Raw genomic sequence first — 115,343 nt, forward strand, 5'->3', positions numbered from 1 at the left:
CGCGTGCGCGATCCGGTGGTACAGGATCGCGACGATGCCGGGGTAGCAGATCAGGATCTCGTCCGCGCTGCGGGCCGCCGGATCGCCGAGAAACGCGGCGCGGACGTCGTCGTCGACCAGTTCGCGGATCGGTCCCAGTTCCGCGCAGAACAGGCCGATGATCATGCTCGCATGGCTGACGTCGAACGACAGCACCGCCTCTTCCTGCCAATAGGCGAACTCGCGTTCGACCTGCCGTTGCAGCCGTTCCAGCGCCTGCCGCAGCCGCGTCTCGACGAACGCATCCTCGCGCTCGACCGGACCTGTGAACATGCCGAGCCGCCCGGGGAACAGCGCCGCGACGAGACCGTCGAGCGCGCGACCGGTCTCGTCCAGCGACGGGAAGCGCGCGACGCTATGCCGGCCGTCCTGTTCCTGCCGCCAAGCACCACGCGCGCTGCGCAATTCTTCGATCGTCGCGGCGAGGTCGATGGGGTCGGGTGCTGATGACACGGCGTTGTCCTTCATGTCAGCGGAGCGTGCGGTAGCCGGCGCGGACGGCCTCGGCTTCCAGCGTCGATATCGGCGCCAGCGCGTCTGGCTCGGCGGGTATGATCCCGGCGAGCAACAGCGTCTCGCGTACCGCGGCCAGATCGGGATCGGCAGCGACATGATCGAGCGCACTTTGCAATGCCGCTACAGTCTCGGCGTCGGTCCCGGCCGCGGTCACGAAGGGCAGGCTCGGCGATGCGGGGCTCGGTGCGACGATCTTGAGGCCCGTAACCAAAGCCGGCTCGAACCGCGCGATCGCCGCATAGGTCACGCTGTCGATCGCCGCGAGGTCCACCTTGCCCATCCCGACCGCGACGATGCTGGCTCGATGCGCGCCGGTTTCCAGCACCTCGGCAAAGAACGCGCCCTGCCCTGCAAACGGCGCGATCGTAGCGCGGAACAGGTTCATGCCGGTGTTCGACTGGCGGTCGTTGATGGCCGCGCGGCTATCGCGAAACGCCGCGACCGCCCTACGGGGATCGTCCGCTCTCGCCACGATCACGCTGCCGCTTTCTCGCCCGGCGTAGATCGGGAACGCGATCACTTGCAGATCCAGCGTCGGATCGGCGATCAACGGATAGCCACAGGCCTGGCCGAACAGCAACGCCGGATCGCGCCAGATCGCATGGACGTCGCGTGTTCGATCGAGCCGGGCGGGCACGTCCGCGACACCGCGTTCGCGCAGGACAGCGGCGATCGCCGACCACAGCCGATCGTTCGCAGCGTGCTGCTCGAGGTGATCGTACATCCCGAGCGAGGCGATCCGGTCCGTCAAGACAAGGGCTCGCGGTGGAGGGGGTGGACCATGTCGTCATGCGCGCTGAATGCGAACCGCCGGACGATCTCGCCATACCCCTGATAGATCGGTGCCCCTGCCTCCGCGAACCGGGCTCGATTATGGCGATGGTACGCTGGCAAATCGTACCAGGCGAGCGACGGCCGCTCGTGATGCGCCGCATGCAAATTGTTGTTGAGATACAGCAGCCCGAGCAGCCCGCCATGCTCGACGCTGGCGGCGCGGCCGGGGCTCGCAAGATCGGCGCGGTGCTCGGCGTAGGAGCGCACCATGGTCAGCGCCATGCCCGGATAGACGAAGCACAGCACGTAACGGCCGAGGCCAAGACCGACATGACCGAGCCACCAGAGCACCAGTGCGACCGCGACGAGGTGCGGCGCCCAGTCGCGAGCGACGCGCGCCGGTTCGCGCACCAGTCGGCGGGACTCTTGCAGGAAGAAGCGGCCGACCGAGATCGCAGGTCCGAAGACCATCTGACCGAGAAGCGTGGATTGAAGCCGGCCGAGGACTGCGGCGAAACCACGCGCCTGCACGCGGTAGCGGGACTCCGGGTCATGCCGAGGATCGGTGATGACCTCCGCGCGGTGATGCGCGACATGGCTGCGGCGATATAGCCGGTAGGGCAGCCATAGCGACAGCGGTGCAAACCCGATCGCGTCGTTGATCCACCGGATCCGCGTCGGATGCCCGTGAATGACCTCGTGCTGCAGCGATCCCTGCCAGGCGAGCAGCCACCCGCCGATCAACACCAGCAACGGCGTCGGAATGACCGCATGCCACGCCGTCGCGACCATCCATCCGCCGTACACGACACCTGCCAGAAGGACGGTCGGCCATCCTACCGTCGAACTCGAAGCCTCTCGCTGCATTCCCATCTCCGTCAGAGGAGACGAATATCCCCCTAGCGGATGGGAATTGACAGTCGATTGAACTTTGCGGTGGAAAAACTTTGATTGTCAGGCGCTAGCCCGAGCGATCGGCGACCGGTTTCCGATCCTATTCGAACGGAGGATCGTTTTAGGCGATCTCTTCCAGCGGCAGTTCGGGCCGTGCCGCGAGCGCACGAAACCGCTTCACGGTCGCTTGGGTGAACGGCTTGGCAAACACCGTCGAGACGGTCATGAAATCGGCGGTCGCCTGCTCAGGCGTGAGCGTCAGCAGCGTGAAGCCCTTGGCGTCCTGGTCGCAGAACCGGACCTCACCCTTGTTGGCGTCGGCGATCAACGTTCCGATCCCCGGCAACAGCGAACCGTAGGACGGACTGGTGATCGCGGTGCAGCCGAATTCGACCGCGACCAGCTTGCCCGCGTCGTCGTGCAGATCGTTCGCCCAGGCCGCATGACTGTCACCCGACAGCACGATCGGCCGCGACTTCGCCCGCCGGAACGCAGCGTACAGACGCTCGCGCGCGGGCGGATAGCCGTCCCAACTGTCGAGACCGAACGGCATGCCGGCACGGTACGAAGCGATGCCTGCCGCCAGTCGCTCGCGCCACATCGCCGGCAGCTTCGCCATCGTCTCGCCGAACTTCACCGGTCCGAGCTGACGCTCCATGTCGGGGCCCGCGACCTTCGCCATCACGATCTGGTTGCCCAGCACCTGCCACGGCTTTCCCGCCGTCACCGATGCCGCCATCGTCTTCTCGACCCAGGCAAGCTGTGCCGGCCCGAGCAGTTCGCGATCGGGCCGCGCGCGCTCCGCCAGCATCGGTGCGTATTCGGCGGGTGTGATCTCCTCGCCCTTCGACACGACCTGGTGACTGCGCGCCAGCAACCGCGTCTCGACCATCACCAGCGTCGCGAGATCGCCGAAATCGAAGCTGCGGTTGATCGCCGCCCAAGGCTGGCCGGGCTTGGGATCGCGGATCGGCATCCATTCGAAATAGGCCTGCATCGCGGCGGCCTTCCGCGCGTCCCAGTCGCCCTCGGTCCTCGGATCGTGGTTTTCGGCACCGTGCATCCAGTCGTCGTTGGCGACCTCGTGATCGTCCCACACGCAGATGAACGCGGCGCGTGCGTGCGCCGCCTGCATGTCGACGTCGCGCTTCACCTGCGCGTGGCGCATGCGGTAGTCGGCGAGGTTGACGATCTCGTGACGCGGCTCGACCAGGCGGCCGATCTTCTTGGCGATGTCCGCGCCGTACCCATCGACGCCATATTCGTAGATATAGTCGCCGAGGTGCAGGACGGCGTCGAGCCGGTCGAGCTTGGCGATCGCGTCATACGCGTTGAACAGCCCGCCCGCGTAGAGCTGGCACGAAACGACCGCCATGACGGCGTCGGCGACGTTGCCCTTCGGCAGCGTCCGGAGCCGACCGACCGGTGAGCGCGCGCCGTCCGGTGCGTCGAACCAGTAGCGATATTCGCGGCCCGGCTGGAGCCCGATCGCCTCGACCTTGGCGGTGAAGTCGCGCGCGGCGCGGGCCTTGACCGTGCCCGAACGGATCGGCTTGCCGCCTTCGGTCTCCGCGACGTGCCAGGTCAGCGCGATGTCGCCGGCCTGCGTCGCATCGACCGGTGTCGCCCGTGTCCAGAGAATGGCGCCGTCGACCGAAGGATCACCACTCGCCACCCCGTGATCGAACCGAGCTTTCACCGTGCCTGCTGCTTGTGACGCTATTGCGGGAAGCGCGAGCGTCGCACCCGAGCCCGCAAGTTTCAGGGCATTCTTAAGCGCATCGCGGCGGTTGATCGTCATCGTCTCGGGCTTTCGTAACGGGTGTTGCCCGCCTGCTAGCCGCGATCGAAGACACCCCGGCGGCAACGATGTGACAGCGCCGTTACGGAATAGTCATTTTGCTTTCATGAAGACGCCATCGAAACGTCACCTCGTCCCCGTAGTGCGGCGGCAACGACACGGGGGACTTAATGACACGTATCTTCACGCGGCTCGCGGTTGCGACGCTCGCCACGACCTGCTCGACCATGGCGCTTGCACAAGCCGGCACCCCAGCGACCGCCCAAGCCGAAACCGAGGCCGCAACGTCGGACGACGAGATCGTCGTCACCGCGCAGAAGCGCGAGCAGAGGATCGAAGACGTCCCCATTACCGTCACCGCGCTGACCGGCGCCCGCATGGCGTCGATCGGCGTCAACTCGCTGAGCGAAGTCGCCGCCTATATTCCCGGTCTCCAGATCCAGGAGCAGAGCGCCAACAACCCCGGCTTCGTGATCCGCGGCATCACGTCGGACAACGGCTCGTCACAGCAGGGCGCGCGCGTCACGCTCTACTACAACGGTATCGACATCAGCCGTTCGCGCGGCGCGTACCAGGACCTGTTCGACCTCTCGCGGATCGAAGTCGTGAAGGGCCCGCAGGCGACCTTGTTCGGCACCGCCGCCGCGGTCGGCGCGATCAGCCTCGTCTCGGCCAAGCCGGAGGCCGGCGTATCGGGCGCGATCAACGGCACGTACGGCAATTTCGATAGGACACAGGTGTCGGGCTTCCTGAACGCGGGCAACGACGTCCTCGCCGGCCGCATCGCCTTCGCGTATAAATATCGCAAGGGTTACGTCCGCAACATCGCCGGCGACGCGAACGTGCCGAACCAGAACCAGGGTGGCGTCGACCAGGACGATCTGAACGGCCAGGACCAGCGCGGCATCCGCGGCTCGCTCCGTTACCGCCCCAGCGACAGCATCACCGCCGACCTCGTCCTGACCTATGACGGACAGCGCAATCCCGGCACCGCGTTCAAGAGCCGCGCGCACGCCCCGACCGGCGGCCAGACCGGCGACTATGGCTACGCGGAACTCTCGGGCTCGCCGTACAGCGCGACCGCACTCGGCGCGCGCAAGCTCGGTCTCGACCGCAATGTCTATGACGCGAACCTGACGATCACCGCGGACCTGTCGCCGGGGATCACTTTCACCACCGTCAACGGGTATCGCAAGTTCGACGCGCTCGAAGTGTTCGACGCCGATGGTGGGCCCGCCGCGTATCTCGAGTTCGCCGAAGACGCGAAGGGCGACCAGTGGAGCCATGAAAGCCGCTTCGCCTTCGAAGGGCCCAAGTATCGCGCCTCGGTAGGCTGGAACGCGTTCTTCGAGAACGGCTTCCAGCGCGTTCCGTTCGCGACCGAAGAGGGCACGTATCTCGCTTGCTCGGTCGCCGCTGCCTATGCGCCGATCCGCGCGGCACTGAACGGCGCGGGCATCCCGACGGGCACCGGATGCGTCGCACCGAACGGCACGGTTCCGGCGACGCGCGCGACCGCAGCGCTCACAGGTGGTCGTGCAACGGCAATACCTTACGCCGCGGAATTCACGAACTACGGCAACAACGACACCTACTCGGTGTTCGCCGATGCGACGTACATCCCGGTGCCGGCACTCGAACTGACCGCGGGTGCGCGGATCCTGATCGAGGATCGCCAGTCGGGCTATTCGTCGGTCCAGCCGAACTCGGTGATCCTGGCGGCACTCGGCATCCAGTCGAGTCTGCTCGGCACGGCCAACACCAACGGCAACAAGTTCGTCGCGGAGAAGAGCTTCACGGCGATCCTGCCGCGCTTCAACGCGCTGTTGAAGCTCAACGACGCGGTCAATCTCTACGCGACGATCAGCAAGGGGCGCCGTTCGCCGGTGGTCCAGCTAGCCGCTCAGCGCACCGCGTTCGGCGTCGGTCCCAACCTGCAGGTCGTACCGCAGGAGAACGTCTGGAACTACGAAGGCGGCATCAAGGGTCGCGTCGGCCCGTTCAGCGGCGCGGCATCGGTCTTCTACCAGACCTATGACGGCTTCCAGGTGTCGGTGACGAACAACGGCGTGACGACGACACAGAGCGCCGGATCGGCCAAGAACCTTGGCGTAGAGCTCGAAGGTAATCTGAAGCTCGCCTCGTATCTCTCGGTGTTCGGGACGTTTGCGTACATCGACGGCGGTATCGGCGACGAAGCGGCGAACGGCGTATTCGCTGGCAACCGCTTCCGCCTTCAGCCGGACACGACCGCGTCGGGCGGGGTGATCCTGCGCCTGCCGGTCGGCGGCGCGACGGTCTACGCCACGCCGAGCGTCACCTACCGCACCAAGGCGTTCTTCGAGCTGCCGAACAACCCGGCGATCAGCACGCCGGGCTACACCCTGGTCAACGCCCGCGCCGGGGTCGAGTTCGCGCAGGGTCGCTATAGCGTCGGCGGGTTCGTCCGGAACGCGACCAACAAGCGCTACCTGATCGACGCGGGCAACACCGGCGGCGGCTTCGGTATCCCGACCTACATAGCCGGCGAACCACGCTTCTACGGCGTCGAACTGGGCGCAAAATTCTAACTTTCACGCATCGTTATACACCGCGCAACCATCCCCGGGGGGACCAAGCATGACGTTCGAGACCATCTATACCGACGGCGATATCGACACCAATCCGACCGCCAATCCGCATATCAACGACCTGATCGAGTCGCGCTATTCACGTCGCCAGACCTTGATGGGCGGCATGTCCGCGACCGCCGCGGCGGTGTTCGGCGGCATGTTGCTGACCGGCTGCGACGACGACAATGACGGCAACGCTTCGAGCCCCGTCACGGTGACGGCGACCGCTGGGGGAAGCTCGACTGCGGGCCGCGTCGCGACGCTGACTGGTGCAGCGATCGGCCAGGTCGACAGCGTGACCTGGACGCAGACCGCCGGCCCCGCCGTCACGCTAGCCGGTGCGTCGACTGCCACCGCAACCTTCGTCGTACCGGGTGCTGCTGCCGGGACCATCCTCAGTTTCCAGTTCACCGCAGTTTCGGCCAGCGGTTCGGTCAGCGCGACGACAAGCGTGACCGTCGGCGCGGCCTCGTTGGGCTTCACGGCCGTTGCGAAGAGCCTTGCGGATGTCGTTGCAGTGCCTGCGGGTTACGCGGTGACGGTCTTGTACCGGCTCGGTGATCCGATCGGCAGCGGCGTTGGCGCGTATGCCAATGATGGTACCGACGCGACCTTCTCGAAGCGCGCGGGCGATCATCATGACGGCATGAGCTATTTCGGCATGTCCGCCACCGGAACGCCCGACGCGAACGGCAACACGCGCGGCCTGTTGGTGCTCAACCATGAGAACATCACGCAGGCCTATCTGCACCCGAATGGCCCGACCAATACCGGCGGCGTCCGTCCCGAAGCCGAGGCGCTGAAGGAGATGGAGTGCCACGGTGTGTCGGTGATCGAGGTCAACCGCGCCGCTGCCTGGAGCTACACGACCGCATCGTCGTTCAATCGCCGGGTCACACCGCTGACGCCGATGAGCTTCTCGGGGCCGGTGCGCGGCGCCGACAGCCTCAAGACGCGCTACTCGCCGGACGCCACCACGGGCCGCGGCACCATCAACAATTGTGCCAACGGTACAATGCCTTGGCACACGTACCTGACGAACGAAGAGAACTGGGTCGGCTATTTCAAGCGTGAAGTCGGCGACGCGGCGCGGCGCGCGGCAACTGGCCCAGTAGGCGTAAAGGCCAACACCTCACTCACCCGCTACGGCAAGGGCGAGAGCAACACCGGCGGCAACTATGGGTGGTCGACGGTCACGTCAGCCGACACGACCAGCACGATCTATTCGCGCTGGAACATCACTGCACAGGCCAGCGCGCCGGCCGACGGCACGGGCGATTTCCGCAACGAAATCTTCCAATATGGCTGGGTGGTCGAGATCGACCCGTTCGACGCAGCCTCGACTCCGCGCAAGCGGACCGCGCTCGGTCGCATGAACCATGAAGGCTGCGAGATCGGCCGGACGATCGCGGGCGTGAAGCCGGCCTTCTACATGGGTGACGACGCGCAGAACGAGTATATCTACAAGTTCGTATCGGCCACGCCGTGGTCCGCAGCGGATGCGACGGCGGCGAACCGTCTCGCGATCGGCGACAAGTATCTCGATGCTGGAACACTTTACGTCGCGAAGCTGGCGGCGGATGGCAGCGGCCAGTGGCTCCCACTGGTGTTCGGCCAAGGGCCCCTCACCTCGGCCAACGCAGCCTATCCGTTCGCCAGCCAGGTCGATGTGTTGATCAACACGCGGCTGGCGGCGGATGCACTGGGTGCGACCCGGATGGATCGTCCGGAGTGGACCGCAGTCAATCCGGCGACCGGCGAGATGTATTGCACGCTTACCAACAACTCGTCGCGCACGGTGGCTACCGCGGACGCGCCCAACCCGCGCGCCTATGTCGATCCCAAGACCACGGGCGGCCAGACCACGGGTAACGCCAACGGCCACATCATCCGCCTGCGCGAGACCGGTGACACGTCCGAGGCAACGACGTTCGCTTGGGACATCTACGCGTTCGGTGCCGGTTCCGATCTGGACGCAACCAACATCAACCTGTCGGGTCTCGATGCGACCAACGACTTCTCGTCGCCGGACGGCCTGTGGTTCGGTCTGCCGAGCAATGCGTCGGGGACGATCGCACCGGTGATGTGGATCGAGACGGATGACGGCGCATTCACGGACGTCACCAACTGCATGCTGCTCGCCTCGGTACCGGGGATCGTCAACGACGGTGGCACGCGGACGGTGACCAACACGATCGGTGCGGCAACCGGTTCGGTAACGACGCGGGTCGGCAAAGCACCGGGGACGGCACTGCGTCGTTTCCTGGTCGGGCCGAAGGAGTGTGAGATTACCGGTATACATACCACCCCGGATGGCCGGTCGCTGTTCGTCAACATCCAGCATCCGGGCGAGAATGGCGGGCCGACGAACATTACGAGCAGCTGGCCGGCTAACCAGGCCGGCGCGGTGACGACGCCGTCACGGCCGCGGTCCTCGACGATCGTGATCACGAAGACTGACGGGGGGGTGGTCGGGCTTTAAGCTCGAGAACCTCCGCGATCCCCCCCGCAAGGGGGAGGTGGCACCGAAGGTGCCGGAGGGGGCGGACACGGAATATCAGTTTCCGTGTCCGCCCCCTCCGTCTGGCAAGTGCCAGCCACCTCCCCCTAGCGGGTGAGGATTTTAGTGTCCCTCAATCACACCGACAAACCCCGCCCCGGCGGAGGCCGGGGTCCAGTTGAGGGACGTTGCTGATTGGCGATGCGCTTCGTTATTGCCACCTCTCCAACTGGGCCCCGGCCTCCGCCGGGGTGGGGCAGTTTCAAAGGGTGGTGCAATTTCAGGGGGCGACCTCCCTTATTCTCTAGACCGTCCCCGCCGGAATCCGCGCCAGCGCCTCCTGCTCGATCTTTTCCAACTCATCCCGTGTCTGAACGATCGCCTCGCGTTGCGCGTCGAGCAGGTCGATCCGCTGGCGACACCGTTCGGCCAGTGCACGCATCTGCTCCACATGCTGCGGATCGGCGTCGTAAAGATCGAGGAACTCCTCGATGTCGCGCAACGTGAAACCCAGCCGCTTGCCGCGCAGGATCAACTGCATCCGGGCGACTTCGCGCCGCGTGTAAACCCGCGTCGTACCGATCCGGCAGGGCTCGATCAGCCCCTTGTCCTCGTAGAACCGCAACGTTCGCGCGCTCACGCCGAGCATGCGCGAGACTTCCTGTATGCCGGTCAGATCGTCCTGTCGGTCGTTCACGCGTCCACTCCCCTCGCCTCCGACGCCGCCGCCTTTGCGGTCTCTTCAGCGACAAGTTCCTTTTTGGATAGCTTGCCGATCAGCGTCTTGGGGAGACTGTCGCGGATTTCGACCTCGCGGGGAAGCTCGATCTTGCTGATCTTGTCGCGCAGAAAATCGCGCAGTTCGAGCGGGGTAGCGACCGCACCTTCGGCCAGCACGACGAACGCCTTGGGCGCCTGGCCGCGGTATTTGTCGGGTACGCCGATCACCACCGCTTCGAGAACCGCGGGGTGTTCGTACAGCGCTTCCTCGATCACGCGCGGATAGACGTTGTAGCCGCCGGCGAGGATCAGGTCCTTGATCCGGTCGACGATAAACAGGTAGCCGTCCGCATCGAGGTGGCCGACATCGCCGGTGCGTAGCGCGCCATCCGCGAACAGGTCCGCGGTGGCGGCGGGTTTGTGCCAATAGCCTTGTGTGATCTGCGGCCCACGCGCGCAGATCTCGCCATTCTCGCCGATTGGCAACAGGCGCGTCGGGTCTTCGCGATCGCGGATCTCGATCGTCGTGCCGGGGAACGGCAGCCCCGCGGAGCCTGGCTTGTTGAGGCCATCGATCGGGTTGCACGTGATGATCGGCGAGGCTTCAGACAGGCCATACCCCTCGCAGAGCTTGGCGCCGGTCGTTGCCTCGAACGCGATCCGCACCTCCGCCGGAAGAGGTGCGCCGCCCGAGATGCAGGCGTGGATCGAGGACAGGTCGATCTTCTGCGTCTCGGCGGCGGTGGTGATCGCGGCGTAGATCGTCGGCACTGCGGGGAAATAGCTTGGCTTGGTCCGCTCGATCGTCTTGAGCAGTTGCTGTAGCTCGAAGCGCGGCAACAGGATCATCTCCGCGCCGGTGCGGATCGAATAGGTCAGCACTGTGGTCAGCGCGAAGACGTGGAACAGCGGCAGCGCGCCGAGCACGCGGTCCTGGTGGGGCTGCTCGCCACCGACGAACACGACCATCGCGTCGGCGTTCGCGACGAGGTTGGCGTGGCTGAGCATCGCTGCCTTGGGCTCGCCGGTGGTGCCGCCGGTATATTGCAGCACCGCGACATCGTCCGGGGAGACCGCGACCGGGGACGGCGCACCCTTCGCCTTGAGCAGCGCGTCGAACGTGGAATGGCGCGCGTCAGTCGGTGCCCGACCGATCTCGGCGCGCTTGAAGATGCGGTAGGCGATCGACTTCAGCGTCGGCAGCGCGCCGGCGATCGGACAGGTGATGACGTGCTTCACGCCCATCTGCCCCGCGACCTTGAGCACGCGTGCGTGGATCTCAGCGATGTCGCACGTGGCGATGATCGTCGCGCCCGAATCCTCGAGCAGATGCGCCAGCTCGCGCTCGACATAGAGCGGGTTGACGTTGACGACGACGCCGCCGGCCTTGAGGATCGCGAAGAACAGGATCGGATAATAGGGCGTGTTCGGCAGGCACAGCGCGACGCGCGTGCCCTTCACGACGCCCATGTCCTGGAGCCCCCGCGCCGCCCGATCGACCGACTCGCCGAGCGCGGCATAGGTCAGCGTCCGCCCCATGAAGTCGAGCACGTTGCGCGACCCGAACCGGCGCACCGACAGGTCGAGCATGTCGCCCAGCAGCCGCGGCTCGCCCAGCAACGGAACGCCGATCGCCTTGCCCCCGGAAGTGTCCTGCATCTCGCTCTCCATTACTCGATGTGCGTAAGCCATATTGTCGGCCGCTTCACCTTGACGTAAAGGTGAGGTATCGCACCTTAAGGGTAACCCGCAAGCGTTAACCGGGTCGACCGCAATATGAGAGGATCATCGTGACCAACGTCGTCATCGCCGGGTACGCCCGTTCGCCGTTCCACCTCGCCGGCAAGGGTGAACTCGCCCGCGTCCGTCCGGACGATCTCGCCGCGCAGACGATTCGCGGGTTGCTCGACAAGACCGGCGTCGATCCGGCCGAGATCGAGGACATCATCCTCGGCTGCGCGTTCCCAGAGGGCGAGCAGGGCCTCAACGTCGCCAAGCTGATCGCGCAGATCGCCGACCTGCCGATCTCGGTCGGCGGGATGACCGTCAACCGGTTCTGCGGCTCGTCGATGAGCGCGATCCACATCGCCTATGGCCAAATCGCGGTCGGCGCGGGCGAGGCGTTCATCTGTGCCGGCCTCGAATCGATGAGCCGCGTGCCGATGGGCGGCTACAACCCCCTCCCCAACCCCGCGCTCGCGAAGAAGAGCGCTGGCGCGTACATGGGCATGGGCGAGACCGCCGAGAACGTCGCCCGGCAATACCAGATCACGCGCGCCGAGCAGGATGCGTTCGCGGTGAAGAGCCAGGACAAGGCCGCCGCGGCGCGTGCCGATGGCCGGCTGAGCGACGAGATCGTGACGATCCAGACCAAGGCGGGCCCGGTCAGCCAGGACGGCACGATCCGCGCCGGTACGACGACCGAAGCGCTCGCCGGCCTGAAGCCTGCGTTCAGTGCGGATGGCTCGGTGACCGCCGGTACGTCCTCGCCGCTGACCGATGGTGCGTCGGCAGTGCTGGTGACCTCGGAAGAGTTCGCGAAGAAGCACGGCCTGACGATCCTCGCGCGGATCAAGTCGATCGGCGTGTCGGGCTGCGCGCCCGAGACGATGGGGCTTGGTCCGATCGGGGCGTCGAAGAAGGCGCTGGAGCGGGCCGGGATCACCGTCGCCGACCTCGACGTGGTCGAGATCAACGAGGCGTTCGCGAGCCAGGCGATCGCCTGCATCCGCGACCTCGGCCTGAAGGACGAGACGATCAACCTCGACGGCGGCGCGATCGCGATCGGGCATCCGCTCGGTGCGACCGGCGCGCGGATCGTCGGCAAGGCGGCTGCGCTCTTGTCGCGCGAAGGTGGCCGCTATGCGCTGGCGACCCAGTGCATCGGCGGCGGTCAGGGCATCGCTACGGTGCTGGAGCGCGCATGATGGTCGACGCTGTGAAAAAAGTCTGCGTCATTGGCGCAGGCGTGATGGGTGCGGGCATCGCGGCGCAGGTCGCGAACGCCGGCATCCCGGTACTGCTGCTCGACATCGTGCCGCGCGACCTGCCCGAGGGCGGCGATCGCGATGCGGTGGCCAAGGGCGCGGTCGCCAAGATGCTCAAGACCGATCCCGCACCGTTCATGTCGAAGCGCGCGGCCAAGCTGGTCGAGACGGGCAACATCGACGATCATCTCGACCGGGTCGCCGAATGCGACTGGATCGTCGAGGCGATCGTCGAGCGGCTCGACATCAAGCAGTCGCTCTACGCCAAGCTCGAAGCGCTCAAGCGTCCGGGCACGGCAGTGTCGTCGAACACGTCGACGATCCCGCTCGGCAACCTCGTCGAGGGGCGGTCGGACCAGTTCAAGGCCGACTTCCTCATCACGCATTTCTTCAACCCGCCGCGCTACATGCGGCTGGTCGAGATCGTCCGCGGCGCGCATACCGACGTCGCGGTCGCGGAGAAGGTCGAGGATTTCGTCGACCGCTTCATGGGCAAGCGGATCGTGCGGGCGAAAGACACGCCGGGCTTCATCGCCAACCGCATCGGCACCTACTGGCTGGCGATCGCGATCAACGCGGCGATGGACCAGGGGCTGACCGTCGAGGAAGCCGACCAGATCGGCGGCCGTCCGATGGGCGTGCCGAAGACCGGGATCTTCGGGCTGGTCGACCTCGTCGGTGTCGACCTGATGCCATTGTTGTCGAAGAGCCTTTCCTCCACACTGCCGGCCGGCGATCCGTATTTCGATACGGTCCGCCCGCTGCCGCTGGTCGACAAGATGATCGCGGAGGGCTTTACCGGCCGTAAGGGCAAGGGCGGGTTCTACCGCTTCGACAAGGCGACGCGGACCAAGCTGTCGCTCGATCTCGCGACCGGCGAGTACCGTGCGGAAGCGAAGCCCGCGGAGTTGCCAGGCAAGACCGGCAAGGACCTCGCCGCGCTGATCGCCGAGCCGGGCAAGATCGGCACCTATGCCTGGACGATCCTCGGCAGCGTGTTGTCCTACGCGGCGATGCTCGTCGGCGAAGCGGCGGACGATGTCGTCGCGATCGATGACGCGATGAAGCTGGGATACAACTGGAAATACGGGCCGTTCGAGCTGATCGACCGGATGGGCCCCGGCGTGCTCGCCGCGCGCCTTGCTGAAGAAGGTCGCGACGTTCCGGCGATCCTGACGACCGCGGGCGATCGTCCGTTCTACCGCGTCGAGAACGGCCAGCGTCAGTACCTTACTGCCGCCGGTGAGTATGCAGACGTGTCGCGCGCGGACGGCGTCGAACTGCTGGAGGACATCAAGCTCCGTTCGCAGCCGATCCTCACGAACCTGTCGGCGTCGCTCTGGGATGTCGGCGACGGCGTCGCAGCGCTTGAGTTTCACACCAAGATGAACGCGCTCGACGACCAGGTCGTGGTGCTCATCAACGAAGCGATCCCGGTCGTTCGCGAGCGCTTCAAGGCGCTGGTGGTGTATAACGAGGCATCAAACTTCTCGGCGGGTGCGAACCTGGGCGCGGCGATGTTCGCGGTCGGGGCAGGCCTTTGGGACATGGTCGAGGCCAGCGTCTCGGGCGGTCAGCAGGCATATAAGGCGCTCAAATACGCGCCCTTCCCGGTCGTCAGCGCGCCTGCCGGGCTCGCACTTGGCGGCGGGTGCGAGATCCTGCTCCACTCGGACGCGGTGCAGGCGCATGCCGAGACCTACGCAGGCCTCGTCGAGTGCGGCGTCGGGCTCGTCCCCGGCTGGGGCGGCAATGGCGAGATGCTCGACCGCTGGACCAAGTCGCGTACGCTGCCGAACGGGCCGATGCCGGTGCTGACGAAGGTGTTCCAGGCGGTCTCCACCGCTCAGGTCGCTAAGTCGGCGGCGGAGGCGAAGGAGATGATGATCCTGCGCAAGGCCGACGGCATCACGATGAACCGCGACCGATTGCTCGCGGATGCGAAGGCCAAGGCGCTGTCGCTGGTCGACGGCTATGGCGCGCCGGAGAAGCCGACCTTCCGATTGGCGGGCGCGAGCGGCCGGACGGGGCTGAACATGGCGGTGGCGGACTTCCACAAGAAGGGTGTGGCGACCGACTACGACCTCGTCGTCGCGGATCGGCTTGCCGAGGTGCTGACCGGCGGAGAGGCGGATCTGGTCGACACCGTGACCGAGGACCAGTTGCTCGACCTCGAGCGCGCGGCGTTCATGGCGAGCGTGAAGGATCCGCGGACGCAGGCGCGAGTCGTGCACATGCTGCAGACTGGCAAACCACTCCGCAACTAAGACTGTTCCCCCGTGAAAGCGGGGGCCCAGGGTCAAGCAGCGCTCCGTTCGTGAACCTGTGCCCCCGCCTGCGCGGGGGCACACCGTGCGCATGAACACTTTTTCACCGCCCGAAATCAGTAAGAAGACTTGACTTGTCTTCGTACAATTCTAGTCGGGACCGATAACTGCCGTATACGGCAACGAAGTCGCGGTAACGTCGCCGACTTTACGAGATTTCAGCGACCGTACGCATACGGCGCGCCCAACGACACTAGGAGAGGATAGAAGATGTCCCTGTTGATCGCCACCGCCCTGCTTGCCGGCGCGTCCGCCACGCCCGAAACCGTCATCGGCCGCTGGAAGACCGAGACGCACAATGCCATCGTCGAGATCGCTCGTTGCGGCCCTTCGATCTGCGGCAAGATCCTCACCTCCGACGCGCTGCGCGCCAATCCTTCGATGAAGGACGCGAACAATTCCAACACCGCGCTGCGCAACCGCCCGATCCAGGGGATGCAGATGCTTAGCGGGTTCAAGTCGGACTCGGACGGTGTCTGGAGCAGCGGTCAGGTCTACAACGCCGAGGACGGCAAGACCTATAGCGGCAAGATCACGCCGCTCGGTGCGAACCAGTTGAAGTTGCGCGGCTGCGTCTTCTTCCCGCTTTGCAAGACCCAGACTTGGACGCGCGTGCGCTGAGGCGCGGCTTCCACCTCCTTATTATCAGTATAGCTTTCAGGATCTTATCCATGACGTTTCGCACCAAAGCTCCGCTTCTCGCGGTATCCGCGCTCGTGTCCGCCTTCGGCTTCGCCAGCACAGCCTACGCCGACGCCTTCTATCTCCAGGCGCAGTCCGCGCGTGGCGCCGGTCGCGCATTCTCGGGCGAAGGTGCCGATACCGGCCCTGACTCGCTGTGGTGGAACCCGGCCGCGATCGCCGGTATCCGCGACGGCAGCGCGACGCTGAGCGCAAGCGCGATCCTGCCCAAGGGCGACGTCGTCGATACCGGCACGCTCATCGGTCGCCCGACCTTCTCGCCGACGACCGGCCGGCCAACCGGGTTCAACTATGTGCCGGTCGGCGGCAACGGCACCTCGAGCGATCCGATCAACAAGGGCGTCGTTCCGTCGGGCGCGATCGCCTATCCGCTGACCGACCGGATCGCGATCGGCGTCGCGGTGACGTCGCCCTTCAGCTTCACCACCAATTACGAAGCGAACAGCTGGGCACGCTACAGCGCGGACAAGACCCGGCTGCGGACGATCGACATCCAGCCGTCGATCGGCGTTGCAGTGACCGACTGGCTCCGCGTCGGCGGTGCGCTGAACGTCGAATATACCGATGCGACACTGAACAACGCGCTCCCCAACCTGTCGGCGGCGCTGCCCGACGGCTTCCAGGAGCTGAAGGGTGACGGCTGGGACTTCGGCTGGACCGCAGGCGTTCAGCTTCACAACGACTTCGCGACCGTCGGCATCAGCTACAAGTCGAGCATCCGCCACAATCTGAAGGGCAGCCTGAACGTCACCGGGCTGGTCGGTCCGCTGGCAAGCTCGAACGTTTCGATCGATGGTGCCAAGGCGAGCTTCAACACGCCGGGCCAGGTGATCGTCGCCGGCCGCATCCGCGCCACCAACGCGCTGACGCTCAATGCGCAGGTCGTCGCGTACAACTGGAGCAAGTTCGACACGATCGATCTCGGCGCCCCGCTGAACACCGCGATCCCGGAAAACTACCAGGACAGCTGGAGCCTCGCGGGCGGCTTCGACTACGCCGTCACCCCCAAGGCGACGATCCGCGCGGGTGTCCAGCGCACCAAGACACCGACGCAGGACGGCTTGCGCGATGCCCGCGTACCCGACGCCGACCGCTGGACCTATGCGGCGGGTGGGTCGTACCAGTTGACCTCGCGCATCGCGCTCGACGCCGCCGCGCAGTATGTCGATTTCGAAAACACCACGATCGACCGCAGGACGGCTGCCTATGTCAATACCGCCGCACAGACGAACATCCTGACCTCGGGCGCACTTCGCAATGCGTCGGCCGTCGTGCTGTCGCTCGGTGGCCGGCTGAGCTTCTAACTAATAATCCTCCCCCGCCAGGGGGAGGTGGCTGGCACTTGCCAGACGGAGGGGGAGGCAGGCGACAACGTCTGTTCCGTATCCTCCCCCTCCGTCGCCTTCAGCGCCACCTCCCCCTGGCGGGGGAGGATTCTAAACTGCGACCAACCTCAGTCCTTCGGCATAAGTGCGCTGTTTTGCCGCATAAGCCGCGGCGGACAGTTTTAGTCCGGCAATCGCCTCCGGGGAGAGTTCGCGCACTGCCTTTGCCGGCGCCCCGACGATCATGCTCCCGGCAGGAAACACCTTCCCCTCGGTCACCAGCGCGTTCGCTCCGATCAGGCAATCGTCGCCGATCACCGCGTTGTTGAGTATCGTCGCGCCCATCCCGACCAGCACGTTGCTACCGATCGTGCAGCCATGCAGGATCGCGTGATGGCCGATCGTGCAGCCTTCGCCGACGGTCAGCGGCGCGCCGGGATCGGAGTGCAGCATCGCGCCCTCCTGGATATTGGTCTGCGCACCGACGAGGATCGGCGTATTGTCCGCACGGATCACGGCCCCGAACCAGACGTTAGCCCCCTCCCCCAGCCGCGCGTCGCCGATCACGTCGGCGGACGGCGCGACCCAGACGTCGTCAGCCAGCGTCGGTCGTTTACCCTCGATCGCGTAGAGTGGCATCAGGCGGCGTCCCTTTCCTTTGCCCGCGCGCGAAAGGCGTGGAGCAGCGGTTCGGTATAACCGCTCGGCTGCGTCAGGCCATCGAACACGAGCGCGCGGGCGGCCTGGAACGCGAGGCTCTCGTCCTCGTGCCCCGCCATTGGCCGGTACACCGGATCGCCCACATTCTGCGCATCGACCTTCGCCGCCATCCGCCGCAACGCCGCGTCCGCTTCGTCGGGCGTGGCGATGCCATGGAGCAGCCAGTTCGCCATGTGCTGCGAACTGATCCGCAGCGTCGCGCGGTCCTCCATCAGGCCAATGTCGTGGATGTCGGGCACCTTAGAACAGCCGACGCCTTGATCGACCCAGCGCACGACATAGCCGAGTATGCCTTGCGCGTTGTTCTCCAGCTCCTCGCGCACCTCGTCCGGCTGCCAGTTGTGGCCGGTCGCCACCGGAATCGTCAGCAGCGCATCGAGCGAGGCAATCGGCTCGGCCTTCCGCTCCGCCTGCCGCGCGAAAACGTCGACGCGGTGGTAATGCGTCGCGTGCAGCGTCGCGGCGGTCGGTGACGGCACCCAGGCGGTGTTCGCGCCGGTCATCGGATGCGCGATCTTCTGCTCGAGCATGTCCGCCATACGGTCCGGCGCCGCCCACATGCCCTTGCCGATCTGCGCCTTGCCGCTGAGCCCGCAGGCGAGCCCGATCTGGACGTTGCGATCCTCATACGCCTTGATCCACGACGAAGCCTTCATGTCGCCCTTGCGGATCATCGGGCCGGCGCGCATCGAGGTGTGCATCTCGTCGCCGGTGCGATCGAGGAAGCCGGTATTGATGAATACCACGCGGTACTTCACCGCGGCAATGCACGCGGCGAGATTGGCGGACGTGCGCCGTTCCTCGTCCATCACGCCGACCTTGATTGTGTGGCGGGCCAGCCCGAGCAGGTCTTCGATCGCATCGAACAGCCGATTGGTGAACGCGGCCTCGTCGGGGCCGTGCATCTTTGGCTTGACGATATAGATCGAGCCCGCGCGGCTGTTGCGGATCGGGCGCGTGCCGTTCAGGTCGTGCAGCGCGATCAACGACGTGACGATGCCGTCGAGGATGCCTTCGGGTGCCTCATTGCCGTCAGCGAGCAGGATCGCAGGCGTGGTCATCAGGTGGCCGACGTTGCGCACGAACGTCAGGCTGCGGCCGGGGAGCGTGAAAGCGCTGCCGTCGGGTGCGGTGTAGTGGCGGTCCGGTTCGAGCGCCCGCGTAACTGTGCGGCCGCCCTTTTCGAAGCTCGCGGTAAGGTCGCCCTTCATCAGCCCTAGCCAATTGGCGTAGGCGGCGACCTTGTCTTCGGCATCGACCGCCGCGATCGAATCCTCCAAATCGGCGATCGTGCTCAGCGCGGATTCGAGCACGACGTCGGCGAGGTTCGCAGGGTCGTCGCGACCGATCGGATGCTCAGAGTCGATCACGAGTTCGATGTGCAAGCCGTTGTGACGCAACAGGATATTGTCGCCAGCATGCCCGACAAGCTGACTCGGATCAACAAGTTGAAGCGTGCCACCGGTCCAGCCGGTCCACGACCCGCTCGCCAAGGGCACGGCATCGTCGAGAAACGCCTTTGCCCAGGCAATCACCCTTGCGCCTCGCGCGACGTCATAGCCCTTACCAGACGCTGCACCTAGGATCGCATCGGTGCCGTAGAGCGCGTCGTACAGGCTCCCCCACCGAGCGTTCGCGGCGTTCAGCAGGAAGCGGGCGTTGAGGATCGGCACCACCAATTGCGAGCCGGCGAGCGAGGCGACTTCCGCGTCGACGTTGGTCGGGGCGACCGCGAACGGCGCAGGCTCGTCGACGAGATAGCCGATCTTGCGCAGGAACGCCTGGTACTCGGGCTGGTCGATCGGCTTGCCGGCACGAGCCTTGTGCCAAGCGTCGATCTTCGCCTGAAGGTCGTCGCGGACACTTAGCAGCGCTGCATTCTCAGGCGCGAACCGGCCGTAGATGTCGGACACGCCGTGCCAAAACGCCGCGGCGTCAAGCTCAGTCCCCGGCAACGCCTGCGTTTCGATGAAGTCCACCAACGATGCGGCGACCTTCAGGCCTGCCTTTTCGATCATCTTGGCCATGCTGCTCTCCTATGCTCTGTCAGGACGATAGACGCCCGCCACCTTCGCCACTAGACATCATAAACCGAAAGCTGTTGATCGCCTGGAGAACGAATGGATCCCGATATCGTCCTCTTCGCCGAAGTCGTCCGCACCGCCAGCCTCAGCGCGGCGGGGCGTTCGATGGGTATCTCGCCGGCGATGGTCTCGAAACGCATCGCGCGGCTGGAGGCCCGGCTGGGCGTGCGGTTGCTCAACCGGACGACGCGGCGGCTCGACCTCACCGCACGCGGCGCAGCGTATCACCGCGACATGGTGGAGATCCTCGCGGCGATCCGCGACGCAGAGGCGCGCGTGTCGGACCGTACGGATACGCCGGCCGGACCATTACGGGTCAGCGCACCTACGTCGTTCGGCCGCCTCCACATCGCGCCGCACCTCAAGCCGTTCCTCGACGCATATCCGGCAATCGAACTCGATCTCGACCTGTCGGACGGCTTCTCGGATGTGATCGGCGACCGGCTCGACCTCGCGATCCGGATCGCGCCTGCCGTGCCGCCAAGCCTGACCGGCCATCGCCTCGCCGACAGCCGTCGCGTCCTCTGCGCTGCTCCGAGCTACAGCGCGCCGTGCGACGCGGCCGATATTACGGAACACCGCCTGCTTGCAGCGAAAGGCCAGATGCCGTGGCGCTTGGCCGGACCCGATGGCGACGTCACGATCGACCGCCCGAGTTACGTCGCGACCAACTCCAGCGAAGTCGTCCGCGAACTCACGCAGGCTGGCGTCGGCATCGCGCTGCGCTCGCTGTGGGACGTGAGCGCGGACCTTTCGAGTGGCCGCCTCGTCCGCATCCTGCCGGAACTGGCCGGGTCTGCGGACGTCGGAATCTATGCAGTGCATGCGCGCGGCCCGGTGTCGTCGGGTACCGCTGCACTACTCGATTATCTGCGCGGTCTCTGGTCGCCGACGCCGCCGTGGGAGTCCTGAACGAGGTCGATCGTCACCGCATCGATCCGTCTCAGCATCGCCACGAACTGCTCGACCTCCGCCCCTGAGAACCCCGCAAAGATTCGCTGCTCCAAATCGAGCGCCTTCGGTGCGACAGACGCATAGAGCGTGTGACCGTCGTCGGTCAGCCTCAAAAGATGCGAGCGGCGATCCTCGGGGTTCGCATGCCGCTGCATCAGCCCGCGTTCGACCAGCGCGATCGCCGCGCGGCTGACGGTCACCTTGTCCATGCGGGTCTGCTGGCCGACCTGCTGCTGCGTGATGCCGTCCGCCTCGGCGACCACAGCGACCAGCCGCCACTCCGGAATCGTCAGCCCGAACAGCGCCTCGTACGTATCCGCCACCGCCTCACTGACTAGGTTCGAGGTGATCGACAGGCGATACGGGACGAAATCGTCCAGGACGAGTGCGCGGTCAGCCATGTTGAAATCGTAACGATTGACACCAGTTGTTCAACCCGCCAGATTGGTAACAACGGATACCAATTGTCAGGATGTGATCATGGACCATATGGACGTAAACCCGATGGGTCTCGACGGGTTCGAGTTCGCCGAATTCACCTCGCCCGATCCCGACCGGATGGCCGCGCAGTTCGAGCAGTTCGGCTTCGTCGCCGCCTCGACTCACCCGACCAAGGCCGTCACGCGCTACAAGCAGGGCCGCATCAACCTGTTGCTCAACCGCGAGGACGGTGGTCATGCGGCGGCGTTCCGTGCCGATCATGGCCCGTCGGCGAGTGGCATGGCGTTCCGGGTCCATGACGCCAAGGAAGCATTCGACGCAGCCCTCGCACGCGGCGCCAAGGCGGCCGATGCCAGCATGGGCGCGCTCGGCGAGGGTAGTTATGTGCTCGAAGGGATCGGCGGTTCGCTGCTGTATCTGGTCGACAAGCATGGCGCGGCCGGCAGCCTGTACGACGACTGGAATCAGGTTCCGGGCGCGGCTGAAGCCGAGGCGGAGAACAACGTTGGTCTCGACCTGCTCGACCACCTCACGCACAACGTGAAGCGTGGCCAGATGCGGACCTGGGCGGAGTTCTACGGCCAGATCTTCGGCTTCGAAGAGCAGAAGTATTTCGACATCAAGGGCAAGGCGACCGGTCTGTTCAGCCAGGCGATGATCGCCCCCGACCGCGCGATCCGCATCCCGCTGAACGAGAGCCAGGACGACAAAAGTCAGATCGAGGAATTCATCAAGGATTATAACGGCGAGGGCATCCAGCATCTGGCGCTGACCACCGATGATATCTTCGAGACGGTCGAGAAGCTGCGCGCGCGCGGCGTCAAGCTGCAGGACACGATCGAGACCTATTACGAGCTGGTCGACAAGCGTGTCCCGAACCACGGCCATGACCTCGAACGCCTGCGCCGCAACCGCATCCTGATCGACGGCAATGTCGGCGAGGAAGGGCTGTTGCTGCAGATCTTCACCGAGAACATGTTCGGGCCGATCTTCTTCGAGATCATCCAGCGCAAGGGGAATGAAGGCTTCGGCAACGGCAATTTCCAGGCGTTGTACGAGAGCATCGAGCTCGACCAGATTCGCAGAGGCGTGATCACAGTCGACGCCTGAAGACTTAAAACCCTCTCCTTAGGGGAGGGGGAAAGGCGCGCGAGCGCCGAGGGTGAGGGCACGCGCGACACCAGCACGTGCCCTCACCCTTCCGCCGTGCAGCGCGCGTCTCCCTCCCTCTCCCCGAGGGAGAGGGAAAGGAAAGAGTTTGAACGGCCGGCGGTTCGGGCGTTGATCGGAACAGGTGACGGAGAGGAAGCCATGACAATTCACCAGCCGACCAATGCCGCAGGCGAGACCGCCGGCCAGACCGAAGACCACGCGGCGTACCAGCCCGGCTTCGGCAACCACGTATCGACTGAGGCGATCCCCGGCGCGCTGCCGATCGGCCGCAATTCGCCGCAGCGGCCCGCGTTCGGTCTTTATACCGAGCAGCTCTCCGGCACCGCGTTCACCGCACCGCGCCACGAGAACCGTCGCAGCTGGCTCTACCGGATGCGCCCGACTGCCGAGCATTCGCCGTTCGAGCGCTATGCGGGGGCGAAGCGGTTCGCGCCTGGCACCACCGGCGCGCCGCTCGCGCCCAATCGCCTGCGCTGGGATCCGATCGAGGCGCCCGCTCCTGGCACCGACCTGATCGACGGCATGACGACGATGCTCGCCAACCGCGACCCCGCCGATCTGGAAGGCGTCGCGCTCCACGTCTACGCTGCCAACACCGACATGACCGCGCGGGTGTTCATGGACGCAGACGGCGAACTGCTGTTCGTGCCGCAGGCTGGACGGCTACGACTGCTGACCGAACTCGGCCGGATCGACATCGCGCCCGGCCAGATTGCGCTGATCCCCCGCGGCGTTCGCTTCCGCGCCGAACTCCCCGATGGCGAAGCGCGCGGCTATGTCGCGGAGAACCACGGCGCGCTGTTCCGCTTGCCCGATCTCGGCCCGATCGGCGCCAACGGGCTGGCAAACCCGCGCGATTTCGAGACGCCGGTCGCTTGGTTCGAGGATCGCGACGAGCCGGTCGAGGTCGTCCAGAAGTTCATGGGATCGTTGTGGACCACGACGCTCGATCACTCGCCGCTCGACGTCGTCGCGTGGCACGGCAATCTTGCACCGTGGCGGTACGACCTGTCGCGGTTCAATACGATCAACACGGTCAGCTTCGATCATCCCGATCCGTCGATCTTCACGCTGCTGACCTCGCCAAGCGACGTGCCCGGCCGCGCGAACGCCGATTTCGTGATATTCCCGCCACGCTGGATGGTCGCCGAGGGTACGTTCCGGCCGCCCTGGTTCCACCGTAATGTCATGTCCGAAGCTATGGGGCTGATTACCGGCGCCTACGATGCGAAGGCCGAGGGGTTCGCGCCGGGCGGTATCTCGCTGCACAACCTGATGTCGGGCCATGGCCCCGATCTGGCGAGCTGGCAGGGCGCGAGTGCGGCGGACCTGAAGCCGCACAAGATCGACGGGACGATGGCGTTCATGCTGGAGAGCTGCTGGCCGTACAAGCCTACCGCCTATGCGCTCGAGCATTCGCAACTCGATTATGATGCGGTGTGGTCGGATTTCCCCAAGGCGATTCTGCCGAAGTGAGCCTTACTCTGCACGGCTATTGGCGCTCGACCACCGCCTACCGCGTTCGTATCGCGCTTGCCCTGAAGGGCGTGGCGTATGCGCAGGTCACGCACGACCTTCGCAAAGGCGCGCAACGCGAGGCGGGCTATCGTGCGCTCAATCCACAGGGCCTGGTGCCGGCGCTGGAGATCGACAACGCGGTCTTCACGCAGAGCCCCGCGATTCTTGAATGGATCGACGAGACCTATCCCGATCCACCGCTGCTCCCCGTTGGCGCGAATGATCGGGCGATCGTCCGTGCGATGGCCGCGACGATCGCCTGCGACATTCACCCGGTGAACAATCTTCGTATCCTGAACGCCTTGCGCGTCGGGTTCGGGGCAGACGAGGCGGCGGTGAACTACTGGATCGCGCGCTGGATCGGCGACGGTTTCGCAGCGCTCGAGACGCAGATCGCGCACCATGGCGACGGCTTCGCGTTCGGCGCGACACCGACGATCGCCGATTGTCATCTCGTGCCGCAAGTCTATTCGGCCGAGCGGTTTGCGGTCAATCTCTCGCCTTACCCGAAGCTCAAGGCGGCGGCAGAGAACGCCCGCGCCCTCCCCGCCTTCGCCGCCGCCCACCCTGACTGCCAGCCGGACGCCGACCTCGCATGAGCGAAGGCGAACGGCTGACCGCGACGCCGGGCGGGATCAAGCTCGCGCCGCTCGACGCGATTGCGAACGGCAAGGCGCGGAACTTCGTACTCCAGATGCGTGCGGGCCGCTTCCACGGCTTCGTCGTGCGCAAGGACGACGCGGTGTTCGGTTATGTCGATCGCTGCCCTCATATGGGCCTGCCGCTCGCACAAATGCTCGACGACTATCTCACGCCGCGCGGCGACTTGATCGCGTGCAGCTGGCATTCCGCGCTGTTCGAGATCGACAGCGGCGGGTGCGTTGGCGGACCGTGCGGGGGAGCGCGACTGACGCCTTGGCCGGTCGCGGTAGTCGACGGGATGATCGTCACCGCAGGCTGACGCGGCGGGCGACTTGCGCTAAGGGAGCGCACCTCCTCCCCTGCACGATGAACCGATGACCGAAACCCTGCCCATCCGCGTCGTGGCGCTGTACCGCTTCACGCCGTTCGCCGACATCGCCGCGATCCAGCCACCGCTTGCGCTCGCGTGCTGTTCGAACGGGGTGAAGGGGACGCTGCTGCTCGCCGCCGAGGGGATCAACGGGACGATCGCCGGGTCCGAGGCCGGCATCGACGCGGTGCTCGCGCATATTCGCGCGCTGCCAGGCTGCGCCGATCTCGACGTGAAGGAATCGCGCGCGGAGACGATGCCGTTTCACCGGATGAAGGTTCGGCTGAAGCGCGAGATCGTAACGATGGGCGAGCCCGCGATCGATCCGTTGGAGGGCGTCGGCCACTACGTCGAGCCCGAGGACTGGAACGCGCTGATCGCCGACCCGGGAACGATCGTGATCGACACGCGCAACGACTACGAGGTTGCGGTCGGCACGTTCGCCGGCGCGGTAGATCCGCAGACGCGGACCTTCCGGGATTTTCCGGCTTGGTTTCGCGCGCACCGCGACGAACTGGTTGGGAACGGGCCGCCGCCGAAGATCGCGATGTTCTGTACCGGGGGGATACGGTGCGAGAAGTCGACTGCGTTCCTGAAGGCCGAGGGGCTGGACGAGGTGTATCACCTCAAGGGCGGCATCCTGAAGTACCTGGAGACCGTGCCCGAGTCGGAGAGCCTTTGGGAGGGAGAATGTTTCGTGTTCGATCAGCGGGTTGCGGTTGGACATGGGCTTGCGCTCGGAAGTCATGTGCTGTGCCATGCGTGCCGGATGCCGGTGAGTGTGGAGGACCGTGCCTCGCCGCTGTATGTCGAGGGGGTGAGTTGCCCGGCGTGTCATGACGCGCGGGACGAGGTGCAACGGGCGGGCTATGCGGAGCGCGAGCGGCAGGTACGGCTGGCTGAGGCTCGGGGTGAGGCGCATGTCGGGGCGGTGTTGCCTAAGACTCGTGCCGGTGCCGAGCGAGAGGCTGACGACTGACAGAAGTTTGTTCATCCGCGAAGGCGGGTGCCCAGTCTGGCACCCACCTTCGCGGGTGAACAACTTGAGGGGGCTAGCCGGTCGTTGCGAAGCGCTTGGCCAACATCGCGTTCCCCTGCGACACCGCCAGCGAGTGTACGGTGTTCCCTGCCGCATCGACGATCGCCGGGTCCGCGCCGTGCTCCATCAACAGGTCGATGATCGCCGTCTTGTTCACCAACGCCGCCATCATCAGCGCGGTCTGGCCGACGCCATTCCGCCGGTTCACGTCCGCACCAGCATCGAGCAAAATCTGCGCGATCTCGGTATAGCCCTTGAAGCAGACGCCCATCAGGGCGGTGTTGCCGCGCGCGTCCCCCGCGCCATCGACCTGCGCACCGGCCGCGAGGAGCGCCGCGGTGGCCTCGGCTTGGCCGTTGTAGCTGGCGATCACCAGCGGCGTGTAGCCCTTCGCGTCAGTCACCTCGATATCGACCCCCGCCTGCAACAGCGCCGGGATCATCTCGTCGCGCCCCGTCCGCGCGGCGTCTAACATCAGTTCGACCAGCCGTTCCATCGGTGGCAACGGGGGTAGCTCAAGCGCGTCAGTCATCATTCGCCTCGATGATATGCGGCACGAACCGCGCGAGATTGCGCGTCACGACCGTTTCATCTTCCCGAACGCCGATCCCCGCGGCTTCGTTGCCGACCATCCACGCGCCGATCACCGGATGGCGGCCGTCGAACACGGGTGGAGGCGCATACGCCTGCCGGATCGCACCCTCGACGCCATAGCCCTGATCGAGAACCGCATGGCCGTCCTCGCCGATCACCTCGACGTTCGCGCCCTCGCGCGAGAACAACGGCTTGCGCACGTATTTCGGCCCTAGGATCTTGGCGGCGGGATCGTTGTCGAAGAACGCGGGGAGCAGGTTCGGATGCTCGGGATGGCGTTCCCACAGCAACGGGAGGATGCCCTTGTTCGACAGGATCGACTTCCATGCCGGTTCGATCCAGCGCACGTCGGCGCGCGACAGGTTCGGCGCATAAGGCTCGCGGAGCATGAACTCCCACGGATACAGCTTGAACGCGGCCTGCACCTCGAAGCCGTCGGTGTCGACGAAGCGCCCATCGGCGGCGAGGCCAATATCCTTCATCTCGACGAACTTCGGTTCGATGCCGACCTGCGACGCCAGATCCTCGAAGAACCGCACCGTCTGGCGATCCTCGATCGCCGACGCATCCGCCGCGAAATGGACGAAGCCGCCGCTCGGAAACAATGCACGGAACCGCTCGCGTAGCTTGTCGAACAGGCTGTTGAACTGATCGGTCCCCGCCGGCAACGCATCGCTCGCGAGCAGATCCTCAAGCCACATCCACTGGAACGTCGCGCATTCGAACACCGACGTCGGCGTATCGGCATTATACTCGTAGAGCTTGGCCGGCCCCGTCCCGTCATAGGCGAAGTCGAACCGCCCGTAGAGCGACGGCTGGCGCGTCCGCCACGTTTCCGCGACGTAGTTCCACTGCTCGCGCGGGATCGCGAGGCGTTCCATCAACTGCTGGTCGCGGACCACCTCGTCAACCAGATCGAGACACATCGCGTGCAACTGTTCCGCGGCGGGTTCGAGGTCGTTCTCGATCTCCGCCAGCGTGAAGGCGTATGCCGCGCCCTCGTCCCAGTACGGTTCGCCATCCGTGTCGTGATAGACGAACCCGATCGCGTCGGCCCGTTCGCGCCAGTCGCCGCGCGGGTCGACCGCGATCCGGCGCATCAGGAGTCCGACGTCTTGGAGTCGTCGCGCTGCCCGATCTGCAGCGTCTGGCCGAGTTCCGGCGTCTTCGGCGCGGTCAGGCGCGCGAGCACGTCGTCCGCGGACGACTGCCCCGGTCCGATGCCTGCCAGCCGCAGCTTCTCGTCGAGGTCGGCGCCGGTGCGTCGGTCTTCCAGTTCGCCCGCCGCCTTGATCCGCTCGCCACGGATCGCCTGGCGTTCACGAATACGCGCGAGGCTGTCCGCAGCCGAGCCGAGCTTGTTGCCTGCACCCATGCTGCCCGACGCGACCGAGGCCTGCGCCTTCTGCACCGACTCGTTGACCTTGACGACCTCGACCTCGCGGCGGAGCTGTTCGATCTTGCGGTCGGTCTGCGCGACGGCGGTGTGGATCTGCTCCTCGGCGGCGCGCATGTCCTCGACTTGCGGAGACTTCAGCGCGATGTCCTGTTCGAGATCGGCGATCCGCTGCGCGACCTGGCGCGCGAGATCCATGTTGCCCTTCTCGACAGCGATCCGCGCCGAAGCCTCGTACTTGGTTGCCTGAGCACGGAAGCTCTCGACCTCGGTTTCGAGGATACGGCGACGCGCTACCAGCCCCGCGAGATCGTCGCGTGCCTTGCCTTGCGCCTTGTCGGCATCGCGAATTTCCTGGTCGAGGATACGCAGCGCGTTCGCGTCGACGACCGCCGCGCCCGCCTCGTGCGCACCGGCGCGACCGAGGGTGAAAAGCTTGCTCCAGATGGCCATGCCAGTCTCTCCGTTTGTATCTAAATCAGGCGATGACGTCAGGCTGCCGGGATCTGCGCGTGGCGCAGGTCGGTGGCCGCATCGATCGCATTCTCGGCAAGCGTGCGCAGTTCGATGATCACGGTATCGAGCCGGCTCGACGTCGCGAGTTCGCCGAACAACTCGTAATAATCGCGGCCATCGACCGTGCCGATCCCGAAGTTCGACAGCGGCACCAGCTTCTGCGACTTCAGCAGGAAGGTGTTGAACGCCAGCTGGTCCTCCTGCTCGTCGCACGGCCACAGCAAGGTCGAGCACGCGATCTGCGCCTCGCTGACGTTGACGAACAGTTCGAGGTCGCCGTGGTGGTGCATCGTCACCAGCAAGACCGGGTCCGCGCCCTCCAGGATCCGAGCGGAAAACTCGCCGGCTTTCGCAGGCTCGGACGTGTCGAGCGCGGCCTTCAGGCTGCGGACGGTCCAGATGTCGGTCAATGCAAGAACTCCCGTGCTTGTCGCTCGCGCAGACACATAGGCGCAGGCGAAGGGCGCGCCAATGGCGCTTTGCGACGGCTCGCGCTTTGGCCTAAGAGGCACGCCAACCACAGAGACGCGAGGATTGCATGTTCGATCGCCTGTTCGGCCGCAAGCCCGCGCTTGATGGCAACGCCCTGCCCGTAGTCCGCAACGTCACGCTGGGGCGCACGGTGACGGTCGATCCGCTGGCGTGGCGTAGGTTCGGCTCGGAGCTGCTGTTCCCGTTCGACCGCGATACGCTGGTGATCGTCGCGCAGGGGCTGATCGACCTCAACGAAGGCGGCTTCGTCCACCGGTTCTACACCGACGACGACATCATGTTCCAGGCGGTGTCGAACGACCGCGACGGACAGGACGTCACCGATGTCACGCTGTTCGCGCCATGGGACAGCAGCTATCCGTCGTCCGCCGCCGAGCGCCCGGCGTGGAAGAGCCGGCTCAAGGCACGCACCTTCACCGCCGAGGGGCTACCCGAATACAGCCGCGCATGGTTCGGCCCCGAAGCCAGCGAGCAGGAGCCCGTGACGTTCTGGGAAGAACTGCACGACGACCGCGACGGGATCGTCGACCGCCGCATCTTCCAGACCTGCATGCTGTTTAGCCGCGACCTGCCGGGCGACGACGGCCGCGAATTGCTGCTCGCGATCGACATGGAGACCAAGTCCGGCGACGTTTCGTTCGAGATCATGCTGGGCGTGGCACTGGAACTCGGCGAGTTCAGGGCCTAGCGTCGCGCGCAGACGGCTCCGGGGGAAATGCCATGATCGACCAATACAGCTTCGGCGCCAGCGCGCTCGCCTTCCTGATCGCGTTCGTCGCGGCGGGTGCGTTCACGATACTGTTCAAGGTCGTCTACCAGGTCGCGACGCCGTATCACGAGAAGTCGCTGATCCGCGAAGGCAACACCGCCGCGGCGATCACACTCGGCGCGGCGCTGCTCGGCTATGTCCTGCCGCTCGCCTCTGCGCTGACGCATACCGTCTCGCTGGTCGAGTTCGCGGTGTGGGCGTTGCTGGCGGGCGTGATCCAGATCGTCACGTTCCTGGTGGTCCAGCATTTCGTGATGCGAGACTTCAACGACCGGATTGTCCGCGGTGAAATCGCGGCGGCGACCTATATGGGCAGCATCTCGCTGTGCGTCGGCATCCTCAACGCCGCCTGCATGACGAACTGAAGGGCATAGCGATGAAGCGTTCCAGATCGATCGTCCTCACCAGCCTGATCGCAGGCTCGGGAATCTCGCTGACCGCGTGCGACGGCGATGTCGGCGGCAAGCCCGTCGAGGCGCAGAGCTATGCGTCGGTGCAGGAGTGCCGCGCGGCGGGTGCTTTGTCCGCGGTCCAGTGCGATACCGCGTTCGAGCAGGCCAAGGCCGATGCCGCGAAGACCGCGCCACGGTTCCAGGACCGACAGACCTGCGAAGAACAATATGGCGCCGCGCAGTGCGAGCCGCGCAACAACGGCAGTGGCGGAAGCTTCTTCACGCCGCTGCTGACGGGCTTCCTGGTCGGGCAGGCGCTCAACGGCGGCTTCGGCAACCGCGGCGCACCGATGTACCGCGACCGCGACGGCAATTATTACGGTGGCGCTGGTGGGCGGATCAACCGGGACTATGTGACGGGCCGTACCCGCGTCGGCTCCGACGCCTTCACGCCGACCACCGCCAGAGCCCCTGCCCGCGTCCAGTCGCGCAGTTCGGTGATCTCGCGCGGTGGCTTCGGCGGCGGCTTTGGTGGTCGCAGCTTCGGGGGGTAACGCGGCCGCTACCCCCTTCCATCGTCTTTAGCGGCGGGCTGGCATCAGCGGGCCACCGATTTCCGTCGCGGCGATGAACGCCGGCCGAGCGCGCAGGCGATCCAGATACACCGCGACGTCGGGATGATCCTTGAGCAATCCGGCGCTCTCGGCGATCGCCAGGATGTAGCACATCTGGATATCGGCCAGCATCAGCTGCTCGCCCATCAGATACGGGCCATCGCCAACGCCCGCGCCGATATAGTCGAGCGTCTTGGTCACTTCGGGGCCGGTGAACTTGGCAAGGCCGTCGGGCAGACCGCCCATCCGCTTGCCGAGCGACGTCATCATGATCGGCAACGACGCCGAGCTTTCGACATATTGCAGCCATTCGTCGTGCACGGCGGCCGCATCGCTGTCGACCGGCGGCGAGAAGCGACGGTCGCCGTAACGCTCGTCGATGTACGACAGGATCGGCGCGCTCTCGGCGAGCGTCAGCGCATCGTCGACCAGTACCGGCGCCTTGCCGAGCGGATGGATCGCCTTGAGCTCTGCCGGCGCGCGGAAATTCTCGTCACGCTCGTATTTGACGAGGTCGTATTCGATGCCGAGCTCTTCGAGCAGCCAGATCACGCGGATCGAGCGCGAGTAGTTCAGGTGGTGGAGCGTTAACATAAGCGTCCTTCGACTAGGAATGTGCTGCACCGCGGAACGGCTGGGCGGCATCGAAGGTTTCGTTGACCGCGGCCCCGGAATTCTCCGGCAACGGAGAGACTTATGACCAAGCTGACCTGCGACGTGGCAATCATCGGTGCCGGAACCGCTGGCCTCGCCGCCGAGCGCAGCGCCCGACGCAACGGCGCCAAGACGCTGCTGATCGACGAAGGCTTCGGCGGCACGACCTGCGCGAGCGTGGGATGCATGCCCTCGAAGTTGTTGATCGCGGCCGGTAACGCGATGCATGCGGTCGAGCATGCGTCAGTGTTCGGGGTCGAGGCGTCGGGCAAGGTCGACGGCATCGCGGTGATGGCGCGTGTACGGAAAGAACGCGATGCATTCGTCGCGGGCGTCGAAAAGTCGATCGATAAGCTTCCCGAGGAGGTGAAGATCGAAGCGCGTGCAAAGTTTGCGGGTGCGACGATCCTGTCGTTGAGTGACGGCCGCGAGGTACACGCGAAGTCGGTGGTGATCGCGACCGGATCGAGCCCTGCGATCCCCGAGATGTTCGACGCGGTGCACGACCGCGTGCTGACCAACGAGAGCATCTTCGACCTGAAGGACCTTCCGAAGTCGCTCGGCGTCATCGGCGCGGGCGCGCTGGGGCTGGAATTGGCGCAGGCAATGGCGCGGCTTGGCGTCGACACGATGGTGTTCGACACGGGCGAGACGATCGGCGGACTGAAGGACCGCCACGTCGCCGAGGCGTATCACGCGATCCTGTCGCGCGAGATGCCGATCCTGCTGGGTGTCGAACTCAAGGTCGAGCCTGACGGCGATGGCGTCAAGCTGGCCTGGAGTGGTTCCGCATCGGGTGAGCAGCGCTTCGACTACCTGCTCGTCGCGACCGGGCGGCCGCCAAGAATCAAGGGCATCGGACTGGAAACGACCGGACTTGCGCTCAATGACCACGGCATGCCGGACTATGACTGCGAGACGATGCAGTGTGGCACCGCGCCTATCTTCATCGCCGGCGATGCGGACCATGACCGCGCTGTCCTGCACGAGGCATCGGCAGAGGGCATGATCGCGGGGCGGAACGCGGCGAGCTACCCCGAGGTTACGCCGGGCAAGCGTACCGTGCCGTTCGCGATCACCTTCACGCATCCCAACGTCGCGGTCATCGGCAAGATCGCCAAGGATGACGATGCCGACAGCGTGATTGGCACCGCGTCTTATGACGATCAGGGCCGGGCGAAGGTCGAGGCATGCAATGCCGGGTTGGTCCGGTTCTATGCCGATCGCCGCGATGGGCGCCTGACTGGTGCGACGATGGCGGGGCCTGCAGTCGAGCACAGCGCGCACCTGATCGCGTGGGCGATCCAGAGCGGCTGGACCGCGACCGAGGTGCTCGATCTGCCGATTTACCATCCGACGTTCGAGGAAGGGATGAAGGGTGCGCTTCGTTCGATATGTAGCGAGGTGCATTCGCCGACCCCGCCGGATCGGGATGACGGGTTCACGCCGGGGACTTGAAGGTCACTGCTGATCCTTCCCCGCAAGGGGGAGGTGGCTGGCCTTTGCCAGACGGAGGGGGAGGAAAGGGAAACCACTGCTTCGTGTCCTCCCCCTCCGTCACCTTCGGTGCCACCTCCCCCTTGCGGGGGAGGATCGAGGGGGGCGCTACTCCTCTAGATCCAGATACGCGACGACGTCGTTCTCCGTGGCCAAATACAGTCCAGCTTGCACATCCTCTTCCTGCTGCGCTGCGATCGTCAGGGCCTCCCCGAGCGGACCATAGAACAGCGTGGTTGCCGCCCCGCCCTCGCCGCTGTCGTCGAGATGATACAGCCGCACCGACACGCTGGAAGAAATTGTCCGCATTTCAATACCCTATCGCAGATTTTTATGACGTAAAATTCACGGAACCAATTGTGAAGCAGCGCAACTTTGCCCGCTCTCGCCCGTTACGCTAGCAGATACAGGGATTTGATATGCATCAGGATGAAGGTTTTCCGGTGTCGCGCCGTGGCGTGATCGCCGGCGGTGTTGCGTCGGCTACGTTGGTGGCGGCGCCCGCCGTACAGGCTCAGGCGCAGGGTACGGCGCAAGCGGCCCCGCCGACTATGCCCGTGACGCTCAAGGTCAATGGTCGCACGACCAAGATCAACGTGGATACGCGGACCACTCTGCTGGACGCGCTGCGTGAGAATTTGAAGCTTACCGGCACCAAGAAGGGCTGCGATCACGGTCAGTGCGGTGCGTGCACGGTCATCGTCGAGGGTCGGCGCATCAACAGCTGCCTGACGCTCGCGGTCATGCACGAAGGCGAAGAGATCACGACGATCGAAGGCCTCGGCACCCCCGAGAAGCTGCACGCGATGCAGGCCGCGTTCGTCAAGCATGATGGCTATCAGTGCGGCTATTGCACCCCCGGCCAGATTTGCTCGGCCGTCGCGACGCTCGGCGAGATCAAGGCGGGCATCCCCAGCCACGTGACTGGCGATATTTCGGCTCAGCCAACGGTGACCACCGACGAACTGCGCGAGCGGATGAGCGGCAACATCTGCCGCTGCGGTGCCTATGCGAACATCATCGACGCGATCCACGACGTCGCCGGTACGGAGCGCACCGCATGAAGGCCTTCACCTACGAGCGCGCGACCTCGGCAAAGGAAGCTGCCAGCGCTGCAGTCCGCACGCCAGGCGCGAAGTTCATCGCGGGCGGCACTAACCTGCTCGACCTGATGAAGCTGCAGATCGAGACGCCGCAGCATCTGATCGACGTCAACGGCCTCGGCCTCGACAAGATCACGCCGACGTCGGAGGGCGGCCTCCGCGTTGGTGCGCTCGTCCGCAATACGGACCTCGCGGCCGACGCACGCGTGCGGAAGGATTATGGCGTGCTCAGCCGCGCGCTTGTGTCCGGCGCGTCGGGCCAGCTGCGCAATAAGGCGACGACTGCGGGCAACCTGCTCCAGCGGACACGGTGCCCGTATTTCTACGACACCACCAAGCCCTGCAACAAGCGTCAGCCCGGCAGCGGTTGCGCGGCGATCGGCGGGTTCAACCGCAACCTTGCCGTGATGGGCACGAGCGACGCGTGCATTGCAACGCACCCGAGCGACATGGCCGTGGCAATGCGCGTGCTCGATGCGACGGTCGAGACGGTGAATGCTGCCGGCCAGACGCGCGCGATCCCGATCGCGGACTTCCACCGTCTCCCCGGCGCGACGCCGAACATCGAGACCTCGCTCGCGGCAGGTGAACTGATCACAGCCGTCACTTTGCCGAAGCCGATCGGCGGCACGCACATCTACCAGAAGGTGCGTGATCGTGCGTCCTACGCGTTCGCGCTGATCTCCGTTGCCGCGGTGATCCAGCCCGGCGGTCGCGGCCGTCTCGCCTTCGGTGGCCTCGCGCACAAGCCATGGCGCGTCGAAGCTGCCGAGGCACAGATGCCGAATGGCGCCAAGGCGACCGCATCGGCAGTCTTGGCCGGCGCCCGCACCACATCACAGAACGCGTTCAAGCTGCCGTTGGTCGAACGCACCATCGGTGCCGTGTTCGAAGAAGCGAAGGCCTGACGCCCATGAAGTTCGATACCCCCGCCACGGCGAATCCGACCGACCGGATGAAGGTGCTCGGCAAGCCGCTCGATCGCGTCGACGGCAAGCTGAAGACCACCGGCACCGCGCACTACGCGTATGAGCGCAACGATGCTGCGCCGAACGCCGCCTATGGCTATATTGTTGGCTCGGCGATCGCCAAGGGCCGGATCGAGAGCATCGACGACGCCGACGCGAAGGCCGCTCCCGGTGTGCTCGCGGTCGTCACCTACCAGAATGCCGGCAAGCTCGGCAAAGCCAAGAACCACACCGCGCGGATGCTCGCCGGCCCGGACGTCCAGCATTACGACCAGGCTGTCGCGGTCGTCGTCGCCGAGACGTTCGAGCAGGCCCGTGCCGGTGCCAAGCTGCTCCGCGTTAACTACGCGCGGACGGCCGGACGCTTCGATCTCGCCGCATCGCAATCCTCGGCGACCAAGCCCAAGAGCGGCACGCCCGACACCGCCGTCGGCGACTTCGCCGATGCGTTTGCCAAGGCGCCGGTCAAGCTCGACGAGCGCTACACCACGCCCGACCAGAGCCACATGATGATGGAGCCGCACTCCACCACCGCGGCATGGAAGGACGGCAAGCTCACGCTCTGGACGTCTAACCAGATGATCGCCTGGGCGGTCGGCGACATGAGCGAGACGCTGCTCCTGCCGAAGGAAAGCATCCATGTGATGTCGCCCTATGTCGGCGGCGGGTTCGGCTCGAAGCTGTGGGTCCGCAGCGATGCGGTGATGGCGGCGCTCGGCTCGCGTGCGATCGGCGGGCGTCCGGTGAAGCTCGCGCTCGCGCGGCCGCAGGTGATGAACAACACGACGCACCGCCCGGCGACGATTCAGCGCCTTCGCATCGGTGCGCAGAAGGACGGCAAGATCACCGCGATCGCGCATGAGAGCTGGTCGGGCGATCTGCCCGGTGGTGGTCCCGAGACCGCGCCGAATGCTACCCGCCTGCTCTACGCCGGCGCGAACCGCATGACCGCAACGCGTCTCGCCGTGCTCGATCTTCCCGAGGGCAACGCGATGCGTGCACCCGGCGAGGCCGTCGGCCTGCTTGCGCTCGAAGCCGCGATGGATGAACTGGCCGAGAAGTTGAAGATGGACCCGGTCGAGCTGCGGATCATCAACGATACGCAGGTCGATCCGGAAAAGCCGTCGCGCCAGTTCTCGCAGCGTGACCTCGTCGGTTGCTTGAAGACCGGCGCAGAACGCTTCGGCTGGAACAAGCGCAACCCCGTCCCGGGGCAAGTCCGCGACGGCCGCTGGCTGGTCGGCATGGGGATGGCGTCGGCGTTCCGCGACAACGTCACGATGAAGTCGGGCGCGCGTGTCGGGATCGACAAGAAGGGCGTCGTGACGGTCGCCACCGACATGACCGACATCGGCACGGGCAGCTACACGATCATCGCGCAGACCGCGGCCGAGATGATGGGCGTACCGATGGACAAGGTCATCGTCTTGCTCGGCGACAGCAGCTTCCCGGCCTCGTCGGGTTCGGGCGGCCAGTGGGGTGGCAACAGCTCGACCGCGGGCGTCTACGCGGCGTGCATGGCGCTGCGCGAGCGGGTCGCGCAGAAACTGGGGTTCAACTCGACCGAAATCGTGTTCGAGGACGGCAAGGTGAAGTCAGGCAACCGCAGCGTCTCGCTGTCGGAAGCCGCGGGCGATGCCGGCATTTCGGCGGAGGATTCGATCGAGTTCGGCGACCTGACCAAGACGTATGCGCAGGCCACGTTCGGCGCGCATTTCGTCGAGGTCGGGGTCGACTCGGCGACCGGCGAGATCCGCGTTCGTCGTATGAGCGGCGCGTTCGCGGCTGGTCGTATTCTCAACCCGAAATCGGCCCGCAGCCAGGTGATCGGTGCGATGACGATGGGCGTCGGTGCCGCGCTTATGGAAGACGCGGTCGTCGACACGCGGTTCGGCTATTTCGTCAACCACGACCTCGCCGAATATCACGTGCCCGCGCACGCCGACATTCCGATGCAGGACGTGTTCTTCATGGACGAACTCGACGAGAAGTCCTCGCCGATGAAGGCCAAGGGCATCGGCGAACTCGGCCTTTGCGGCGTCGGCGCGGCGATCGCCAATGCAGTCTACAACGCGTGCGGCGTCCGTGTCCGCGAATATCCGCTGACGCTCGACAAGGTCATCGGCAAGATGGCCTGACCGGGTACCCTGCCCTCCATATCGTCCACACGGTGACGATATGGAGGGCAAAACCGGCTCTGGCGTGTGCGAATGGGTTGCGCTAGAAAACCCATATGACCGTACCCGCTATTCTAAAAAACCTGCGCCTGCCCGTCATCGGCTCGCCATTGTTCATCATTTCCGGCCCGGAGCTGGTGATCGCGCAGTGCAAGGCCGGCATCGTCGGTTCGTTCCCCGCGCTCAATGCCCGGCCTCAGGCTATGCTCGACGAGTGGCTGCACCGGATCACCGAGGAACTCAGCGCGCATAACCGCGCGAACCCGGATCGACCCGCAGCCCCGTTCGCGGTCAACCAGATCGTCCACAAGTCGAACGATCGCCTGGAAAGCGATCTCGCGACATGTGCGAAGTGGCAGGTGCCGATCGTCATCACGTCGCTCGGCGCACGCGAGGACCTCAACACCGCGGTGCATGGCTGGGGCGGCATCACGCTCCATGACGTAATCGACGACCGGTTTGCGCGGAAAGCGATCGAGAAGGGCGCCGACGGACTGATTGCAGTCGCAGCCGGTGCGGGCGGTCATGCCGGTCGACTGTCACCGTTCGCGATCATTCAGGAAATTCGCCAGTGGTTCGACGGCCCGCTCGCGCTGTCGGGCTCGATCGCAACCGGCGACGCCGTTCTCGCCGCGCAGGCGATGGGCGCGGACTTCGGCTATATCGGTTCGCCGTTCATCGCGACGACCGAGGCGAACGCGGACCAGGCGTACAAGGACGGCATCGTCGCCGGCAAAGCCTCCGATATCATCTATTCCAACCTCTTCACCGGCGTGCACGGCAACTATTTGCGTGCGTCGATCCAGGCTGCGGGGATGGACCCGGACAACCTCCCCGAGGGCGATTTGAAGACGATGGACTTCGGCGGCGGCAACGGTTCCAAGCCCAAAGCGTGGAAGGACATCTGGGGCTCTGGCCAGGGTATCGGCGCGGTCACCGAGGTCGAGAGCGTTGCCGACCGCGTCGATCGTCTCGAACGCGAATACCGCGCGGCGCGGGCCCGTCTTTCGCTCTGACGGACCCGGCACCGACCGATCTCGGCTCGCTCAGAACAGACGTTTGAGCAAGCCGACATTGGTCTTGCCCAGCTCGACCACCTCGTCGCCGCGGCCGCTGATGATCGCTTTCGCCATATAGAGCGTGAAGCCCTTCATCTGCTCCAGCGTGATCTTCGGCGGCATCGACAATTCGGTCCGCGCGGTGACGGCGTCGAGCAACGCCGGCCCCGGATGCACGAGCACCTCGCGGATGCCGGCCTCGACGTCACCCGGATCGGTCACGCGCACGCCGTGGATGCCGATCGCCCGCGCCATCGCCGCAAAGTCGGGGTTGTCGAGCGCGACGCCGGTCTCGACCAGGCCCGCCGCCTTCATCTCCATCTCGACGAACCCGAGCGTGCCGTTGTTGAAGACGATGATCTTCACCGGCAGGCCAAGTTGGCGCACCGTCAGCAACTCGCCCATCAGCATCGCCAGACCGCCGTCGCCCGACAGCGTCACGACCTGCCGCTCCGGGTACGCCGCCTGCACGCCGATCGCCTGCGGCAGCGCGTTCGCCATCGATCCGTGGTTGAACGATCCGATCAACCGCCGCCGACCGTTCATCTTCAGGTAGCGCGCAGCCCATACGGTCGGCGTGCCGACGTCGCAGGCGAAGACCGCATCGTCCGCCGCCTGCTCGCTGAGGACGCGGGCGACATGCTGCGGATGGATCACACCGCTGCCGGGCTTCCCGTTGGCAAGATCGTCCAGCCCCTTGCGGGACTCGGCGTAATTCTCGATCGCGGACTTGAGGAAGCTGCCATCGCGCCCGGTCTTCACTCGCGGAATCAGCGCCGCAAGCGTCGCACCGACATCGCCGACCAGCCCGATATCGATCGCCGTCCGCCGACCGAGGTTCTCTGGGATCAGGTCGATCTGTGCGACCTTCGCCTTCTCCGGATAGAATTGCCGATACGGAAAATCCGTGCCGAGCATCAGCAGCACGTCGCACGCCATCATCGCGTCGTAGCCGCTAGCAAAGCCGATCAGCCCGGTCATGCCGACATCATAGGGGTTGTCGTATTCGACGAACTCCTTGCCGCCCAGCGCGTGGACGATTGGCGCCTGCAAGATCCCCGCGAGCGTGACGAGCTCGGCATGCGCGGTGCGGCACCCCCGCCCCGCCAGGATCGTCACCTTCTCGGCGCCGTTCAACAGCGCGGCGAGTTCGGCGATATCTGACTCCGCGGGTATCGTCACCGAGGGCGGCGGCAAGAGTGCGCCCTTTGACCGTGCCAGCGTACCCGTCGTCGACCGCAGCGCTACATCACCCGGCATCGCGACGACCGAAACGCCGCGGTGGCCGACCGCCGCCCGGATCGCCGTCTCCAGCGTCCGCGGCATTTGGTCGGCATCGGAAATCGTCTCGCAATAGACGCTGCATTCACGGAACAGCGCTTCCGGGCGCGTCTCCTGGAAATAGTTCGAGCCGACCTCGCCGCTCGGTACCTGCGCGGCGATCGCCAGCACCGGCACGCGCGTCCGGTTGCAGTCGTAGAGCCCGTTGATCAGGTGCATGTTGCCGGGGCCGCAAGACCCGGCACACACCGCCAGCTTGCCCGTCAACTGCGCCTCCGCCCCTGCGGCAAAGGCTGCAGCCTCCTCGTTGCGAACGTGGATCCACTCGATCTTACCCTGCCGCCGCAAACTGTCGGTCAGGCCGTTGAGGCTGTCGCCAACGACACCATAGATTCGCTCGACACCCGCCAGGTGCAGCGTCTCGGCAAACAGGTCGGCGATGATGGTCTTGGACATGAGCAACTCCGGCAGTGATGGCGACCCAACTCGGCTAGCGAGACGGCAGAGGACAAACGCGTTCTGGTACGATTGGGATGCACGGAATGCAGGTGCATCATTCCCCCAGCCGCGAACATCCGACGTGTTCGACTTCAAGTATGATAAATCCCGGTAGCGCGCCCCGTCATGCAAACCTAAAGACGATGGCTCTGGCGCTAAACAACCCGACCGGTCGATCAATCGCCCGGCGGAGACGCTCGACGCGGTGGCGGTATAAGGGGGGATGGCTTGGACAACGCGATGATCGGTCGACGTGCGGCGTTGCTGGGGGGCGTTGCCCTGGCCGCTGGCTGCACGAATAACGGTCGGCTGGCTGGATTGCCCGCAGCATCGCCGTTCGTCACGGTCGACGGAACCCATTTCCGGCGCGGCGGCAAGCCCTACCGCTATGCCGGCGCCAACATCTGGTACGGCGCATGGCTCGGTGCCGAGACCGCATACGGCAACCGCGCGCGTCTCGGCCGCGAACTCGACCGCCTGAAGGCGCTCGGCGTGCGCAACCTCCGCATCCTCGGGTCGGCGGAACTGTCGCCGCTGAAGAACTCGATCACGCCTGGCTTCCGCGACAGGACCGCGACCTATAACGAAGACCTGCTCAAGGGCCTCGACTGGATGCTCGCCGAGATGGCGAAGCGAGACGTGACCGCGGTGATTTACCTGACCAACTTCTGGGAATGGTCGGGCGGAATGATGACGTATTTGTCGTGGGTCAACGGCGGCAAGTACATCAATATGAACGACCCCGCACATCCGTGGCCCGCGTTCGCCGACTGGAACGCTGCGTTCTATGCCAACGGCCGGGCGCAGGCGATGTACCGCGACTATATCCGCGCGGTCGTTTCGCGGACGAACACCGTGACGGGCGTCGCCTACGCCGCGGACCCGACGATCATGGCGTGGCAGTTGGCGAACGAGCCGCGTCCGGCCGGCGGACCCGCGGTGGCCATACCCAACCTGCCCGCTTTCTACAGCTGGATCGACGAGACCGCGCGGTACATCAAGACGCTCGATCCGAACCACCTCGTCTCGAGCGGCTCGGAAGGGCTGAAGGGTTCGATCGAGCGCGAGGACGTCGTACTCGCCGCGCACCGTTCGCCGTCGATCGATTACCTCACGACGCATATCTGGCCCAACAACTGGACCTGGATGGACGCAGGTGATCTCGCCGGCACCTACGACGCGGGCGCGGCCAAGGTCGCCGGATATATCGGCGCGCATATCCGGCTGGCGACGACGCTCGGCAAGCCGCTGGTGATCGAGGAGTTCGGTTACCCGCGCGACGGGAGGACCGCCTATGATCCGACCATCACGACGGTGTATAAGGATCGGTTTTACCGTCAGATCTATGCGGCGATCGAAACCGATGCCAAGTCCGGCGGACCGCTCGCGGGCTCGAACTTCTGGGCGTGGAACGGCGAGGCTCGCACGCCGCATGCCGACCACCGCTTCCAGCGCGGCGACCTCGGCTATATGGGTGACCCGCCACACGAACCGCAGGGCTGGTACGGCGTGTTCGACAGCGACGCCTCGACGCAAGACGTGATCCGGGCGCATGCCGCAGCAATGGCGGCGTTCTAATGCCGGCCTTGTCGGATCGAACTGGAGCACATGGTATGCGTACGGTTTTGGGCCTGCTCGGTGCAGCGCTGCTGTCGACGTCGGCGGTCGCGACGCCGATCACCGTCACTGCGGTATCGAGCAAGCCCGGTGCTGCGCTTCCGATGCATATCGGCGGCCGGGTCGAGCGGACGTCGGACGGCTATCGACGCCAATGGCCGGGCACCTATTTCGAAGCGAATTTTCGGGGCGCAGGCATCCTGCTGAAGATCGGCGACGGGGATGTCACCCTGCGTGTCACGGTGGACTCATCTTCCCCGACGACGCTGTTCAAGCCCAAGCCAGGGCTCTACCGCGTCACCGGCCTCGCCGACGGGCGCCACGCAATACGCGTCGACGTCGCCAGCGAGAGCCAGGCCGCACCGACCGTCTTCGGCGGATTTTACGCGGCGCCCGGAACGCGCCCGTTGCCCACCCCCGCCCGGGCGCGGCAGATCGAGTTCATCGGCGACTCCCATACCGTCGGCTATGGCAACGTCTCAGCCCAGCGCGACTGCACCGAAGCGGAGGTGTGGGCGACGACCGACACCTCGCAAGCCATGCCGGCGCTGGCCGCGAGGCGATACGGCGCGGACTATCAGGTCAATGCGATCTCGGGTCGGGGGATCGTCCGCAATTACAACGGCATGGCTGCCGACACGCTTCCCGTTGCCTATCCCTTCACGCTGTTCGACAAGGCGACGCGCTACGTCGAGCCGGCGTGGCACCCGCGCCTGTTCGTGATCGCGCTCGGCACCAACGACTTCACGACGCCGCTCCACCTCGGTGAGCCGTGGAAGACGCGCGAGGCGCTCCATGCCGATTACGAGCAGCGTTATGTCGACTTCGTCAGACGCCTCCGGGCCCGCGATCCGGACGCACATGTCGTCCTGTGGGCAACCGACATGGCCGGGGGCGAGATTGCGGCGGAGGTCGGCAAGGTCGCCGCGCGGTTGAAGGCGGAAGGGCAGCGCAATATCGCGTTCGTGCCCGTCACCGGGCTTGCGTTCACGGGATGCCATTCGCATCCGTCGACCGCCGACGATGCGCGGATCACGGCCGCCCTGTCCGGCTATATCGACGCGCATCCCGAGATGTGGGCGCAGCGATAGCCAAATGATTTGCACCCCGCTGCCCTCACCCGGTAGCGAGGATACGAGAACAGGGTCGCGTCAGCGCACCGTCCGGGGAGAATGAGATGTCGGCCAGTTTTTCCAGCCTCACGATCGCGCTTCTGCTGCAATCAGCGGCGACGCCCGTAGCGGCACCGACCGCGCCGCTTTCGCCCGTCGCGCATCCCGAGATCTGGCCGACCGCCAACGCCCGCCCCTCGCGCGATCCCAAGGTCGAGGCGCGGATCGACGCGATCATAAAGCGCATGTCCGTGGAGGACAAGATCGGCCAGCTGATCCAGGTCGATATCGCCAGCATCGAGCCTTCCGACCTGCGCACGTACAAGCTCGGCTCGATCCTCAACGGCGGCAACGCCGGCCCGCACGGCAACGACCTCGCGCCGCCGGTCGAATGGCTGAAGCTCGCGGACGAGTTCTATGATGCGTCGATGGCGCGCAGCGACGGCCGCCCCGCGATCCCGGTGATCTGGGGCACCGACGCGGTCCACGGCAACAACAACATTCCCGGCGCGACGCTCTTCCCGCACAATATCGGGCTCGGCGCGGCGCGTGATCGCGACCTGATGCGCGAGATCGGCCACGTCACCGCGATCGAGACCGCCGCCGCCGGGATCGACTGGACCTTCGCCCCCACGCTCGCGGTCGTCCGCGACGATCGCTGGGGGCGGACGTACGAGAGCTATTCCGAAGAGCCACAGATCCAGGCGGATTACGCCGGCGCGGTGATCGAAGGCGTCCAGGGCAAGGTCGGTACCAAGGAGTTCCTCGCCCCCGATCACGTCATCGCGACAACCAAGCACTTCCTCGGCGATGGCGGCACCGGCGGGCGCGACCAGGGTGATGCGCTGATCCCCGAGACCGTGCTGCGCGACATCCATCTCGGTGGCTATCCGGCTGCGATCGAGGCCGGCACCCAGTCGGTGATGGCCAGCTTCTCGAGCTGGAACGGCGCCAAGATGCACGGCAACAAGAGCCTGCTGACCGGCGTGCTCAAGGATCGCCTTCGCTTCGACGGCTTCGTGGTCGGCGACTGGAACGGCCACGGCCAAGTCGACGGCTGCTCGAACGAGAGCTGCGCCGCCGCGATCAACGCCGGGCTCGACATGTTCATGTATTCGGGCAGCGGCTGGAAGACGCTCTACGCCAACACGCTGAAACAGGCGCAGTCGGGCGAGATCCCCGCCGCGCGGCTCGACGACGCAGTCCGCCGCATCCTCCGCGTGAAGATCCGCGCCGGCACGTTCGATCGCGGTCGTCCATCGTCGCGGGCGCTCGCCGGCAAGATGAACCTGATCGGTGCGGCCGACCACCGGGCGATCGCCCGCCGCGCAGCACGGGAATCGATGGTGCTGCTCAAGAACGAAGGCGGTCTGCTCCCGCTGAAGCCTTCCGCCAACATCCTCGTCGCAGGCGGGGGTGCGGACAACATTCCGCAACAGGCCGGTGGCTGGTCGCTGACGTGGCAGGGCGGCGGCACCACCAACGCGAACTTCCCCAACGCCGAGACGATCTGGTCGGGGATCAGCACCGCGGTCAAGGACGCCGGCGGCACCGCGACGCTGTCGACCGACGGCAGCTTCGCCAAGAAGCCCGATGCGGCGATCGTCGTGTTCGGCGAACAGCCTTATGCCGAGTTCAAGGGCGATCGCCCGAACCTGGAATACAGCCCAGAGGACAAGTCCGACCTCGACCTCCTGCGGAAACTGAAGGCCGCGGGCGTCCCCGTCGTCGCGGTGTTCCTGTCGGGGCGTCCGCTCTGGGTGAACGCCGAACTCAACGCGTCCGATGCGTTCGTCGCGGCGTTCCTGCCGGGCAGCGAAGGCGGCGGCGTCGCCGACGTGTTGTTCCGCAAGAAAGATGGCAGCGTCGCCAACGACTTCCGCGGCAAATTGAGTTTCTCCTGGCCGAAGCGTCCCGACCAGTATGTCCTCAATCGCTCCGACCCTGGCTACGACCCGCTGTTCGCATTCGGCTACGGGCTGAGCTACGCCAAGCCGGGCAGCGTACCGAAGCTTGACGAAGCGCGGCCGGCCGGCATGGCCGCATCGTCCAACGGCACGATCTTCGGCAAGGGCCGCGTCCCCGAAGGCTGGTCGCTCGCGCTGGTCGAGCAGGGCCAGTCGAAGGTCCGCCTGCTCGGTGTCAACGCGACGACCGCGACCAAGCGCCTTACCGCCTCCGCGGTCGACCGCCGCCGCCAGGAAGACGCGCGCGCGTTCGTCTGGACCGGTGGCCCCGCCGAAACGCGGGTCGAGGCGTCGGGTCCGCTCGATCTCACACGCGAGAGCAATGGCGAACTCAGCTTGGTCGTGGACGTCCGCGTCGATCGCGCAGGCAGCGCACCGGTCGGTATCGGCATGGTCAGCAACGACGGCAACGCGGTCACCGTCCCGATCACGAAGGCGCTCGCGGCGGGCAAGTCGGGCGACTGGCAGCAGGTCATCGTCCCGCTGCAATGCTTCGCCAAGCGCGGCATCGACATGGCGCACGTCACCGCACCGTTCGTGATCGCCACCGACGGCAAGCTCGGCCTGTCGATCTCCGACGTGAAGATCGACTCCGCTCCGGTACCGATGACCAAATGCGGCGATTGAGTCCCTCCCTGCTCGGTGCGGCGGCCGTCCTGCTGACGACGGCTGCTACGCAACCCCCGCCCGCGTCGATCCGGATCGACCAGGCGGGGTTCGAGACGCGCGGTTCCAAGATCGCCGTCCTGCCGTCCACGCAAGGCACCCCGTTGGCGTGGACGTTGTCCGATGCGCGCGGCAAGATCGTCGCTGCGGGGAAGACGATACCCGTAGGGCCAGACGCCGCCTCGGGCGAAAGCGTCCACCGGATCGACTTCGGCAGCTTCAGGACGCCCGGCACCGGCTATCGCCTGCACGTCGGCGCGACCGCCAGCCACCCCTTCGTGATCGCGGACCGCCCATTCGCGCCCGTCGCTACCGCCGCGATGGCGTTCTTCTATCAGCAACGCAGCGGCGTGCCGATCCTGCCCGCGTTCGTCGAGCGCAGCGACCTTGCCCGCCCTGCCGGTCATGCCCCCGACGTCGCCACCTGCTTCGCCGGTCGCGATCAGAAGGGCGTCAAATGGCCCGGTTGCGACTATAAGATCGACGCGACCGGCGGCTGGTACGATGCCGGTGACCACGGCAAGTACGTCGTCAACGGCGGGGTCTCGACCTGGACGCTGCTAGATCTCCACGAGCGCCTGGCCGCGTTCGGTGACGCCAACGCCTTCGCCGACGGTCGCCTCGCGCTGCCAGAACGCACCAACGGCAAGGACGACCTGCTCGACGAAGCGCGCGTCGAAGTCGCCTTCCTGCTCGCCATGCAGATTCCCGATGGCACCAAGCTCGCCATTGCCCCGGACGCGGGCGTCGCGGGCAAGGCCATCACCCGGTTCGAGACGATCGACGCAAGCGGGCTGGTGCACACCAAGATCGCCGACGAGAATTGGACGGGCATCCCGACCGCACCGGCCGACGATCACCAGACGCGGTTCCTCTATCCGCCCTCGACCGCTGCAACGCTCAACATGGTCGGCGTCGCGGCGCAGTGCGCGCGGATCTGGCGGACGATCGATCCGGTCTTCGCCACGAAATGCCTCAACGCGGCACGACGTGGCTGGGCTGCGGCACTTCGTCACCCGAACCTGCTCACCAGTTCGGACTTCACTGGCAGTGGCGGCTATGGCGACCCGGATGTCCGTGACGAGTTCACCTTCGCTGCCGCGCAACTCTACGCAACCACCAAAGAACCGGTTTTCCTCGATCGCCTGCGCAAGGACGGGATCTTCACCGACCCCGGCACGGATATCGGCTGGGGATCGCTCAAGCTGGCAGGCGCGATGACGCTGGCGACCGTGCCCGACGCGCTGCCCGCAGACGATCGCGCGAGACTTCGAAGCCGGATCACCGCGCTTGCAGACGGCTTCGTCGCCGAAGGCAAGCGCAGCGGCTACGGCATACCCTTTGGCGGCACCAACTACCCCTGGGGCTCGAGCAGTTCGATCCTCAACCGCGCGATCGTGCTCGGCGTCGCGTGGCAGATCGACCGCAAGCCCGCGTACCGCGATGCGGTCGTGGCAAGCCTCGACTACATCCTCGGCCGCAATCCGTTAGACCGGTCCTACGTCACCGGCATCGGCACGCGCCCGGTGCAGCACCCGCACCACCGCTTCTGGGCCGCCGCGGCGGACAAGCGCTATCCGGCACCCCCTACCGGCGTGCTGTCGGGTGGTCCCAACTCCGCGGCGGCAGACGAACCCGGTCCGATGAAGGGTTGCGCACCGCCAACCTGCTGGATCGACGACTACCGCGCGTTCACCGTCAACGAGGTCGCGATCAACTGGAACGCGCCGCTCGTCTGGACCGCCGCGTTCCTGGACGCGACGCGGGGGCGCTAGGTCGACCGATCGCCAAGATCGTTACGCGATCGTCGATTGCCCGTGTCCTTACGTCACGCTACACTCTTCCCGTTGGCCCGTTCTCGGATGGGTCGGCATGATCGCACCGGTGCTCCGCGAGGAGCTTAATAGGGAACGCGGTGAGGGTGGCTTGACCACCTGATGCCGAGGCTGTCCCTGCAACTGTAAGCGGCGAGCGTGATGCATGTGCGTGGTCGGGCAAAGTCCCCGGTCACCAGCCACTGGACCGATCGGTCTGGGAAGGTTGTGCATCGGGCGTTGACCCGTGAGCCAGGAGACCTGCCGGCGTGTGGTCGCTCTTGCCTGGTCCAGGGGATGGCCGAGGCACGGTACTCCGTCTGAGCGACGATGTGTGCGGTGGGGACCGCATGGGCAGGCGTGCCGGTCGCGATGGCGTCCGTCGGGTACGACTGCTTCCGTTCGCTTGGACGTGCTCGGGCAATCCGCTCGTGGCGCGCTCGCCGGCGCACGTTCGAGCCTCGTGCTCGGTGAGAGGCCCCTGCCGGTTCGTCCGACGCCTCGGGGGCTTTTATATGTCGTTTCCATCACCGTATGCCGCGTTTGCCGCGTCCTTGCTCGTCACCTTCCTACCATCCCTGGCCAGCGCGCAGACCGGGGAGGACCGTTCGGCGGGTAGCGCCGACGATATCCTCGTCACCGGCCGGCACCAGGCCGACCTTACGGTTCCGAACTCGACAGGCAGCCGCCTGAACCTCTCCCCGCTCGAAACGCCGGCGACGCTGTCGACGATCGACGGCAATACGATCCGGACGCGCGGCGACGTGTCCGTGAACGACGCAACCAGCCGCGCGCCCGGCATCACCAGCGTCGCCAACCTCGGCAATGGTGGCACGGCGCTCGCCGCGCGCGGGTTCAGCGGTCAGGGTTCGGTGTTGCAACTGATCGACGGTATTCGCCTCTTTCCTGCGGCCGGCACGATCACCTTTCCGAGCGACCCCTGGATGGTCGAGCGGATCGACGTGCTCAGCGGTCCGGCTTCCGTCCTGTACGGTCAAGGTGCGCTAGGCGGCGCGGTCAACGTGCTGATGCGCAAGCCGAATACACGGCACACCGATGTGGACGGCGAGATCGGCTATGGATCGCAGGACAGTTTCCACGTCGCAGCCGGTGCCGGTGGACCGCTCGACGAGCATCTCTCCTACCGCGTTGACGGCAGCTACAGGCGGTCCGACGGATATGTCGATCGCGGGCAATCACGAAGCTACGCGCTGTCGGGGACGTTGCGCTGGGCACCGACCGATCGGTTCGTCGTCACGGTGCGCGACGATTACGGCAACCAGAATCCGATGCGCTATTTCGGCACGCCGCTGATCGACGGACGGCTCGACCACGACAATCGCGACCGCAACTACAACACGCGCGACGGCCATGTTCGCTACCGCGACAACCGGACCAGCCTGCAGGTCGATTGGCAGCCGAGCGAGACGCTCACGATCAGCAATCAAGCGTACCGGCTCACCTCCAAGCGCGAGTGGCTCAACCTCGAAAGCTATTGCTGGCTGGCGGCGGACGGCTTCTGCCCCAACGGCGCGAATGACGTGCGCGCCACGCCCGAGGGCATCTATCGCACCGACATGACCGGGATCGTCCACGATCAGACGCAATGGGGCGACCAGGGTAGCGTGACGCTCAAGACGCGGATCGCGGACGGCGTGACCAACGACGTCGTCGCGGGCTTCGACGTGAACCTCGTCAAGCTCACCTATTCGCACAATTTCGGCGCCGACCCGCAAGTCTCGGTGGTCGATCCGTTCGTGTTCGATCCTGGCGTGATCGTCGACACGCAGGGGATCGCACCGCGGTATCGCACGCGGACGAACGAATATGCGATCTTCGCTGAGGACCGATTGAAGCTTGGCGAGCATGTCTCGATCGTCGGCGGCATCCGCTACGAGCGCGATCGGATACGGCGCTGGACGATCGACTCGACTGCCGCGGTCCCGACCGAAAGCTTCGCGCTGGACAAGCGGCTCGGCAACACGACTTGGCGGGTCGGGACCGTCTATCAGCCAGTCCCGACGGTTTCGTTCTACGCGCAATATGCCACCGGCGTCGATCCGCTGGGGACGCTGACGACCTATACGACCGGGCAGGTCCAGTTCAGCAACGCGACGGGCGACCAGGTCGAGGCGGGCGCCAAGGCCGTGTTCCTGGGTGGCCGCGGCACCGCGACGATCGCCGCCTATCGCATCGTCAAGAAGGGACTGTTGTCGCAACTAACCCCGACGAGCCCGATCGAGCAGGTCGGGCAGCGATCCGCGAAGGGTATCGAGGCCGCGGTGTCGCTCGACTTGCCGGCAGGGTTCGGGATCGATGCCAACGGCAGCGTATTGGAGGCACGGTTCGACGACTTCGTCTCGGGCGAAAGGAGTTTTGCCGGCAACACGCCACCCGACGTCCCCGAGGCGACGGCGAACCTGTGGCTGAGTTGGACCGCGACACCGGCGGTCCAGGCGCGTGCCGGACTGCGCTATGTCGGGCGAAGATTCTCCGACAACGCCAATGCTTTCCGCATTCCAGGCTATGCGACGGTCGACGCGACGCTGTCCTACGCGGTGACGCCGCGGGTCGCGGTCGACGTGCATGTCTATAATCTGTTCGACAAGGATTATGCGATCAACAGCTACGGCGCGCAGCAATGGGTGCTGGGACGGCCGCGGGCCTTGGACGTGTCGCTTCGTGCCGGTTTCTGACGCCGGCCGGCTCGCGCGCCGATGGCTGTACCTCGTGCACCGATGGGTCGGCATCGCCAGTTGCCTGTTCTTCGCGATGTGGTTCGGGTCGGGCCTGGTGATGCTGTACGTGCCCTATCCTTCGCTCTCGCCGACCGAAGCGCTGGCGAGAGCCGAGGCTATCGACTGGTCCGCCGTGACCGTGCCGCCACCGCTCGATGGGGAGCGATTGCCGCAAGACCTGCTGCTCGAGATGCGCGACGGCGTGCCGGTTTGGCGGAGCCAGAGCTGGGACGACGAGTGGCATACCGTTCCCGCAAGCGAGGGCCGGCATCTCGCCTCGGTGGACGCGGCTTATGCCGTCCGCGTCACAAGCCGTTCTGGGCGAGCACGCGTCTTGAAAGTGGAGCGGATCATGCGAGACCAGTGGACGGTATCGGGTGGTTTCGACCGACATCGTCCGTTGTGGAAAGCGACATTGGAGGACGAGGGCGGCACCGACCTCTACGTGTCGTCTTCCACCGGCGGGATCGTCCAGTCGACCAACCGGACCGAGCGGTTCTGGAACTGGCTGGGATCGGTGCCGCACTGGCTGTATCCGACCGTCCTGCGCCAGGACAACGCCGCCTGGCGACAGGTCGTCATGTGGGTTTCGGGACCGTGTATCGCCGCGGCACTCGCCGGCATCTGGATCGGTATCCTCCGCGCACGCATCGGCACGCGCCGGTTCAAGGGTCGGCGGATGACGCCGTATCGCGGATGGATGCTCTGGCACCATGTCGCGGGGCTGGTCGGCGGCGGTTTCCTGATCGCGTGGATCTTCAGCGGATGGCTGTCGGTCGATCCCTGGCATTTGTTCCGAAGTGCGGAACCGGATGCGCGGGCGGTGCGCGCCTATGCCGCTGCTGGCGTGATGCCGGCCGTCCCCCTCGACCGGTTGCGCCATGTCGGCGCGGGAGCCGTCCGCGCGAGGATTACCGACTATGCGGCGACACCCCTCGCGGTGCTCGAGTATCGGGATGGTCGACGCCGAATCCTCGACGCCGCGACGCTCGTGCCGTCCCAACCGAAGCCGAATGCGATCGCTGCTGCGGCACGGATGCTTGTCGCTGGCACGCCGCCGGTCGCGATCGACCGGCTGACCGAGCCCGACGCATATTGGTACGACCCCGGTGGTCTCCCTCGCCTGCCGATGCTCCGATTGCGATTCGACGACTCTGCCGCGACGTGGCTGTATATCGACCCCGCGACCGGCGACGTGCTGGCCAGGATCGATCGGCGCAGGCGGGCGTACCGTTGGGTGTTCGACCTGCTGCACAAATGGGATCTGAACATACTGACGCGGCACCGGCCGGCGTGGGACCTGCTGATCTGGCTGTTCTCGCTGGTTGGCATGGTAACGTCCGTCAGCGGCATCTGGCTCGGCTGGAAGCGTTTGCGACGCGGCTGATCTGGGCTGTGACGGGACGTTTCGTCCACGTGACAGCGCCACCTCGAGCGCGTAGTCGTGCGCCGTGGCAGCACTCCGTCGTCTTCTCCTGAACCATCGCCGGCTGGCGGCGTGGGTGCTTGCCTGCGCACTGGTGATGAAGATCCTGGTGCCGGCCGGGTTCATGCCGGTCGTCTCCGGGGGGCGCGTCACGATCGAGATATGCGGCGGCATCGCGCCCGCGCAGACGGTGATGGCGCCGATGATGGCGATGCCTGGCATGGCGCATCATTCTGGCAAGTCCGATCATCAGGAGCGGGAGATGCCCTGCGCCTTTTCGGGCCTGACCGCGCCGTCTCTGGCAGCGGTCGATCCGGTGCTGCTGGCGATCGCCATCGCGTTCATCGTCGGCCTCGTCTTCCGCGTGAGAACCGCGGTACCGATTGCTGCGCAAGCCTATCTTCGACCACCCTTGCGAGGCCCCCCGCCCTTCCCCGCCGCGTGATCCGTCGGTCTTCGGACCGAGCGCGATCACGATGCTTCGGCAGGTCCACCACGTCGGCGGACCGGTTCGACACGCGCGGCAAGTCCGCGGGGATGACGGCATCCGATCCGCACCACGATGTGCGGACGGGTCCAGCAGGGATTCACATGTTCAAAACCATAGTCTTCGCGTCGGCATCGATCGTCGCGTTCTCGGGGCCCGCCCATGCGTCTGACAGGGAGGACGCGATCGACAAGAAGGCCGAGATCGTCGTCACCGGCCAGCGCGACCAGCTCAAGCTCGATCGTAAATCCGATACCGGCAGCCGGCTAGGCCTGTCGGTCCGCGAGACACCCGCGACCGTCGAGACGCTGACACAGGCAGACATGCAGGTGCAGGGGCTGCGCACCGCACGCGAGGCCTTCAACAGCGTCGTCGGCGCGATCGCGGGCAACGTCCCCGGCAACCCCGCGGTCGTGACGTTGCGCGGCTTTTCGGGCGGCGCCGTCTCGATCCTGCAGGACGGCGTTCGTATCTCCACCTCGACCGTGGTCCAGCGCGATACCAACGTTTGGCATTTCGACCGGATTGAAGTGATCAAGGGGCCAGCCTCGGTGCTCTACGGCGAAGGCGCGCTGGCCGGCGTCATCAACAAGGTCACGCGCAAGCCGACGTTCGACGGCGACCGTCTCGACGGCTTGCTGAGCGTCGGTAGCTTCCACACGGTAACCGCGGCCAGCGGCGTGAACCTGAAACTGTCGGACACCGTCGCGGTCCGCGCGGACGCGAGCTCCATGCATTCCGACAGCCTGTACGACGTCGACGACAATGCGACGCGCTCGGTCGGCCTGACGGGCAGCATCCTGTTCAAGCCGTCGGCCGACCTGAGCCTGCTCTTCGCCGTCGACCATTACGAGGACCGGTACGACAGCAGCTATCAAGGGCTGCCGTTCGTCTCCGCCATCGTCGCGCGCGATCCGAGCAACGCGCTGCGGACCGGTAACGGCATGGTGCTCGACAAGGCGCTGCGCCGTCGCAACTACAATCCGTACGGTGCCTATTCCGGTGCACGCGACACGACGCTGCGGTCGCGGATCGATTATGCGATCGGCGGCGGCTGGTCGGTCGCGAACGACTTCACCTGGTATCACGCCAAGCGCGACTTCGTGCTGAGTGGCGATCAGAACTTCACCGCCCCGACCGCCGCTTTCCCCAATGGCAGCTTCGCGCGGTCGGTCCAGCGGATCTACCACGACCACAAGTTCTGGAACGAGCGGCTGGAGATCGCCAACGACACCGTGATCCCAGGACTGCGCAACCGGTTCAGCCTGGGCGGCGAATATAACGAGACGAACTTCGTCAACCCGCGTCAACAAAGCCCGGTCGGCGGCAATGCCGCCGTGCGGATCGCGAACGTCGATCCGTTCGCGCCGATCGTCGGCGTCTTCCCGACCAGCGATGCCGCCTATTCGACGACCAATGTCATCTATGACTCGAAGCTCAAGACGGCGTCGGTGTTCGCCGAGGATGCGCTCAACCTGACTTCGGGCTGGCTGCTGGTCGGCGGCGCGCGGTACGATCACATCGACCTGACGCGTGTCATCACCAACCTCAACGCGAACGGCGCGGTCACGCGGGGCACGCCGACCTATGATCCGTTCTCGTGGCGGATCGGCACGACCTACGACCTCACGCCGGGCATCACCTTGTACGGCCAGTACACGACGGCAGTCACGCCGGTATCGTCGATCCTGCTCCAGTCGATCGTCAACACGACGTACAAGCTGACGAAGGGCCGCTCCTACGAGGTCGGTTTCAAGGCCTCCGCGTTCGCCAAGCGGCTGACGATGACCGGCGCGGCATACCGGATCGAGCAGACCAACATCCTCACCCGCGATCCGAACAATCCGCAGCAAGCCATTCAAGGCGGCGAGCAATCGTCGCAAGGCGTCGAACTCAACATCGGCGCAGCAGTCACCGACGCACTCTCCGTGTCGGCAGGCGCCGCCTACACCGAAGCGCAGTATGATCAACTGAGCGAGCTGATCGCCGGCGCACGCGTCGACCGCGCCGGCAATCGACCGATCAACACGCCGTCGACCACCGTCAGTGGCTCGGCGCTCTACACGATCAAGGCTATCCCGGTGACGCTCGGCGGGTTCGTCCGGCACGTGTCCGGCTTCTACACCGACACCGCCAACAGCTATTTCGTCCGCGGCCATACGACCATCGATGCGTCGATCAGCTATCAGGTCGCACCGCAAGCATCGGTGTCGGTCCGCGGCCGCAACCTGACCGACGCGTTCTACGGCGAGTATTCGGGCTACCCGACGACCAACGTCTATATCGGCGCGCCACGCAGTGTCGAAATCGCGCTTTCCACGCATTTCTGAGCAGGGGTTTCCAGATGGCATTCACCGGTTCGGTCGATCCGAAAGCCTATCGCGCGCTGTGGCGCTGGCATTTCTATGCCGGCCTGATCGTCGCGCCTTTCCTGCTGATCCTGGCCGTCACGGGCTCGATCTATCTGTTCAACGACGAGATCGACGATGCGCTGTATCCGGCGCAGCGATTCGTCGCGGTCCATGCAACGCAGGTGCCGCCGTCGCGGATGATCGATGCCGCGCTGAAGGCTCATCCAGGGGCAGCAACCCGGATCGACCTTCCTGGCGCGCCCAACCGCTCGGCGGTCGTATTCGTCACCCCCGATCACGGCGAGCCGCTTCGCGTGGCCGTCGATCCGGGAACGGGCCGCGTGCTCGGCTCGACGATCTATGGCCGCACGCTGGTAGGGTTCGCCGACGAGATGCACGGATCGCTGACGCTCGGCACGGTCGGCGATCGGATCGTCGAGCTTGCTGCGTGCTGGGCGCTCGTCCTGATCGTCACCGGACTGTACCTTTGGTGGCCACGTGGTCGGGGTGGCTTCGGCGGTATCCTCTATCCCAGGCTCGGCGCGAGGGGACGCCTGTTCTGGCGCGACCTGCACGCGGTGATCGGCGTCTGGTCCGTCGCGTTCATCGCGTTCCTGCTGCTGACCGGCCTCCCCTGGGCCGGGATCCAGGGCGACCTGCTCAACCGCGGTACGGCGGCGCTCGGCATCGGCTACCCGGCATCGAACCGGACGCATAATGCGCCGGCGAGCGTGCCGATGAAGACCGCGCTCGGCGAAGCACCGTGGACGATGGAGCAAGCGCCGATGCCGACATCCACGGCGTCCGCGGAGCATGCCGGTCATGCGGGCCACGAGATGACCATGGCGGTGCGGGACGATGCGGCGGTTGCGGGGATCGACCGGATCGCAACCTCCGTCACGCGCGATCACCACGTCGCGGGTGCGTATCGCCTGTTCCTGCCGAGTGGGGCGACCGGCGTCTACACCGCCTACACCTATCCCGATCAGCCGCAGGGGCAGCGCACGCTGTATTTCGATCGCTGGACCGGCGGCTTAATCCGAGAGGTCGGCTACCCCGATTACGGCTGGGCAGCGAAGGCGATCGAGCTCGGCGTCCAACTGCACATGGGCAATTACTTCGGGCTCGCGAACCAACTCGTGATGTTGGCGACCTGCCTCGCGATCGTGTTGCTCGTGATCAGCGGCGTCGTGATGTGGTGGAAACGCCGCCCGGCGGGTCGCCTTGCCGCGCCAGCGCGCGTCTCCCCGACGAGGATCAAGGGCGCTGTCGCCATTCTCATCGTCGCGGGGATAGTGTTCCCGATCCTGGGACTGTCGGTGATCGTGATCTTCCTGATCGACCGGCTGGTGTTGCTCGCGGTGGTGAGGCGATAGCGGAACGTTCGAGGATAGCTGCGGCGCGCTATTGCGCCACGGCCGCGAAACAGTCGGTAGCGAGCGTACCGGGCCCCCGGGTGCGTGGGATGCTGCTCACGAGACCGTGGCTATGGGAGCCTATCCACTTCCGGCAACAGCATACCGCTGCCCGCCGTCCCGAAAGGCAGTATCTCCCTGCTCTTTACGTCAACGTCATCTATAGACTGATGTAACAAGTGCCAGTCACGCCGGCGACTGCTACTCGACTGCAATAATTGTAAATTAACGAACAATTAATCAGATATTCAGCTTGTAATTGATCTTAGTAACATACATAGATCAAGTATGGTGGAATAGGCCAAGCGTTGCGAACGTCGCGACGGACCGTTTCAGCCTAATGATGCCTGTTTGCATACAGATTCTTGAGACGCGATCATAATCGCGCTCCAGTATCTTCGAAGGCTTCGTCCTTGCTTCGGACGCTCTCCCCACATTCATTGAACATGGCTCCCGCTGCTGCGGATGGGAGACTCGTGCCTTCCATCCGCGGTGACTTTCGAGGTGTTCATGTACAAGTCGACCCTTTGGGCGGCCGCGCTTGCGGCTGTGAGCCCGGCTGCCTTGCTGATTTCGACGCAATCGGCGCAGGCGCAGGTTCCCGTGGGGGCCGGTGGACAGCTCCAGCAGATCCCGCCCGTGCCGCTGAACGAGACGCCCGCCCCCGACTTCGGCTTCGAGCGCAAGACGCCGGTCGTCGTTGCCGCCACGGGTGGTCCTAAGACGCTCGTCCGTTCGCTGCGCGTAACCGGGGCGACGCTGTTTCCCGAGGCCGACCTGATCGCCGCATCGCAGTTCACGCCGAACACCGAGCTCGACCTGTCCGACCTGAAGACGCTCGCCGCGCGGATCACCGCGTATTACACGAGCCGCGGCTATTTCGTCGCGAACGCCTACCTGCCCGCACAGGACGTACGGAGCGGCGCAGTGACGATCGCCGTCATCGAAGGACGCTTCGGCGCGGTCGGCGTGAAGAATGAATCGCGACTGTCGGATAGCGTCGCGAACGGCATCCTTGCCGGGCTCGACGTCGGCGATCCTGTCGCGGTCGCACCGCTCGAGCGCCGCTTGCTGATGCTGTCGGACCTGCCCGGCGTGCGCGTGTCCTCGACGCTGAGCCCCGGCACCGCGGTCGGCACGTCCGACCTGCTGGTCGCGATCACCCCAGGCCAGAGCATCACCGGCAGTGTCGAAGCCGACAATGCCGGCAACCGCTACACCGGCGCCTACCGCGTCGGCGGTGTGGTCAACTGGAACAACCCGACCGGCTCGGGCGACGTGCTGAGCCTGCGCGCGCTGACCTCGTTCTCCGGGCTCGCCTATGGTCGCGCGTCCTACCAGGCACCGATCGGCCAGGTCACGCTCGGCGTCGCCTTCGCGCATCTCGACTATTCGCTGGGCAAGGAATTCGACAGTCTCGACGGCAGCGGCAATGCCGACGTGGCCAGCGTCTATGCCAGCTATCCGCTAATCCGATCGCGCGACAACAACCTGTACGTGACGCTCGGTGGCGACGTGAAATGGTTCGAGGACAAGATCGGCATCGTCGACGTCACCACTTTCCGCCGCGCGCAGGTCGTCACCGCAGGACTGAGCGGCGACGAGCACGACATGCTTCTGGGTGGCGGCTGGAGCGCGTATTCGCTGAGCTATTCGGTCGGCAATCTCGATATCCGCGGCGCCTATGAGCGCTCGGTCGACGCGCTGACTGCGCGCACCGACGGCAGCTACGGGAAGGTGCAGTTCAGCTTCGCGCGGTTGCAGACGATTGCCGGGCCGCTGTCGCTGTTCGCCTCCGCGCGCGGGCAGATCGCGTTCAGCAACCTCGACATCTCCGAGAAGATGGAACTGGGCGGCGCCTATGCCGTCCGCGCCTATCCCGAGGGCGAGGCGTATGGCGACCAGGGCTATGTCGCCACCGCCGAGGCGCGGCTGGCATTGCCGCAGGTCGTTCCGGGTGCGCTCCAGCTGTTCGGGTTCGTCGACGTCGGCGAGGTCGATTACGTCAAGCACCCGTATTTCGATGGCTCGAACCACGCGAAGCGCAGCGCATACGGCGCCGGGCTGAGCTGGGCGGGACCGTACGGGATCGCCGCTAAGGCGACTTACGCGCGGAAACTCGGCGATGCCGATGCGACGTCCGCCCCCGACAAGTCGGGCCGCGCCTGGTTCCAGCTCTCGAAGACCTTCTGAGCGCACCAGCCCCCCCAAATTCAGCGGCCATGCGCCGCCACCGAGGATACCGCACATGACCCCCATCCCTTCGTCGATCAGAAACACTAGTCGCCCCGCTCCCACCGTCACGCGCACCAAGCGCGGCGGATTGTTCGGGACGACCGGCCTCGCGCGGTTCGCCTGGCTAATGGGGTTCAGCCTCGCCGGCACAATGGCTGCGCGCCCGGTCGAGGCGCAGACGCTGCCGACGGGCGGCGAAGTCGTCGCGGGCCAGGCGAGCATCGCGACCGGCACCAAGTCGTTAACCGTGTCGCAGACCAGCGACCGCGCGGCGATCAACTGGCAGTCCTTCTCGATCGGCAAGGGCAAGAGCGTCGTCTTCGAGCAGCCGACCAGCAGCTCGGTCGCACTGAACCGCGTGCTTGGTTCGGACCCTTCGGTGATCCTCGGCAATCTGTCGGCGAACGGGAAGGTGTTCCTGGTCAACGCGAACGGCATCCTGTTCGGCCAGACCGCGAACGTGAACGTCGGCGGGTTGGTCGCCTCGACGCTGAACATCTCCGACGCTGATTTCCTTGCGGGCAAGAACAGTTTTGCAGGCACGAGCAGCGCGTCGGTACAGAACGACGGCACGATCACCGCGAAGAACGGGTATGTCGCGCTGCTCGGCGCGAACATCGGCAACGGCGGCACGATCAAGGCGAATTTCGGCACTGTCGTGCTGGCGGGCGGCGAGGCGATCACGCTCGACGTGGCGGGCGACGGGCTACTCAACGTCGCGGTCGACAAGGGTGCGGTCGGCGCGCTGGTCCGCAACGGCGGGCTGATCCGCGCCGACGGCGGCAAGGTCGTGATGACCGCGCAAGGGGCCGGCGACCTGCTCCACACCGCGGTCAACAACACCGGCATCGTCGAGGCGCGTACGTTGCAGAACCGCGGCGGTACGATCCTGCTGCTCGGCGACATGAAGACCGGCACGGTCGGTCTCGCCGGCACGCTCGACGCGAGTGCTCCGGTCGGCGGCAATGGCGGCTTCATCGAGACGTCGGCAGCGACCGTCAACGTCGCCGATAGCGCTAAGGTCTCGACCTTCGCGCGGTCCGGCACGACCGGCATGTGGCTGATCGATCCGCAGGATTACGTGATCGGCGCGGGCGGCAACATTTCGGGCGCGACGCTGTCGGCGCAGCTCGTGACGACCAGCATCACGATCAGCACGATCCCCGCGGCGGGCGACACGACCACCGGCAACGGCGACATCTTCGTCAACGATGCGGTTGCGTGGACCGCGTCGGGCGTGCCGACGACGCTGACGATGAACGCATTTCGCGACGTCAACATCAACGCGCCGATCACCGCGACAAACGGTAATATCGTCGCCTGCTGTGGTCGCGACGTGAACGTCAACGCGGACCTAACCACGACCAACGGCAGCATCCTGCTCAACGCCGGGCGCAATGTTCAGGTGTTTCACGCGATCACCACGACCGACGGCAACATCGCCTTGTGCGCAGGCCATGACGTGATGATCGACGCGGCGGTGACGCTGACCCGCGGCACGACGATCCCGGCGCAGAGCCTGGGTCTTCCCGTCGGCCTTACGCTGATCGCAGGGTCGGACGGCACTGGCCCCGGCGTCAACGGCGGCACGATCGTGTTCTCCGCGCTGTCGCCGCCGACCACCGTCACCGCGGCACCGGTGTCGATCAACTACAACCCGGTATCGTACACCACGCCGACCGACTTCTCGACCGAGTTCGTCCTGACCGAAGGCGCAGCGATCACCCAGCGCATGCTGCTGTTCCCGACCGCGCAGAAGGTTGCCGACGGCACCAATGCGGCGGTGCTGAGCGGGTTCAACACCAACGGCACCTCGGGTACGCCGATCGGCGTATCGCTGGTCGCCGGCCCGAACGCGACCGCGACGTTCGACAGCACCGGCGAAGGCACGGGCATCGGCGTCAGCTTCAGCGGCTACACGCTGACCGGCGCGAACGCGAACCAGTATGCGCTGGCGAGCTCCTGTTGCGTCGCCGGGTTCCGGACGACGGGGACGATTACGGCTGCCGCACCTGCGCCAGCGCCCGCCCCGGCGCCAGCACCGGCGCCCGCTCCAGCACCAGCGCCTGCTCCAGCACCAGCGCCCGCCCCGGCTCCAGCGCCTGCCCCGGCACCAGCGCCTGCCCCGGCACCAGCGCCTGCTCCAGCACCAGCGCCTGCTCCGGCTCCGGCTCCAGCACCAGCGCCTGCGCCTGCCCCGGCTCCAGCGCCTGCCCCGGCACCAGCGCCCGCCCCTGCACCAGCGCCTGCTCCGGCACCAGCGCCCGCTCCGGCACCATCGCCTGCTCCAGCACCGGCACCAACGCCGACGCCAACCCCGACGCCTCCGCCAGTACTCGCGCCGCCCCCTACCGCGACGCCGCCCCTTACCCCTGTTCCGAACCTGCCCAATGCTACGCGGCCGTTTCTGGAGGTTCCGCCGGTGACGGTGCGCGTACCGACGCCGCCGACGATCGAGGTGGTCGAGGGTGGCGTGACGTATCCGACGCCAGAACGGCCCGGCACCGTGATCGTAGAAACGCCCGAAACGCCGCAGGTCGTGCAACCGGTCGTCGAACGCCCGTTCGTGCAGCCTACGCCGCCCAACACGCCAGCCGTGCCCAATTATCCGCGGAAGCAGGCGCGTCATTGAGATGATCGGGACCACGCGGCGCAGCGTCTCGGCGCCCGCTCGCTGGTTTGCGAACTGGCAGGCACTGCTAGGCTGGGGAATCGTTGCGAGCGGCGCCGCCGTACCGGGCATCGCGGCCTCCCCCTCGCCGACTGCTATTGTCGCGACCGCTGCGCCGGACGATGGTGGCCGGTTCGGGGGCGTGGCGACGTCCGACGACGTGCGCGACACGGTGAACTGGGTGTCGACGTCGCACGACAATCACGCGCTGCCGTTCGTGGTGATCGACAAGGTGAATGCGGTCGTGCTCGCGTTCGATGGCCGCGGCAATTTACGCGGGCGGGCGCCGGCGTTGCTCGGTATGGCACGTGGGGACGTCAGCGTGCCGGGTATCGGCCAACGTAAGCTCGCGACCATTACGCCCGCCGAGCGCACCACGCCGGCGGGTCGCTTCCAAGCCTCGCTAGGACGCGATTTCGAACAGGATATCCTTTGGATCGACTATGATGCCGCGCTGTCGCTGCACCGCGTGATCAAGGGGCGACGCGTCGACGATCGCGCCGGACGGCTCGCATCGGCGACACCGAGCGACAACCGGATCTCATATGGCTGCGTGAATGTGCCGCCGGGATTTTACGACGATGTGGTGAAGCCATTGTTCACCGGCACCGTCGGAATCGTTTATATTCTGCCAGAAACGAAACCGCTCCGGACCGTGTTCGCCGTCCCAAACTGACGCCTGATTCTCCACCAAGGAAGGATCAGGAGGTTCGGCGCGTCACTGGCACCAAGGCCGTTCGCGATACCATTTCGTCAGGACGTACTTCACGCCCTGCTCGACCGGCATGCCCTGGTGGAGCGATACCGGGTTCGGCGCGCCATACTCGTCCATGTTGTTCCAGATCACCAGATTGCCCGCTTTCGGCGCGATCATCACCCCCGCGGTCGGGTAGTTCGTCCGCCCCCCCGCCTCGGGCTCGTTGAGGAAGGTCATCGCCGACCAGGTCCGCTGGCCGCCCATCGTCACCTGATCCAGCCAATAGGGCTGTTCGGTATCGAAGAAGTCGTGATGCGGCTTGAACTCCTGCCCGACCGCATAACGCTGCCCCTGCAACGCTTCGCCGTAGCGCGGCTCGAGCCCCGTCAGCAGGTCGAGCTTTGTCTCGACCGCAGTCACGGGCGCGGGGCCGGGATAGAGGTAGCACGTCTCGCTGGTACGGTGCGGAGACACCGGGGCATCGCCGACGACCGGCGACGGCACGCGATTGGCCTCGATGAGCGCGATCACCGCGGCGCATTCGTCGAGCGTGAGAAAATCGCGAACGATATAAAGCTCCATGCCGTTCGCCGGCATTCGGACCGCGCCGGGATAGCACAGGATCCGATCGCGCACCTGCTCGGCAGAGTTCGCCCTGCCGAGCGCTTCGATTTGACCATCGCGACGATCGGTGGATCGCGCGTCCGAATTGGCGCCTGGGCTGTCAATATTAGTCATAAGGTCCGCAATACTCACAAGAATCGCAATGAGAATTATGACCTGGATCTATAAAGCAGGTTAAGTTTCGTACAACGTGCATCCTTATCAGATAACCGACGTTTATCATGTACGACCAACATAGGTTAGGCCGGTTGCGCGACTACATCGCGAACCGCAGCCCTCATGGATGCGCATAAGTCGCACCTACCGAAGAGTTCGGGAACATCCCCCGCTACGCTGCCGGCGTGAGCCCTGGGTGACGCGATTGAACGACATCGGCGGAGACTTACCATGAACACGAGGTATCTCGTGGGTGCGGGACTGCGGTCCGGCACGCGCGCCCCCCTGGCGGATAGACCGCGATCGACCGCCGCATTCCAGCGCGGCGCTGCCTGCGCGATGGCGACGGCGGTTGCCGCGGAAGCACAGGACCAGCGCGTCTCGCAGCGGATCAAGAACCGGGAGACCGAGCGCTTTCGGTAGGCGCTCGCGGGTCGCGCGCCAAACGCTCGACCCACCAACGCTTCCCCAAATCTGCTCTTGCTCGTCCTCGCGCCTCGCGGGGCCAGGATAGTCATGTTCCAAAATCTTCTCGCCGGCGCCGCCGCGGCGTTCCTCGCAGTCATCCCGCAACCCTCGGCCGCGCAGACGGTGGTATTGCCGGGCGCGCTCCTGCTCGCCGGCTACCGCGCGACCTGCGGACCGGTCGACACGATGATCCAGCCGATCAACGACATCGCCGCTGCGTACAAGGGTCGCATCATCCTTCACCCGCGCGTCCTCGACTTGCCGCGCGCACAGCAACTCTTTTGGTACACGCACGAATGCGCGCACCAGATCTTCGGGCCGGGCGAAGCCGCCGCCGATTGCTGGGCGGTGCAACAGGGCAAGATCCAGGGCTGGCTCACACGAGACGAACTCTCGAAGCTCGCGGTAACGATGCGCTACTATCCAGGTGACGCGACGCATACCGACGGCGCGGCGCGGGTCGTGGCAATGGACGCCTGCTTCGCACGATAGTCTAGCGATCGCGTTGAAAAGTAGACACTCAAGACTGCATGTGCCGACAACGTAATAAGTATTCTCCGGCTGATCCAGGTCGTTGACAAGATCCTACCGACGGCTTCTGTATCGTTAGCGTAACGATACGGCCCATTACGGTGTCGGATCGCCTCCGTCTGGATTGCACACGCCATGCCTGGTTCTCTACCCGAGGCGATAGACGGCGGTGCACGATCGCACGGCCCGGACGTTTCTGCCTGCGACCGCGAACCGATCCACCGGCCAGGATCGATCCAGCCGCACGGCCTCGTCCTCGTCGCCGACGCCTGCACCTTCAAGATCATGGCGGGCGCGGGCGACATCGAAAAATTGCTGGCGCCGCATTGGCTTGGCGCGAACCTCGACGACCTTCTCGGCCAGCCCGTCTCGGCGCAACTCGCGGCCAAGCCCAACGCCAGCACGGTCGTGCTCGCGCGGATCGTCGGCACCGAAACGCCGTTCGACGCGATTGCGCACCGCGTATCGAACACCATCGTCGTCGAACTCGAGCCCGCCCCCATAGCGATGCCGTCCCCGATCGACGTGCTGGTGGAGATGGAGGAAGCCGCGGCAACGTTCGAACAGGCGTTCGGCCTGCGCGAACTGTGCGAACGCGCCGCCAGGACGTTTCGCCAATTAACCGGGTTCGACCGGGTGATGCTGTACCGCTTTCTCGACGATGACGCCGGGGTCGTCCTGGCCGAGGACCGCGATGCCGCGCTCGGCAGTTTCCTGAACCAGCATTTCCCGGCGTCCGACATCCCGAAACAGGCGCGCGCGCTGTACGTTCGGAACCGCGTCCGCATCATTCCCGACATCGCCTATGAACCGGCATTGCTCCGTCCAGCCGGTGCGACGCCGCTCGACATGAGCGATCTCGCGCTGCGCAGCGTATCGCCGATCCACCTGCAATATCTCGCCAACATGGGCGTTGCGGCGTCGGCGTCGGTGTCGATCGTCCGCGACGGCGCGCTGTGGGGACTTGTCGCCTGCCACCATCCGACGCCGAAGTTCCTGCCACTGCACGTCCGGATGGCCTGCCGTGCGCTCGCCGGGAGCCTTGCCCGCCAGATCCGCGCGAAGGAGGATGCCGAGCTCTACCGAGAGCGTATCCGTCTCCGCACCGCGGAAGACGCGGTCGTGCTTCGGCTCGGCAGCGACATTTCGCTCGCCGGCTTCTTCGCGACCGCGGGCGACGACATGTGCCGGATGCTGGGCGCCGACAGTTTCGCGGCGGTTCGCGGAACCGAATTGTTCGTCGCTGGTCGCTCGCCGCGCCATGACGACATCCGCGCGGTCGCCGCTCATGTCATCGATCTCGGCCGGGCGCTCCCCTTCTCGACCGACCGGTTGTCGGAACAGCTGCCCGCAGCCACCGGTTTCCAGGACCTCGCCAGCGGCGTGCTCGCGGTGACGATGTCGACCGACGAGCCGACGATCCTGATCTGGTTTCGCGCCGAGCAGATCGAGGTGATGAACTGGGCCGGCAACCCGCACAAGGATCTGGGCGTCGATCCTCACATCCCGTTGACACCGCGCGCCTCGTTCGAAAGCTGGAGCGAGGCGGTTCGCGGCCGATCGGTACCGTGGACCTTGTTCGAGATCGAGGCGGCCGGGCGGCTGAAGCGGACGATGTTCGATGCCCGCCAGAACCGTCGCCTGTTCGAGGTGAACCGCGAGCTGACCGCCACGATCGCCGACAATGAGAGCCTGTTGCTGCAGAAGGACTATCTCATCAAGGAGGTCCATCACCGCGTCCAGAACAGCCTGCAGCTCGTCTCCGCGTTTCTCGGCCTTCAGGCGCGGGCGGTCGGCGACGACGTGCTGACCGCGCATCTGGCGGAGGCGCAGCGTCGGCTCTCGGCGGTCGCGATGGTCCACCGCCGACTGCATTCCGACGAGCACGTCCAGGCGGTCGATCTCGCGCGGTACATCGGCGACCTGTGTACCGAGATCAAATCGACGATGGACACGTCATGGGGCGGCCAGATCGAGTTCGAACTCGCGCCGATCCTGATCTCCACCGATCGTGCGGTCAGCGTCGGGCTGATCCTGACCGAACTGGTGATCAACGCCAATAAATACGCTTATGCAGGCGCGTCGGGACCGATCACGATCGCGCTAGAACAGCATCGCAACCGCTTCCGGTTGATCGTCGCCGATCGCGGTCGTGGGAAGGCGAGTTCCGGGACCGGGTTCGGGTCGCGGATGCTCACGTCGATGGTCGCGCGGCTGTCCGGCACGATCGACGAGACCGACAACGATCCCGGCCTCCGCGTCACCATCGGCGCGCCGATCAACGACGACCTCCCGCACGCCTGATCCGCTACTCGGTCGAGCCCGTATGCATCAGGTGACGCACGTCGTCCGCTACCTGGTTGTTGGCGCCGAGCCGCTCGATCAACTGCGCCTGACGGCTGCCCCGCAAGCCGGCAGTCGTCAGCTGCTTGTCGCGGACATAGGTGTAGACCCCGCTGACCGCGTACGCCTGGACATGCGCGATGTTCGCCTTCTGCGCAGCTTGAGTACCGACGAACGTGTCGGACTCGAAGAAAGCGCGGCGGGTGAGCGGAGTCTCAAAGGCCAGTTCGATCACCGCGATCAGCGCACGCTCGGTCGGCACGAGATGATCGACGTTGGGTGCGGGCGGCGCGGGCTCGGCGTTGTCGTAGCGGTCCGGCAGGTGCAGCCGCAGTTTCAGCACCGCAGGGTCAGCGGCGAGCGTCCGGGCAAACTCGGTCATAAACCCACCGAACGCGTCCGCATCGTCGGTTGCCGCGCCGAAATGGACGTGGATACGGTCGAAGCCGTCGTCGCCATTGGGGATCGGATCCGCGATCCGGTCGACCAGCGTGCGCGACCCGTTGGGCAGCGCATAGGCGACGGTGGCAGCGAACATGTTCTGTTCGTCGGCGAACAGGATGTGGCTCGCGGCGTTGAAGACGTCCTGGTCCGCCTTCGATGCAAAGCCGATCTCGACTCCGCCGTCGAGTTCATAGTCGGCAAACGGCGCGATACCGTCGATCACCGGCCAGAGGTGCGCGTCCTGCTCGCGATCCAGATGGTTCTGAACGTACCAGCCGAGCCCCGGGATGCGCGAACAGAGCGGACCGTGGACATCGCGCCAATAGGTCGCGAATACCTCGTGTGGTACGCGGGGACGGCGCAATACCGTCGTGTAGCTGTTGATGACGATGCTGGCATCGCGCTGTGCATAGTCGGTCGTGGTCGAGGCTTTGGGCATGACTGGGTTCCTGATGACGGAAGGGTCGAACGCGCGAAGACAGAATGCAGGGTCCGGCGGGTGCGTAAATTCCCGCACGAAACCCGATCGTTACGCGATGCTCCGGGTCTTCAGCCGGTTGACTATCGGCGTAACAAGCACCGCGAGGATGGCGATCGCGGCGGCGACATAGCCGACCGCGCCGAGCCCGAGATGCTGGATCACCGAGCCGCCGATGATCGCACCGAGACCGATGCCGGCATTGGCCATCGACACGTTGAGCGTACCGGCCAGTGCCTGCGCGTGGCTCGCCGACTGCATCACGCGGACCTGGCAGATCGGGTAGAGCGCGGTGTTGGCAATCCCCCAGACGGCAAGCGCCACCGCGAGCCAGGCATGCGAACCCGCGACCAACGTCGTCGCCGCCATGCCGACCGCCAACACCAGCGACGTGATCGCCGTCACCAGCAGTGGTCCGCGACCGACGAACTGTCCGCCCAGCCAGTTGCCAGCGAGACCGACGATGCCGAAGCCCATCAGCCACCAGCCCACCTGCCCCGCCGGAATGTGCGCGATCTGCTCCAGCGTGTCGGCGAGATAGGTATAGGCGGTGAACATCGCGGTGAAGACGATCACCGACAGCACGACGTTGCCGAGGAAATACGGGTCCTTCAGGATGCGTGCCTGTTCGGCTAGCTTGACGCGCGCGGGGCGGGCCAGCGTCGGCATCACGACGAGCAACAGCACCGCCATCAGCAGCGATAGTCCCGACAATCCCCAGAACGTCCCGCGCCAGCCGAAAGCGGTCGATGCGAGCGTCCCGAGCGGAATGCCGAGCACCATCGCGCCGGAAATGCCGAGATAGACGTTGGCGACCGCCTTGCCCGCCTTCTCGGGGCCCGCGAGTTCGCCTGCGGTTTCGCTCGCCGTCCCCCAGAACACCGGCAGCGCCAGCGCCGGCAGGAACCGCGCGAGACCCAGCACCCAGATGTCCGGCGCGGCCGCGGCGAGTGCGTTGGCGGCGGCGAAGATCACGAGGATCACGACGAACAGCTTTTTGCGCTCGAAATGCGACAGCATCGCGGTCAGGAACGGGCCGGCGAGCATCACGGTGAACGCGAACAGCGTCACGAGTTGCCCCGCGACGGTGATCGAGATGCCGAGGTCGCGCGACAGGCTCGGGAGCAGGCCGACGATGATGAACTCGGTCGTGACGATCACGAAGGCGGAGATCGCCAGCAGCAGCACGGCCAGGCCATGCCCTGCGGATTTAGCACCGGGCGGCGCGGCAGCGATGGGACGAACGGGGGACGACATTGGCAAACTCCTGTAGCTGTCGTCTCTACGCGCGACGAAAAGCGACGTCCTGCGGCATGTTTTCGCGTATGGCGGGACAATAATTCCAGAATGGACTCGCATGATCCCCTCCGAACGCCTCAAGGGCATCGAAGCCTTTGTCTGTACCGCCGACGCCGGCAGCTTCACCGCGGCCGGCGTGCGGCTGAACCTGACCAACTCCGCGGTCAGCAAGAGCGTCGCTCGGCTTGAGGCGCGGCTAGGTAGCCGGCTGTTCGAACGAACCACCCGCCGCCTGACGCTGACCGACGTCGGGGCCGCCTTCTACGAGACCTGCGTCCGCGTGCTCGAGGATCTCGCCGATGCCGAAGCGGTGCTGGCGGCGCACCGGTCGGAGATCGTCGGGCGGCTGAAGGTCGACGTGCCGATCGCATTCGGGCGGATGCAGGCGATGCCGCTGTTGCTCGCCTTCGCCGAACGCCATCCGAATTTACGCCCGAGCATCACCTTCACCGATCGGAAGATCGACATCGTCGAGGAGGGCATCGACGTCGCGATCCGGATCGGCGCGTCGGAGCCCTGGGCGGACAATCTCGGCCATCGCTATCTCGGCAGCGAGCGCGTGATAATCTGCGCCGCCCCCGCCTATCTCGCACGCCGCGGGACACCGGCATCGGCGGACGATCTCGCGCGGTTCGACTGCATCCTCTACGGACGCGGCGACGGCAGCACGATCAAGTGGCGCTTTGCCGATGGCGCCGACGGTATCGACGAGCGCGCGATGGATGGCCGCATCGTCCTGGGCAGCGCTGAGGCTCAGGTCGGCGCGGTCAAGGCCGGTTTCGGTATCGCGCAACTCGCGACCTGGCTGATCGAGGACGAACTCGCGCGTGGCGACCTGGTCGAGGTCCTTCCCGAACTGGCGACGCAGGGGCTTCCCCTGCATCTGGTGTGGCCCCGGCGACGCCAACTGAGCCCGAAGGTTGATGCGCTGCTCGATGCGCTGACCAGCGGACTTCGGATCGCATGACGAAGAGGTGAAAAGCGCGTCATCCCGCCATTTCCTGCAACTCGCGGTGGCATCGCCTGTTGGGGAAGGATGACCATCTTCAACGATCAAATCGCTATCGTCACCGGCGGTGAATCCGGCATCGGCGCCGCCTGCGCCAAGGCGCTAGGCGAGGCCGGCGCGCGTGTCGTCATCACCTATTTCAAGGACGCGGCGGCGGCGCAGGCGGTCTGCGCGACGATCGGTAGCAACGACCGTGCGATCGCCGTTCAGGCCGATGTTGGCGACGAGACCGCGATCGAACATTTGTTCGCGCAGGCAGAAGCTGCGTTCGGCACGGTCACGCTGCTCGTCAACTCCGCGGGCCTCAACATGAGCGGCGTCATGCTGGTGGACATGGAACTGTCCCAGTTCGACCGGGTCATCCGCTCCGACCTCTACGGCCCGTTCCTCACCTGCCGCCGCATGGTGCGTGCACTCGAAGCCAAGGACACCAAAGGGCGCATCGTCAATATCTCGTCGATCCATGAACGTGCCCCGCGACCCGGCGGCGTCGACTATGACTCCGCGAAGGGCGGCCTGTCGCAACTGACCGCGACGCTGGCGCTCGAACTTGCGCCGAAGGGCATCGCGGTCAACGGGGTCGCGCCGGGCATGATCCTGACGTCGATGAACCAGTCCGCGCTCGATCATCCGCAGGAGCTCGCCGCCAAGGAGTCCGCAATCCCGTGGAAGCGCGCCGGACGGCCCGACGAGGTGGCGTCGCTCGTGACGTTCCTGCTCTCGCCCGCGGCGGACTATATCACCGGCACGACGGTGACGATCGACGGCGCGCTGTCGCTGACCGTGGCGCAGGGCGCATGATGGTCACCTACGCTGTCGAGCAGCTCGACACCGTCGCGATATCGGCCAATTCGGTGATCGACGGCATGGACCTGATGAGCCCGTTCGTCTGGAAGGAGGGCGACCTCTACCGGATCATGGTCCGCGGCGTTCCCCATCCGCTCGGGGCGCACGACCCGACCGGGATCATTGCCCGCGGCGAAAGCCGCGACGGCCTGTCGTTCACGATGGATCCGGGCTTAGCGATAACCCCCGGCCCCGGCGCGGAGGACATGGGTGGGTGCGAAGACCCGACCGTCCTGGTGACACCCGATCACGAGTATCTGATCTATTACACCGGCGTCGATGCGGACCGCTCGCAGGGCTGCATGATCCTTGCCGCCGGCCGCGACCTGACGGCGCTGGTGAAGGAGGACCTGGTCCTCAAGGCGCCCCCGGGCGAGGGCAACATCAAGGAAGCCACGCTGGTGCAGACGAGCGCCGGTGACTGGCGGCTGTTCTACGAGTACGCGGCGGATGGCGCGTCGCGGATCGGCATGGCAGGCGGACCCACTGCGAAGGGCCCATGGACCGTGCTGCCCGACCCGTTCGGTATCCGTGAGGATAGCTGGGACAATTGGCACCTGTCGACCGGGCCGATCTGGCAGGTGGAGGGCGCCGACCCGGTGATGTTCTACAATGGCGCGACGCACGATGCGCGGTGGCGGATCGGCTGGATCAGCTTCAGTCCCGATCTCGCGCGGGTCACGGGGCGCGGGTTGGAACCGCTGCTCGTGCCGCCACCCGCGCTGAGCCGCGAAGCGACGGATATCGCGTTCGCCGCCTCAACCGTCGCGGAAGGCGACCGGATCGCGCTGTATTATTCGCTCGAGGACAGGATGCTACGGCGCGCGTTGATCGGACGCTATAGCCGCTGACTACGGAGAATGGTCGCGGGCGGAATACCGTCCGCGACCCTTGATCGTCAGCCGTGCGCGCGAGCAGCGGCTTTCTGCGCGCGTGCCTGCTTGGCGTAGTGGTGATGCGCAACGACGCACCCGATGGCGGCCCCGGCAACCGCGTGTCCCTTACCGACGAAATGCCCACCGACGCCGCCGGCAGCAGCGCCGCGGATGCAGCCCTTCGCCAGTACGGGCGACGCCGTCATCGCGAGGAGCGGAAGAGCGAGCAGGGTAATGAAGCGCATGACGGTATCCTTGAAAGCACTGCAGGAAGACCTGAAATACCGTCCAAGCCGCCACCGTGTTCCGTGAGAAATTCGTCATGTTCTGCATGCGAAGGTCTCTTGAACGATACGAACTGTCCGCCATAAGATATTGAAGATGCGGTAGTCTTGTAACGAGTGGCACATCCACCGATCCGGGGTACGGCGCGCCCGCGTTGCATCCCGATCCGAAAGAGTCGAAAGCCACGAACCATGATTGCCCTGTATCTCGCGGCATTGTCGATGACGCCCAATGCCGCCTTGAAACCGATCGGTCCCGACGCTGCGAAATGCACGGCGGGCAGTACCCATCCGGCGATGCTGGTCGTCGTCGAAGGGTTCAAGGCGCGCACCGGAACCGTTCGTGTCCGCACATTCGGGGGATCGCCCTCGACGTATTTCGACAAGAAAAAGACGCTGTTGCGCACCGAAGTTCCGACGCCGCGCGAAGGCCGGGTCGCGATCTGCATGCCGGTCGATCGGCCCGGCGTCTATGCGGTCGACGTGCGCCACGACATCAACGCCAACGACAAGACCGATCGCAGCGACGGCGGCGGGGCGTCGGGCAACCCGCACGTCACCCTGTTCGACATGCTGTTCTCGCGCAAGCCCGATCCGAAGATCGTCCAGGTGCGTGTCGGATCGGGTACGACGGTCGTGCCGGTCACCCTCACCTACCTGCAAGGCGGATCGCTGCAGCCGATCCGCTGATCGATCACCAGCCGATCGCGCCGCCCAGCCGGAACGTGCGCGGGCGCAGTGGCGTGTATTCGTTACGCGCCGCCAGCGCGAACGGGTTGCCGCCCGCAAAGCGGTCTCCCTTGACGTCGAACACATTCTCGACGGTGGCGGTCAGACGAATGGTATTGCGCGTCCACGTACCGCCCAGGTGCGTGCTGCCATATTCCCCCTGTGACACGTCGAGCGGGGCCTGCGTCCCGACGGTCGACCGGCCGACGTAGCGCCACCCCGCGTCGATGCTGACGTGCGTATCGGCGCTGAGCGACCATTCATAGCCGACGCTTCCCGACACCGCGAATGGCGGCGTGTTGGGCAGCCGTGCGCCGACCTGCCGACGGAATGCCGGATCGGGATCGGCGACACGCGTATCGTTGAGGAACATCGCCATGTCGATCTTCAAGCCGGACAGCGGCACCCAGTTGGCGCTCGCCTCAAGCCCATAGATATGGCTGTTGCCGAGATTGGTGGTGAACGGAAAGCCGGATTTGTCGACCAAGTCCGCCTGGATATGCCGCCAGTCGGTCAGCGATGCACCGATCGATGCGGAAAGCCCGAGCGGTCCATGCCGCTCCTTGCGCAGGCCGATCTCCCCGACGTGAATGGTATCGCGAACGAGATCGGTAACGCGGCCGACGCCCGGCGCCACGGTGATCCCCCCGGTCCGGAAACCCGATTGGTAGCGCGCATACGCTGCCAGCGTCGGGGTCAGCAGCCAGGATACGCCGAGTGTCGGATCGAGTCGGGTCGAACTTAGTCCGCGAATGTATGTCGTCGTCTTGAGTTTGGCGATCGGGTCGCCGTCGGTGCGCTGATGCGTCAGTCGTGCACCTGCGGTGATCGTCAACGCCGGGCTGATCGCGATCCCCGCTTCGCCGAACACCGCTGCGTTGAGCGTCCGATTGGTGACGCCGACGATGTCACGCAGCTTGTCAGGCGCACCGTATTTGCGTGCATAGGCGTCGCGCGCGTGAATGAGCGCGACGCCGACCAGCCAACCGGCGCCGTTCGGTTTCGCGCGGGAGATTCGTGTCTCGTGCGAGAACAAACGGCTGCGTTCGTCCGTGTCATAGGCGATCGGCGCGTCCGGGCGGATCGGCCGCGTGGCGTCGAACCGGCTCTCCGCATCGCGGTGGACGAACCCGGTCGCCGAGACGAGGTGCAGCCCGTCCTCCCAACGCCTGTCGACCACGACACGCCCGAGGAAATATTGCTGGCTGAACGGCTGCGCCAGCAGGGACGCGCGGGAGAGCGATCCCATTCCGCGCTCGGCATATTGCAGGTCGGGGGCGGTCAAATCCTGGATCACGACGCCCGCGTCGACCGTCCACCCGCTTGCCGGAACGACACGTACGTCCAGGCGTCCGCCCGTCGTCGCAACGCGGTTGACGTTGCGCAGGCCGCGGCGGATATCGTCAATATAACCGCCTTCGACGACCCGGTAGCCGACCGCGCGTACGCCAGCGACGCCCGTCTCGATCGGTATGTTGACCATCCCGGCGATATCGCCGCCCGGATCGCCCGACTTGGTCGCGCTGACGCCGCCCGACACATTGGCCGACACCCCTGACAGATCCACCGCGTGCGGGACCAGCCGGACGATTCCCCCGATCGCGCCTGCGCCGTACAGCGTGCCCTGCGGCCCTTCGAGGACTTCGACCTGATCGACGTCGTACAGGTTCAGCCCCGGTTCGGGCCCGTTATAGGCGACCGGCACCTCCCCGAAATAGACGTTGGCGGTCGATTGCGTCGGTCCGGTGAAGCTGCTGTCCGCGACCCCGCGAATGAACAGCTTGTTGCGACCCGCACCCAGCGCCGTGCTTTGCAGGATCGGCGTCGCGGCGATCGCCTCGTCCATGCCGTTCGCGGCATCGTTGCGAATGCTCACGGTGCTTGCCGGTCGCAGGATGGTGAGCGCGCCGGGAAAGCGTAGTCTTGACGTCGCGCGCTTTGTCGCGGTGACGATGATTTCAGGCGACACTTCGACCGGCGGCGGCGTCAGGGGACGTCTTGGCTCCGGTTGGTGTTCGCGTGCGACTGGCTGCCGGACGACAGCGCGACGAACGATCCTAAAGCTGCCTCCGCCAAGTCGTTGCGCGGTGTACGGGCTGCCTGCGAGCATCTGGTCGAGCGCTGCGGCAGCGGTCAATCGACCTTTCACGCCCCGCGTCATGACCTGCGACAGACCAGGCTCCGCACTGCCGATGTCTACGCCCGCCTGCTGCGCAAGCACCGCGATCGCGCGATCGAGCGGCCCCGGCGCAACGGCGATCGCCCGCCGCTCCGCTGCATGAGCGGGCGTAGACAGCGACGGTGTAATCAGGGTGGCGGCGATAAGCGATACGGCCAGATTGAAATTACGGACCGGCATGGCCTCCGACCAGACGCCAGCGGCCATTAATATGCTCCGCTCGAGCGCCGATCAGCGCTGCGGCGCGTGGGATCAGGCTGTCGGCACCGCCCGTCACGCCGATCGATCCGGTGAACCGCGTTTCCGCCAGTCCGGGGGCGACGCGGACGACCGTACCGGTACTGCGTTCCAATGCTGCGGCGACGAGCCGCACCGGCGTCTGCTGGAACACGAGCCGGCCTTTACGCCAACTGCCGACATCGTCGATCGCGATACCCGACATCCGCGGCGCGCCGCCATCGACATGCGACAACGCCGCACCGGCGGTCAGCATGATGCGTTCCTGTTCAGGCTGGAATATCACCGCACCCTCGGCAACCTGAACGCCGAGATGCGTGCCGACGCGGGCGACGTTGAAAACGGTGCCGACGTCCTGCAACCGCATCGTCCCCGACTGGACGACGAACGGATGCGCGACGTCGTGCGTGACCCGGAAGATCGCCTCGCCGCGTTCCAGCGTGACGAGGCGCGAACTGCTGTCGTCAACCGCGAGCCTGGTGCCGCCGTTCAGGTCGATACGGCTGCCGTCGGCGAGTGTCACGCTGCGGCGAACCCCGGCCGGTGTCTCGATGATCCGCGCTGCCGTTTTCGACGGGTTTTCGAGCGGCAGCATGACGCCGACGATCCCCGCCGCCGCCAGTCCGCCGACGGCTCTCATCACCCAGCGCCGCCGCGGTGTCGGTCGGTCGTCGTTGGCGGCAACCGGCGGTATTGCTTGCGACCAGTCGGGAGGCGACAGCGCGTCGGTCAGTTCCGCGTCCGCAACCGCCAGCGCGTCATAGGCGCGTCGATGCTGTGGGTCGGCCTCCAGCCAGTCGGCGAATGCCGTCCATGCGCCACCATCGGCAGTCGGCAAGCGGAGGTGCCACGCGACCGCCTCGGCCGCGGCGTGTTCGCCGTAACCCGGGCCGTAATCGCCGTCCTTGCCCCACTCATCGACCATCGCGCTGGTCCTCCTCATGAGTGAGACGTCCTGCCTGCGGGATATCCGCACCGGAATTGCCCCGTTGCAAGTGAATTCGCAGATACGCGCGGTGCAGCAGTTTCTCGACGCCACTGACGGTGATGCCCATCTGCTCGGCGATCGCCTTCTGCGGAAGGTCCTCGAACCGGTAGAGCCGGAACGCGGTCGCGACGCGATCGGGCAGGCCGGCGAGCGTCGCCTCGACCCGCCCGAGCCGTTCGCGGGCAATCAACGCGCGTTCGGCATCGGGATGCTCGTCGGCGGTCGCCTGCGTTTCCAGCCAATCGGTGTCGCGGTCCGCCCGCCGTGCCGCGCGACGGCGACGGTCGACGGCGATGTTGTTCGCCATCCGGCAGATATAGCCGAGCGGTTCGGCGATCGGGCCGCCGGTCACCGTCTCCAGCTTCAGCCACAGATCCTGGAGCGCATCCTCCGCCTCCTCGACGCTGCCCAGCCGCGCGACGAGCAATCGCAGCAGCATCGCGCGCTCGGCGAGGAAAACTGCACGGAGTCCGCCAAGCGTCATGCTGGGTTGGCGTTCGCGTCGCGGCGGAACAGCACCGCCAGCGCGACGATCGCGACGCCGTTCTGGAGCAGCGCATGCCACCCTGCCCCGTCGGTCCCGAACGCCCACAGCATCGCAGGCAGCAGCGGGTAGAGCGCGAGGCTGGTGACGAGGCCGATGGTCATCGATCGGCCCGGCAGTCCGAGTGCTGTCAGTCCCGAGGCCAGTGGTGCGCTCGCGAGCCCCGCCGCTCGTGCTCCGGCGATGAAAATCAGGAGGACCGTGCCACCTTGGAAGCTTGCGCCACCCAGTGTGACGAGCAACCGGTCGCCTGCGAAAGCGAGGACCAACACGATCGGCAGCGCCACCGCGAGAGCGAGCCCAGCGCTCCGCCAGACCGTGTGCCGCAACGCCTTGAGATCACCGCGCGCCACTTGCGCCGCGAGCACGGCGTAGCTGGCCTGGCTCAGCAGCACCGTCGGCTGGGCGAGCAACGACGTCGCGCGCTGCGTCAATGCGAGCAATCCTGCCGCCGCCGGCCCGAGCAACCAGCCCACCGTCAACGGCGCGAGGTTCGGCGCGAGCTCCCGGACCGTGATGTCGAAATTGGTGATGAGGATGAAGCGCTTGAGGCCCTCGGTATCGCGCGCCGTACCGCGCCATGGTCCGCGAACCCGTTCGCCCGCGGCGAGCTTGCGCCACGCGACCCAGCCGAAGCCCCACATGGTTAGCCCCTCGGCGACGGCAGCCACCAGCCAGACGGCGATGAAGCCGATCAGGCCGCCGCCCGCGAACCAGACTCCGAGTGCGCCGACCAGTCGGATCAGCGGCGATACCGCCTGGTGGATGCCGATCAGGTCGAACCGGTCGGCGATCTGCAGCAGTCCTTGTGGAGTCGCGCGGACCGTAGCGATCACCGCGAGCGAATAGGGAATGGCGATCCGGATCGTGTCGGGCGACCAGCCGAGCCGTGGTCCGATCAGCGGCACCAGCAGAGCCGCCACGACCACGGCGGCGGCACCGCAGCCGAGTTCGATCACCGCCATGAACCGGACGATCCGCGCGAACCCGGCACGGTCGCCGGCCTCCAGCGCGAGCCCGCCATACCGCACCACGCCGTGGAATCCGGAGAACGCGAGGACGCTGCCGATCAGCACGGCATAGGCGTTGACCAGCACCAGTACGCCATAATCGGCCGCACCCAGCCGGTGCGTCACCAGCACGAGGTAGACGAGGCTCATGATGCCCGCCGCCGCCTTGCCGCCGAGCAGGTGACCGAGGTTCGCCAACACCAGCCACAGCCCCGACCGATCGCCGCGTCCCGCCCCAGCTTTGGCGGAGTCCGCCTGCCGGGACGTCATACGGTGGAAGAGCGAACGCATCGCGAGCGCTTAGACGCCCAGCGTTGCGCCGACGAACGGAAAGTTCCGCGTGATCGGCGAGATGACAAAATATTTAGTGAGGATAGCCTGTGCCGGGAACGTCTATCGGCCATGAAGATCGGTTTTCTGTTCAACCACGACCAGGTTCATCAGGTCGCGCACGCCCTCCCGACCGCCCTGGCGATGGCCGAGGGTTATCCCGATGCGGAGATCGTCGTCGCCACCACCAACGCGCGGCTGACCGACGAAGTGCGACGGTTGTGCGCGCGGCTCGGCGTCACCGTACCGTTGGTCGAACTGGGCCTGCGCCGCGCGTCGACACGCGCGCTGGCGAGCGCGCTCGAATGGGCGCTGCCGGTGACCAAGATCGGTATCTACCGCGACAATCTCGATTTCTTCCGCTCGCTCGATGCGCTGGTGGTCGCCGAGAAGACATCGCTGCTGCTGAAGACGCGCTACGGCCTCGACGATCTCAAGATCATCCATACGCGCCACGGTGCGGGCGACCGCGCGATCGGCTTCAACAAGCACAGCGCGACGTTCGATCACGTCCTCGTCTCGGGCAGCAAGATCCGCCAGCGCCTGCACCGCGAGGCCGGCGTGCCGTTCAACCGGATGAGCCTGATCGGCTATCCCAAGTTCGACCTGATGCCGGAGCCCGCGCCGCGCCTGCCGTTCCAGGCTAACGGCAAGCCGACGGTGCTCTACAACCCACATCCGTCACCGCATTTGTCGTCCTGGTATGCGCAGGGCCGCGCGGTGCTCGAGCATTTCCTGCGCGACGACCGCTACAATCTGATCTTCGCGCCGCACGTCATGCTGTTCCACCGCAAGTTCGTGCTGACGATCGACAAGTTCCGGATCGACCGCGCCGGCGTGATCGAGCAGCGCTTCCTCGGCGCGCCGAACATCCATGTCGATCTCGGATCGGCCGCATCGACCGACATGACCTACACGGCGGCCGCGGATATCTATCTCGGCGACGTCAGCAGCCAGGTGTACGAGTTCCTCCACACGCCGCGGCCGTGCCTGTTCCTCGACGCGCACGCGACGCCGTGGGACGGCGATGCGAACTATGCGCACTGGCAGGCGGGCGAAGTTGTCACCGGCACCGAGGACCTCGGCGCCGCGCTCGATCGCGCAGTGGCACAGCACGACCGCTATCGTCCGGTCCAGCGCGCGCTGTTCCAGCGCAGCTTCGAACTGACCGCGGAGCGCTCCGCCGTCCGTGCGGCGCGCGCGGTAATGAGCGTGCTCGGCGATACCGTCCCGGCAGTCCTGCCCGAGCGCGAACTGGAGACGGCAACCGGATTGCAGGGGTTGCGCGTAGCCTGATCCGCCGCGAGAAGGCCCGCGCGGCGCCCCTGTCGGGCGCGGCGTTTGGGATCGATCGACCACCGTGGCTCTACGCAAGGATATCTGGCGCCCCGCGATCGTGATGGCGACTGCCGAGGCGATCGTCGCGCGCGGCTCGATCGAGGGGTTCCCCCTGACGTGGTTGCCGCCGATGGGCAGCTTCCAGTTTCTCGCCGACCCGTTTGGGTTGTGGCGCGACGGGCAGCTATACGTGTTCGTCGAGATCTATGATTACCGCGTCCGGATCGGCGCGATCGAAGTGCTGGTCTATGACGCCAACTTCCGCCTGATCGACCGTCAGCCGGTGCTGAACGAGCCCTGGCACCTGTCCTATCCATTGGTGTTCGAGGCGGAGGGCGAGACGTGGATGCTGCCCGAAGCGCATCGCTCGAACCGGCTCACGCTGTACCGCGCGGTGGATTTCCCGACCCGGTGGGAGCTGGCGCATGTCATCGAACTCGATCATGTGGCGGTCGATGCCACGCCGGTGTTCCACGGCGGGCGGTGGTGGCTGTTCTACACCTCGGCCGACCGCGAGCCGGACAAGATGAGCGCGCTGCACGTGGCCTATGCGGACCGGCTGGCGGGACCGTGGACGCCGCACCCGATGAACCCTGTGCGGGTCGATGTCGCAAGCGCGCGACCGGGCGGGATGCCGCTGGTGATCGATGGCCGGATCGTACTCCCGGTGCAGGATTGCAGCCGGACCTATGGTGGCGCGATCCGGCCGCTGACGATGACCGTTTTGACCACTGAACGGTTCGAGGCTGAGGTGGGCGACGCGATGGTCGCGCCGGCCTCTTCCGCGCCGTTCGTCGAGGGGTTTCACACGCTGTCGGCGGCGGGGCCGGTGACGCTGGTCGATATGAAGCGCACTGAATTGTCGCTTCACGGGCTCTCGATCGAAATAGTCCGCGAGGTGAAGAAACTGGGCCTTAAAAGGCGCGCATCCGTTCGAGGATAGCGAGGCCGGTCGCAGCGAACCGGTCTGGTCCGAACGTCGCGAGAACGCGCTCGCGACCTGCCTGCCCCATCGTCCCCAGTTGCGCCGGCTCGGCGAGCGCGCGCGACAACGCGGCGGCTAGCGCCACCGGATCGCCCGGTGGGACGGTGAAGCCGGTCTCGCCTTGGACGATGCTGCCAGGGAGTTCGCCTACCGCTGAGGCGATAACGGGAAGCCCAGCCTGCATCGCCTCGTGTGCGGCAACGCAAAGGCCTTCCGAGCGCGATGGCTGCACGTAGAGATGGCAGCTTGCTAGGAATGCCGCGGGGTCAGCCGCATAGCCTGCGAACCGCAGCGTCTTTATGCCGAGAGTGTTCGCGCGAGCTTCGAGAGCGTCCCGTTCTGCGCCGTCCCCCGCGATCACCATCTCGTACGGCGTCGGCGTGTCGACCAATGCCAACGCCTCGACCAGCACGTCGTAGCCCTTCACTTGGTGCAGACGGCCGAGGCTACCGATCCGAACGGGTTGGCCCAGCCGCCACGGCGTCGCCTGAAGCGCTTCGGGATCCGCGCGGAAGATCGACCATTGGACGAGCCGCTCGGGGGGAACGTGGAGTCTTTCCGCGGTCAGTCGCGTCACGGCGGTGGAGTCACCGACCCACAGCCGCGACAGGCGCTGCATCGTGCGCAGCAAAATGCGGTTGACCGGCTTGAGGAAAGCAGCATGCTGCCAGCTGACGACCGGCCAACCCCGACGCACGCCGACGATCTGGCCGAGCAAAGTCGCACGTGTAAGCGAGGTCCAGAGATGCGTCGGCGCCCAGTCCTCGAGGGTCGCGTCGAGCCAGCGGAGCGCGGCCGCGTGATCGGTCTCGCCGCCCTCACGCACACGCACGTCAAGCCCGGCGGTGCGCATTGCGGTCTCGCCGCGACGGTCGCGTGCGGTCAGCGCGAACACCGCCACCTCCGCACCGCCATCGCGGAGCACGCCAAGCACCGCGGGCACAGGGGACGCAGCCCCGCCGCCCTCGACCGAGTTGATCACATACGCGATCCGCATCGGGCGTATGCTCACGCGCGCAACCTTGCAAACAGATCGAGATACTCGGCCGCGACTGCGCCGATCCGGTGATGCGCGACCAACGCCGCCAGTGCCTCCGGATCGGGCGAAGATTGCGCGAGCATCGCCGCGATCGCGTCTGCAAGGGCGTCGCTATCGTCCAGTGGCACGACCATGCCAGCTCCCGGCGCATCCAGCAGTCGTGTCGCCGGGGTACAGTCGGTCGCGACCACCGGGCGGCCCGCTGCCAGAGCTTCGACCAGGACCGCCGGATACCCTTCGAAATCGGACGCCAACACGAACAACCGCGCCGCATCCAGCCACGGCCGGATGTCCGCAACATACCCGACAAGCTCTACCCGATCGGCAAGCCTCAGCGTCTCGCTCAGTCGGCGCAATGCATCCGCCTCCGGGCCGTCGCCGACGATGACTAGACGCGCCGTACCTTTCGGCAGTTTTGCGAAGGCGTCGATCAAGCGCGCGAAACCCTTTTCAGGGACCAGTCGCCCCGCGGCGAGCACGACCGGCGGCTGCGTGACGGGGATCGGCGATGGCGGTGCAGCGTCGTCGCTCAGCGCCGGCAACGCGATCGTCGTCGTCAAGGGACGGCGGAGGATCCGGTCGGCCTGATCGCGCGCGACGTCCGACAGCGCGACCACGGCCTGCACCCTGCGAAGAAGGTGTCGCATCCGAACTTCGAACGCCCATTGCCGCAGCCGACCGCGCTGCGGCTTGTCGAGCGCTGCACTGACCTGCGCGACCACAGGGATGACCGATCCGGCCAGCGCGGCGGCGACCGGCCAATGGAAATTACCGGGAATGAAGACGCCGTCGAACCGTCGCTGCTCGACGAACACGCGCGCAGCCTGCGCCAACCGCCTGCGTGAGCCCGATCCACGCGGGATCGAAGGCTCTGCAACAACGATCTCGACCGCTTCGCCGGCCAATGCCCGAAGCGGCCCGGCGTCCGAGCCGGCAAAGATGGTGACCGCGACGCCCTGCTTCGCCCACGCCTCGGCAAGCCGCACGGCAACGCGTTCGGTACCGCCCAGCGCAAAATCATGGAGGACAACGAGGATCGACGGCGCGGCCATGACCGCGCGGTTAGCGCCGTGAGCGCGCCGACGCCAAGCTTTGTTAGGTCGGGACCCTGTGCCCCGACACGGAAAAGGAGAGTTAGGCTGGAGGCAGAGACCCCAGCGTATCCGTCACCCGCCGCCGCAGTTCGGGATCGCGGGTGATCTCCAGCATCGCGCTGAGGCTACCACGCGCCGCCGTCACGTCGCCGTCGACCAGTTCCAGGCGCGCGCGCTCCCACCAGGCGTGTCCATAAGCGGGCGCCATCAAAGTCATCCGCGTGTACAGTTCCAGCGCGCGTCGGCCATGCCCCGCCTGCTCGGCGCGCGTCGCTTGGTTGAGCAACAGCCGCACCAGGATCGCGCGGTTCGGCATCGTCGCGATGTGGTTCACCGCGGCGGCAGGTCCGCTGTTCGATGCTAGCACCAAAGCGGCCAGTGCCTCGCGGCCGACGCGCATCCCGCCGCGAAACGGATCGACAATCACGGGGGCCGCTTCGGCCCCGACCATCACCAATACGTGCCCGGGAACATCGAGCGCGTCAGCCGTCCATCCGATCCGGCGTGCCGCACCCACGTAGAGAATGGACAGGCTTACCGGCAGGCCGCGGCGCCGGTCGATGACACGGATCAGGTCGGCGTTGGCGGGGTCGTCATAGGTCTCGCGGTCGCCGACGAAGCCGAACTCCTCGCCCAGCACTTCCGACAGGACATCGGCGCGCTCTTCGGCGGTACCGGCGCCTCGGCCGACCGTATCGAGACGTTGCGACACCGCATTAATCAGCGAACGATAGGGTGTCGGATCGGTGCCTGGATGATCGAGTAGCGCCAGCGAAAGCGCGGCCTCATCGAGAATGATGTCGTCCTCGTCGAGGAGACCGAGACGGATCAAATTGTCGTTCATCGACCGGAGATGGGTGCGCGCGGCGATGCTGCAATAGCGGGGGTCGGGGTGACGGTCGCAGCTATCGGCGTGCTGGCGCGTTCAGGACAATCAACGCGGAGACCATCGATGAAGCTCTATTATTCCCCCGGCGCTTGCAGCCTCGCAGATCACATCGCGCTGCACGAAGCCGGGCTTTCGTTCGAGCATGAGAAGGTCGATCTCAAGGCCAAGCGGACCGAGAGCGGCATCGACTATACAAAGATCAAACCGAAGGGATACGTCCCTGCCCTGACCCTGGACTTGGGCGAGACGCTGACGGAGAATATCGCAATCCTCGACTGGATCGCGCATCAAGATAGCGCGCTGAAACCGAGCGGAGCGATGGGGCATACCCATCTGCTCATGGCGCTCGCCTTCATCTCGACCGAGATCTACAAGAGCTTCAAGCCGTTCTTCTCGGGCGGGAGCGATGAGGAGAAGGCGAAAGCCAGCGAGACGATCGTCAAGCGGATGGGCTATCTCGCCGATACGATGGAGGGCGACTATCTGTTCGGGGACACCGTCAGCGTGGCGGACTGCTATCTGTTCGTGATGCTGTTGTGGGCGGCGAAGAACCAGATCGACGCGCCGGCGAAATTGGTCGCGTTGCGCGAGTGGATGAAGGCACGTCCGGCGGTGCAGAAAGCGATGTCGCATGAGGGGCTGATCTAGTGTCGGAAGACCGGACCGGTACGAAGGATAGACCATGAAGACCGTGACGCTTCCGGGCGGGGAAACGGTTCCCGCCCTCGGGCAAGGCACCTGGATGATGGGCGAGCGCGCGAGCGAGCGTAAGGCGGAGATCGCGGCTTTACGGTCGGGGGTCGAACTCGGGATGACGCTGATCGACACGGCCGAGATGTACGGTGACGGTGCTTCCGAAATCCTTGTTGCCGAAGCACTTGACGGCGTTCGCGACGACATATTCCTGGTCAGCAAAGCCTATCCCCAGAACGCATCGCGCAAGCGCCTCGAACACGCCTGCGACGCCAGCCTCGATCGGCTGAAAACGGACAGGATTGATCTGTACCTGCTGCACTGGCGCGGATCGGTACCGCTTGCGGAGACGGTCGAGGCGATGGAGGGGCTCAAGACGGCGGGTAAGATCCGCCATTGGGGCGTCAGCAATCTCGATACGGACGACATGGACGAACTGCTGGCCGCCGGCGGCGGCGGCTGTGCGACCGACCAGATCCTGTACAACCTGACGCGGCGTGGCCCGGAACACGACCTCCTGCCGTGGCTTCGCCAAGCGCACATGCCGGTGATGGCGTACAGTCCGGTCGAGCAGGGCCGGCTCGTGTCGGACCGGACGCTCGTTCGCATCGCAGAAACCATCGGCGCGACGCCCGCGCAGGTCGCGCTGGCCTGGGTTCTGCAAAACGACGACGTGATCGCGATCCCGAAAGCCGGGAACGTCGCGCACGTGCAGGAGAACCGTGTAGCCGCGGACCTCGTGCTATCCAGAGAGGACGTAGCAGCGCTCGATGCCGCATTTCCACGACCGAAGACGGCGGGACCGTTGGAAATGCTGTAAGACGACGTCGAGCGTTACTGCATAAGAAAAACGCTGACGGCAAAGGCTTGAGCGGTCGTCTTAACTGGTTAACGCGTTCGCATCGCCCGACTAAATGCGACGGATCACAGACACGCCGGCTATTTTGTTCGTTTCTTTTACACCCTTGCCGTCCAAGGATAGTCGGATGAGTGGCTTGATTTCCCGCCTCAGGCAACTGCGGCATTCCGACCAGTCGATTGCGGCCTCGGTACGTGCGACGCTGCTGGAGTCGCTTTACGCGTCCCCGCAATCCTTGGTGATCGGTGCACTGACCAGCAGCGGCATCATGGGGATCGTCGCATACGTCAGCGGAAACCTGGCGATGATCGCGTGTGCCGTGGCGATCGCGCTCGTCGCCGGTATCAGGGTCGGCGATGCCCTGGGGCGGCAACGGCGGCCGGCACCGGATCGCGTGAAGGGAAGCTGGGCCAAGCGGCAGGAGTTTCTCTATCGATCCGGTGCGCTGGGGTATTCGGCGTTGCTCGGTACGTTCGGCCTGCTCACGCTGGTGCATACCGACGACGGCGTACTCCAGCTCCTCGCGGTGACCACGACGATCGGGTACGCGGCGGGAATCGCCGGTCGCAACGCCGGTCGACCGTGGATCGCCCTGTCACAGCTGTGCTTCGCGTCGCTGCCGCTGACGGTGGGGCTGATCGTCTCGCTGCAGCCGCTCAAGATGGCATTGGCGCTGGTGATCGTCCTGTTCGTCGTCGCGATGATGGACATCACGTTGCAGACCTATGGCGTCATCCTGAAGGCGACACTCGTTTCGCGCGAGAAGGCGGCATTAGCGGAGCATCATGCCGCCATCGCGCGTCGCGACGATCTGACCGGCGTCGCCAACCGGACCGCGTTCCGCGAACAGTTCGAGGCGCGCTTGCAGGCGCTCGGCCGCAGCGAAACGCGGCTGGCGATCTACTGGCTCGATCTCGACCGGTTCAAGGAAATCAACGACTCGTTCGGTCATCTGGCCGGCAACGCGCTGCTCGCGGGCGTGGCCCAGCGGCTGAACGACGCCTTCGGCACGACCGGGATCGTCGCGCGGCTTGGCGGCGACGAGTTCGCGGTGATTTGCGAAGTGGTCCAGCAGTCGGACGCCTCTGCGATCGGCCAGCGTATCATCGACTTGGTCGAGCAGCCGGTGCATCACGACGGGCGCACGCTGCACGTCGGCGCATCGCTCGGCATCGCGATCGCGCCACCCGATGGCACCGATGCCGACACGTTGCTGAAGAACGCCGACCTTGCCCTCTACCGCGCGAAGGACAGCGGCCGCGGTCAGATGCGCTTCTACGAACCGTTGATGGACGAGAAGATCGAGCGGACGCGCGACCTCGGCGCGGAAATGCAGGGCGCGCTCGAACGTGGCGAGTTCCATCTCGTCTTCCAGCCGATCTTCGACCTGACCGGCGACCGCATCCTCTCCTGCGAGACGTTGCTGCGCTGGACCAACCAGCGGCATGGCGCGATTTCTCCTGCCGAGTTCATTCCGATCGCCGAGGACAATGGCCTGATCGTCGCGATTGGCAGTTGGGTGATCCGCGAGGCGTGTCGGATCGCAAGCGGCTGGCCCACCGACGTGACTATCGCCGTCAACCTGTCGCCGATCCAGCTGCGATCGGCGAACCTGCCGATGGTCATCATGAGTGCGCTTGCGGCGAGCGGTTTCGCGGCGGAGCGGCTTGAACTCGAGGTGACGGAATCCGTCCTGCTCGAGGATATCGAGGCGTCGTTGGCGGCACTGGATGCGATCAATCGGCTGAACGTGCGGACGACGCTCGACGATTTCGGCACGGGTTACTCCTCGCTCAGCTACCTGACCAAGTTCCCCTTCCAGACCTTGAAGATCGATCGTTCCTTCATCGCCGACCTCGAGCAAAGCCCGGCCTCGGTGGCGATCGTCCAGACCGTGATCGAACTGGCGGCCAAACTCGGCATGCGGACGGTAGCGGAGGGCGTCGAAACGCACGCGCAACTCGAGCAGCTGCGGCGCACGCGGTGCGATGCGGTACAAGGGTTCCTGCTGGCGCATCCGATGCCGGCAAGCATGGTCGCGACCATGCTTGCCGGCGACGACGTCAAGGCACTGGGGCGCTCCTGAGCGTTTGATTATGCGGCCTTGTCCAGCAACCGCGTCTGCGCACCGACGAGGCGGCGCATCAGTTTCAGGTCGGCCTCGCTGAGCCGCAAGGCGGCATCGGCCCAGAGGTCGACGACGGCTTCGAGTTCGCCGAGCGGCAGCGGATTGACCGACCTCGACGCCTCGTAGATCGCGCAGTGCCCGCTATGCCGACGGCGGTTTTGGCGAATGTAGCGCTCGACTTCGGCGCGGCCCATGCCGGGATCGGCGAGCGCGTGGACGATGCCGAGCTCGTACAGTTCTTCGGCGGTGTACGACCGGCCGCTTAGGATCATCTGTTCCGCCCGCGCCGCGCCCAGGCGCCGGGACAGGAAGCAATGCGCGCCCATGCCGGGAAAGAGACCGAAATTGGTTTCGGGCAGGCCGAAATGCGTGCCGCGTTCGGCGATCACAACGTTGAACGACAACAGCGCCTCGAACCCACCCCCCAGCGCATCGCCTTCCACCAACCCGATCGTGATGATCGGTTGATCGAGGCTCAGCATGTTGCGATGCAGGATATGGACACATGCACGGCCGTAGCGGACGAGCGCCTCCCGATCGCCGTTGCGGATGTGCGCCGAGAAGAGATCGAGGTCACCGCCCAGGGAAAACACGCCGGGAAAACGAGATCCGAGGACGACATACAGGATCGGCATGGTAGCCGACGACCGCGCGGTTGCGATGTCGTTCTGCCACTGGGTGAACTCGGCGAGCAAACCAGGGTTGAAGCTCGGCCGGCTGCGTTGGCGCATGTAGGTCCAGAGGGTTTCGAGTTCGGCGTCGAAATGCGTTTCCAGGTCGACGAACTCGAACGGGCGCCGGCTGAGCACCGCGCTGAAGGAATGGATCGACGCCTCGTGAAGCTCTTGGTGCCTTTCGGAGGGTATGGAGGGGGAATGTTCGAAGGTCATTGCGACGTCCTTTTTTACAAGCAGCGGTCTGCTGCGCGAAAAGGTTACGTCGGAATCCGAAAACCAAGCTGCGATTCGGTCGGCAATTGGGGTGGTTGGTCGTGCTTTCGAGACTTCACAGCCCGATCGTGGCGCGCAGGGTTATGGTCCTCGGCCGGATGGGAACGGTCTGCGTCCTAGTGGCCAGCGTGAACGGATTGCCGAAGCCGAAACTGTTGCCGCGGCTGTCGAGCAGGTTGTCGACGGCGATCGACCAGTGCCACGGCCCGCGGTCGATCGTCGCGCCGGCGTCGATCGTCGCGTAGTTCCCCGCCGGACGATCCAGCAACGGATCGAAACTAAGTCGCGTGCGACCGGTATAGCGCGCGACACCGTAAACCGACGCGGGCGAGCCGAACGCGACGAGCGTTCGCGATGCCGTCAGTCGAGACGATATGTCGGGAACGACCGGCAATCGCCGATCGTCGCGATCGAGGCCGGTGTTCGACGACGGCGACGTCAGGCGGGCGCGTTGCAGCGTGGTCCCGAAATCGATCGTGATCGCGGACATGTTCAGGACGCCACCGAGTTCGACGCCGTAGTTGACCGCGTTGCCCGCATCGACCGTACCGAGAAGTCCGTCGGGGCCGACCGTATCGCTGCGCAAATGCTGCCACGCCGAACCAAACACGGCACCGTGGAAGGCCAGGCGGTCACGTGCGATGCGGATGCGCCAGCCGAGTTCAAGGCTCTGGAGTTCGTCGCCGGGGATCCGGAGATTGGTCGGATCGGCGGTCCGGCTGATACCCGCGGGACGCACGGCGCTGGCATAGCGAAGCCAGACGAGGCCGAGATCGTCGCGATGCCAGCTGAGCGTTCCGCTGGGGGTAACGCCGATACGGTTGGCGCGAACGCGGCCGGGTGCCTGTTGTTCAAGATGGCTCGACGTCGAGAAGGCCCGCAGCCCGAGCTTGAAATCGAGCGCGTTCGAGAGGCGCTGCGTACCCTCGGTGAACACGGCGAGATCCGTGACGTCCTCCTCGTCGCGTCGCGCGTCGATGGTATCGTCGCCGACCGACGTGAAGCGACCCTTTAGAAGGCTGGTCGAATGCAGGATGGTCGCACCGATGATCCAGGGATGGCGCGCGGTCGGGTCACTCAGCCGGACCTCCTGCGACAGCAACCGCGCGGAGCGATCCTCGACATACGCGACCGGTGATGCCACGCCGAGCGACGATGCCAGAATACTCGCATCATAGGTGCTGCCGAACTCCTGGTCGACATAGGCCGTCGTGGCCTGCGCCTCGAGTTTGCCGATCGGCCCCCGCACCGTCAGCGCCCCGGATGTGAAGTCGTTGTCCTGCGGCTCGGCGATCCGCGTGCCGCGCGACAGGCCACTGGTCGCATATTGGCTGTCGCGCGCGTCGATGCGTTGGGCGACGCCGCTCAGGGTCGCCGACCACCCCTCGCCGATCGACCAGCGCAGCGCGGCACGGCCACCGACCCGCCGCGTGCGGTTAACGTCGCGCCGATCGCGCCCGGTATCGTCGATCCAGCCGGGCATCGTCTCGACCCAGCCCGAGGCCCGAAGCGCGACCGTACCGGTGACGATCGGCAGGTTGAGCATCCCCTCGACCGCGCCACCGACTGCACCGTTGTTGATCCCCGTTCCCTCGACCGCGACGCCGCCCGCGCGCCGATCCAGGTCCGGCGCGGCGGTCACGACACGAACGACCCCGCCGAGTGCACCGGTGCCGTAGAGCGTGCCCTGCGGTCCGCGCAATATCTCGATCCGGTCCACGTCGACGAGCCGCAGGTCGGGATCGGGTGACGAATAGCCGATCCGTGCATCGTCCAGATACAGGCTGACGAGCGACTGGCTGGTGCCGTTGAACGCGCTGTCGGCAACCCCGCGGAGAAAAATCCGATCACGGCCCGGGCCCAGGTTCGTGGAAAATGCCCCGTCGGTCGTCGCCATGACGTCCGTCAGTCCACGCCGCCCCGCCAGCCGACCCAAGGTAGGTGCACCGACGATACTGATCGAAGCGGGAAGATCGGACAGCCGTTCGTCGCGCTTGCTGGCGATGACGACGATATCACCGGTCATCAGCGTCCCTGCGGCGTCACCGCCACGCGCCGGCGCGCGCGGTGGTTTTGCCGGAATCGCCTCGATCCGCCACGTGGTCGCATCGACCTGCACCGCGCGCAGCCGGCTGCCGGCCAACATGCGGCGTACGGCCTGCGCTACGTCGGCAGAATGGTCGACCCGCTTGATGACGATATCCGGCAATCCGCCCGCCATTCCGATCGAGATCCCGGTCTGGCTTGCAAGCGACTCGAGCGCAGATCGTAAAGGTCCCGCAGGAATCGTGATCGAACGCTTGGCCCGTGGAGCCCGTTCAGCGTCCGCCGACGGCACCCAGATGTACGACGCCAGCAACCCGACGAACGCGTATCGGCAGCACTGCGTGCAGCTGATCGACGAGCCGCGATCCGTCACCAATCGTCAACACCCCGGAAAAACGCAGGTTCGCCGCCGAAGGATCGACGGTCAACGGGCTGTCCGCATACCGCGCGATATCCGCCGCAACCAGTGGCAATGGTGCGCCGTCATAGTCGAGGCGGCCGTCGGTCCAGTCGGACACGCGCGCAGGATCGACCTTCCGCCGTTCGGCAGTCTGTTTGTCCGACGTGATATCCAGGCTCTGGCCCGCGTGCAGCGTCGTTGCGTCGGACGGCCTGCCCCCGACCGGCGTGACGCTCACCATACCCTCGGCGACGGTGACGGCGACCCGTCCACGCGCACTCACGACATCGAACGTCGTGCCGAGATCGCGTACCTCGTAGCCGCCCGCGCGAACCATCAGGACGCGCGAAGGATCGTGTCGGACGGCAAAGTTCGCCGCGCCCTGTGCGATCTCGATCACCGGACTACCGCCGCCGCTGACGGACACGCGAGAGCCGCGATCGATCTGCATGCGACTGCCATCGGCAAGCGTCACAGACCGGGTTTCGGTGCGACCCGTTTCATAGGCCTGGGCTGCGTCGTCGCCCGACGGCGCGACCAACATGAACGCCAGCCCCGCGGCAAGCGCTCCACTGGAACCGAGCGCCGCCCACTGCCACCGACGACCGCGCGATGCTGCAAAGGGTATGACGTCTTGGTCGGCAATGTCCGCATTGTCGTCATTCGCCGGCAGGCGCGCGGCGATCGCCGGTGCGGCAGCGACGAACTCCGCATCGAGACTCGCGATCGAATCATAGGCAGCGCGATGGACCGGGTCGGCCGCCAGCCACTCGCCGAACCGGTCCCAGTCCATATCCGGCGCGTCGAGCCTCGAATGCCACGTCGCAGCGGCTTCGGCCGCACTATCCGTCGCCGCGTGCGTGTCAGTCATGCGTCCCCCTTTCCGGCGGATGCCCCCCGCCTGTGTCAGGATCGACGCAACCCGCGGCAATCCTGCAAACCTATCCCGATGGATATCGGACCGCTTGATAGACGCCGCGGCACGGATCGAACCGCACCCCTCCCCCTAAATCATTCATCCAACGCCTTTCTCAGATGTCGGAGGGCGACGGCGATGTGTTTTTCGACAGCGCTTCGCGAGATACCGAGTTCGGCGGCAATGTCGGCGTGGGACACGCCGTCGACACGATGGCGGCGGAATACGCGCATCGCTCCCTCGGGGGGGCCGGACAGCGCAGCGGCCAGCCGATCGAACCGCTGGCGGCTGGCGACCGCGTCGAATGCGGAGGGCGCATCGTCGACCGCCTCCACACCGACGATCGACGTCGTCGCGTCGACATAGCCAATGTCGCGACGCTGACGACGGCCATTCGCACGGACACGGTCGAGCACGATGTTCATGCCGACGCGGTGCAGATACGCTAGCGGATTGGCGATCGGTCCCGTTGCCTGTCCCAGCGACGGCTGCGCCGTGTGGAGCCAGATTTCCTGCACGACGTCCTCGGCCTCCGCAACACTGCCTGTCCGCGCCGTAAAGAACCGGACGAGCCGGCCATGATTGGCAGCGAGTACGGCGGACAAACCTTCGGACTGGCCCGAGGAAGGTATTGTATCGGGGTCGGCTACAGTATTCCTCCGAGGCTCATCGTCGCTGGAAGGCGTCTTGCTCCTGCCCGTCCGGGATGTCGCCCTGAAAAATAAGACCGTCGGCGTCGGGTCAGCGCGCTGAGTGGTTCGGTACAATCCCGAAACGGTCGCACAGGCGGATCGTCGCGGCGGCAAGGCTCAGGACCGCATACGCCGGAATGGCAAGGTAGAACAGCGGACAGCCCCAGGCGGAGCGCGGGTGTACGAAGGCGTCGATCAGGCGTCCGTCGCCCCGAAAATCGCAGAGCGGCACCGCCACTTCGGGCGGCTCGACTTGCCGAGCTGGGTCGTGATCCGAAAGATGTATCGGTTGCAAGACGAAATGGGTCGCGGTCATCGACATGATCCTTCTCTCCTCACCAGATTCTCGTTCGCGTACAGCGCGAGCAGCGCGTCGAAATGATCGTCCATCGTGCGGACCGGGGCTGCCGCGCGTGGCGTACGACTATTGCGGGCGACCGAAAGGATCGCCTCGGACGCTGCCAGTGCGTCGCTGGACCGATACAAGACGCCACCGGATTTCCGCGCGAGGTCGGCGGCGCCGCCGCGATCGGGCGCGATCAGCGGCAGGCCCGACGCGATCGCCTCGGCGGCGACGAAGCAGAAGGTTTCCGCCTCGCATCCGTGGATCAAGGCATCCGCGCTCGCCATCATCCGCGCTAGTGCCGGGCGGTCGGTGGTCGGTTCGAGCAGGCGGACGTGCGGATTGCCGTCGATCGCCTCGATCACGGGACGCTGGCGTGATCCGCCACCGACGATGACGAGGCCTACCGGCGCCTGCGCCCCCGCCATGGTCGCCGCCTGCGCCACCATAGGCCAGCGCTTTTCCGGTGCGTGGCGGCCGACGCCGATCAGCAGCATCGCGTCTTCCGGGAGGCCGCATAGCGCCAGCATCTCGCGACGGACGGTCATGTCGCGAAGCGCCGGCGAGAACTGTCCGGGCTCGACGCCCATCGGATCGGTCAGCACCTTTTGTAGGCCGCCCCCCCGCAACCGCTCGCTCAGGCTGTCGCTTGCGCTGACGATCATGTCGAAGCGTTGGTCGAGGCGGCGTAAGTGGCGCCAATACCAGTCGAACGCGCGGTCGATCGTCTGCGTCGTGGCGACTCCGCCGAACCAGCGATACGCATAGGCCGCCAGCGGATCGGCGTGAGCAATCAGCGCGAGTCGCGCCCGGGCGCCGCGTTCGCTTTTCCAGTCCGCGACCATCGACGCGCTGCGCCACGGCGAAGAGACTTCGACGAGGTCCGGATCCTCTTCGTCGAGCACGCGGTGTAGCGCCGATCGATCGGAGAAATAGCGGTAGGATCGGTCGAGCGGAAACCGCGGCGAGCGAACCCAGCGTATCCGCGCGTTCGGCCCACGGCGTTCCTCGCCGTCGCGCTCGCCCGGTGCGACGACCACCATCTCATGCCCACGTTCGGCAAAGGCGACGAGCTTGCGGTCGACATAGGTCCGGACCCCGCCGCCGCTGGGCGTGTAGAAGGCGCAGACATCAACGATCTTCATGACGGCCCTCCCCTTCCGACATAGCTGCGCCCGGCAACAGATCGGCGTAGCGGGCAACCGTGCGGCGACCCGCCAGACACCGAATGGTCCGATCGATACTGGTCATCAGCGACTCCTTCGTGACGTCGCCGGGATGCACGGCCACCCGAAGCGTCGGGAGCCAGTCCGGGAGCGTGCGCGCGGCGGCGGCGACGGCGAGCGAGCTGGCGGTGCGCGCGGGGGATCGGCTTGCCCAGGTCACGACCGGACCACGCGCGACGACCGCGTCGTTCGCCGGGCGCCAGACCCGGAAATGGTCCTCCGCAAGTGAGAAATCGCACGCCTTCAGCGCCGACCTCGCGCCCGGACCGTAGAGCCAGGCCGGCGCGATGAAGCCCGCGACGGGTCCGCCGATCGCCTGTTCGACCATCTCGCGTCCGGCGCGCATCCGGTATTCGGCCTCGTCCACGCTCAGCCCAAGGAACTCGCCCTCGCCTGCCGTCATGTAGCGCGCCTTCATCGTCGCCGCCGCGCCGCGGTGCGCGCTCGTGTCGCGGTGAAACCAGCCGTGGAGGAACATCTCGACGCCCGCATCGGCCCATTCGCGCAACCGGCGCGCGAACGCCGGCGTCCGGTCGAGCGGCGCCGCGCCCCAGTGATCGGGGACGACCAACATCGCGAACCGCGGCCCGCCCAGGATCGCGCCGATCATCTCGGCGAGCCGCTCAATGGGGTCGGCGAATGCCGGCGAGACATCGTGGATCGACACGATGAGGCGCCGGTCTGGTGACGGCGGGCGCAGGGCCTTTGGCAAGGCGGTCACGATGCAGATCCGAAGGGCTGGGGTACACACATGCCCCGGAGACGGCACCGCGCGATCCGAACCGCAGTCTGCCAGATTATTTTTTCGCGCGGAATTATTCGGGCTGCGGATGCTGCGATGCGGTGACGTCCAGAACCCATGACACATCCCGGCTCCCCCGCCATCGCGGCATCGCTGCGTCATGGAAATCAGATTGCCGTCCCGGTCGCCGTACGGCGCAGGGCGGCATGAGCAACGCCCTCAACCAAGCGGCCCTGCCTGCCCCCAAGCTTCCGCTCAAGACGATCGAAGTCCGCAAGGGGATCGTCGCGCGCGGGCTGATGCCTTTGTTGTCCGCGGCGATCTTGGTCGCCGCATTGTGGCAGCTGCGTTATCTCGATGTCCGCGGCGTGATCGCGATGGTGCCGCGTTCGCCGCTGTTCTGGCTGCTGTTCACCGCCGGCTATCTCGCGCTGCCGGCGAGCGAGTGGGTGATCTATCGCCGGCTGTGGAACTTGCCGCCGCGCGGATTCCTCGCGCTGTTGCGCAAGCGGATCAGCAACGAGATCATCGCTGGCTATTCGGGCGAACTGTACTTCTACGCATGGGCGCGGCGGCATGCGTCGCTGGTCGGCACCCCGTTCGGCGCGATCAAGGACGTGTCGATCCTGTCCGCGGTCGTCGCCAATGTCTGTACGCTGGTGCTCGCCGCGGTCAGCTGGCAGTCGCTGGTTGCGCTGAACCTCGGCACCGATGCCAAGGTGATGATCGTGTCCGCCGCGAGCATCGCGTTGCCGTCGGTCGTCGCGCTCGTGATGCGCAAGCGGCTCTTCACGCTGCCCCGCGATGAACTCGGCCGGATCGCGGTCATTCACCTGTTGCGGATCGTCGCGACGACGGTCTTGGCCGCCGCGCTGTGGGCAGTCGCGCTGCCCGCGGCACCGCTCGCCTGGTGGCTGGTACTGGCGACGTTGCGCCTGCTCGTCTCGCGCCTGCCGCTGTTGCCGAACAAGGACATCGTCTTTGCCGGCCTTGTCGCATTTACCGTTGGGCAGGCGTCCAACGTCGCCGCGATGCTGACGATGATCGCGGCACTCTGGCTGGTCACGCACCTCCTGCTCGGCGCAGCACTGACCGCGGTCGAACTTTTCAATCCGGAGCATAACCAATGATCGTCGCGCTCTTGGCCCTCGCCGCAACGCCGATCGCGTCGACGCCCACGCTGGGGACCGCGGCGGCGCAGTGCCGGCCGCATGAGACCGGCCCGGCGATCGTCGTGACCGTCGAGGGGCTGAAGGATCGCGCGGGTAACCTTCGCGCCGAAATCTATCCCGCGGTCGAGGGCGAGTTCCTGGCTGACGACAATGTGCTGGTGGCACAGGGCAAGACGTTTCGCCGCGCGGTGATCCCGGTACCGTCGTCGGGCCCTGCGCGGCTGTGCCTCCGCGTTCCGGGCGAGGGTGCGTATGCGCTCAGCGTCGTCCATGCCCGTAGCCGCGGGCACGGGTTCAGCCTGCTCCACGACGGGATCGGTTTTGCCGGTAACCCGCGGCTCGGCCATTCCAAACCGAGCGCTGAGGCGGCACGGGTCGTCGCGCATGCCGGGATCACGCCGACGACGGTGGTGATGAACTACCGAAGCGGGCTGTTCTCTTTCGCGCCGCTGAAGCGCTGACATCGTCATAAATATGCCCGGGCAGGTGCGGTTCCGGCCGGACCGTGGCGTCTCCCCCGCACATACAGAAATTGGATTGCCAATGGTTTCGCGTCGTCTCGGTCGGTTTGCCGCTTCCCTCGCGCTGTTTGCAGCAGCCACATCGCCCGCAACCGCGAGCGGGGTGCAGTCGACGGTCTCGGTCATGACCTACAATGTGCACGGCCTGCCCTGGCCGATCGCGGAGGATCGCACGGCGTCGCTGTTGGCGATCGCGGCACAACTGAAGGCGATGCGAGCCGCCGGGCACCAGCCGAGGATCGTAGCGTTGCAGGAGGCGTTCGTGCCCGACGCGAAGGCGATTGGCACCGCCGCCGGCTATCGCTACATCGCGTTCGGCGCTTCCGCCGACGCCGCAGCGGCCGCCGAGACGCCGACCGACCGCAGCTTCGTATCGGCCGGCAGCATGTTCCGCGGCGAACAGGTCGGCAAGCATGTCGACAGCGGACTCGCGATCTTCTCCGACTATCCGATCCTCGCGGTGCGGCGGATCAGCTATCCCGTCTGCGCCGGCTATGACTGCCTTGCCAACAAGGGGGCGATGGCGGCGATGATTGCGGTGCCCGGACTGGCCGGACCTGTCACGGTGATCGACACACACCTGAACTCGAACGGCGCCACCGGCGTATCCGAGCCCCGCGCGCTCTATGCGTACAAGCGCCAGATCGACCTGTTGAGCGCCTTCATCGGCTCGATGGAACGGCCACACGAAACACTGCTGGTCGTGGGCGACTTCAACGTCGGGCAGGACATCCCGCGCCGCGCGTATTTCGCGCGGCACATGTTCGGAGGCTCGATGCCGCTCACGGGGGGCGAGCAGCGGTGCCGGTCGACCCCGACATGCCTGGTAACGCAAGCCGCCGACGTGGCGACCTCGACCGGTCGCGCGAAGGACTGGCTGATGTACCGGGCGTCGGATGCGCTGTCGGTGAAACCGGTCGCCTTCAGTGCGCCGTTCGGCCTTAGTGGCGACAAGACCATGCTGTCCGACCACATCGGCGTGATGGTCAGCTACAGGCTCGACGGGGTCGCCGTTCGGCCGAAGATGGCGGCAATGCTCGCCAGCCGCTAAGGGTTTCCCGTACGGGTTGCGGTCGTCCCGCGGCTACCGTATCCCCGGGTTCATAATACCATTATGATACCGGAGACGAGCATGACGCGACAGATTGGCAAGTTCGGCCTCGTGCCCTCGCTAGTGGTTGCCGCGAGCCTCGCCGGTCTCGCGTCGGGATCGGCCTTCGCTGGTCCGGTGACGATGCCTGCGCTGTTCCCGACGCCGACCTCGATCGAGCTCGGGTCGGGGACGATCGCGCTCGGGCGTTCGGTATCGCTGATCGCAACGCCCGGCGTCGATCCCGACACGATCGCCCTGATCCGCAGCATCCTGACGGCGTCGGGTGTGGAGACGATCACGACCGCCCGGCGCCTGCCCCCGGTCATCGACGGGACGTATGTCGTGCTCGGAACCGCCGTCGCACCGATCGTCCGCGATGCGCTCGCCCGCAGCCGCGCGGTGGCCGATGATCATGCCGAGGGCTACACGATCGCCAGCCTGGCCTCGGCGTCGGGCGGGGTCGTCACGCTGGCGGGTCACGATGCGGACGGTTTGTTCCATGCCGCACAGACGTTTCGCCAGCTTGCACGACGGTCGACGATCCCGGCGCTGGTGATCCAGGATCATCCGGCGATGCCGATCCGCGGCACGATCGAGGGCTTCTACGGCGCGCCGTGGTCGATGGCGGACCGCACCAGGCATCTCGACTTCCTCGCCACGGTCAAGGCGAACACCTATGTCTACAGCCCGAAGGACGATCCGTATGCGCGCGACCGCTGGCGGGAGGCGTATCCCGCCGCGACGCTGAAGGCGCTCGGCACGCTCGCGACGACGGCGCGGCGGAACCATGTCGACTTCGTCTATGCGGTCTCACCGGGGCCGTCGGTCTGCTTCTCCGACCCTGCGGACGTGCAGGCGCTGGAGCGCAAGTTCGACTCTATGCGATCGATCGGCGTCGGCAGTTTCTATGTCGCGCTCGATGACATCGAATACACCAAGTGGAATTGCGAGAAGGACAAGACGGCGTTCGGTCCGTCGGGCGCAGAGGCAGCGGGCATCGCGCAGTCGCAATTGTTGAACGCGGTGCAGGCGAACCTTGCGGTCAAGGACCCGTCGGCGCGTGCGCTGATCATGGTGCCGACCGAATATTACGACGCGAAGGAAACGCCGTACAAGGCTGCGTTGCGCAAGCATCTCGACCCGCGGATCGTCGTGCAGTGGACCGGTACCGACGTCGTGCCGCCGGCGATCTCGATCCCCGACGCCAAGGCAGCGACCAAGGCGTTCGGTCGCAAGACGCTGTTGTGGGACAATTATCCGGTCAACGATTACGCGCAGACCACGGGTCGGCTGCTGATGGCGCCCTATACGCGGCGCGAGGCGGGCCTGTCGGGTGAGCTTACCGGCATCCTGTCGAACCCGATGAACCAGGAGGCTCCGAGCCGCCCGGCGGTGACCGGCGTCGCCGCGTTCGGCTGGAACGACCAGGCGTATGATGCGCAACGGACGTGGCATTTCTCCGCGCGGGAACTGGCGGGCGGCGACGAGCGTGCCACCGCTGCGCTGCTGACGTTTTTCGATACTCAGCACATGGCACCGACCTTCGGCAGCCAGCCTTGGCAGGAGCAGGCGCCGCGATTGAAGGCGGCACTGGACGGCGTGCGGGAGGCGCTGGCCGGCGGCGATGAGACGGCGCGGCGTGAAGCGATCGCGGACCTGACTACGCGTGCCGACGAGATCACGAATGCGCCCGACATCATCCGGTCCGGGACCATCGACCCCGGTTTCGCGGCGCAGTCGCGGCCGTGGCTGGACGCGATGCAGCGTTGGGGACGTGCGCTTCAGTTGACCGCCGCCGGCCTCGGCGCGGCCGACCACGGGAGCAGCGCTGCGGGACGGTACTTCGCCGATGCCAAGCGGCTGGCGGCCGAAGCTGCGGCGATCCAGAGCATTCCTGGTGCAACACGGTTCGACGGACCGATCAAGATCGCCGACGGCGTGCTCGACACGTTCGTTGCCGACGCGCCGACGCTGATCGCGGTCGACCGCGCCGGCAGCGCTTCGACCGCCGCCGAGCGGTGACCGATCGATACGGTAGAGGACCGCGCGACCTTCTCGGGTTTCGATCGTTGCCACCGGATGGAGTCCGAAGACCGTCCTGCCGCCGAAGCCCGATGGCTGAAACTCACCCGCGAGACCTTGCCGGCGGTAGCGCGTACGCGCCGCTGGCCGGTCGTGGCGGATCATTGCTTCCAGCGCATCTTCCTCGACAATGCGTGCGACGGCGTGTGGTATGACCGGATACCGGGCCGCCCCGCCTATGCGCACGCCGACCGCGCGCTGTTGGACCGCGCCATTGCGCTGGCCGAGGCGGCGCTTGCCGGAGAGGTGGACCTTGCCGTCCTGAACCGCCGTTCGCTGACCTGGCGGAGAAAACGAACGGTCCCGCTCAGCGGATCGTGACGATGACCTGGTCGGTGGCGCGACCCGCGGCGTCGACGAGCCGCAATCGATGCCTGCCCGGAGGCGCGAAGAACAGCAATTGCTGGGCGGCGGGGCCGAGGTCGCGGTTGTCGAGGAACACGTGATGCGCGCGGACATCGCCGGTGGTCTCGATCGCGAGGCGCTGGCGGTCGGCGGGAATGTCGGGATCAATCGCGTAAACGCTGCCCGAGACGGGGTTGACGATCCGCGCGCGCCGGGCGGTGGCCGGCGCGGCGGCGATCAGCGACTGGCCGGTGCCGCGGAGAAAATACTCGATCCGGGGCTGCTCGATCGCGTCGGCAAATGCGATGCGGCGGCGCTCGACGCCGGCGGGCATGGGGGGGCCGCGTTCGTCGTCGCGTCCGAGCGCGAGCATGACGTCGCGCCACACCGGCGCTGCGCCGCTGGTACCCGAGACCGCGCGCATCGGATCGCCCTCGACGTTCCCGACCCACACGGCGACCGTATACCGGCGCGAAAACCCGACGCACCAATTGTCGCGCATGCCCTTCGAAGTGCCCGTCTTCACCGCGGTCCAGAACGGTAGGCGCAGGGCCGAATCGAGGCCGAAGGTCGCGGCGCGGGCATTGGGATCGGCCATCATGTCGGCGACGATCCAGGCTGCGGCGGGGGTCGTGACCGGACGAGCGGCAAAGTGGGGCGCGTCGGCGGTGAGCCTTAGCGGGGACCAGCGGCCGCCATTCGCAAGCGACCGGTATGCGTCGGCCTGTTCGAGCAACGTCACCTCCGCCGATCCGAGCGCGAGGCTGAAGCCGTAATAATCGCCGTCCTCGACCAGGCCACGATAGCCCGTATCCCATAGCCGATCGCGAAACGGTTCGACCCCGACCAGCAGCAGCGTGCGTACTGCGGGCACGTTGAGCGACCCCGCCAGCGCGCTACGCACCGACACGCGCCCCTTGAACCCGCGATCGTAATTCTGCGGTACGTAGAGCCCCGACGCAGTATCGAGCTGCACCGGGGAGTCGTCCAGCACCGACGCCGGGGTCAGGTAGCCTCGCTCGATCGCCTGCGCGTAGAGGAACGGTTTCAGCGTCGACCCGGCCTGGCGATAGGCGTTCGCGGCATCGACCGCCGGCGCGGTCGAGGCGCCGCCGATCCCGCCGACATAGGCGAGGACGTCGCCGCTCGCATTGTCGATCACCACCGCGGCACCGTCGCGCGCGCGCGATCCGCCAAGCCCGAGCAGCTGGCGACGCAGCGCGGCGGCAACGGTGCGCTGGAGCGCGGCATCGAGCGTGGTCGTAATCCGCAGGCCGGGCTTGGTCAGCAGGCGATCGGCGAGATGCGGCGCGAGCCCCGGATCTAGCGCGAGCGTTCGGACGGGGCCGAGCATCGACGCCGCCTCGCTGGCGAACCGCGCGCAGTCGCCTGCTCCGCCCAGGCGACACGCCCGTGCGGCGATGCGGGTCGCCGGCGCCTGCGGATCGGGCAGCAGCGCGGTCAGCAGCAGCGCGTCGTCGCGCGCCATCGCCGCGGGGGTCTTGCCGAACAGCGACAGCGCCGCCGCGCCGATCCCCTGCGCCTCGCCGCGGAAGGGTGCGAGGTTCAGGTACGCCTCGAGGATCTGGTCCTTGCTCCACGTCATCTCCAGCGATCGTGCCGCGCGCATCTGGCGGAGCTTGTCGCGCCAACCGCGCGCGCCGGGCATCGCCAGCGTCGGCGACAGGAACGCCGCGACCTGCATCGACAGCGTACTCGCACCCCTGCCCCGATCGCCCTTCGCGCGCGCGCCAACCGACCCGAGGATCGCCAGCCAGTCGACGCCGCCGTGGCTGCGGAAGCGGGCGTCCTCCGCCGCGACGACGGTGGCGGGTACGACCGGTGCGATCTGGTCGAGCGGCACCCATGCCAGCCGCCGCGCGGCGAAATTGACGCGGGCGCTGTCGATCAACACGCCGTGGCGATCGTAGAGCCACGCCTCCGACGGCTTCCACGCAGCGCGGACCTGCGCATAGCCCGGCAGCGGCGGCGGGAACGTCGCCCAGTCGAACCCCACCGCGGCGAGGATCAGCACCAGCAATCCGGCGAGCGCCGCGCGCTGCTTCATAGATCCGCGACGACCATCGTCTGGTTCGGCACCGCGGCGCGAATTGCGGGCGAATACATCGCCTCGACTCGGCTAGGCGGCATCTGGAACCGGCCGGCACCGTTGAGCCGCAGCGTGTACGAGACGGTGGTGGTCCCCTTGGGCAGCCAGGCGAAATAGGCGCGCCAAGTATCGCGGCCACGTTCGACATAGCTGGGACCGCCACCCTCACCCTCCGCCGCGCCGCCCTGCTGGAGCAGTTGCGACTGGCCACCGAGATCGCCGATCACGGTCGCGCCCGCGGGCACCGGATCGCTGATCGCGACCCAGTTGCGCTCGGCGGTCGCCTCGACCGACAGCGTCACGCGGAGCACGTCGCCCGTCGTCAGCCGCCCTGCCGTACGCGCCTGCACGACATCGACCTTCCGCGTCAGGCGATAGCCGGCGAACAGCGGTTGCCGCAGCGGCACCGCCGCGGAGATCGACACGGTCGCCCACGGCCCCGCCCCGCCGCTCTGTGCCAACCGGAGTGGTCCGGCGGCAGCGAGCGGGAACGACACCGTCCGCGCGGGTTCCGCCAGCGGCCAGCCGCGCACAACGCTACGCCCCGCATAGGACAGCATCGTCGTCCCCGTGACCGCCTGCGCCGGGTAGACCTGCGCGAAACGCCGCGCGGCGATCGCACCCCAGGCGTTGGCGGTGGTCGTATCCCAATGCCCGCGCGACTGGCGCAGCGCCGTGCCGACCATCAGCCGCGGCGCATCGTCCTGCCAACCCGGCCGCCCGAGCACCGCCGCGGTCGCCTTGTTCGCCGCCTCGTCCGCCGACGACATCAGCCACCACGACGCATTGGCCGAGTCCGATAGATCGAGCCGCGTGCCCTCGAACACGAGGCGCGTGCGCAACACCGCCTCGGCCTGCGCCTTCGCTTCGGTCGACGCGCCGGGGATCGCGGTAAGAGCGGTGATATAGTCGGCGAGGCTCGCGGTCGGCATCTCGGCAGGCGTCATCCCGATCTGGCCGAGCATCGCCGGGGTGGCCTCGCCCTGCCGCGCGAGCGCCGCCAGCGCCGCGACCTTGGTCAGGCGGACATCGCCGTAATCCTCGTGTCGCAAGCGCCCGTCGAGCACCGCCTTCATAGCCTCGATCATCCGCGCGCGCTGGACCGGCGGCAGCGCCAGGTTCGCCGCGCCCGTCATCGACAGGACATAGGCGGTCAGCGCCTCCGACCCCTGCAGGCTGTCGCCGGGGAAATACCGGAGCAGGCCGTCGGGTGCCTGATAGGTCGGGATTTCGCCCGCCAGCGCCGCCCAGCCCGCCATGTCGCCGAGCACGACGATCCGCGACAGCCGTTGTTCGAAACAGTTGAACGGATAGCGACTCATATAGTCGCGGACCCCGGCGAGCGACGGTGCCAGCGTATCGGCAAGGCGGATGTCGACGCTGCCGCGACCCGGCAGCGCGCCCATCGGCGGCGCGATCGGGATCAGCGTAGTCTCCCCTACCTGCGCGAGCGTCGCCGCCCAGATCTCGGTCGGCACCGCCGGGATGACGTCCTGCGTCACCGTAACCTGATCGGCCGCACGGCCGTCGTTGCTGCTAGCTCGCACCGTCCAGCGCAGCGTATCGACCCCGGACGGCGCGGTGAGGTTCCATGCCACCGGTGCCGCACCACCCGCGGGAATGGTGACGGTCAGCGGCTTGCCCTGCGCGATCCGCGGGAAGACGTCGACGTTCGCGGTGACCGTCATCGCGCGGTCCGATCCGTTGCGCAGCGTAAAGCGCGCGCCGTAGAAATCGCCCGAGCGGACCAGCGGCGGCATCCCGGCATAGAGCGATAAATCCTGCGCGGTGCGGACGTCGGTGCTGCCGGTACCGAACGCCTGCGCACCGTCGGTGGCGATCGCGACCAGCTTGAACGACGACAGCGCGTCGGACAGCGGCACGGACACGCGTGCACGCCCTTGCGCATCGAGCGGGACATGGCCCTTCCACAGCAGCACCGGCTGGAAATTCTCGCGGTTGAGCCCCGACAGGTCGCCGCTGCCACCGCCGCCACCCGCTTCGAGCGCCTTGCGTCCATAATGTCGCTTGCCGACGACCTGCATCTGCGCGGTCGCGGTCAGGACGGAGAGCGGGCGATCGCCCATCATCGCGTCGAGGATGTTCCAGCTGTCGTTCGGCGCGAGTTGCAGCAACGCCTGGTCAACCGCGGCGAACGCGACATCGGCCTCGCGCGCGGGGCTGCCATCGGGCTTCCGCACCTGGATCGCGACGTTGGCCGTCCCCCGCGGCGCGTAACGCTCGCGGTCCGCCTTGACCGCGACGGCGAGCGTATGGCCTTCCCAGCCGACCTTCACCTTGGCGATGCCGAGGCGGTAGGCGGGTTTGGCGAGATCGACCAGCGCGGTCGGCTCGGCTGCGTCCTCCGGCGTGTCCGACAGCCCGAGCGTCCGCGCGATCCGGTGGATCCAGCTCCAGAACCCGCTCTCGACGCGGCCGCGCACGACCAGCACCGAGACATAGACGTCGGGCGCATAGGCGGCGTCCATCGGCACCTCGATCACCGGGTCCTTGCCCGACAATTCGGTGACGAAGCTCGACAACACGCCCTCGCGCTCGACGCTCACCAGCGCGGTCGCGGAGCGGAACGGCATCCGTACCTGGAACCGCGCGGTCTCGCCGGAGGCATAGGTGAGTTTCTCGGGCACGACGTCCATCCGGTCGCCATTGTCGCCGCCGAACCACCAGTCGTCGTTCCCCGCGAGCCACACCGACTTCACCGCGCGGGCGACGTTGCCGTCGGCATCGGTGGTGGTGACGACCGCGTAGATCTCGCCCGACACGCCCGGATCCGCCTTGCACTGCGCAAGCCCCTGCGCATCGGTGGTGGCGCTGCACGACGCCGACAGCTTGGTCGTCCGCATCCGGTTGTCATACGCGTAGAACCCGCCGATCAGCCGCCGCCGCGCGGTCAGGATCTGGCGGCTGTAGAGCGCGACCGACAGCGTCTGCCCCTTGATCGGCTTGCCGTCGGTATCGAGCGCGACGAAGCGCAGGCGCAGATCGTCCGCGCGCATCATCCAGCCATCGGTGGCGACGCCAAGCTGCACGCCCGAGGCGTAGATCGGGATCGATTTCGACGCGGTCAGCGTCTCGCCATTGGCATCGCGGTAGTCCATCTCGACCTGCATATCGGTCGTGCCAGGCAGCGTTTGCGGCATGTCGACCGTCATCCGCCGCGTGCCGTCGCTGCCGAGCGTCGCCGGCAGCATCTGCGTCGGCGGCAACGGCGTCTCCGCATCCTCGCCCTCGCCGTCGAGCGGCTTGACGCCGTCCGTGATCGGTTCGCCGCCGAAGCTGAACTTGTCGTAGCCGACAGGCGTCGCACTGTGCGCGAACCAGCCGATGCGGACGTCGACCGGCAGGCCGGGGGCACCGCCGCCCGAGAGGTAGCCGGCGAACAGATCGAGCTGGGCGGTGCGCGGTTTGACCAGCGCGGCCTTCGGCCCGGTCACGCTCGCGCGCATCGTCGGCAGGCGATATTCGTCGACCTTGAACGACTGCGCGGATTCGGTGGTGGTGTCGCCGACCACGAAGACGAGGTCGTAATCGCCCATCGGCGCGCCCTTGGGGGCGGTCCAGACCGTCTCGCCGGTACCGTTCGCGCCGATCGTCACGGGCATCTCGAACTGCGTGTCGGAGCCGCGATGCGACAACCGGAGCGTGCCGGTAAAGCCCGGCGCCAACGAGAAGCCGCGCGCGTCGGGGCGGCGCAGGATATGCTTCATTTGGATCGTCTCGCCCTGGCGGACCAAGGCGCGATCGAACACGGTGTGGATGATGTCGGTCGCGGCTGAATAGCCATAGGACAGGTCGAAATCGAACGGCCAGATGCCCTCGCCCCAATCGGTCAACGTGAAGCTGAAATCGTCACCGGTACGCGCCGAGATCATCAGCGGATGCGGCGAGCCCTCGCCCTTGCAACTGCCATAGGTCTCGGGTTCGGGAAGCCCGCGCGCGACCATCAGCCCGCCGCTCTTGTCGGTCGCACCGCGTGCGAGCGGCTTGCCGGTGCAGCTGTCAGTGACCTGCACCACCGCATTCGCCACCGGCTTGCCCGTCGACAGCCGCGTGACCCAGGCGAGCGAGCGATCGCGCCCCCATTCGAAATGCACGGAAAGATCGGTGACCAGCGCGGCGCTTGCGACATAGCGCGGCACGTTGCGGCCGAGCAGCGCACGGCCCAGCGTCGGGCTGGCGAGTTCGACGACGTAGAAGCCGGGCTTGCCCAGCGGCAGGCCGACGACCTCGAAATCCTTGCCCTTGCCCGGCAGGTCGAGCTTGAAGGGATCGCCTTCCCCGCCGTTAGCCCCGCCACCGCTCCCGAACAGCAGCGGCTTCTCGCCGGTATGGTTGATCTGGAGCGGCTCGGCACCCTTGCGCTCGATCGTCTGGTAGTCGGTCTTGCCAGCCTCCTCGACGCGCCGCAGCCACGCGGCGATCTCGCCATCCGTGCCGCCCACGCGCAGCCGCTGGCCGCCGATCCCCGCGGTCTGGCCTTGTAGCGACGGCTCGACGTTGCGCACGGTGACGGGCAGCACGCCGCCCTGTTTCGCCTCGAGGATGCCGAAATCAGCCGCGAACTTGACGAGCGGCGGGGCTTCGTCGAACTTTACCTCAAGCGGGAAACGTTCGCGGTTGGCGAGGATCCGGCCGCTTTCGTCCTTGAGGTCGGCGGGGATCGCCACCGTACCGCGCGTCGCGACCGGCAAGGGTGCAGCGAACGTGACCTGCTCGATCGTCGCGCGGGTCTTCTCCTCGTCGCTGAACACAGGCGCGATCGACTTGCCGTCGGCGAGCGTCAGGCGGACCTGCGTCGCCGCACTCATCGGCACGGGCGCGGAGAACCGCAGATACGCCTTCTCGACCGGGCTACAGCCGGCCGCGGTGTTGACGCGCGAGCATTCGAACCGAACGGTGAAGGGCTTGCGGACGGTGAAGTCGAACCGCTGGTCGGCGCCGGCAAGCTTGCCCCCGGCGCTCGCGATGTTGCTGCCCCAGACCAGCGCCATATCGCGGCCGGGCGGCAGAGGACGGCGGCATTTCAGCGCGGTAATGCCGGCCAGCGCGCGCTGGCGCGATGCCGTATCGGCGGGGACCGTCTTGGGCAGTCCGGCGCTTTCGAGAAAGTTGGAGACCGCATAATTGTCGCCCAATTCGGCGAGCAGCTTGCCCGGCAGATCGGGCGCGAGCACGTCGACCGCGATCTTCTCGCCGATCCCGTCGACCGCGCAATAGGCGTTGGCAGCAATCGACTCACGGGTCGCAAGCATGTTCGCAGCGACCAGGAACACCTGGTCCTCCTCGATATCACCCTCGCCGGGCAGCACCGCGCGGGCGATCGGACCGCCGGCATCGACGGTGAAGCTCTCCGCATCGACGCCGTAGCCCGCCGCGCTCTCGAGTCCCTCGCGCGTCGCGAGCGTGCAGCGCGTTCCGCCAGGCAGGCCTTGCGCGAAGTCCCAGACATAGGTCCGCTGATCTACCCAGCGCCCCTCGCCCGACACCGCGCACTCGACCTTCAGCGGCGAGGCGGCGCGCGGATCGCCGAGCGGGACGATCGCGTCGCTGAACCGCACGGTAAAGCGCGTGATCGCGCCATCCGAGATGTTGGGCGTGGCAAGCGTGACGTGGGGCGTATCGCCCCCGAACGCGGCAACCGGCGCGACGACGATCGCTAGCGCCGCCCACAGTCTAGCAAATCGCATCCCCGCTCTCCCCGCCGCCAGAATAGAGGCCGGACGGCGCTAGTCCAGACTTAACAGGGCCACGCTCGAGTAGTGCTAAATAAATCTAGGTTTCATTTTCCTAGTCCAACATGGATTAAACCGTTAAGGTTTTGAATATAGAGGGGAACGTGAAAGGAATCGTGTGCGCGACCATCACGAAGAGGCTCGGTTGGACGCCCTGTACCAGCTGAAGTTGCTCGATACCCCGGCCAGCGAGGGATTCGATCGGATAACCCGGATGGCCAGCCAGATCTTCGGATTGCCGGTGGCTGCGGTGTCGCTGACGGATCGCGACCGGCAATGGTTCAAGTCGCGCGTCGGCGTCGAGCATCGCAGCATCCCGCGCGACAAGGCACCCTGCGCGCAGGTCGCCGAGTCGACCCAGCCGCTCGTCATCGAGGATTTTCAGGCCGATGCGTGTTACGCCGACAGCGTGCTTGGCCGTGCCGGAACGCGCTTCTATGCGGGCGCACCTTTGGTCACCAGCGATGGCTACGGCCTCGGATCGCTCTGTGTATTGGGGACCGAACCGCGCAAGGCGACCGAGGCCGAGCTTGCCGCGCTGGTCGATCTGGCGGCGATGGTGATGGCGCAGATCGAGCTGCAGCACGCCTTCGGACGGATCGATCCGGTCACCGGCATGCCGACCCGGAACCAGTTCCGCGACGACTTGATGGATCTGGAGCGGGACCATCCGGGCGAGCACCGGTTCGCGGTGGTGGTGGACATGGCGCGCGACGATCAGATCAGCCGGATCACGCGCGCGTTGGGTGTTGCCCGCGTCGACGATTTCATCCGGGAGGCGTCGCAGGCGCTGCGCGTGGCGCTGGGACCCGGTCGTGTTGCGTATCAGGTTGGCAGTGCGCAGTTCGCGTTCATATCACCGCCGGGTGTCGAGGAACTGGCCTATGTTTCGCTGCTCCGGTCGAGCTTCGAGACGATGCATGCCACGTCGTCGGTACGCTTCGTCACGAACGTCGCGATCGGCGTCCGGTCGTTCGTTATCGGCAGCGTTTCGGCCGACGACGTGCTGAGGGGGGCGGCCAGCGCGGCACAGGACGCACGCAACGCCGATGGCGCGATCGCACTGCATTCGCCCGCCAACGATATCGCCCACCGCCGCCAATACGGACTGTTGCAGGATTTCGGCGCCGCCCTCGAAGCCGGCGACCAGCTGCGACTGGTGTACCAGCCAAGGATCGAACTCGCGACGGGACGGTGCCTGGGCGCGGAAGCGTTGCTGCGCTGGCGGCACCCTCGACTGGGCGAAGTGTCGCCCGCCGAGTTCATCCCGATCATCGAGGAGACCTCGCTGGCGCGCGCGACGACGCAGTGGGTGATCGATGCGGCCATGGACCAGATGGCGGCATGGAATTTGGCCGGGATCGCGCCGGTCCTGTCGGTCAACATCTCCGCCGCCAACCTCGGCGAGGCGGATCTGATCGACCGTATCCAGCTGGCCCTGTTCAAGCGCGGTCTGCGGCCCGAGCGGCTGGAGATCGAGCTGACCGAAAGCGCGATCATGGACCAGCCCGACCAAGCGCTGGCGATGCTGCGCGAACTGGCGGAAGCGGGCATTTGCCTTGCCATCGACGATTTCGGGACGGGACATAGCAGCCTCGCCTATCTGCAGCGCCTGCCCGCACGGATCGTGAAGATCGACCAGGCCTTCATGCGCAACCTCACCGAAGCGGCCGGGCCCGATTTCGTCCTCGTCGAGACGATGATCGGGCTAGCGCACAAGCTCGGCTACCGCGTGGTGGCCGAGGGGATCGAGACCGGAGAGGCCGCCGCCATCCTGACGCAGCTCGGTTGCGAGGAGGCGCAAGGCTTCTGGTTCGCGCGCCCGATGGAAGCCGCGCCGTTCGCCATCTGGCTTGCGGAACGCGAGACGGCAGCCGGGCTCGAACGCGGCTGACCTTGTTGCCACGCCCGGTATCGTTTCGGGTCCTCCGCGCAAGGAAGTCCCGCATTCTGCGATTTCTCTGGGCTTGCGGACGAATTTGCCGATATCGTTTGCGCGGGGATTATCGGGGGGCCGAATTGTGCGAAGTATTGTGGTTGCAGCGGTGTCGCTGGGGTGCATGGCGACGTCTGCGGCGCAGGCCGGCGACCTTCCCTTGTATCAGGCAGCGCCTAGCTGGGTCATTCCGGCCGTGCTGCCGGACGCGGCGAAGACGGGCGCAGATACGCCGGCGCTGGTGATCTTCGATACGCAGCAACGGATCGAGGACGGGCGGCTGTGGTCCTACATGGATGTCGCGTCGCACATCACGTCGCCGGAGATGCTGGCGCAGGCGACGTCGCTCGCGCTGCCCTGGGCGCCGGACAAGGGCGACATCATCGTCCACGAACTGGCGATCTGGCGCGGGAGCCAACGGATCGACCTGCTGGCGAACGGACAGAAGTTCACGGTCTTGCGGCGCGAACAGGCGCTCGAACAGCGCGAATTGACGGGTATCCTGACGGCGACGCTGGCGGTCGAAGGTCTGCAGGTCGGCGACATCCTGCGGCTGCGGGCGTCGACGACATCGAAAGACGCCGCGTTGGGTGGGCGCGTGCAGAACGTCGTTCCGATGATCGCCCTACCCGCGCGGGTTGCCTTTGCCCGCGCACGCATATCGTGGCCGACCGCGACGCCACCACGCTGGAAGCTGGAGGCCGACGGCGTCAAGGTCGTGCCGATCCGCGACGGGCAATACACCGTGCTCGACCTGGCCCTGCCCGCGCCAAAGCCGGTCGAGATGCCGCAGGATGCGCCAAGTCGGTTCCGGCATCCGCCGATGATCGAATTCGCCACGTTCGCCGACTGGGCGGACGTCTCGAAGACCTTCGCACCGCTATATGGCGCGGAAGCCAACGCCATCGCGCCCGGCTCCCCGCTGAGGACCGAGGTCGACGCGATCATGAAGGCGGATGCGACGCCGATCGGCAGGGCCGAACGCGCGCTGGAACTCGTCCAGGACAAGATCCGCTATCTTGCCGTCGGGATGGATGGCGGGAACTATGTTCCGCAGAAACCCGCGCGGACGTGGGAGGTTCGCTACGGCGACTGCAAGGCGAAGACGGTGCTGTTGCTGTCGATGCTGCGGGCGATGGGCATGGATGCCGAGCCGGTCCTCGCCGCCGTTGGATCGGGCGACTTCGTGGCCGAGAGGCTGCCGAGCGCGGCGGCGTTCAACCACGTCTTCGTGAAGGCGACGATCGGCGGCCAGACCCTGTGGCTCGATGGGACGGGCGCCGGTTCGAGGCTTGCGGATATCCACGACACGCCCGACGTCGGCTATGTCCTGCCGATCCGCGCCGACGGTGCCGCGCTGCTCAGGATCGCGACGCACGCGAATGCGCGTCCGGTGATCGACCTGACCGTCGAGGCGGACGAAACCGCCAGCGTCGACCTGCCCAGCGCGTTCGAGGCGACGGCGATCGTCCACGGGCGACCGGCGGCGATGCTGACGATGGCCAAGACTCAATTGGGCGAGAAGGAGCAGCGCCAGGCCGTCGGGCAGTTCCTGCAGGGCTTCCTGGGCGAGGGACAGTTCGTCGATACGTCGATCACGTCCGATCCGATCACCGGTGCGGTCACGTTGAAGGCACGCGGCGCAACGAGCACGATCTGGACGACCGACGACCGTCGCCGCAAGCGCGCGGTCGACAGGCTGATCGATCAGGTCAATTTCGATCCCGACCGCAGCAAGGCCACCTGGGCAGCCGTCCCCGTTCTGGTCAACCAGCCCGACGGCATGCGCTATCGCTTGCGGTTGCGCCTCCCCGACGGTGGCCGCGCCTTCGCGCTGGAGGGAGAACCCGATCTCAAGGCGAACATTGCCGGGTATGACATCGTTCGCAGCGCAAGCCTGGCGAACGGTATGTTCACGCTCGACGAGCGGATCGACACAGTCGGCGGCGAGATCGCGGTTGCCCGCATTCCGGCGGAGCGCGATGCCCTGACGACCGCGAAGGCCCGCGCGCCACGTATCGTCGCCTCGGCCGACACGCGGCGTCGCTGGGACATCAACGCCAGCGACCCGCCCGGTGCGACGCAACTCAAGGCGATCGAAGCGATCTTTGCGAAGTCGATCGCCGACGATCCCGACGAAGCCAGCGGCTATACCAGCCGCGCGTCGCTCAGAAGCGGCGTGGGGGATCGCCGCGGTGCCGTCGCCGACCTGACGCACGCGATCGCGATTGCCCCGACGATCGACCTCTATCTCCAACGCTCGACGGAGTCGCACGAGCTGGGAGACATGGCGGCGGCGCTCAAGGACGCGGAAGCAGCGCGTGCCCTCGATCCTTCGTCGCAACAGGCAATCGGACAGCTCAGCGACCTGAAGGCCGAAGGTGGCGACATGCCCGGAGCGCTGGCGCTGCTGGATCAGCGCATCGCGCTGGGCGGCAGCATGCGCAACGCGTTTCGCGAAGCCAAGGCCGGCTTACTCGGAGAATATGGCGACGTCACCGCAGCACTCCTGTTGTTCGACAGCCTGATTGCGGACAAGCCGGGTTCGCCGTCGCTGATGAACGCACGATGCTGGGCCAAGGGAACGCGCATGGTCATGATCGACAGCGCGTTGAAAGACTGTACCGGGGCGATCGAGTTGAGCACCGACACGAGTGGTCCGCTCGATAGCCGGGCGATGGTCTGGTATCGGCTTGGAAAGTACGAGCGAGCGCTGGCCGATCTCGACGCGGTGCTGGCGTCGACCCCCAATCAGGCGGAAAGCCATTTCATGCGCGGAATCGTCTTGGCGAAATCGAACCGGCGACCTGAAGCGACGAAGGAATTCGCGATTGCACGGCGGCTTCTACCGAGCGTCGACAGGCGGTATGCGCGCTACGGCATCAAGGCGGACTGATCATTGGTATCGGGTAGCCACTAACGGGGCGCTCGGCATAGTGATTGGCGACGACGGTGAATGGTGTCGGGTCGCAGGGAGAAAACCGCTTGATGTCGGACGAGTATGCGCATGGCCGGCGAGACGGGTTGCGGCTGGCGCTGGCGATCTTGGCTGCCGAAGAAGCCAAATGGGCGGCGTTGCTGGGTGAGAGTGCATCCTGGCGGACCAACGCCACGCGTGAGGTGCGGCACAAGACACTTCAGGTCGCACAAACGCGCGTCCAGACCGTGTTGAACCGGCTTTCTCCCAAGGACGACACCGCGTCGAATGCGGAATTGTCCGCCGCGCTGGCGAAGATCGGGCTTTAGCCGGCTCTCCCGTCCGGCGATGCGTCGACCAGTTCGGTCAACTGAAGCGCATCACCCAGCGCCGCAGACGCGGCAGTGTTGTCGAACATGCACCATGCCGGGCGCCCTGCTGCGCGATCCTGGGCAATGAGATCCGCATAGCCGCGTAGGCGGTCGAGCCCGTACGCGGATCGGTACATGTCGGGCGATCCGTGCAGCCGGTAATACGTGAGCCCACGCCAACCACCCGGCCGTGCCGCCGCCGGGACCCGGGCGGGATCGGCAGCGACCCGTGCTACTTCCTGGTCCGCTAACAGGCTGTCGGCATCGGGCTCGAACCAGCTGGCGTGGCGCGGTTCGCACACGATGCTGGTATCGGTTCGTTCGCCGACGTCCGCAAGAAAACGGGTGACCGTCGCATGATCGAAGGCGAGGCTTGGCGGTAGTTGCAGGAGGAGGAGTGCAAGCTTGCCACCCAGGCCGGACACCTCGTCGAGGAAGCGATCGAGCGGCGCGGCGGCATCGTGCAAGCGAAGATCGTGGCTGATCGACTTGGGTATCTTTGCCGTGAACCGGAAATCGTCGGGAACGCTGGCCGCCCATCGAGCCCAGGTCGATTGCCGGTGTGGCCGGTGGAAGGACGAGTTCACTTCGACACCGTGCATCACGGCCGCGTAACGCTGTAGCGCGGTGCCCGTTTCCGGAAAGTTCGGTCGATCCGCGGCCGGTATGCTCCAGCCGGCGGTACCGATCACGCAGCGCGGCTCTGTCACCGGGAAACGACCTTCGGTGAAGCACCACGACAATCGCCCGGCATCCGTCCCCTGCCCCGCTGGTCATCGCGGCGAAGGAGACGGACGCCGGAGTCGATCATGCCGATTGGGGGATGATGCTGATCATCTCGTCCTCGCTGGGTTCCTTCGCCGGCTTGAGCTTGAGCGCCTGGTCCGGTTCGACATGGCGGCTTCGCGAAGCGGGTTCGAGCGTCACGGTCTCGCCGGTGTCGAGCGATCGCTCGATCGCGGCTAGGACACGCATGTCGAACAGGCCTTCCTCGCCGTCGGCTTCGGGATGGAGATCCTCGAGGATGCAGTTCGAGAAATACTGCGTCTCGTTGCCAAACTGTTCGACCGGATCAAAGCTGTGCGTCTTGCTGCCGGCGCTGGTCTTCTCGACATAGGTGATGCCGATCTTCGGCCCGAACATGAAGGCGGGCGACGCGTGGATGCTCGCCTTCGTGCCGACAAGTTCGAAGAACTCGGCCGATGCAGTGGCGTAGCTGACGCTGAACTGCGCGACGCGTTCATCGGGGAAGCGCAGCGTGACCGCCACGGTGTCGTGGAAGTTGAAGCCGCGCCCGGGGGTCTTGGTACCGATCGCATGCACGGCGATGGGTTCCTGCCCGAACAGGTTGCGGACTGCGTTGAGCGGGTACGTCCCCATGTCCGGCACCGGACCGCCCCAGTAACCGTTGTGACCGCGCGAATTGGCCTCAGCGACATTCTGCGCGAACACCGAAACGAAGCTGCGCAACTCGCCGAACTCGCCATCGCGGGCGCGGGTGATCATCTCGACCGTGCCCGGTTCGTTGTGGAGGCGATAGGCGATCATCAGCTTGGCGCCGCCTTTCTTCTGCGCGGCGATGATCTGTTCGGCTTCGGCGACGCTGGAGGCCATCGGCTTTTCGAGCAGGACGTGAATGCCCGCTTCGAGCGCCGGAACGGCGTATTGCAGATGAAGGAAGTTCGGCGTCGCGACATAGACGGCGTCGATCTCGCCCGACTTGAGCAGTTCGTCATACTGTTCGTACGACCATGCCTTGATACCGTAGAGCTTGGCGAGCTTGTCCGCCTTGACCGGATCGCCCGTGACCAATGCCGCGAGTTCCGAATTGTCGGTGCGACCGATGCCCGGCATGAACGCCTGCTGCGATATCTGGCCACCGCCGACGACGGCATAGCGTACCTTCTTCTTGTGTCCGAACATATCAGTCCTTCGGTGTAGTTTGGGGATGCAGGGCGAACGACGGACGACCATGATCGTTGCATTCTTCGCGTGTTTGCCGCGTACGTCGGGATCCGCGACGCTGCGTTTCCGCAATCGTGCCGATCATACCGGACCGCATCGCGGTGCCGTTCGTTCGGTACGTGAACCTCTGAGGTAGACGAATCATGGACTACACCAAACTCGGCAGCACCGGCCTGGACGTTTCGCGGCTTTGCCTGGGCTGCATGACCTACGGCATCCCCGATCGCGGCAATCACGCGTGGACGCTCGATGAGGAAACCAGCCGGCCGATCCTGCGCGCGGCGGTCGAGGCCGGGATCAACTTCTTCGACACTGCCAACGTCTATTCGGATGGCACGTCGGAGGAGATCGTCGGTCGTGCGCTCAAGGACTTCACCCGCCGCGACGAAGTGGTGATCGCCACCAAGGTGCACGGACGGATGCGTCCGGGCCCGAACGGCGCCGGTCTCAGCCGGAAGGCGATCATGGCCGAGATCGATGCCAGCCTCACGCGGCTCGGCACCGACTATGTCGACCTCTACCAGATCCACCGGTTCGATTACGACGTGCCGATCGAGGAAACGCTGGAGGCGCTGCACGACGTCGTGAAGGCAGGCAAGGCGCGGTATATCGGTGCGTCGTCGATGTTCGCGTGGCAGTTCGCGACGATGCTGCACGTTAGCGAGGCGAATGGCTGGACGCGGTTCGCGACCATGCAGGATTATCTGAACCTGCTGTACCGCGAGGAAGAGCGCGAGATGCTGCCGCTGTGCGACGCCGAGGGGGTCGGCGTAATCCCCTGGAGCCCGCTCGCCCGCGGACGCCTGACGCGCGACTGGGACGAGACCACTGGACGTTCGCAGACCGACGAGTTCGGCAAGACGCTGTACGCGCATACCGTCGAGGCGGACCGCAAGGTGGTGGAGACGGTCGCGACGATCGCCAAGGAGCGCGACGTGCCGAGGGCACAGGTGGCACTCGCCTGGGTGCTGGCGAAACCGGAGGTATCCGCGCCGATCATCGGGGCGTCGAAGACCGCGCATCTCGATGACGCGATCGCGGCGCTCGAACTGGGCCTTACCGATCGCGAGATCGCGCGGCTGGAAGAACCCTATGTCCCGCATGCGGTCGTCGGCTTTTCCTAAGCGATCTGCGGCCGGCTACCGTTGAGTTGGCCGCATCAAGTCCACCGAGCGTAACGCGCATATTCTGCCCGATGGATCATCCGTCGCGGCGTAAAGGACCGATATGACGAAACCGACAGTGGCCGAGCGACCGGCTATCCTGGCCGCCAAGCGCCAGCTGAAGATGGCGCGCTCGACCCATGCCTATGTCAGGGGCAACACGACCAAGTTCTACGAATGGCTCGACGAGTCACGCGCGTCGCGACGCGTTCCGCAGGGGCCGGCGATCTGGATCTGCGGCGACTGCCATCTCGGTAACCTCGGCCCGATCAACGATGGTGGCGGGCGGATCGCGATCCAGATCCGCGACCTCGACCAGGCGGTGATCGGCAACCCGGCGCACGACCTGATCCGCCTCGGGCTGTCGCTCGCGACCGCGGCGCGAGGCTCCGACCTGCCCGGCGTGACGACCGCGCACATGATCGAGGAGATGGTCACCGGCTATGCCAGCGCGATGGCCGATCCCGCGAGCAACGATGCCGGCCCCGAGCCCGAGGCGGTCCGCAGCGTGAAGCGCCGCGCACTGGGACGGCGTTGGCGGCATCTCGCCAAGGAGCGGTTCGCGACGCAGGAGCCGATGATCCCGCTCGGCGACAAGTTCTGGCCGCTGGAGCAATCCGAACGAGACGCGCTCGCCGAACTGGTCACCGAGCCGGACGTCGCAGCGCTGGTTCTCTCGCTCGACGCGAAGGACCGGGACCGGACCGTCCGGCTGGTCGACGCCGCCTACTGGATGAAGGGATGCAGTTCGCTCGGGCTGTTGCGGTTTGCGGCACTGGTCGGGCTGAAGAACGCGAAGGGGCGGTCCGACTATGCGCTGATCGACTTGAAGGAAGCGACGACACCGATCGCGCCTGC

92 protein-coding genes and 1 riboswitch (2 of these 93 running past the window's edge) are annotated in these 115,343 nt (G+C 66.2%); of the genes, 54 read left to right on the forward strand and 38 right to left on the reverse strand.

The window, feature by feature from the left end; all coding sequences use genetic code 11:
• The 4 genes from epsC to C8J42_RS09330 all read right to left on the reverse strand — a co-directional run.
• Positions 1 to 507, reverse strand: partial view of a serine O-acetyltransferase EpsC gene (gene epsC, locus C8J42_RS09315; protein WP_133019763.1) — the 5' portion only. The gene continues 456 nt to the left of window position 1, outside the view; the window shows 507 of its 963 coding nt (coding positions 1-507); the start codon lies at positions 505 to 507; its stop codon lies beyond the left edge, outside the window.
• 1 nt (position 508) lies between these two features.
• The gene (locus tag C8J42_RS09320; RefSeq protein ID WP_133019764.1) at positions 509 to 1,306 is read right to left on the reverse strand and encodes a PhnD/SsuA/transferrin family substrate-binding protein; all 798 of its coding nucleotides are present in this window, start codon (positions 1,304 to 1,306) and stop codon (positions 509 to 511) included.
• Positions 1,303 to 2,196, reverse strand: coding sequence for a fatty acid desaturase (locus C8J42_RS09325; protein WP_133019765.1), 894 nt, complete (start codon positions 2,194 to 2,196; stop codon positions 1,303 to 1,305). Before C8J42_RS09325 ends, C8J42_RS09320 begins: the two co-directional genes overlap by 4 nt.
• A 148-nt stretch (positions 2,197 to 2,344) precedes the next feature.
• The gene (locus C8J42_RS09330; protein ID WP_133019766.1) at positions 2,345 to 4,024 is read right to left on the reverse strand and encodes an alkaline phosphatase D family protein; all 1,680 of its coding nucleotides are present in this window, start codon (positions 4,022 to 4,024) and stop codon (positions 2,345 to 2,347) included.
• A 170-nt stretch (positions 4,025 to 4,194) separates the two neighbouring features.
• Between C8J42_RS09330 and C8J42_RS09335 the strand changes: the two genes are divergently transcribed.
• Positions 4,195 to 6,594, forward strand: a complete 2,400-nt coding sequence (locus C8J42_RS09335) for a TonB-dependent receptor (RefSeq protein WP_243644223.1) — start codon at positions 4,195 to 4,197, stop codon at positions 6,592 to 6,594.
• 49 nt (positions 6,595 to 6,643) lie between these two features.
• Entirely contained in the window at positions 6,644 to 9,118 is a 2,475-nt protein-coding gene (locus tag C8J42_RS09340; protein ID WP_133019767.1) for a PhoX family phosphatase, read from the forward strand.
• A 322-nt stretch (positions 9,119 to 9,440) separates the two neighbouring features.
• Here the strand turns inward: C8J42_RS09340 and C8J42_RS09345 are convergent, their stop codons facing one another.
• Together C8J42_RS09345 and C8J42_RS09350 are read right to left on the reverse strand one after the other, a co-directional pair.
• Positions 9,441 to 9,833 carry a MerR family DNA-binding transcriptional regulator gene (locus C8J42_RS09345; protein WP_120300301.1) on the reverse strand — a complete coding sequence of 131 codons (393 nt, stop codon included), beginning with the start codon at positions 9,831 to 9,833 and terminating at the stop codon, positions 9,441 to 9,443.
• Entirely contained in the window at positions 9,830 to 11,515 is a 1,686-nt protein-coding gene (locus C8J42_RS09350; protein ID WP_243644225.1) for a long-chain fatty acid--CoA ligase, read from the reverse strand. The genes C8J42_RS09345 and C8J42_RS09350 overlap by 4 nt, the downstream gene beginning before the upstream one ends.
• 131 nt (positions 11,516 to 11,646) lie before the next feature.
• Between C8J42_RS09350 and C8J42_RS09355 the strand changes: the two genes are divergently transcribed.
• The 4 genes from C8J42_RS09355 (at position 11,647) to C8J42_RS09370 (ending at position 17,176) form a co-directional block, all read left to right on the forward strand.
• Entirely contained in the window at positions 11,647 to 12,783 is a 1,137-nt protein-coding gene (locus C8J42_RS09355; protein ID WP_133019768.1) for a thiolase family protein, read from the forward strand.
• Positions 12,783 to 15,110, forward strand: a complete 2,328-nt coding sequence (locus C8J42_RS09360; protein WP_133019983.1) for a 3-hydroxyacyl-CoA dehydrogenase/enoyl-CoA hydratase family protein — start codon at positions 12,783 to 12,785, stop codon at positions 15,108 to 15,110. Before C8J42_RS09355 ends, C8J42_RS09360 begins: the two co-directional genes overlap by 1 nt.
• A gap of 270 nt (positions 15,111 to 15,380) precedes the next feature.
• Positions 15,381 to 15,791 (forward strand): DUF2147 domain-containing protein, encoded by a 411-nt coding sequence (locus C8J42_RS09365; protein WP_107953232.1) that lies wholly within the window; start codon positions 15,381 to 15,383, stop codon positions 15,789 to 15,791.
• Positions 15,792 to 15,841: 50 nt separating this feature from the next.
• Positions 15,842 to 17,176 carry a porin gene (locus C8J42_RS09370; RefSeq protein ID WP_133019769.1) on the forward strand — a complete coding sequence of 445 codons (1,335 nt, stop codon included), beginning with the start codon at positions 15,842 to 15,844 and terminating at the stop codon, positions 17,174 to 17,176.
• A 132-nt stretch (positions 17,177 to 17,308) separates the two neighbouring features.
• On the opposite strand, the gene C8J42_RS09375 is transcribed toward C8J42_RS09370, so the two are convergent.
• Both C8J42_RS09375 and C8J42_RS09380 read right to left on the reverse strand, forming a co-directional pair.
• Positions 17,309 to 17,836 (reverse strand): gamma carbonic anhydrase family protein, encoded by a 528-nt coding sequence (locus C8J42_RS09375; protein ID WP_133019770.1) that lies wholly within the window; start codon positions 17,834 to 17,836, stop codon positions 17,309 to 17,311.
• A complete protein-coding gene (locus C8J42_RS09380) occupies positions 17,836 to 19,944 on the reverse strand; it encodes a malate synthase G (RefSeq protein WP_243644227.1) in 2,109 nt (702 codons plus the stop codon). The genes C8J42_RS09375 and C8J42_RS09380 overlap by 1 nt, the downstream gene beginning before the upstream one ends.
• A gap of 93 nt (positions 19,945 to 20,037) precedes the next feature.
• Between C8J42_RS09380 and C8J42_RS09385 the strand changes: the two genes are divergently transcribed.
• Positions 20,038 to 20,913, forward strand: coding sequence for a LysR family transcriptional regulator (locus C8J42_RS09385; protein ID WP_133019771.1), 876 nt, complete (start codon positions 20,038 to 20,040; stop codon positions 20,911 to 20,913).
• Here C8J42_RS09385 and C8J42_RS09390 read toward each other — a convergent pair.
• Positions 20,868 to 21,356, reverse strand: coding sequence for a MarR family winged helix-turn-helix transcriptional regulator (locus C8J42_RS09390; protein ID WP_165895465.1), 489 nt, complete (start codon positions 21,354 to 21,356; stop codon positions 20,868 to 20,870). The genes C8J42_RS09385 and C8J42_RS09390 overlap by 46 nt on opposite strands.
• Positions 21,357 to 21,435: 79 nt before the next feature.
• On the opposite strand from C8J42_RS09390, the gene hppD reads away from it, so the two are divergent.
• The 5 genes from hppD to C8J42_RS09415 all read left to right on the forward strand — a co-directional run bounded on the left by hppD (position 21,436) and on the right by C8J42_RS09415 (position 26,078).
• Positions 21,436 to 22,506 carry a 4-hydroxyphenylpyruvate dioxygenase gene (gene hppD, locus C8J42_RS09395; RefSeq protein ID WP_133019772.1) on the forward strand — a complete coding sequence of 357 codons (1,071 nt, stop codon included), beginning with the start codon at positions 21,436 to 21,438 and terminating at the stop codon, positions 22,504 to 22,506.
• A gap of 201 nt (positions 22,507 to 22,707) precedes the next feature.
• Positions 22,708 to 24,045 (forward strand): homogentisate 1,2-dioxygenase, encoded by a 1,338-nt coding sequence (gene hmgA / locus C8J42_RS09400; protein WP_133019773.1) that lies wholly within the window; start codon positions 22,708 to 22,710, stop codon positions 24,043 to 24,045.
• On the forward strand, positions 24,042 to 24,686 hold the full coding sequence (gene maiA, locus C8J42_RS09405) for a maleylacetoacetate isomerase (RefSeq protein ID WP_133019774.1): 645 nt from the start codon (positions 24,042 to 24,044) through the stop codon (positions 24,684 to 24,686). The genes hmgA and maiA overlap by 4 nt, the downstream gene beginning before the upstream one ends.
• Positions 24,683 to 25,048: a Rieske 2Fe-2S domain-containing protein gene (locus tag C8J42_RS09410; RefSeq protein WP_133019775.1), complete on the forward strand. Its 366-nt coding sequence runs from the start codon at positions 24,683 to 24,685 to the stop codon at positions 25,046 to 25,048. Before maiA ends, C8J42_RS09410 begins: the two co-directional genes overlap by 4 nt.
• A gap of 55 nt (positions 25,049 to 25,103) precedes the next feature.
• Positions 25,104 to 26,078, forward strand: a complete 975-nt coding sequence (locus C8J42_RS09415; protein ID WP_133019776.1) for a rhodanese-related sulfurtransferase — start codon at positions 25,104 to 25,106, stop codon at positions 26,076 to 26,078.
• 73 nt (positions 26,079 to 26,151) lie between these two features.
• On the opposite strand, the gene C8J42_RS09420 is transcribed toward C8J42_RS09415, so the two are convergent.
• The 4 genes from C8J42_RS09420 to C8J42_RS09435 are packed head-to-tail and all read right to left on the reverse strand — an operon-like array spanning position 26,152 to position 29,054.
• Entirely contained in the window at positions 26,152 to 26,670 is a 519-nt protein-coding gene (locus C8J42_RS09420) for an ankyrin repeat domain-containing protein (protein ID WP_133019777.1), read from the reverse strand.
• A complete protein-coding gene (locus tag C8J42_RS09425) occupies positions 26,663 to 27,832 on the reverse strand; it encodes a glutathionylspermidine synthase family protein (protein WP_133019778.1) in 1,170 nt (389 codons plus the stop codon). The genes C8J42_RS09420 and C8J42_RS09425 overlap by 8 nt, the downstream gene beginning before the upstream one ends.
• Positions 27,832 to 28,581 (reverse strand): PspA/IM30 family protein, encoded by a 750-nt coding sequence (locus C8J42_RS09430; RefSeq protein WP_060525423.1) that lies wholly within the window; start codon positions 28,579 to 28,581, stop codon positions 27,832 to 27,834. The genes C8J42_RS09425 and C8J42_RS09430 overlap by 1 nt, the downstream gene beginning before the upstream one ends.
• Before the next feature lie 38 nt (positions 28,582 to 28,619).
• Entirely contained in the window at positions 28,620 to 29,054 is a 435-nt protein-coding gene (locus C8J42_RS09435) for a YjfI family protein (RefSeq protein WP_056049210.1), read from the reverse strand.
• Between the two features lie 128 nt (positions 29,055 to 29,182).
• On the opposite strand from C8J42_RS09435, the gene C8J42_RS09440 reads away from it, so the two are divergent.
• Genes C8J42_RS09440 through C8J42_RS09450 form a run of 3 tightly spaced genes read left to right on the forward strand, consistent with a single transcriptional unit; the run spans position 29,183 to position 30,851 of the window.
• The gene (locus tag C8J42_RS09440) at positions 29,183 to 29,824 is read left to right on the forward strand and encodes a DUF2491 family protein (protein WP_133019779.1); all 642 of its coding nucleotides are present in this window, start codon (positions 29,183 to 29,185) and stop codon (positions 29,822 to 29,824) included.
• Between the two features lie 32 nt (positions 29,825 to 29,856).
• Entirely contained in the window at positions 29,857 to 30,270 is a 414-nt protein-coding gene (locus tag C8J42_RS09445) for a DUF350 domain-containing protein (protein WP_133019780.1), read from the forward strand.
• 11 nt (positions 30,271 to 30,281) lie between these two features.
• Positions 30,282 to 30,851, forward strand: a complete 570-nt coding sequence (locus C8J42_RS09450) for a DUF1190 domain-containing protein (RefSeq protein WP_056049223.1) — start codon at positions 30,282 to 30,284, stop codon at positions 30,849 to 30,851.
• Positions 30,852 to 30,878: 27 nt separating this feature from the next.
• On the opposite strand, the gene C8J42_RS09455 is transcribed toward C8J42_RS09450, so the two are convergent.
• On the reverse strand, positions 30,879 to 31,505 hold the full coding sequence (locus tag C8J42_RS09455; RefSeq protein ID WP_133019781.1) for a glutathione S-transferase: 627 nt from the start codon (positions 31,503 to 31,505) through the stop codon (positions 30,879 to 30,881).
• A 102-nt stretch (positions 31,506 to 31,607) separates the two neighbouring features.
• On the opposite strand from C8J42_RS09455, the gene C8J42_RS09460 reads away from it, so the two are divergent.
• The gene (locus C8J42_RS09460) at positions 31,608 to 33,023 is read left to right on the forward strand and encodes a dihydrolipoyl dehydrogenase (protein WP_133019782.1); all 1,416 of its coding nucleotides are present in this window, start codon (positions 31,608 to 31,610) and stop codon (positions 33,021 to 33,023) included.
• A 147-nt stretch (positions 33,024 to 33,170) separates the two neighbouring features.
• Here C8J42_RS09460 and C8J42_RS09465 read toward each other — a convergent pair whose 3' ends face one another.
• Positions 33,171 to 33,371, reverse strand: coding sequence for a hypothetical protein (locus tag C8J42_RS09465; protein ID WP_133019783.1), 201 nt, complete (start codon positions 33,369 to 33,371; stop codon positions 33,171 to 33,173).
• 110 nt (positions 33,372 to 33,481) lie between these two features.
• On the opposite strand from C8J42_RS09465, the gene paoA reads away from it, so the two are divergent.
• The 4 genes from paoA (at position 33,482) to C8J42_RS09485 (ending at position 38,326) form a co-directional block, all read left to right on the forward strand.
• A complete protein-coding gene (paoA, locus tag C8J42_RS09470) occupies positions 33,482 to 34,126 on the forward strand; it encodes an aldehyde dehydrogenase iron-sulfur subunit PaoA (protein ID WP_133019784.1) in 645 nt (214 codons plus the stop codon).
• A complete protein-coding gene (locus C8J42_RS09475; protein ID WP_133019785.1) occupies positions 34,123 to 35,073 on the forward strand; it encodes a xanthine dehydrogenase family protein subunit M in 951 nt (316 codons plus the stop codon). The genes paoA and C8J42_RS09475 overlap by 4 nt, the downstream gene beginning before the upstream one ends.
• Before the next feature lie 5 nt (positions 35,074 to 35,078).
• Complete coding sequence (gene paoC, locus C8J42_RS09480; protein ID WP_133019786.1) at positions 35,079 to 37,271, forward strand: aldehyde oxidoreductase molybdenum-binding subunit PaoC; 2,193 nt, start codon at positions 35,079 to 35,081, stop codon at positions 37,269 to 37,271.
• Between the two features lie 95 nt (positions 37,272 to 37,366).
• Complete coding sequence (locus tag C8J42_RS09485) at positions 37,367 to 38,326, forward strand: nitronate monooxygenase family protein (RefSeq protein WP_133019787.1); 960 nt, start codon at positions 37,367 to 37,369, stop codon at positions 38,324 to 38,326.
• A gap of 30 nt (positions 38,327 to 38,356) precedes the next feature.
• Here C8J42_RS09485 and poxB read toward each other — a convergent pair whose 3' ends face one another.
• Positions 38,357 to 40,105 carry a ubiquinone-dependent pyruvate dehydrogenase gene (poxB, locus tag C8J42_RS09490; RefSeq protein ID WP_133019788.1) on the reverse strand — a complete coding sequence of 583 codons (1,749 nt, stop codon included), beginning with the start codon at positions 40,103 to 40,105 and terminating at the stop codon, positions 38,357 to 38,359.
• Between the two features lie 282 nt (positions 40,106 to 40,387).
• Between poxB and C8J42_RS09495 the strand changes: the two genes are divergently transcribed.
• The 12 genes from C8J42_RS09495 (at position 40,388) to C8J42_RS09550 (ending at position 61,322) form a co-directional block, all read left to right on the forward strand.
• Positions 40,388 to 41,725, forward strand: a complete 1,338-nt coding sequence (locus tag C8J42_RS09495) for a mannanase (protein ID WP_133019789.1) — start codon at positions 40,388 to 40,390, stop codon at positions 41,723 to 41,725.
• Between the two features lie 35 nt (positions 41,726 to 41,760).
• Entirely contained in the window at positions 41,761 to 42,855 is a 1,095-nt protein-coding gene (locus tag C8J42_RS09500; protein WP_133019790.1) for an SGNH/GDSL hydrolase family protein, read from the forward strand.
• Positions 42,856 to 42,941: 86 nt separating this feature from the next.
• Complete coding sequence (locus C8J42_RS09505; RefSeq protein WP_133019791.1) at positions 42,942 to 45,470, forward strand: exo 1,3/1,4-beta-D-glucan glucohydrolase; 2,529 nt, start codon at positions 42,942 to 42,944, stop codon at positions 45,468 to 45,470.
• Positions 45,458 to 47,284: a glycoside hydrolase family 9 protein gene (locus tag C8J42_RS09510; protein WP_133019792.1), complete on the forward strand. Its 1,827-nt coding sequence runs from the start codon at positions 45,458 to 45,460 to the stop codon at positions 47,282 to 47,284. Before C8J42_RS09505 ends, C8J42_RS09510 begins: the two co-directional genes overlap by 13 nt.
• A gap of 90 nt (positions 47,285 to 47,374) precedes the next feature.
• Positions 47,375 to 47,607, forward strand: a riboswitch (cobalamin riboswitch).
• Between the two features lie 231 nt (positions 47,608 to 47,838).
• Positions 47,839 to 50,019 carry a TonB-dependent receptor gene (locus C8J42_RS09515; RefSeq protein ID WP_133019793.1) on the forward strand — a complete coding sequence of 727 codons (2,181 nt, stop codon included), beginning with the start codon at positions 47,839 to 47,841 and terminating at the stop codon, positions 50,017 to 50,019.
• Positions 50,006 to 51,448 carry a PepSY domain-containing protein gene (locus tag C8J42_RS09520; protein ID WP_243644228.1) on the forward strand — a complete coding sequence of 481 codons (1,443 nt, stop codon included), beginning with the start codon at positions 50,006 to 50,008 and terminating at the stop codon, positions 51,446 to 51,448. The genes C8J42_RS09515 and C8J42_RS09520 overlap by 14 nt, the downstream gene beginning before the upstream one ends.
• Positions 51,449 to 51,512: 64 nt before the next feature.
• Positions 51,513 to 51,932, forward strand: a complete 420-nt coding sequence (locus tag C8J42_RS09525) for a DUF2946 family protein (protein WP_243644232.1) — start codon at positions 51,513 to 51,515, stop codon at positions 51,930 to 51,932.
• A 146-nt stretch (positions 51,933 to 52,078) separates the two neighbouring features.
• On the forward strand, positions 52,079 to 54,304 hold the full coding sequence (locus C8J42_RS09530; RefSeq protein ID WP_133019795.1) for a TonB-dependent siderophore receptor: 2,226 nt from the start codon (positions 52,079 to 52,081) through the stop codon (positions 54,302 to 54,304).
• 14 nt (positions 54,305 to 54,318) lie between these two features.
• Positions 54,319 to 55,701 (forward strand): PepSY domain-containing protein, encoded by a 1,383-nt coding sequence (locus C8J42_RS09535; RefSeq protein WP_133019796.1) that lies wholly within the window; start codon positions 54,319 to 54,321, stop codon positions 55,699 to 55,701.
• A gap of 549 nt (positions 55,702 to 56,250) precedes the next feature.
• Complete coding sequence (locus C8J42_RS09540) at positions 56,251 to 57,933, forward strand: ShlB/FhaC/HecB family hemolysin secretion/activation protein (protein ID WP_133019797.1); 1,683 nt, start codon at positions 56,251 to 56,253, stop codon at positions 57,931 to 57,933.
• Positions 57,934 to 57,988: 55 nt separating this feature from the next.
• The gene (locus C8J42_RS09545) at positions 57,989 to 60,607 is read left to right on the forward strand and encodes a filamentous hemagglutinin N-terminal domain-containing protein (RefSeq protein ID WP_133019798.1); all 2,619 of its coding nucleotides are present in this window, start codon (positions 57,989 to 57,991) and stop codon (positions 60,605 to 60,607) included.
• Position 60,608: 1 nt separating this feature from the next.
• Positions 60,609 to 61,322, forward strand: a complete 714-nt coding sequence (locus tag C8J42_RS09550; RefSeq protein ID WP_207897092.1) for a L,D-transpeptidase — start codon at positions 60,609 to 60,611, stop codon at positions 61,320 to 61,322.
• 42 nt (positions 61,323 to 61,364) lie between these two features.
• Here C8J42_RS09550 and C8J42_RS09555 read toward each other — a convergent pair whose 3' ends face one another.
• The gene (locus C8J42_RS09555) at positions 61,365 to 62,081 is read right to left on the reverse strand and encodes a 2OG-Fe(II) oxygenase (protein ID WP_133019799.1); all 717 of its coding nucleotides are present in this window, start codon (positions 62,079 to 62,081) and stop codon (positions 61,365 to 61,367) included.
• Positions 62,082 to 62,354: 273 nt separating this feature from the next.
• Here C8J42_RS09555 and C8J42_RS09560 point away from each other — a divergent pair, with 273 nt between their 5' ends.
• The 3 genes from C8J42_RS09560 (at position 62,355) to C8J42_RS09570 (ending at position 65,426) form a co-directional block, all read left to right on the forward strand.
• Positions 62,355 to 62,546, forward strand: coding sequence for a hypothetical protein (locus tag C8J42_RS09560; RefSeq protein ID WP_133019800.1), 192 nt, complete (start codon positions 62,355 to 62,357; stop codon positions 62,544 to 62,546).
• Between the two features lie 93 nt (positions 62,547 to 62,639).
• The gene (locus C8J42_RS09565; RefSeq protein WP_133019801.1) at positions 62,640 to 63,083 is read left to right on the forward strand and encodes a hypothetical protein; all 444 of its coding nucleotides are present in this window, start codon (positions 62,640 to 62,642) and stop codon (positions 63,081 to 63,083) included.
• Positions 63,084 to 63,257: 174 nt separating this feature from the next.
• Positions 63,258 to 65,426, forward strand: a complete 2,169-nt coding sequence (locus tag C8J42_RS09570) for a histidine kinase dimerization/phosphoacceptor domain -containing protein (protein WP_133019802.1) — start codon at positions 63,258 to 63,260, stop codon at positions 65,424 to 65,426.
• 4 nt (positions 65,427 to 65,430) lie between these two features.
• On the opposite strand, the gene C8J42_RS09575 is transcribed toward C8J42_RS09570, so the two are convergent.
• Both C8J42_RS09575 and C8J42_RS09580 read right to left on the reverse strand, forming a co-directional pair.
• Positions 65,431 to 66,348 carry a hypothetical protein gene (locus C8J42_RS09575; RefSeq protein WP_133019803.1) on the reverse strand — a complete coding sequence of 306 codons (918 nt, stop codon included), beginning with the start codon at positions 66,346 to 66,348 and terminating at the stop codon, positions 65,431 to 65,433.
• Between the two features lie 90 nt (positions 66,349 to 66,438).
• Complete coding sequence (locus C8J42_RS09580) at positions 66,439 to 67,644, reverse strand: MFS transporter (protein ID WP_133019804.1); 1,206 nt, start codon at positions 67,642 to 67,644, stop codon at positions 66,439 to 66,441.
• 100 nt (positions 67,645 to 67,744) lie between these two features.
• Here C8J42_RS09580 and C8J42_RS09585 point away from each other — a divergent pair, with 100 nt between their 5' ends.
• The 3 genes from C8J42_RS09585 (at position 67,745) to C8J42_RS09595 (ending at position 70,392) form a co-directional block, all read left to right on the forward strand.
• Complete coding sequence (locus tag C8J42_RS09585; RefSeq protein ID WP_133019805.1) at positions 67,745 to 68,653, forward strand: LysR family transcriptional regulator; 909 nt, start codon at positions 67,745 to 67,747, stop codon at positions 68,651 to 68,653.
• A 69-nt stretch (positions 68,654 to 68,722) separates the two neighbouring features.
• Positions 68,723 to 69,496, forward strand: coding sequence for a glucose 1-dehydrogenase (locus C8J42_RS09590; protein WP_133019806.1), 774 nt, complete (start codon positions 68,723 to 68,725; stop codon positions 69,494 to 69,496).
• A complete protein-coding gene (locus C8J42_RS09595; RefSeq protein ID WP_243644233.1) occupies positions 69,493 to 70,392 on the forward strand; it encodes a glycosidase in 900 nt (299 codons plus the stop codon). Before C8J42_RS09590 ends, C8J42_RS09595 begins: the two co-directional genes overlap by 4 nt.
• A 47-nt stretch (positions 70,393 to 70,439) precedes the next feature.
• Here the strand turns inward: C8J42_RS09595 and C8J42_RS09600 are convergent, their stop codons facing one another.
• Positions 70,440 to 70,661 (reverse strand): hypothetical protein, encoded by a 222-nt coding sequence (locus tag C8J42_RS09600; RefSeq protein ID WP_056481571.1) that lies wholly within the window; start codon positions 70,659 to 70,661, stop codon positions 70,440 to 70,442.
• A gap of 231 nt (positions 70,662 to 70,892) precedes the next feature.
• Between C8J42_RS09600 and C8J42_RS09605 the strand changes: the two genes are divergently transcribed.
• A complete protein-coding gene (locus C8J42_RS09605; protein ID WP_243644235.1) occupies positions 70,893 to 71,390 on the forward strand; it encodes a DUF2141 domain-containing protein in 498 nt (165 codons plus the stop codon).
• 4 nt (positions 71,391 to 71,394) lie between these two features.
• Here C8J42_RS09605 and C8J42_RS09610 read toward each other — a convergent pair whose 3' ends face one another.
• From C8J42_RS09610 to C8J42_RS09625, 4 genes are read right to left on the reverse strand one after another with little or no spacing between them, the layout of a single operon-like run.
• On the reverse strand, positions 71,395 to 73,815 hold the full coding sequence (locus C8J42_RS09610) for a TonB-dependent receptor (protein WP_133019807.1): 2,421 nt from the start codon (positions 73,813 to 73,815) through the stop codon (positions 71,395 to 71,397).
• Positions 73,775 to 74,788, reverse strand: coding sequence for a FecR domain-containing protein (locus C8J42_RS09615; protein WP_133019808.1), 1,014 nt, complete (start codon positions 74,786 to 74,788; stop codon positions 73,775 to 73,777). Before C8J42_RS09615 ends, C8J42_RS09610 begins: the two co-directional genes overlap by 41 nt.
• The gene (locus tag C8J42_RS09620) at positions 74,760 to 75,317 is read right to left on the reverse strand and encodes an RNA polymerase sigma factor (RefSeq protein ID WP_243644236.1); all 558 of its coding nucleotides are present in this window, start codon (positions 75,315 to 75,317) and stop codon (positions 74,760 to 74,762) included. The genes C8J42_RS09615 and C8J42_RS09620 overlap by 29 nt, the downstream gene beginning before the upstream one ends.
• Positions 75,314 to 76,657, reverse strand: a complete 1,344-nt coding sequence (locus C8J42_RS09625; protein WP_243644238.1) for a lipopolysaccharide biosynthesis protein — start codon at positions 76,655 to 76,657, stop codon at positions 75,314 to 75,316. Before C8J42_RS09625 ends, C8J42_RS09620 begins: the two co-directional genes overlap by 4 nt.
• A 132-nt stretch (positions 76,658 to 76,789) precedes the next feature.
• Between C8J42_RS09625 and C8J42_RS09630 the strand changes: the two genes are divergently transcribed.
• The gene (locus tag C8J42_RS09630) at positions 76,790 to 78,013 is read left to right on the forward strand and encodes a hypothetical protein (protein ID WP_243644240.1); all 1,224 of its coding nucleotides are present in this window, start codon (positions 76,790 to 76,792) and stop codon (positions 78,011 to 78,013) included.
• Positions 78,014 to 78,077: 64 nt separating this feature from the next.
• Positions 78,078 to 78,998 carry a formyl transferase gene (locus C8J42_RS09635; RefSeq protein ID WP_133019809.1) on the forward strand — a complete coding sequence of 307 codons (921 nt, stop codon included), beginning with the start codon at positions 78,078 to 78,080 and terminating at the stop codon, positions 78,996 to 78,998.
• On the opposite strand, the gene C8J42_RS09640 is transcribed toward C8J42_RS09635, so the two are convergent.
• The 3 genes from C8J42_RS09640 to C8J42_RS09650 all read right to left on the reverse strand — a co-directional run bounded on the left by C8J42_RS09640 (position 78,970) and on the right by C8J42_RS09650 (position 82,017).
• Positions 78,970 to 80,052 carry a glycosyltransferase family 4 protein gene (locus C8J42_RS09640; protein WP_347812407.1) on the reverse strand — a complete coding sequence of 361 codons (1,083 nt, stop codon included), beginning with the start codon at positions 80,050 to 80,052 and terminating at the stop codon, positions 78,970 to 78,972. The two genes, C8J42_RS09635 and C8J42_RS09640, sit on opposite strands and share 29 nt — an antisense overlap.
• Positions 80,049 to 81,131: a glycosyltransferase gene (locus tag C8J42_RS09645; RefSeq protein ID WP_133019810.1), complete on the reverse strand. Its 1,083-nt coding sequence runs from the start codon at positions 81,129 to 81,131 to the stop codon at positions 80,049 to 80,051. Before C8J42_RS09645 ends, C8J42_RS09640 begins: the two co-directional genes overlap by 4 nt.
• A gap of 82 nt (positions 81,132 to 81,213) precedes the next feature.
• Positions 81,214 to 82,017: a transglutaminase-like domain-containing protein gene (locus C8J42_RS09650; protein ID WP_133019811.1), complete on the reverse strand. Its 804-nt coding sequence runs from the start codon at positions 82,015 to 82,017 to the stop codon at positions 81,214 to 81,216.
• Positions 82,018 to 82,125: 108 nt separating this feature from the next.
• Here C8J42_RS09650 and C8J42_RS09655 point away from each other — a divergent pair, with 108 nt between their 5' ends.
• The 3 genes from C8J42_RS09655 (at position 82,126) to C8J42_RS09665 (ending at position 85,700) form a co-directional block, all read left to right on the forward strand.
• A complete protein-coding gene (locus tag C8J42_RS09655) occupies positions 82,126 to 82,710 on the forward strand; it encodes a glutathione binding-like protein (protein ID WP_133019812.1) in 585 nt (194 codons plus the stop codon).
• A gap of 34 nt (positions 82,711 to 82,744) precedes the next feature.
• On the forward strand, positions 82,745 to 83,575 hold the full coding sequence (locus tag C8J42_RS09660; protein WP_120300344.1) for an aldo/keto reductase: 831 nt from the start codon (positions 82,745 to 82,747) through the stop codon (positions 83,573 to 83,575).
• 166 nt (positions 83,576 to 83,741) lie between these two features.
• On the forward strand, positions 83,742 to 85,700 hold the full coding sequence (locus C8J42_RS09665; protein ID WP_165895179.1) for an EAL domain-containing protein: 1,959 nt from the start codon (positions 83,742 to 83,744) through the stop codon (positions 85,698 to 85,700).
• Positions 85,701 to 85,708: 8 nt separating this feature from the next.
• Here the strand turns inward: C8J42_RS09665 and C8J42_RS09670 are convergent, their stop codons facing one another.
• The 7 genes from C8J42_RS09670 to C8J42_RS09700 form a co-directional block, all read right to left on the reverse strand.
• The gene (locus C8J42_RS09670) at positions 85,709 to 86,632 is read right to left on the reverse strand and encodes a crotonase/enoyl-CoA hydratase family protein (RefSeq protein ID WP_133019813.1); all 924 of its coding nucleotides are present in this window, start codon (positions 86,630 to 86,632) and stop codon (positions 85,709 to 85,711) included.
• Between the two features lie 115 nt (positions 86,633 to 86,747).
• Positions 86,748 to 88,913, reverse strand: a complete 2,166-nt coding sequence (locus C8J42_RS09675) for a TonB-dependent receptor plug domain-containing protein (protein ID WP_133019814.1) — start codon at positions 88,911 to 88,913, stop codon at positions 86,748 to 86,750.
• 97 nt (positions 88,914 to 89,010) lie between these two features.
• Complete coding sequence (locus tag C8J42_RS09680; RefSeq protein WP_133019815.1) at positions 89,011 to 90,009, reverse strand: FecR domain-containing protein; 999 nt, start codon at positions 90,007 to 90,009, stop codon at positions 89,011 to 89,013.
• Between the two features lie 140 nt (positions 90,010 to 90,149).
• Complete coding sequence (locus tag C8J42_RS09685; RefSeq protein WP_133019816.1) at positions 90,150 to 90,659, reverse strand: RNA polymerase sigma factor; 510 nt, start codon at positions 90,657 to 90,659, stop codon at positions 90,150 to 90,152.
• Positions 90,660 to 90,795: 136 nt separating this feature from the next.
• A complete protein-coding gene (locus tag C8J42_RS09690; protein ID WP_133019817.1) occupies positions 90,796 to 91,062 on the reverse strand; it encodes a hypothetical protein in 267 nt (88 codons plus the stop codon).
• Positions 91,059 to 92,234 carry a glycosyltransferase gene (locus tag C8J42_RS09695; protein ID WP_133019818.1) on the reverse strand — a complete coding sequence of 392 codons (1,176 nt, stop codon included), beginning with the start codon at positions 92,232 to 92,234 and terminating at the stop codon, positions 91,059 to 91,061. Before C8J42_RS09695 ends, C8J42_RS09690 begins: the two co-directional genes overlap by 4 nt.
• Entirely contained in the window at positions 92,221 to 93,036 is an 816-nt protein-coding gene (locus C8J42_RS09700; protein ID WP_243644242.1) for a polysaccharide deacetylase family protein, read from the reverse strand. The genes C8J42_RS09695 and C8J42_RS09700 overlap by 14 nt, the downstream gene beginning before the upstream one ends.
• A 227-nt stretch (positions 93,037 to 93,263) precedes the next feature.
• On the opposite strand from C8J42_RS09700, the gene C8J42_RS09705 reads away from it, so the two are divergent.
• The 5 genes from C8J42_RS09705 (at position 93,264) to C8J42_RS09725 (ending at position 98,246) form a co-directional block, all read left to right on the forward strand.
• Positions 93,264 to 94,187, forward strand: coding sequence for a hypothetical protein (locus C8J42_RS09705; protein ID WP_243644244.1), 924 nt, complete (start codon positions 93,264 to 93,266; stop codon positions 94,185 to 94,187).
• Entirely contained in the window at positions 94,184 to 94,690 is a 507-nt protein-coding gene (locus C8J42_RS09710) for a DUF2141 domain-containing protein (protein ID WP_133019819.1), read from the forward strand. The genes C8J42_RS09705 and C8J42_RS09710 overlap by 4 nt, the downstream gene beginning before the upstream one ends.
• Before the next feature lie 82 nt (positions 94,691 to 94,772).
• A complete protein-coding gene (locus tag C8J42_RS09715) occupies positions 94,773 to 95,801 on the forward strand; it encodes an endonuclease/exonuclease/phosphatase family protein (protein ID WP_165895466.1) in 1,029 nt (342 codons plus the stop codon).
• An 81-nt stretch (positions 95,802 to 95,882) separates the two neighbouring features.
• Positions 95,883 to 97,865 carry a beta-N-acetylglucosaminidase domain-containing protein gene (locus C8J42_RS09720; RefSeq protein WP_133019821.1) on the forward strand — a complete coding sequence of 661 codons (1,983 nt, stop codon included), beginning with the start codon at positions 95,883 to 95,885 and terminating at the stop codon, positions 97,863 to 97,865.
• A 57-nt stretch (positions 97,866 to 97,922) separates the two neighbouring features.
• Positions 97,923 to 98,246 (forward strand): GCN5-related N-acetyltransferase, encoded by a 324-nt coding sequence (locus C8J42_RS09725; RefSeq protein ID WP_133019822.1) that lies wholly within the window; start codon positions 97,923 to 97,925, stop codon positions 98,244 to 98,246.
• On the opposite strand, the gene pbpC is transcribed toward C8J42_RS09725, so the two are convergent.
• Complete coding sequence (pbpC, locus tag C8J42_RS09730) at positions 98,233 to 100,338, reverse strand: penicillin-binding protein 1C (RefSeq protein WP_133019823.1); 2,106 nt, start codon at positions 100,336 to 100,338, stop codon at positions 98,233 to 98,235. The genes C8J42_RS09725 and pbpC overlap by 14 nt on opposite strands.
• Positions 100,335 to 106,088 carry an MG2 domain-containing protein gene (locus C8J42_RS09735; RefSeq protein ID WP_133019824.1) on the reverse strand — a complete coding sequence of 1,918 codons (5,754 nt, stop codon included), beginning with the start codon at positions 106,086 to 106,088 and terminating at the stop codon, positions 100,335 to 100,337. Before C8J42_RS09735 ends, pbpC begins: the two co-directional genes overlap by 4 nt.
• Positions 106,089 to 106,251: 163 nt before the next feature.
• On the opposite strand from C8J42_RS09735, the gene C8J42_RS09740 reads away from it, so the two are divergent.
• From C8J42_RS09740 to C8J42_RS09750, 3 genes are all read left to right on the forward strand, one after another.
• Positions 106,252 to 108,027, forward strand: coding sequence for an EAL domain-containing protein (locus tag C8J42_RS09740; protein ID WP_133019825.1), 1,776 nt, complete (start codon positions 106,252 to 106,254; stop codon positions 108,025 to 108,027).
• A gap of 166 nt (positions 108,028 to 108,193) precedes the next feature.
• On the forward strand, positions 108,194 to 110,965 hold the full coding sequence (locus C8J42_RS09745) for a DUF3857 domain-containing protein (protein WP_133019826.1): 2,772 nt from the start codon (positions 108,194 to 108,196) through the stop codon (positions 110,963 to 110,965).
• Positions 110,966 to 111,057: 92 nt separating this feature from the next.
• Positions 111,058 to 111,315 (forward strand): hypothetical protein, encoded by a 258-nt coding sequence (locus C8J42_RS09750; RefSeq protein WP_056059124.1) that lies wholly within the window; start codon positions 111,058 to 111,060, stop codon positions 111,313 to 111,315.
• On the opposite strand, the gene C8J42_RS09755 is transcribed toward C8J42_RS09750, so the two are convergent.
• Positions 111,312 to 112,067 (reverse strand): DUF72 domain-containing protein, encoded by a 756-nt coding sequence (locus C8J42_RS09755; protein WP_133019827.1) that lies wholly within the window; start codon positions 112,065 to 112,067, stop codon positions 111,312 to 111,314. The two genes, C8J42_RS09750 and C8J42_RS09755, sit on opposite strands and share 4 nt — an antisense overlap.
• Positions 112,068 to 112,164: 97 nt before the next feature.
• Positions 112,165 to 113,280, reverse strand: a complete 1,116-nt coding sequence (locus C8J42_RS09760; protein WP_133019828.1) for a Gfo/Idh/MocA family oxidoreductase — start codon at positions 113,278 to 113,280, stop codon at positions 112,165 to 112,167.
• 185 nt (positions 113,281 to 113,465) lie between these two features.
• Between C8J42_RS09760 and C8J42_RS09765 the strand changes: the two genes are divergently transcribed.
• Positions 113,466 to 114,446, forward strand: coding sequence for an aldo/keto reductase (locus C8J42_RS09765; RefSeq protein ID WP_120300360.1), 981 nt, complete (start codon positions 113,466 to 113,468; stop codon positions 114,444 to 114,446).
• A 103-nt stretch (positions 114,447 to 114,549) separates the two neighbouring features.
• On the forward strand, positions 114,550 to 115,343 hold the 5' portion of the coding sequence (locus C8J42_RS09770; RefSeq protein ID WP_133019829.1) for a DUF2252 family protein. 400 nt of this gene lie beyond the right edge of the window; 794 of the gene's 1,194 nt are visible here — the first part of the coding sequence; the start codon lies at positions 114,550 to 114,552; its stop codon lies off the right edge, out of view.

The sequence above is a fragment of the Sphingomonas sp. PP-CE-1A-559 genome (assembly GCF_004340965.1).
Classification (GTDB): domain Bacteria; phylum Pseudomonadota; class Alphaproteobacteria; order Sphingomonadales; family Sphingomonadaceae; genus Sphingomonas.

Bases quoted from the DNA above. Each gene is read 5' to 3' on its own strand.
- C8J42_RS09675 (WP_133019814.1), bottom strand. From the start codon at position 88,913: ATGGCGGGCGGATTGCCGGATATCGTCATCAAGCGGGTCGACCATTCT.
- C8J42_RS09415 (WP_133019776.1), top strand. From the start codon at position 25,104: ATGACCGAAACCCTGCCCATCCGCGTCGTGGCGCTGTACCGCTTCACG.
- C8J42_RS09585 (WP_133019805.1), top strand. From the start codon at position 67,745: ATGATCCCCTCCGAACGCCTCAAGGGCATCGAAGCCTTTGTCTGTACC.
- C8J42_RS09495 (WP_133019789.1), top strand. From the start codon at position 40,388: ATGATCGGTCGACGTGCGGCGTTGCTGGGGGGCGTTGCCCTGGCCGCT.
- C8J42_RS09725 (WP_133019822.1), top strand. From the start codon at position 97,923: ATGGAGTCCGAAGACCGTCCTGCCGCCGAAGCCCGATGGCTGAAACTC.
- C8J42_RS09745 (WP_133019826.1), top strand. From the start codon at position 108,194: ATGGCGACGTCTGCGGCGCAGGCCGGCGACCTTCCCTTGTATCAGGCA.
- C8J42_RS09690 (WP_133019817.1), bottom strand. From the start codon at position 91,062: ATGACCGCGACCCATTTCGTCTTGCAACCGATACATCTTTCGGATCAC.
- C8J42_RS09565 (WP_133019801.1), top strand. From the start codon at position 62,640: ATGTTCCAAAATCTTCTCGCCGGCGCCGCCGCGGCGTTCCTCGCAGTC.
- C8J42_RS09505 (WP_133019791.1), top strand. From the start codon at position 42,942: ATGTCGGCCAGTTTTTCCAGCCTCACGATCGCGCTTCTGCTGCAATCA.
- C8J42_RS09650 (WP_133019811.1), bottom strand. From the start codon at position 82,017: ATGAACGACAATTTGATCCGTCTCGGTCTCCTCGACGAGGACGACATC.
- C8J42_RS09600 (WP_056481571.1), bottom strand. From the start codon at position 70,661: ATGCGCTTCATTACCCTGCTCGCTCTTCCGCTCCTCGCGATGACGGCG.
- pbpC (WP_133019823.1), bottom strand. From the start codon at position 100,338: ATGAAGCAGCGCGCGGCGCTCGCCGGATTGCTGGTGCTGATCCTCGCC.
- C8J42_RS09365 (WP_107953232.1), top strand. From the start codon at position 15,381: ATGTCCCTGTTGATCGCCACCGCCCTGCTTGCCGGCGCGTCCGCCACG.
- C8J42_RS09350 (WP_243644225.1), bottom strand. From the start codon at position 11,515: ATGCAGGACACTTCCGGGGGCAAGGCGATCGGCGTTCCGTTGCTGGGC.
- C8J42_RS09390 (WP_165895465.1), bottom strand. From the start codon at position 21,356: ATGGCTGACCGCGCACTCGTCCTGGACGATTTCGTCCCGTATCGCCTG.
- C8J42_RS09765 (WP_120300360.1), top strand. From the start codon at position 113,466: ATGGACTACACCAAACTCGGCAGCACCGGCCTGGACGTTTCGCGGCTT.
- C8J42_RS09580 (WP_133019804.1), bottom strand. From the start codon at position 67,644: ATGTCGTCCCCCGTTCGTCCCATCGCTGCCGCGCCGCCCGGTGCTAAA.
- C8J42_RS09575 (WP_133019803.1), bottom strand. From the start codon at position 66,348: ATGCCCAAAGCCTCGACCACGACCGACTATGCACAGCGCGATGCCAGC.
- C8J42_RS09705 (WP_243644244.1), top strand. From the start codon at position 93,264: ATGAGCAACGCCCTCAACCAAGCGGCCCTGCCTGCCCCCAAGCTTCCG.
- C8J42_RS09615 (WP_133019808.1), bottom strand. From the start codon at position 74,788: ATGAGGAGGACCAGCGCGATGGTCGATGAGTGGGGCAAGGACGGCGAT.
- C8J42_RS09750 (WP_056059124.1), top strand. From the start codon at position 111,058: ATGTCGGACGAGTATGCGCATGGCCGGCGAGACGGGTTGCGGCTGGCG.
- poxB (WP_133019788.1), bottom strand. From the start codon at position 40,105: ATGTCCAAGACCATCATCGCCGACCTGTTTGCCGAGACGCTGCACCTG.
- C8J42_RS09375 (WP_133019770.1), bottom strand. From the start codon at position 17,836: ATGCCACTCTACGCGATCGAGGGTAAACGACCGACGCTGGCTGACGAC.
- C8J42_RS09445 (WP_133019780.1), top strand. From the start codon at position 29,857: ATGATCGACCAATACAGCTTCGGCGCCAGCGCGCTCGCCTTCCTGATC.
- C8J42_RS09760 (WP_133019828.1), bottom strand. From the start codon at position 113,280: ATGTTCGGACACAAGAAGAAGGTACGCTATGCCGTCGTCGGCGGTGGC.
- C8J42_RS09710 (WP_133019819.1), top strand. From the start codon at position 94,184: ATGATCGTCGCGCTCTTGGCCCTCGCCGCAACGCCGATCGCGTCGACG.
- C8J42_RS09450 (WP_056049223.1), top strand. From the start codon at position 30,282: ATGAAGCGTTCCAGATCGATCGTCCTCACCAGCCTGATCGCAGGCTCG.
- C8J42_RS09645 (WP_133019810.1), bottom strand. From the start codon at position 81,131: ATGGCCGCGCCGTCGATCCTCGTTGTCCTCCATGATTTTGCGCTGGGC.
- C8J42_RS09440 (WP_133019779.1), top strand. From the start codon at position 29,183: ATGTTCGATCGCCTGTTCGGCCGCAAGCCCGCGCTTGATGGCAACGCC.
- C8J42_RS09430 (WP_060525423.1), bottom strand. From the start codon at position 28,581: ATGGCCATCTGGAGCAAGCTTTTCACCCTCGGTCGCGCCGGTGCGCAC.
- C8J42_RS09655 (WP_133019812.1), top strand. From the start codon at position 82,126: ATGAAGCTCTATTATTCCCCCGGCGCTTGCAGCCTCGCAGATCACATC.
- C8J42_RS09665 (WP_165895179.1), top strand. From the start codon at position 83,742: ATGAGTGGCTTGATTTCCCGCCTCAGGCAACTGCGGCATTCCGACCAG.
- C8J42_RS09455 (WP_133019781.1), bottom strand. From the start codon at position 31,505: ATGTTAACGCTCCACCACCTGAACTACTCGCGCTCGATCCGCGTGATC.
- hmgA (WP_133019773.1), top strand. From the start codon at position 22,708: ATGACAATTCACCAGCCGACCAATGCCGCAGGCGAGACCGCCGGCCAG.
- C8J42_RS09325 (WP_133019765.1), bottom strand. From the start codon at position 2,196: ATGCAGCGAGAGGCTTCGAGTTCGACGGTAGGATGGCCGACCGTCCTT.
- C8J42_RS09385 (WP_133019771.1), top strand. From the start codon at position 20,038: ATGGATCCCGATATCGTCCTCTTCGCCGAAGTCGTCCGCACCGCCAGC.
- C8J42_RS09715 (WP_165895466.1), top strand. From the start codon at position 94,773: ATGGTTTCGCGTCGTCTCGGTCGGTTTGCCGCTTCCCTCGCGCTGTTT.
- C8J42_RS09475 (WP_133019785.1), top strand. From the start codon at position 34,123: ATGAAGGCCTTCACCTACGAGCGCGCGACCTCGGCAAAGGAAGCTGCC.
- C8J42_RS09420 (WP_133019777.1), bottom strand. From the start codon at position 26,670: ATGACTGACGCGCTTGAGCTACCCCCGTTGCCACCGATGGAACGGCTG.
- C8J42_RS09555 (WP_133019799.1), bottom strand. From the start codon at position 62,081: ATGACTAATATTGACAGCCCAGGCGCCAATTCGGACGCGCGATCCACC.
- C8J42_RS09360 (WP_133019983.1), top strand. From the start codon at position 12,783: ATGGTCGACGCTGTGAAAAAAGTCTGCGTCATTGGCGCAGGCGTGATG.
- C8J42_RS09680 (WP_133019815.1), bottom strand. From the start codon at position 90,009: ATGACTGACACGCACGCGGCGACGGATAGTGCGGCCGAAGCCGCTGCG.
- C8J42_RS09340 (WP_133019767.1), top strand. From the start codon at position 6,644: ATGACGTTCGAGACCATCTATACCGACGGCGATATCGACACCAATCCG.
- C8J42_RS09410 (WP_133019775.1), top strand. From the start codon at position 24,683: ATGAGCGAAGGCGAACGGCTGACCGCGACGCCGGGCGGGATCAAGCTC.
- hppD (WP_133019772.1), top strand. From the start codon at position 21,436: ATGGACCATATGGACGTAAACCCGATGGGTCTCGACGGGTTCGAGTTC.
- C8J42_RS09560 (WP_133019800.1), top strand. From the start codon at position 62,355: ATGAACACGAGGTATCTCGTGGGTGCGGGACTGCGGTCCGGCACGCGC.
- C8J42_RS09620 (WP_243644236.1), bottom strand. From the start codon at position 75,317: ATGACGCTTGGCGGACTCCGTGCAGTTTTCCTCGCCGAGCGCGCGATG.
- C8J42_RS09630 (WP_243644240.1), top strand. From the start codon at position 76,790: ATGAAGATCGGTTTTCTGTTCAACCACGACCAGGTTCATCAGGTCGCG.
- C8J42_RS09605 (WP_243644235.1), top strand. From the start codon at position 70,893: ATGATTGCCCTGTATCTCGCGGCATTGTCGATGACGCCCAATGCCGCC.
- C8J42_RS09545 (WP_133019798.1), top strand. From the start codon at position 57,989: ATGACCCCCATCCCTTCGTCGATCAGAAACACTAGTCGCCCCGCTCCC.
- paoC (WP_133019786.1), top strand. From the start codon at position 35,079: ATGAAGTTCGATACCCCCGCCACGGCGAATCCGACCGACCGGATGAAG.
- C8J42_RS09540 (WP_133019797.1), top strand. From the start codon at position 56,251: ATGTACAAGTCGACCCTTTGGGCGGCCGCGCTTGCGGCTGTGAGCCCG.
- C8J42_RS09570 (WP_133019802.1), top strand. From the start codon at position 63,258: ATGCCTGGTTCTCTACCCGAGGCGATAGACGGCGGTGCACGATCGCAC.
- C8J42_RS09370 (WP_133019769.1), top strand. From the start codon at position 15,842: ATGACGTTTCGCACCAAAGCTCCGCTTCTCGCGGTATCCGCGCTCGTG.
- C8J42_RS09530 (WP_133019795.1), top strand. From the start codon at position 52,079: ATGTTCAAAACCATAGTCTTCGCGTCGGCATCGATCGTCGCGTTCTCG.
- C8J42_RS09625 (WP_243644238.1), bottom strand. From the start codon at position 76,657: ATGACGTCCCGGCAGGCGGACTCCGCCAAAGCTGGGGCGGGACGCGGC.
- C8J42_RS09515 (WP_133019793.1), top strand. From the start codon at position 47,839: ATGTCGTTTCCATCACCGTATGCCGCGTTTGCCGCGTCCTTGCTCGTC.
- C8J42_RS09720 (WP_133019821.1), top strand. From the start codon at position 95,883: ATGACGCGACAGATTGGCAAGTTCGGCCTCGTGCCCTCGCTAGTGGTT.
- C8J42_RS09485 (WP_133019787.1), top strand. From the start codon at position 37,367: ATGACCGTACCCGCTATTCTAAAAAACCTGCGCCTGCCCGTCATCGGC.
- C8J42_RS09510 (WP_133019792.1), top strand. From the start codon at position 45,458: ATGCGGCGATTGAGTCCCTCCCTGCTCGGTGCGGCGGCCGTCCTGCTG.
- C8J42_RS09335 (WP_243644223.1), top strand. From the start codon at position 4,195: ATGACACGTATCTTCACGCGGCTCGCGGTTGCGACGCTCGCCACGACC.
- C8J42_RS09535 (WP_133019796.1), top strand. From the start codon at position 54,319: ATGGCATTCACCGGTTCGGTCGATCCGAAAGCCTATCGCGCGCTGTGG.
- C8J42_RS09735 (WP_133019824.1), bottom strand. From the start codon at position 106,088: ATGCGATTTGCTAGACTGTGGGCGGCGCTAGCGATCGTCGTCGCGCCG.
- C8J42_RS09695 (WP_133019818.1), bottom strand. From the start codon at position 92,234: ATGAAGATCGTTGATGTCTGCGCCTTCTACACGCCCAGCGGCGGCGGG.
- C8J42_RS09330 (WP_133019766.1), bottom strand. From the start codon at position 4,024: ATGACGATCAACCGCCGCGATGCGCTTAAGAATGCCCTGAAACTTGCG.
- C8J42_RS09670 (WP_133019813.1), bottom strand. From the start codon at position 86,632: ATGACCTTCGAACATTCCCCCTCCATACCCTCCGAAAGGCACCAAGAG.
- C8J42_RS09550 (WP_207897092.1), top strand. From the start codon at position 60,609: ATGATCGGGACCACGCGGCGCAGCGTCTCGGCGCCCGCTCGCTGGTTT.
- paoA (WP_133019784.1), top strand. From the start codon at position 33,482: ATGCATCAGGATGAAGGTTTTCCGGTGTCGCGCCGTGGCGTGATCGCC.
- C8J42_RS09380 (WP_243644227.1), bottom strand. From the start codon at position 19,944: ATGGCCAAGATGATCGAAAAGGCAGGCCTGAAGGTCGCCGCATCGTTG.
- C8J42_RS09465 (WP_133019783.1), bottom strand. From the start codon at position 33,371: ATGCGGACAATTTCTTCCAGCGTGTCGGTGCGGCTGTATCATCTCGAC.
- C8J42_RS09595 (WP_243644233.1), top strand. From the start codon at position 69,493: ATGATGGTCACCTACGCTGTCGAGCAGCTCGACACCGTCGCGATATCG.
- C8J42_RS09425 (WP_133019778.1), bottom strand. From the start codon at position 27,832: ATGCGCCGGATCGCGGTCGACCCGCGCGGCGACTGGCGCGAACGGGCC.
- C8J42_RS09500 (WP_133019790.1), top strand. From the start codon at position 41,761: ATGCGTACGGTTTTGGGCCTGCTCGGTGCAGCGCTGCTGTCGACGTCG.
- C8J42_RS09460 (WP_133019782.1), top strand. From the start codon at position 31,608: ATGACCAAGCTGACCTGCGACGTGGCAATCATCGGTGCCGGAACCGCT.
- C8J42_RS09610 (WP_133019807.1), bottom strand. From the start codon at position 73,815: ATGGCCGCTGGCGTCTGGTCGGAGGCCATGCCGGTCCGTAATTTCAAT.
- C8J42_RS09660 (WP_120300344.1), top strand. From the start codon at position 82,745: ATGAAGACCGTGACGCTTCCGGGCGGGGAAACGGTTCCCGCCCTCGGG.
- C8J42_RS09590 (WP_133019806.1), top strand. From the start codon at position 68,723: ATGACCATCTTCAACGATCAAATCGCTATCGTCACCGGCGGTGAATCC.